The following is a 115343-nucleotide window of genomic DNA, read 5'->3' as shown; positions in this document are numbered from 1 at the left end:
GGTGCACGATGATCGGGTCGGCGGCCTTGTCCGGTGCTTTCGGGCCGGTCAGGGAACGCATCTGCAGGCGGTCGCGAGCGTACTTCAGGCCACCCTGGAAACCGATTTCGGCGTGGGCCAGGCCTTGCAGCGCGGTACCCAGGCGAGCGGTGTTCATGAAGGTGAACATGCAATTCAGGCCCTTGTTCGCCGGGCCGATCAGGAAACCGGTGGCCGCGTCGAAGTTCATCACGCAGGTGGCGTTGCCGTGGATGCCCATCTTGTGTTCCAGGGAGCCACAGCTGACTGCGTTGCGCTGGCCGATTGAGCCGTCGGCCTCAGGCAGGAATTTCGGAACGATGAACAGCGAGATACCTTTGGTGCCAGCCGGTGCGTCCGGCAGGCGCGCCAGCACGATGTGGACGATGTTGTCGGCCATGTCGTGTTCGCCGGCCGAGATGAAGATCTTGGTGCCGGTCACTTTGTAGGAGCCGTCGGCCTGAGGTTCGGCCTTGGTGCGCAACATGCCCAGGTCGGTGCCGCAGTGCGGTTCGGTCAGGCACATGGTGCCGGTCCATTCGCCGGATACCAGCTTGGTCAGGTAAGCCTCTTGCTGCTCGGGGGTACCGTGCTCGGAAATGGTGTTCATCGCGCCATGGGACAGGCCCGGGTACATGCCCCACGACCAGTTGGCTTCGCCGACCATCTCGCTGACTGCCAGGCCCAGGGATTCCGGCAGGCCTTGGCCACCGTGCGCCACGTCATGGGCCAGGCTCGGCCAGCCGCCTTCGACAAATTGCTTGTAGGCTTCCTTGAAGCCGGTCGGGGTTTTCACGCCGGACTCGCTCCAGGTGCAACCTTCGAGATCACCCACGCGGTTCAGCGGCGCCAGCACCTGCTCACAGAACTTGGCGCCTTCTTCGAGGATGGCGTCAACCATGTCCGGAGTTGCCTCCTGGCACGCTGGAAGGCTCTGATAATGCGCTTCGTAGCCGAGCAGTTCGTCACGAACGAAGCGAATATCACGCAAGGGGGCCTTGTAGTCAGGCATAGCGATAAACCTCTGCTGATGTAACCGGGAATGAACGACCGCGTGGATTTGTTATAGCGATCAAACAGCTGTTTGAAACATACGTTTACGCCCATACCTTGTCAAGCGGCGATCTTTTGCCGTTCGTCATCGTCCTGCAGGAAATTTCGGCCGCGAAAAATCCATCGCCAAGCAGAGGCACGGCTCGCGCAGTGAAAGATTAGTTGAGGAAGAAAGAGTTAGAGACGAAAACGCCGCGAATGAATCGCGGCGTTTTTACTACATCTGTACGGCAGAGTCAGGCGAACGTATCGATCAACGTTCCGAGCATTTCGTCGGAAGCCTTGGCAACGTTCACCCCCAGTTGCACCTGGAACTTGCCTTGGGCCATTTCGACCATGTTGCTGGTCAGGTCCGATTGCTGACTGCGATCCACCGAACGCAGGCGATCCACCTGAACGTCGGAGGACTGGCTGGTGACCGAGCGCTCGATCGTGTTGTTGGCAATCTGGCTAGAGGCCTGATCAACGCGGTATTGCCCTGTCTGAATCGTGCTCAGACCGGCATAGAACGCGGTGTTTCCTGAGATTTCCATGGCAGGGAGGGTCTTCTTGAAGGGTCGACACGGGCATTGAACCAGATGCCTTGGGAAAAGGCTCGACAAAAACACTAATGGCACAGTGCCGCGTCATAGCCAAAACCTTGGTTCGAGGTCAGTCCAGCAGATCCAGTTGCAGATGTTCGGCCACCGCCTCGGCCGTCACGTCCTTGATTCGCGCGACTCTGCCCAGGCAGGGCGCCGGCAGGCGTTCGGCGAGGGTCGCGAGGTTTTCTTCCATGCGCGACGTCGCCGGATCGATGATGTTTGCTACCCAGCCGGCCAGTGGCAAGCCGTCCCGGGCGATAGCCTCGGCGGTCAGCAACGCGTGGCTGATGCAGCCCAGGCGTACCCCCACCACCAGGATCACCGGCAGGCCCAACGCTATCGCAAGGTCGGAAAGATTGTCTTGCCCCGCCAGCGGCACACGCCAGCCGCCCGCGCCTTCGATCAAGGTGAAATCCGCATCCAGAGCCAGCACCTCGCGCATCGGCCCGAGCAAGGATTGCACGGTCAATGCCACGCCAGCTTCCCGGGCGGCCAGGTGAGGTGCGATCGCCGGTTCGAATGCCACCGGATTGACCTGTGCATAAGTCAATGGCACCGAACATTCGGCCAACAAGGCCAAGGCATCGGCGTTGCGCAGGCCCTTGGGCGTCACTGCGCAACCAGAGGCTACGGGCTTGCCCGCGGCGGTGCTCATGCCGGCCCGCCTGGCCGCGTGCAGCAGCCCCGCCGCAACGGTGGTCTTGCCCACGTCCGTGTCGGTGCCGGTGATGAAATAAGCCTGGCTCATAGCGGTTTCTCCAGCACGGCGTAGACCACCTGGTAAGTGGCCGGCAGGCCCTGGGCCTGGCGATACTTTTCATAGGCCTGGACCAGCGCGAAAATTCTCGCCCTCCCCGTCAACCCACCGGGACGACCAGGATTCAGATTGTGCGCACCCAATGCTTTCAATTCGTGGGTCAGGGCACGTACATCGGGATAATGCAGAACATGCGGGCGATTCTCCAGACTGACGACGCGCAACCCGCTGGCGTCGGCCAGTTGTCGATAGGTATCGAATGCGCGGAAACGGTTGACGTGTACCAGGCCATCCACTTCACGCCAGCTGTCGCGCAACTCGTATAACGTGCCGACACACAGGCTGGTGAAGGCAAACATCCCACCGGGTTTCAGAACACGATAGGCCTCGCTCAACACCGAGGCAAAATCGCCACACCATTGCACCGCGAGGCTGGAATACACCAGGTCACAGCTGGCCGACTGCAACGGCAGCCGCTCGGCATCACCGGCGATGAAATGCCCGGCGCCGCCTTGAGGACGGGCGTGGTTGAGCATGCCTTCGGCGACATCCAGCGCAACACCTGCCTTCTCACCGAACCGCGCACCAAGGGCGCGGGTGAAATAACCGGTGCCACACCCCATGTCCAACCAGCGTCCCGGCATAAACGAGACGGGCAGCCGCGACAGCAATTGCTGTCCGACGTCGCGCTGCAGTTCAGCGACGCTGTCATAGCTGGCCGCCGCCCGGGAGAACGAGGCCGCGACCTGACGTTTGTCGGGCAAGGCGCCCTGCAACTTCACAATAGATAAATCAGTCATCACCGGACTCATGCAGGAAAGCCTGGATCGCCCCCGCCACGCCGTGGGGGTCCTCCAGTGGGAATCCGTGGCCGGCCTGTTCAATCAGACCGATTTCGACATCTGGCAGCATCGCCAGCAGTTCTCCCGCAGCCTCGGCAGGCACCAGCGCGTCGAGCCCGGCAAACAGATGCAATTGCGGGCCTCGAAAACCCTGCAAGGCAACCCCCGTGTCCAGTCGCGCCAACAGTTCGAGCCCGGCCATCGATACCTCAGGCGAGGTGTTCGGCGCGCCGGCCAGCAGCAATCGCGACAACCCGCGCGGGTCGCCACAGCCTTGCGCACACAGCAAGCTGAAGCGTTTGAGGGTCTGGCGCGGATCGGCGGCGCATCCGGCGAGAAATCCATCGAAAGTGTCAGCGGGCATCGCGCTCGGCCAATGCTGGTGGGCCACAAAAGACACGTTGCTCGCCAGGGTCAGCAGGCCACAGCAACGCTCGCCCCGACGTGCCGCCAGTTCCGCGGCCAGCATCCCGCCCAGGGACCAGCCGCCCAGCCAGGCATCCTGGGGCAACGTGGCGTCCAGTTCATCGAGCCATTCACCGAGGTCGCTCGACACCAGCGCAGGCAATGGCTCGATTTCCACTTGCAAGTGCTCATCGAGCCCTTGCAAGGCCGCCGCCAGCGGTTCGAGGGGCGAAACGCCCAAGCCCCAGCCGGGCAGCAATATCAGTCGATCACGCATGGCTTGGCTCCGCTCCCAGTTGTGCAAAACAGTCGGCCAGGGCATTCAATAAGAGTTGTACCTGGGTTTCGCTGTGGGCAGCGGTCAACGTCACACGCAGCCGAGCGCTGCCGGCCGGCACGGTGGGTGGGCGGATCGCGGTGACCATCAGCCCGCGCTCGCGCAGCATCTGCGACAGCCGCATCGCCCGTCCCGCGTCGCCGATCAGGATGGGCTGGATCGGCGTGAAGCTGTCCATCAATTGCAAGCCGATCTGCTCGGCACCGTGGCGGAACTGGCGGATCAGCAATTGCAGATGCTCACGCCGCCAATGCTCCCTGCGCAGCAACTCAAGGCTCTTGAGCGTGGCGCAGGCCAACGCCGGTGGCTGGCTGGTGGTGTAGATGTAGGGGCGCGCGAACTGGATCAGGCTCTCGATCAATTCTTCGCTGCCGGCAACAAATGCCCCGGCGGTGCCGAACGCCTTGCCCAGCGTCCCTACCAGGACCGGTACGTCTTCCTGGCTCAGGCCGAAATGCTCGACGACACCGCCGCCGGTGGCACCCAGCGTGCCGAAGCCATGGGCATCGTCGACCATCAGCCAGGCGCCCTTGGCCCGTGCTGCGCGGGCAAGAGCCGGCAGGTCGGCGATGTCGCCGTCCATGCTGAACACGCCGTCAGTGACCACCAGGGTATTGCCGATGGCTTTTTCCAGGCGGGTCGCCAGGCTTTGGGCATCGTTGTGCAAATAACGGCTGAAACGGGCACCGGACAACAGCCCGGCGTCGAGCAACGACGCGTGGTTGAGCCGGTCCTGCAACACCGTGTCGCCCTGTCCGACCAGCGCCGTGACGGCACCAAGGTTGGCCATGTAGCCGGTGGTGAATAACAGTGCCCGGGGCCGGCCGGTCAAGTCGGCCAGCGCTTCCTCCACGGCGTGATGAGGGCCGCTGTGGCCGATCACCAGATGCGACGCACCGCCACCGACGCCCCAACGCGACGCGCCGGCACGCCAGGCCTCGATCACCTGCGGGTGATTGGCCAGGCCCAGGTAGTCGTTGTTGCAGAACGCCAGCAAGGGCTGGCCATCCACCACCACTTGCGGGCCTTGGGGGCTTTCAAGCAGCGGACGCTGGCGATAGAGGTTTTCGGCACGACGGGCAGCCAGGCGTGCGGCAAGTTCGAAGGGCATGCAGGCCTCAACTGTTTAAAGACTGGCCAAAGACCCTTGTGGGAGCGAGCCTGCTCGCGATAGCGGTGAGCCAGTCGACATAAATGTTGAATGTTCCATTGCCATCGCGAGCAAGCTCGCTCCCACAGCGTCTTGCATTCCAGTCAGGGAATCGGTGAGCAATCAAACAGCTGCGTTATAGAACTGCTCGCTGCTCTTCTGCTCCACCAGCGCCTGCTCGATGGCCGCCTGATGCACTTCATCGGCATGCTCTTCGCGAGCTTCCGGCTGGATGCCCAAGCGCGCAAACAGTTGCATGTCCTTGTTGGCCTGCGGGTTGGCGGTGGTCAGCAATTTGTCGCCGTAGAAAATCGAATTGGCGCCAGCGAAGAACGCCAAGGCCTGCATCTGCTCGTTCATGGCTTCGCGGCCAGCAGACAAGCGCACATGGGATTTCGGCATGAGGATGCGCGCCACGGCGAGCATGCGGATGAAATCGAACGGGTCGACGTCCTCGGCATTTTCCAGCGGCGTGCCGGCGACTTTCACCAGCATGTTGATCGGCACCGACTCTGGATGCTCCGGCAGGTTGGCCAGCTGGATCAGCAGGTTGGCGCGGTCGTCCAGGGACTCGCCCATGCCCAGGATCCCGCCGGAACAGATCTTCATCCCCGAATCCCGTACATACGCCAGGGTTTGCAGGCGCTCGCTGTAGGTGCGGGTGGTGATGATGCTGCCGTAGAACTCCGGCGAGGTGTCGAGGTTGTGGTTGTAATAATCCAGGCCGGCCTGGGCCAGCGCTTCGGTCTGCTCCTGGTCGAGACGCCCCAGGGTCATGCAGGTCTCCAGGCCCATGGCCTTGACCCCCTTGACCATCTCCAGCACGTAGGGCATGTCCTTGGCCGACGGATGTTTCCACGCCGCGCCCATGCAGAAACGGGTCGAACCGATGGCCTTGGCGCGCGCGGCCTCTTCAAGGACCTTCTGCACTTCGAGCAATTTCTCTTTTTCCAGCCCGGTGTTGTAGTGGCCCGACTGCGGACAATATTTGCAATCTTCCGGGCAGGCGCCGGTCTTGATCGACAGCAGGGTCGAAACCTGGACGCGGTTGGCGTCGAAGTGCGCGCGGTGCACGGTCTGCGCCTGGAAGAGCAGGTCATTGAATGGCTGGACAAAGAGTGCTTTGACTTCGGCCAAAGACCAGTCATGACGCAGGTTGGCAGTGGTGCTGGCGCTCATGGGCATTTCCTTGATTATGCTTGGCTGGCGCTTGAGGGACGCAATACCCACAGGCGCGACACGGATGTTCGGCATATTTAAGGAAGAGCCATGCGCTGTCAACCACGATACAAAGGCCCGGTTTACATCTGGTTAAAAAACAAACAACTTTGTCTATTGTGCGGCGAGTCCACCGACACCTTGCAACCCATCTGCACCCCTTGCGAGAGCGAACTGCCCTGGCTCGGCGAGCATTGCGCCGTTTGCGCCCTGCCGCTGCCCATGGTCGGGCTCCGTTGCGGCCAATGCGCCGCGCGGCCTCCGGCTTTCGAGCGGGTCCTGGCCCCATGGGCCTACGACTTTCCGGTGGACTGCCTGATTACCCGCTTCAAGCACCAGGCAAAATGGCCCCTCGGTCGACTGCTTGGCGAGTTGCTGGCGCAATCGCTGCAGCACCATTTCGACGAAGGCCTGGAGCGGCCCGATGCGCTGGTGCCAGTGCCGCTGGCGGCGGGGCGCTTGCGCCAGCGCGGCTTCAACCAGGCGACGCTGCTGGCCCGCTGGCTCAGCGCAGCGCTGCGGATCCCTTGCGAAGACGACCTGCTGTTGCGCGTCCAGGACACCCCGGCCCAACAGGTGCTGGACGCCCGGGCCCGGCGCCGTAACCTGCGCCAGGCCTTTGCCTTAGCGCCCGGCGCGACGTTGCACAACCGTCACCTGGCGCTGGTCGATGATGTACTCACCACCGGCGCCACGGCCCAGGCACTGGCCCGGTTGCTGCTCGATGCCGGTGCCGCACGGGTCGATGTGTATTGCCTGGCGCGCACGCCGAAACCCGGTGATCCGGCTTGACGCGCAGTGGCCGAGGCGCCAACGTCCTGCATCCGTCCCGTACAGGGTTTGCACCCATGTCATTGCCTACGCTGTTGAGCCAACATATCGTCCGCCGTCCACAACGCATCGCCCTGTTACAGCACATCGCCGAGCAGGGTTCCATCACGCGGGCCGCGAAAAGTGCCGGGCTGAGCTACAAGGCGGCCTGGGATGCGATCGATGAGTTGAACAACCTGGCGGACCGGCCATTGGTCGAGCGCAGCGTTGGCGGCAAGGGCGGCGGTGGCGCGAAACTGTCGGAAGAGGGCCTGCGCGTGCTGCGTCTTTATCAGCGTTTGCAGGCATTGCAGGCGCAGTTGCTTGAAGCGAGCGAGAACGCCGGTGACCTGGGCCTGCTCAGCCGCCTGATGTTGCGCACCAGCGCGCGCAACCAACTGCATGGTAAGGTCGTCGGCATCCAGGCCCAGGGCCACAACGACCGGATACACCTGGAACTGGCGCGCGGCTTGCTCATCGACGCGCAGATCACCCACGACAGCACACTGCGCCTGGAGCTGGGCCTCGGGACCGAAGTGGTGGCCCTGATCAAGGCCGGCTGGCTGACGTTGTATCCACTCGACCAGCCGGACGATTGCTCGGCCAACAGTCTGCAAGGCGTGATCGAGCACATCGCGGTCGCTGCGGATGGCCCCAATGAAGTGCGCATCGGCTTGCCCAACGGCCAGACGTTGTGTGCCCTTGCAGACCCGCTTGAGCTGGCTGGACGAAACCTCGACGCCGGCTCACCGGTGCAAGTGCGTTTTTCCCCTGCAAATGTGCTGCTCGGCACACCGTTGTAGCGCGCTGAAACATAAACTTCATCGACCCGCTTTAAGGTGACTGCCAAAACCAGCAGGGAGCCTGATGATGAGCCTATTAGAAGAAAACCAATCCACCGACCTGGAAAAGATCGTCGGCCTGAGCCGTCGCCGCTTCATCGGCGCAGGCGCTCTGTGCGGCGCGGCGATGTTCCTGGGCGGCAACCTGCTGAGCCGCAGCGTCATGGCCGCCGCCGTGAGCGAAGGCAACAAAAGGTTGCTGGGCTTTGACAGCATTGCCGCCGCCACGACCGACACCATTACCTTGCCGCCAGGCTACAAAGCCTCGGTGCTGATCAGTTGGGGCCAGCCATTGCAAAAAAATGCCCCGGCATTCGACCCCAGCGGCAATGGCACCGCCCGCGCGCAGGAAATGCAGTTCGGTGACAACAACGACGGCATGAGCCTGTTCCCGTTTCCCGGCGAGGACAACCGGGCGTTGATGGCGATCAACAACGAATACACCAACTACCGCTACCTCTTCCCCCATGGCGGCCAGCCGCAGTCCGCCGAAGACGTGCACAAGGCCCAGGCCAGTGAAGGCGTGTCGGTCATCGAGATCCAGCGGCGCCGTGGCCAGTGGCAATTCGTCCAGGATTCACGCTACAACCGCAGGATCCATGGCAACACGCCGATTCGCCTGGGCGGCCCGGCTGCCGGTCACGACCTGATGAAAACCAGCGCCGACAAAAGCGGCAAAAAAGCGCTGGGGACGTTCCAGAACTGCGCTAACGGCATGACGCCGTGGGGCACCTACCTGACCTGTGAAGAAAACTTCACCGACTGCTTCGGCAGCAGCAACGCCGATCTGAAGTTCGATGAGGCGCAAAAGCGCTACGGCGCTACCGTCACCAGCCGCGAAATCAACTGGCACCTGTTCGATCCGCGTTTCGACCTGGCGAAAAACCCCAACGAGCTCAATCGTCACGGTTGGGTGGTTGAAATCGACCCGTTCGATCCAAAGTCCACGCCAGTGAAACGCACCGCCCTGGGCCGCTTCAAACACGAAAACGCCGCGCTGGCGAAAACCCGTGACGGGCGCGCCGTTGTGTACATGGGCGATGACGAGCGTGGCGAGTTCATCTACAAGTTCGTCAGCCGCGATCGCATCGACCGCCGCAATCCCAAGGCCAACCGCGACCTGCTGGACCACGGCACGTTGTACGTGGCGCGCTTCGACGCCGGCGACGGCAACCCGGACCATCCGAAAGGCAAGGGCCAGTGGATCGAACTGACCCATGGCAAGAATGGCCTCGACGCCGGCAAGGGCTTCAACGACCAGGCTGAAGTGTTGATTCATGCGCGCCTGGCCGCCACCGCCGTTGGCGCCACCCGCATGGACCGCCCGGAGTGGATCGTGGTGAGCCCGAAGGATGGCCAGGTCTATTGCACCCTGACCAACAACTCCAAGCGCGGCGAAGAAGGCCAACCGGTGGACGGGCCCAACCCTCGGGCCAAAAACGTCTACGGGCAGATTCTGCGCTGGCGCACCGACCGCGACGATCACGCCTCCAAGACCTTCGAGTGGGATCTGTTCGTGGTCGCCGGTAACCCGACGGTGCATGCCGGCACGCCCAAGGCCGGATCCTCCAACGTCAATGCCCAGAACATGTTCAACAGCCCCGACGGCCTGGGCTTCGACAAAGCCGGCCGGCTGTGGATCCAGACCGATGGCGACTCAAGCAACGCCGGGGATTTCGCCGGCATGGGCAACAACCAGATGCTCTGCGCCGACCCCAACAGCGGTGAGATTCGCCGCTTCATGGTCGGACCGGTGGGTTGTGAGGTCACCGGGATCAGCTTCGCGCCGGACTACAAGACCTTGTTCGTGGGCATCCAGCACCCTGGGGAAAACGGCGGTTCGACGTTCCCCGAGCACCTGCCCAATGGCAAGCCACGGTCGTCAGTGATGGTGATTACGCGCGAGGATGGCGGGATCATCGGCGGCTGATTGGGCCTCATCGCGAGCAGGCTCGCTCCCACAGTGGATCTGCGGTTGCCGTCGATCTCTGTGGGAGTGAGCCTGCTCGCGATCGCTTCAGCGCAGCCCCCTATCTGCCTCTGTCTGCGCTACCATGCCGGGTCGGACGCGGCAGCCCTGCCGCTGCGCAGGAGTCAGCATGTCCCATCCGTTTGAAACCCTTACGCCCGACCTGGTACTCGATGCCGTTGAAAGCATCGGCTTTCTCAGCGACGCCCGCGTGCTGGCGCTCAACAGCTACGAAAACCGTGTCTATCAGGTCGGCATCGAAGACGCCGAGCCGCTGATCGCCAAGTTCTATCGCCCCCAGCGCTGGACCAACGAAGCGATCCTGGAAGAACACCGCTTTACCTTCGAGCTGGCCGACTGCGAAGTGCCGGTGGTGGCGCCGCTGATCCATAACGGCGCCAGCCTGCATGAGCACGCCGGGTTTCGTTTCACCCTGTTCCCCCGTCGCGGCGGGCGGGCGCCGGAGCCGGGCAATCTCGACCAGCTCTATCGTCTGGGCCAGTTGCTCGGAAGGCTTCACGCGATCGGCGCGACCCGGCCATTCGAGCATCGCGAAGCACTGGGCGTGAAGAACTTCGGCCATGACTCGCTGGAGACCGTGCTGCAAAGCGGCTTTGTCCCCCGCAGCCTGCTGCCGGCCTACGAATCAGTGGCCAGGGATCTGCTCAAGCGTGTCGAAGATGCCTACGCCGCCACGCCCCACCAGAACATCCGCATGCACGGCGATTGCCATCCCGGCAACATGATGTGCCGCGACGAGGTGTTCCATATCGTCGACCTCGACGATTGCCGCATGGGCCCGGCCGTGCAGGATCTGTGGATGATGCTCGCCGGGGATCGGCAGGAATGCCTAGGGCAGCTATCGGAATTGATGGACGGCTACCGGGAATTCCATGATTTCGACCCGCGCGAATTGGCCCTGATCGAACCGCTGCGCGCCCTGCGCCTGATGCACTACAGCGCCTGGCTGGCGCGCCGCTGGGATGACCCGGCGTTTCCGCGAAGCTTCCCCTGGTTCGGCAGCGAACGTTACTGGGGCGACCAGGTGTTGGCGCTGCGCGAGCAACTGGCGGCGCTTCAGGAAGAGCCGTTGAAGCTTTTTTGAGTGGGCGGGGCACCAACGGCCACTTGAAACTCATGTGGGAGCGAGCCTGCTCGCGAAAGCGATACGTCAGTCATATAAATGGCGACTGTTTCACCGCCTTCGCGAGCAGGCTCGCTCCCACAGCGGACTTTTGCTCGGGTCAGTTCCTTGCAAGGTTCACAGCACAATCAGAAAAATCTACTTACAATCACTTTTTTGTTAGCTGCCTAAGCAAGGATTCTGCATGCAAGCCGCCAACCCGCGTCGCGGGTACATCCTGGGCCTGAGCGCCTATATCATCTGGGGCCTGTTCCCCATCTATTTCAAAGCCATCGCCAACGTTCCATCGGTGGAAATCATCATCCACCGGATACTCTGGTCGGCGCTGTTCGGCGCGGCCCTGCTGATGGTCTGGAAACATCCGGGCTGGTGGCGCGAGCTGCGGGACAATCCGCGGCGCCTGGCGATCCTGGCCCTGAGCGGCACGCTGATCGCCGCCAACTGGCTGACCTACGTCTGGGCGGTGAATAACGGTCGCATGCTCGAAGCCAGCCTGGGCTATTACATCAATCCGCTGGTCAACGTGTTGCTGGGCATGTTGATCCTCGGCGAGCGGCTGCGCCGCATGCAATGGGTCGCGGTGGCGTTGGCAGCCATTGGCGTGGCGCAACAGGTCTGGCAGGTGGGCAGTCTGCCGTGGGTGTCGCTGATGCTGGCGCTGACGTTTGGCTTCTACGGGTTGATCCGCAAGCAGGCGCCGGTCAAGGCCTTGCCAGGGCTGGTGGTGGAAACCTGGATGCTGGTACCGATTGCTATCGCATGGCTGCTGTTGAACCCGGCCGCCACCAGCGCCCAGGCGGCTTTCTGGACGACTTCCGAAGCCTGGTGGCTGGTGGCGGCCGGTCCCGTGACGCTGGTGCCTCTGGTCTGCTTCAACGCGGCGGCGCGGCACCTGCCCTACACCACGCTGGGTTTCTTGCAGTACATCGCGCCGACGCTCGTCCTGCTGCTCGCGGTGCTTCTGTTTGACGAACATTTGTCGTCCAGCACGCTGGTGGCGTTCCTGTTCATCTGGGCCGGTCTGGCGGTGTACAGCATCGACGCGGTGGTCAGCATGCGCCGGCGCACCTGATCAAAAAACAAACACATCTCTACAGGCCACGTCCGGCGTGGCCTGCGCTTATCCTTCCCAAGGTTATCCACAACGTGATCCCCGGCGTTTGTGCACAAGCCTTTGAAAACTGGCGATTTTTTGATCATCGCTGGCTGAGGCCCGGCAGGCCTGGGCTGGCGCCGGGTCTCTACAGGTTATCCACAGGCAGGCGCAGCTTTTCCTTGGATAACGTGCGTCAGCTTTCGTCGCTGAGTTTCAGCTCGACCATCAATTCATCGGCCAGGGTTTCCAGGCGCTCCTGCAGGGTATCCAGTGACAAAGTCAGGGGCACTCCGAGAATCGCCTCGGCATGAAATAACAATTCGCTGCTCATCGGCGCGGGTCGAACATGGGTAACCAGCCGCTCGACGTTCACCCCCTGCTCGCTCAACAGGCGCGTGATGTCGCGCACGATGCCGGGACGGTCATTGCCCACCAGTTCCATGGCGATGGGTTTCCAGGTGCAGGATTCTTCGATCGCATTCTCGGCAATCAGCACACGAATGCCATGGGCCGCCAGCCCATGCAAAGCCTCGATCAGTTCTTCATGAGATTCAGCCGGGGCGCTGAGGCGCAGGATCCCGGCGAATTGCCCGGCGAGGTGGGACATACGGCTTTCCAGCCAGTTGCCGCCGTGCTCGGCAATACACTCAGCGATGCGCTCGACCTGCCCGGGTTTGTCCGGGGCGAAAACGGTGATGACGAGATGGTCCATGGCGCAGCCCTTCTGTTGATTGAACGGACAGTATAGGCAAGGCGGAAAATCCACACGGTCGCGCTTTTGGGTTGAGGAGCTTGCTCGCCTTGGACTGCGTAATGATCGTAAATCGCTGGATCAGTGCTGCGCACTGAAGCGGGAGCAAGCTCCCTCGCCACGGGGAAATGTGTACGAATCTTAGATTTATCTGGAACAATCCAACAGTTTTTTGAGAACATCCGATTCCGCGCCGTGACTGTAGTGCTTTAGTCGGTCGCGGAACGACGCAATTAGTCTGATTTTCACAACCCTAACTGATCATGTAGTATGCCGCAGCGGGCACTACATAACCGCAATGCCTAATGTTGCACCGATGTCTGCCCAGGCCAGTCGCATCCCTGAAAGCCCCGTCAGCAAGGCTTAACCCAGCCGCCAGCAATGGCATGTACTGGTCCAGGGGTTTGTGGTTTAAATGTCCCGAGGCTTCATTGTCCAAATCGAAGAGCTGAAAAGCGCAATAGCTGAGCAGAGTGAGGCAAGCAATGACTGAACACGTTCAAGTCGGTGGCCTGCAGGTCGCCAAAGTCCTGTTCGACTTCGTGAATAACGAAGCCATTCCCGGAACCGGCCTCACCGCCGACGCATTCTGGGCCGGCGCCGACAAGGTCATCCACGACCTGGCGCCGAAGAACAAAGCCCTACTCGCCAAACGCGACGATTTCCAGGCGCAGATCGATGCCTGGCACCAGGCTCGTGCCGGCCAGGCCCACGACGCCGTGGCTTACAAAGCCTTCCTGCAAGACATTGGTTACCTGCTGCCAGAAGCGGCGGATTTCCAGGCCACGACCCAGAATGTCGATGACGAAATTGCCCGCATGGCCGGCCCGCAGTTGGTGGTGCCGGTGATGAACGCCCGTTTCGCCCTCAACGCCTCGAATGCCCGCTGGGGTTCGCTGTACGACGCGCTGTACGGCACCGATGCGATCAGCGAAGCCGATGGCGCGGAGAAAGGCAAAGGCTACAACAAGGTCCGCGGCGACAAGGTCATCGCCTTCGCCCGCGCCTTTCTCGACGAAGCAGCCCCGTTGGCGGCCGGCTCCCATGTCGATTCCATTGCCTACAAGATCGTCGACGGCAAGCTCGTCGTGACGCTCAAGGGCGGCAGCAACAGCGGCCTGCGCGACGATGCCCAACTGATCGGTTTCCAGGGCGATACGTCGGCGCCGAGCGCCGTGCTGCTCAAGCACAACGGCCTGCACTTCGAAATCCAGATCGATGCCAGCACTCCGGTCGGGCAGACCGACGCCGCCGGCGTCAAAGACATCCTGATGGAAGCCGCGCTGACCACCATCATGGATTGCGAAGACTCGGTCGCCGCCGTCGATGCCGATGACAAGGTGGTGATCTACCGTAACTGGCTCGGCCTGATGAAAGGCGATCTGTCGGAAGAAGTCGCCAAGGGCGGCCAGACGTTTACCCGGACCATGAACCCTGACCGCGTCTACACTGCCGCGGACGGCTCGAGTGTGACGCTGCATGGCCGCTCGCTGCTGTTCGTGCGCAACGTCGGTCACCTGATGACCATTGACGCGATCCTGGACAAGGACGGTAATGAAGTGCCGGAAGGCATCCTCGACGGGCTGATCACCAGCCTGGCGGCGATCCACAGCCTCAACGGCAACACCTCGCGCCGCAACAGCCGCACCGGCTCGGTGTACATCGTCAAGCCGAAGATGCACGGCCCGGAAGAGGCGGCGTTCACCAACGAGCTGTTCGGCCGTGTCGAAGACGTGCTGAACCTGCCGCGCAACACCCTTAAAGTAGGAATCATGGACGAGGAGCGCCGTACCACGGTCAACCTCAAGGCCTGTATCAAGGCGGCCAGCGAGCGCGTGGTGTTCATCAATACCGGTTTCCTCGACCGCACCGGCGACGAAATCCACACCTCCATGGAAGCCGGCCCGATGGTGCGCAAGGCCGACATGAAGGCCGAGAAGTGGATCGCCGCCTATGAAAACTGGAACGTCGACATCGGTTTGAGCACCGGTCTGCAAGGTCGTGCGCAAATTGGCAAGGGCATGTGGGCCATGCCCGACCTGATGGCTGCGATGCTGGAGCAGAAAATCGCCCACCCGATGGCGGGCGCCAACACGGCATGGGTACCATCGCCGACCGCTGCCGCCCTGCACGCGTTGCATTATCACAAGGTCGATGTATTCGCCCGCCAGGCCGAGCTGGCCAAGCGTGCCCGCGCCTCGGTAGACGACATCCTGACCCTCCCGCTGGCGGTCAACCCGAACTGGACGCCCGAGCAGATCAAGCATGAACTGGACAACAATGCCCAGGGCATTCTTGGCTACGTGGTGCGCTGGATCGACCAGGGCGTGGGCTGCTCCAAGGTGCCGGACATCAATGACATCGGCCTGATGGAGGACCGTGCAACGCTGCGGATCTCCAGCCAGCACATCGCCAACTGGCTGCGCCACGGCATCGTCACGCAGGAGCAGGTGATGGAAAGCCTCAAGCGCATGGCGCCGGTGGTCGACCGCCAGAACGCCAGCGACCCGCTGTATCGCCCGCTGGCGCCCGACTTCGACAGCAACATCGCCTTCCAGGCGGCGGTCGAACTGGTGATCGAAGGGACCAGGCAACCAAATGGCTATACCGAGCCGGTGCTGCACCGTCGTCGTCGCGAGTTCAAGGCAGCCAATGGGTTGTGATTGAGCGGTAATCGCGGCACATAAAAAAGCCCTGATCGAAAGATCAGGGCTTTTTCATGCGGGCTGTTCAGTCCCGAAAGTTTGCAACAGTTTCAGGCCTGGACAGGCTTCTGTGGCGAGGGAGCTTGCTCCCGCTGGGCTGCAAAGCAGCCCCTCTTTTCAGATTTCGAACTTCATCGGCAAACTTGCGACTGCTGCGCAGTCGAGCGGGAGCAAGCTCCCTCGCCACAAAAGCTCTCAATCACTAAAGCAATCGGGTCAATTGAACAGACGGTGGCTAGAGATCCATCCCCAACTCATGCTTGACCAGCCCCAGCAGCTTGTCGGTATCGATCGGCTTGAGCAGGAAATCCACCACACTCAGATGCATCGCCTCGATGGCGTCCTTCACGTCGGCATCGCCCGACACGATGATGATCGGCAGCGCCGCCCGCTCCGACTCGCGTACCAGGCGCACCAGTTCCAGGCCATCGACATTGCCCATGCGCAGGTCCGTGATCAGCAGGCCGATGGCGGGCTTGGTTTCCAGCATCCTGAGTGCGGTTTCGCCACTGGCGGCGGTCATGCAGCGTATGCCATCCAATGCCAGGATTTCCGACAGCAGCTCACGGGCGTCCTTGTCGTCATCGACAATCAGGACTCGCTGCGGCGGCAGGTCGGGTTCCAGCATGACGGCACTCAGCGCCTCGCGCTCGGCGTCACTCAAAATATCGTGGTCGGACATGATGCTCTCTACGTTCTCGAATCGATCCCCTGGCACAGTGGTCAGACATCGTTCTGCGGCGCTTCAATGTGCACTTCGTCGGATTTTTTTCCAAGTACATTCCTTGAAGAATTTTTCGACGCAAGGCGTGGGAGTTTCCTTGGTTTCGCTCCCATTGCCGCGACCTAGACTTACGTCCAATGGGCACCCTGCGCTCAGGGGCCGACCATGGGGGAACAGATCCGACCACAACAATTCGAAAAAGACTGCGTAATGGTTATGAAAAAAGCGGACGCCTTCATCCAGGCAGGGAAAACCGCGGTGTTGCAGAACATCCAGGGTACGTTGCAGTTTCTTCAGCGTTTCCCCCCGTTCAACCAGATGGAAAACGCCCACCTGGCCTACCTGGTCGAACAATGCCTGCTGCGTTTTTATGCCCCGGGCGAAACCATTATCAAGCCGGCCGACGGTCCGGTTGAGCACTTCTACATCGTCAAGCAAGGCCGGGTAGTGGGCGAGCGACCGCACTCGGCCAAGGGCGGCACCGAGACCACCTTCGAGATCACCACCGGCGAGTGCTTCCCCCTCGCGGCCCTGTTGGGTGAGCGAGCGACCCGCACCGAGCACCGGGCCGGCGAGGACACTTTCTGCCTGCAGTTGAACAAACTGGCCTTCATCAAGCTGTTCGCCCTATCCGGCCCGTTTCGCGATTTCGCCTTGCGCGGCGTCAGCAGCCTGCTCGATCAGGTCAACCAGCAAGTACAGCAGAAATCCGCGCAGACCCTGGGCACGCAATATTCCCTCAATACCCGCCTGGGCGAGCTGGCAATGCGTCACCCGGTCAGTTGCAGCCCCGAAACGCCGTTGCGCGAAGCCGTCAAGCTGATGCATGAGCAGCAAGTCGGCAGCATCGTGGTGGTGAACGAACACAAGGCGCCGGTCGGGATTTTCACCCTGCGCGATCTGCGTCAGGTCGTGGCCGACGGTACCGGGGATTTTTCCGGGGCGATCGCCATGCACATGACCCAGGCACCGTTTTTCCTGTCGCCTGACCACAGCGCCTTCGATGCGGCCATCGCCATGACCGAGCGCCACATTGCCCACGTCTGCCTGGTCAAGGACCAGCGCTTGTGCGGCGTGGTCTCGGAGCGGGACCTGTTTTCCCTGCAGCGCGTCGACCTGGTGCACCTGGCCCGGACGATCCGCAACGCCCCCAGGATCGAGAACCTGGTGACCTTGCGCGGCGAAATCGGTCAACTGGTGGAGCGCATGCTGGCCCATGGCGCGTCATCGACCCAGATCACCCACATCATCACCCTGCTCAACGACCACACCGTATGCCGGGTCATCGAGCTGACCCTGGCCGAGAAGGGCGACCCGGGCGTTGCGTTCAGCTGGCTGTGCTTTGGCAGCGAAGGCCGCCGCGAACAGACCCTGCACACCGACCAGGACAACGGCATCCTGTTCGAAGCCCGGGACGCTGCCCATGCGGCGCAGATCCGTGGCCTGCTGCTGCCCATCGCCCAGCAGATCAACCAGAGCCTGGCCTTGTGCGGCTTCACGTTGTGCAAGGGCAACATCATGGCCGGCAACCCCGAGTTGTGCCTGTCCCGCGCCGAATGGGCACGCCGCTTCGCAGCCTTTGTCCGTGAGGCCACCCCGGAGAACCTGCTAGGTTCGAGCATCTATTTCGATTTGCGGGTGGTGTGGGGCGACGAGCAAGGCTGCGAGCAGTTGCGCCGGCAGATCCTCGATCAGGTGGCCGACAATCGCCTGTTCCAACGCATGCTGGCCGAGAACGCGCTTCGCCATCGCCCGCCCGTTGGCCGCTTCAGGGATTTTGTGTTGAGCCGCAAGAACGGCGAGAAGGCGACGCTCGACCTCAAAGTACAAGGCCTGACCCCCTTCGTCGACGGCGCCCGCCTGCTGGCGCTGGCCAACGGCATCGAGGCCAACAATACTCTGGAGCGCTTGCGGCAACTGGTCGTCAAGGAGGTGATCGAGCCGCTGGACGGCGCGGCTTATGAAGAGGCCTATCACTTTATCCAGCAGACGCGCATGCAACAGCATCAGTTGCAAACGCGGGAGAACCAGCCCTACTCCAACCGCGTCGACCCGGACAGCCTCAACCACTTGGACCGGCGCATCCTGCGTGAGTCCCTGCGCCAGGCCCAACGCCTGCAGAGCAGCCTGACGGTGAGGTACCAACTGTGAGTCTGTTTTCCTGGTTGCGCCCGGTCCAGCCGATGCTCTCGGACGCATTGCAGCAGCGCCTGGACAATCTGCCCGCCGCCGCGCCATTGACGGAGCGCAGCCTGCGGGAACAACGGTGGGTGGTGGTCGACCTGGAAACCACCGGCCTCAACCTGAACAAGGATCAGGTGCTGTCCATCGGTGCGGTCGTCATTGAAGACGGCGCCATCGACTTCAGCCAGCAGTTCGAGCGAACCTTGCAATGCGACCAGCAGAAGCTTGGGCCAAGCGTACTGATCCATGGCCTGGCACCCAGTGCCATCGCCGCCGGCAGCGACCCGGCCGAAGCGCTGGTGGCATTCATGGAGTTCGTCGGCGACAGCCCATTGCTGGCGTTCCATGCGCCGTTCGATTCGCACATGCTCGGACGCGCCATGAAAGATTATCTGGGCTGCCGGCTGCTGCATCCGTTCCTGGACGTGGCCGACCTGGCCCCGATGCTTTGCCCGCAAGCCAATCTGCGCAAGTCAGGCCTGGACGAGTGGATTGACTGGTTCAAGCTGCAAGTCTTCGAGCGCCACAACGCCAGCGCCGACGCCCTCGCCACCGCGGAACTGGCGCTGATCCTGTTCAGCCGCGCCCGCCAGCAGGACATCCACAGCGCGCTCGACCTGCAACAGCGCCTGGGGCAATGGAAACGGCGGCAGCAGGCGCCTTCGCTTTAATTGAAACAGCAAGGCTTTTGTGGGAGCGAGCCTGCTCGCGAAGGCAGTTTGTCAGCCGGCATCAATGTATTGGATGGACCGCTTTCGCGAGCAGGCTCGCTCCTACAGGAGTGCACAGTTTTATCCCGACCAGCGCCAATTGCTTTCCCGCCCCCGCCTCTGCCACAATCGCGAACAATTCTCGTTACTTAATGCGTCGGTGATGCTCCGTGTCGTCAGTTCCTACTCCTAACGGTGATCTGGTTGGTGCGTTGTACCGCGACCATCGCGGCTGGCTATTGGCATGGCTACAGCGCAACGTGGCGTGCCCACAGCGGGCGGAAGACTTGAGCCAGGACACTTTCGTGCGGCTGCTGGGGCGTGACGGGTTGCAGCCACCGCGCGAGCCCCGGGCGTTTCTGCTGGCGATCGCCAAAGGCCTGCTGTTTGATTATTTCCGCAGGGCCGCGCTGGAGCAGGCTTACCTGACCGAACTGATGCTGATTCCCGAGGCTGAGCAACCTTCGGTAGAGGAGCAGCAGATGATCCTCGAAGACCTCAGGAGCATCGACCGTCTGCTTGGCAAACTGTCGAGCAAGGCGCGTGCGGCCTTCCTCTATAACCGCCTCGACGGCCTCGGCCATGCTGAAATTGCCGAGCGCCTGGGGGTTTCGGTGCCGCGGGTGCGCCAATACCTGGCCCAAGGCGTGCGGCAGTGCTACATCGCCCTTTACGGTGAGCCGACATGACCCTGGCCTCCTCCAAGCCAGTCTCGGCGCGGGTGTTGGACGCGGCCATCGCCTGGCAATTGTCGCTGGACTCAGGCAATGGCAGCCCTCAGGAGCGTGAAGCCTTCGCTCAATGGCACGCCGCCGATGAGGAGCACGCACGCGCCTGGCAACAGCTGGGCATGCTCGACCAGCGTTTCAGCGCCGCCAGCGGCCCGGCGCGTGCGGCGCTGCTGCATTCGCGGGTCAGCATCCGGCGGCGGGTACGCAAGATCGGCAGCGGCCTGGCCAGTGTCGTCGCGGTCATCGGCCTGGCGCTGTTCGCTGGCGAGCGTTATCTGCCGCTGGATTATTGGCTGGCCGACCAGCGCACCGCCACCGGTGAACAGCGCACGTTGCGCCTGGCCGACGGCACGCTGATCAACCTCAACACTCACAGCGCGCTGGACGTGCGTTTCGACGACAAGCAGCGGCGCGTCATCCTGCAGGAAGGCGAGATCCTGGTGGAAACCGGCCACAACGATCCGCGCCCGTTCATCGTCGAGACTCGCGAGGGCAGCATGCGCGCCCTGGGCACGCGCTTTCTGGTCAGGCTCGAAGACGAAGGTACGCGCCTGAGTGTGTTGAAATCCGCAGTGGCCGCGCATCCGCAAGCGACCGCTGAGGAGCAGATTCTGCGCGAAGGCCAGCAGGTGCTGATGCGCCGCGACGGCCTCGGTCCAACCTTGGCCCTGAGCCCCGGCGCCGATGCCTGGACTCGCGGCATGCTGGTGGTGGACAACGCGCGACTCGAAGACCTGGTCCGTGAGTTGGCGCGCTATCGGCGCGGCTACCTCGGCGTCGAGCCCAAGGTGGCGGACCTGCGCATTACCGGCAGTTTCCCGCTGCATGACACCAACCTGGCGTTGACCGCTTTGCTGCCGACCTTGCCGGTGCAGGTCGAGCATCACACGCGTTGGTGGGTGGTAGTGGCGCCGCGGGTCGAGGCCAAGCGCTAGAGAATGTTGCGTCTCTGAGGAGGCCTTCGCGAGCAGGCTCGCTCCCACCAGGCAATGCGAACCCCTGTGGGAGCGAGCCTGCTCGCGAAGAGGCCAGTTGCATCACCACCCAACCGCTCGCAATCTGAATCTAAATTATTTTCATCCACCCCTATCACTTTTCGGTTTTCATCCGGCACACAGGCAATTGAGAAATATTTCCATTCAGGAGCCGCCGTATGTCCCGCCCGCTAGACACCCTGTTGCGTCCCAGCCTGTTGGCCGTCGCCATCGCCTTCGCCACCCCGCTGGCCAGCGGTCCGCTGCTGGCCGCCGAGCAGGCGTCCAACGTGCGCGCCTACAACCTGCCCGCCGCGCCATTGGCCAGCACCCTGAACCAGATCGCCAGCCAGGCCGGCCTTGCCCTGAGCCTGAGCCCGGCGCTGGCTTCGGGTAAAACCTCGGCGCCGGTCCAAGGCCAGTTCGACGCCACCGGTGCGCTACGTGAAGCCTTGCGCGGCACCGGCCTGCAACTGGAACAAAGCAGTGCCGGCACCTACAGCCTGGTGGCCGTGCCGGAGGGTGTCATGGTGCTGCCGGAAACCAGCGTGATCGGCGCCGGCGTCAGCGAAACCGCCTGGGGTCCGACCGAAGGCTATGCGGTCACCCGCACCGCCGCCGGCACCAAGACCGACACGCCGATCGTCGAACTGCCGCGCTCGGTCTCGGTGGTCACGCGCCAGCAGATGGACGACCGCTCCGTGCTCAACCTCAACGATGCCCTGCGCTACACCGCCGGCGTGCAGAGCAGCGGCTACGGTTCGGACTCGCGCAATGACTGGCTGCTGGTGCGCGGCTTCGTACCGACCCAGTTCCTCGATGGCCTGCCGCTGCCCAAGGGCAACTACATCACACCGAAGATCGAGCCGTGGAACCTGGAGCGCATCGCCGTGCTTCGAGGCCCGGCGTCGTCGGTCTACGGCCAGACGCCACCCGGCGGCATGCTCGACATGGTCAGTCGTCGCCCGCAAGCCGAGAGCAGCAATGAAGTGGAGTTGCAGGCCGGCAGCCACGAGCACAAGCAGATCAACTTCGACAGCACCGGCAAGGTCGACGACGAAGGCCAGTTCCTCTACCGGCTCAGCGGTACCGTGCGCGACAGTAACTCCCAGATCGATCACATCCCCGACAAGCGCTACAACATCGCCCCGAGCCTGACCTGGAACATCAACGACGACACCCGCCTGACATTCCTGTCGCAATACACCCGCGATGACACCGGCATCACCGGGCAATTCCTGCCCCTGCAAGGCACCAAGCTGTCGTCGCCGGCGGGCAAGATTTCCCATCACAAAAACCTCGGTGATCCAGATTGGGAATTCTACGACCGCACCTACTACGCGCTCGGTTATGCCTTTGAACACCGCCTGAACGACACCTGGCAGTTCCGCCAGAACCTGCGCTACACCAAGAGCGACCTGGAAACCCAGGGCATCTCCGCCGGCGGTCAGTTCTGGCCGGATGGCCCGGACCAATCGGTGGACGCCGACGGCAACGTCAAGCGCAGCGCCAGCGTGATCGACGAAGACATCAGCCAGTTCGCCGTGGACAACAACTTCCAGGCTGACTTCCAGACGGGTGATCTGAGCCACACCTTGTTACTGGGCCTGGATCACCAGCGCTCGAACAGCAATTCGCGTTGGGATTGGGGTTCGACTGGCGTGCCGACCAGCAATATCAACAACCCGACCTACGGACAGGATTTTTCCAACGTCCAGTACTTCACGATGTATGACTACAACCAGAAGACCAACCAGACCGGCCTGTACTTCCAGGACCAGATTGCCCTGGACAAGTGGCGCCTGACCCTTGGTGGTCGTGAAGACTGGATTCACACCGGCACCGTGTTCCACAACCAGAACAATGTCACCAACACCCAGCGCGACAAGAAATTCAGCGGCAACGCAGCGTTGAGCTACGTCTTCGATAACGGTGTGACGCCCTACGTTTCCTTCGCCCAGTCGTTCCAGGCGGCGGCGGGCTCAACCGTCAACAGCACCGAAGCGTTCAAGCCGACCGAAGGCGAACAGTACGAGGCGGGTATCAAGTACCAGCCACCCGGCACCAAGACCTTGTTGACGGCTGCGGTGTTCGACCTGACCCAGAAAAACAACTCCGTCACCGAAAACAACGTCACCCGCCAGGTTGGTGAAGTCCAGGTGCGCGGCCTTGAGCTGGAAGCCTCGGGCGACGTTACCGACAACCTGAAGCTGGTCGGTTCCTACACCTACAACGACAGCGAAATCACCAAGGGCACCGCGGCCGAAGAAGGCAAGCGCATGGCCCAGGTTCCGCGTAACCAGGCCACCGCATGGGCCGACTACACCTGGCACAACGGCCCGCTGGACGGGTTCGGCGTGGGCGCCGGCGTGCGTTATGTCGGCGACACCTACGGCAACACCACCAACACCGATTGGGGACATGTCGGCTCCTATACCGTGTATGACGCCTCGGCCCATTACGACCTGGGCCGTTTGAACAAGACCCTCAAGGGCGTCACCGTGGCGGTGGACGCGAAAAACATCTTCAACAAGGAATACCTGTCCACCTGTGACGGCTTCTATTGCTACTACGGAGACCAACGCAACGTCGTCGCCAGCGTGAATTACAAATGGTAAACGGTTAGCATTTGCAAACCTATTTGAGGGTGCTCGGTTGGCAATACTGTTCATGTAAGGAAAACCATGGCGAGGGAGCTTGCTCCCGCTGGGCTGCGTAGCGGCCCCAAAAGCTTGGGATCGCTGCGCAATCCAGCGGGAGCAAGCTCCCTCGCCACAATGGCTCTCCCCAAAAGAACAGCGTTATCCCCCAAGGTGCCCTTTTGCATTCGGATCGATCATGAAAAGCAAAACCATTCGCCGCTGGTCCTTTGTCCACACCTGGAGCAGCCTGATCTGTACGGTGTTCCTGCTGATGCTGGCAATCACCGGGCTGCCGCTGATCTTCCATCATGAAATCGAACATCTGTTGGGCGATGCCCCGGAACTGCGGGAAATGCCGGCCGGCACGCCGCCGTTGGATCTTCAACAACTGGTGGAAAAAGCCAAGGCTCATCGTCCGGGTGAAGTGGTCCAGTATTTCGGCTGGGACGAAGACGACCCCAACGGCGTGATCACCATCATGGCGCCGACACCGGGCACCGAACCCAATTCATCCCATACCTTCATGCTCGACGCGCGCACCGGCGAAGCCCTGGAAATGCCTTCGGCCAACGGTGGTTTCATGATGATCATGCTGCGCCTGCACGTGGACATGTTCGCCGGGCTGCCGGGCAAGTTGCTGCTGGCGTTCATGGGGTTTCTGTTCGTGATTGCCATCGTCTCCGGCGTGGTGCTGTACTTGCCGTTCATGCGGCGCTTGAACTTCGGCACGGTGCGCCAGGACAAATCCACCCGCCTGCGCTGGCTCGACCTGCACAACCTGATCGGCGTCGTCACCCTGGTCTGGGCGCTGACCGTGGGCGTGACCGGCGTGATTGCCGCCTGCGCCGACCTGATCATAGCCGCGTGGCGCAACGACAGCCTCAGCGCGATGGTCGAGCCGTACCGCAACGCCCCGCCATTGACGCAACTGGCGCCGGCGACCCGCCTGCTCGACATTGCCAAGGAAGTCGCGCCGGGCATGGAGCCCAGCTTCATCGCCTTCCCCGGCACGCTGTTTTCCAGCGAGCATCACTACAGCGTGTTCATGAAGGGCGACACCCACCTGACCTCGCACCTGCTCACTCCGGTATTGATCGACGCCAGCACCCTGGACGTCACCGCCGTGGCCGAGCGGCCGTGGTACATGGACGTGATGAGCCTGTCCCTGCCGCTGCACTTCGGCGACTACGGTGGCCGGCCAATGCAGATTTTCTGGGCAACCCTGGATGTGCTGACCATCATCGTCCTGGGCAGTGGCGTTTATCTTTGGGTGGTGCGACGGAAAGCCGCCAAGCGCGCGACTGTCGGCGCGGAGGTAACCTCGTGAGGCCCCGGCAGTCGAATTTCTGGAAGGTGTTTGGTATTCCCGTAGTGATCGGCGCATTGAGCGCGGCGGGGCTGTTCAGCGCATTGCTCGGTGACGGCGCCTGGGATGCGCTGAGCTGGGTTGGATTGGGAATCCCGACCGTGCTTGGGGCCTGGGGCTTGATCAAACGCGGATAACCCCAGCGTGGCGCAGACCCTGTGGGAGCGAGCTTGCTCGCGATAGCGGAAGTTCAGTTGCATTGATGTTGACTGATACGCCGCCATCGCGAGCAAGCTCGCTCCCACAGTGGAATACACCAATCGATTCGTTACTCGCCAGCAGACCCGCAACTGTCTAGGCTAACCCAGCCCGCCCAATCGAGGATGTTCTGCATGTCCACCCCCAGCATGACCCTGTTCCATAACCCCGCTTCGCCCTTCGTCCGCAAGGTCCTGGTGCTGCTGCACGAAACCGGCCAGCAGGATCGCGTCGCCTTGCAACTCAGCCAACTCACGCCGGTCAAGCCGGACCAAGCACTGATCCGTGACAATCCGTTGAGCAAGATCCCGGCCCTGCGCCTGGCCAACGGGACGGTGATCCACGACAGCCGCGTCATCCTCGACTACCTCGACCACCAACACGTCGGCAACCCGCTGATCCCGCGCGAGGGCGCCGCGCGCTGGCGGCGCCTGACCCTGGCCTCCATGGCCGACGGGATCATGGACGCGGCGGTGATGATCCGCTACGAGACCGCCCTGCGTCCTGTGGAAAAACACTGGGACGAATGGCTCGATGCGCAGCGGGACAAGATTCGTCGCGCCCTCGCCACGCTCGAATCCGAGGCGATTGCCGAACTGGCCAGCCATTTCGACGTCGCGTCCATCAGCGTGGCCTGCGCCCTGGGATACCTGGACTTGCGCCATGCCGACCTGGACTGGCGCGAGAACAATCCGCAGCTGGCGGCGTGGTTTTCCGAGGTCAGTTTGCGGCCTTCAATGGTCGAGACGGTGCCCAGGGTCTAAAACTGCCTTGGCTCCACCGGCGGCCTCTTCGTCGGAACGCCGCCCGGAGCAGGCTCGCTCTCACATTTGAGTGTGTTGCCCTCTTGTGGGAGCGAGCCTGCTCGCGAAGGCCGCGCACCGGATCCAAAGGAAACAACCCGACAATTCGCATCACCAGCATTTCCCCCACCCGCTGGTCCTCCCGCAACCCCAACGACCGGCTCATTTCACCTCTCCCAGATCAAAACTCATCGCAGCCGCGGGCTTCGCGCCCACCCCGTACCAATCCAGCTTGCGGGTCAGCACCATGAACACGCCCAGCAGGCCGAACAGCAGCAACGAACCCATCAACAGCGCGTAGTCTTCGGCGCTCAACAGCCCATAAAGCAGTCCGTACAACCCCGCCAACCCCGCTGAAAATCCCAGGCCGTGGCTCACGCTGCGCAGCACATGGCAGACGTAGAAGCCAATCAGCACCACACAGGCACTCGCCGATACCAGGTACGCCAGGGTGAAGCCGATGTGTTCCGACAGCGACAACAGCAGCAGGTAGAAGAACGCCAGCGCCACGCCGACCAATGCGTATTGAACCGGGTGCACCGCGAGGCTCTTGAGCACTTCGAAGAGGAAGAACCCGGCGAAGGTCAGCGCGATGAACAGCAGCGCATATTTGATCGCCCGGTCGCTCTTCAGGTACTGGTCCACCGGATCGACGAAACTTACACCGAACGCACGACTGCGGAACGCTTCGCAACCATCGCTGGGATCGCAGGCTTGCAGCGTTTCCAGAAGGTTGGTGGAGAAAAACGAGGTCTGCCAGTCGGCATTGAAGCCCTGTTCATTGATCTCGCGATTGACCGGCAGGTAATTGCCGATGAAGCTCGGGTGCGGCCAATCGGCGGACAGGTGCACCTTGGTGGACTTGCCCACCGGCAGGATCTGCAGCTCGCCGGTGCCTTGCAGGCGCAGGTCGAAGCCGAAGGTCAGTTCGGGGCTGCCCTGGGCGGTGATCATCGGCAACGGCACGTGTACGCCCTGCCCCAGCCAGCCAAGCCGCGAACCGGGAAGGAAATCGACCGTCTGCTGGTTCAGCGTCAGGGTCAATGCGTTCTCGATGCCACGAATATCGCTGATGCCGACGCTCAGGTACGGCTCGTCAAAGCGGTAGTCGGCGAAATCCTTCGGCGCGACGCCATAACGTTCCGGCACCTTGAAGCGGCCATCGATCCGGTTATCGGCATGAAACAAGCGCGCTTCGTAGATGCCCCGGGCACGTGTTTCGGTGCGGATCTGGCCGTCGAGCTCGAATTGCTCCGGGAGGAAATACAACTCGCCCGTTTGCTCGACGGTTTCCAGGAAGCGCACGCCGGTCTTCTCGTTGGTATTCCAGACCTTCACGTCCTTGCGAAACGGCACCACGATCATCGGGCCGATCAACTGCTGGCTGTTGCTGGAACTGCGGGCGATGTCCTGCAACACCCCATCGCGCAGCTCCTGGCGCTCATCGATAAGGCCGTTGATCATCAACAGCGGGATCATCAGCAAGAGAATCAAGAGGGCAATCATGCCCAGTTTTATGGCGAGGCTGCGGTTCATGTGGGGCTCTCCCTGTTCGAATGGGGAAGAGTCTGGCGCGGCTGTGTGGGCGGTTTATGAGGGGAATGTGGAGATTGTGTGGAGACAGGCCCGACGGCAACTGAACTGTGGGAGCGAGCCTGCTCGCGATAGCGGACTGTCTGGGCGATGATGTTGGATGTACCACTGTCTTCGCGAGCAGGCTCGCTCCCACATAGGAGTGCTTTTTCAAATGGATTTTGTGGTGTCAGGGCAACCGCAGCACCACTTCCACCCCACCCTCGACATTACCGATGCCAAATTCCCCCCCATGCAACTGCACCACTTCCTCGACGAAGTTGAGCCCCAGGCCTGTGCTCTTGCGCCCGGTGCCAGGGCGCGGCAAGGAATAAAACCGCTCGCTCAGGCGCGGTAGTGCGTAGTCGGGAATCGGCTCGGCCTGGTTGAAAAGACGGATCTCGACGCGGCTGCCCAGGCGCTCGGCTCTGATGCGCAACCAGCCTTCGACAGGGGTGAAGTCCAAGGCATTTTCCAGCAAGTTGCCCAGGGCCTGGCGCAACAGGAAGGCCTCCCCGGTCAGCGTCAGATCAGCGGCGATGCATCGCTCTATGCGCAATTGACGGCTTTCGATCCAGCCGCCGCGAGCCTCCAGCAATCCATCGACCAACGCCGCCAACGGCACCGCGACAATATCCTCCAACCCCTGGCGCTGCTCGACTTGCGCCAGGTTGAGCAGGCGCTCGATCAATTGCTGCATGCGCACGCTTTCGCTGTCGATGTTGCTGACAAAGCGCTGGTGCTGGGCGGCGGGCATGTCGCTCTGCAGGAGCTCGGCGGCGCCGCGAATCGCGGCCAGCGGACTCTTCAGTTCATGAGTCAAGGTGTGCACATAACGCTCGACGTAGGCCTTGCCTTCGAGCTGGGTGCGCATGTGTTCGACGGCGCCCGCCAGTTGCTCGAATTCGCCGCCGCGATAATGCGGCACTTCCACCCGCCGCCCCTGGCTGACCGCCTGGGCATAACGAGTCAACCGACGCAAAGCCGCGCTGAGCCACCAGGACAGCAAGGCGCCCAGCAACAGGCCCAGGCCGATCAACCCGGCACCGTACGCCAGCAAGCGCCGCTCCGTGCGGTCGATATAAGGTTGCAACGAGCTGTTGGGCTTGGCCACCGTGACCACGCCGATGATCCTTCCGTTCTCGCGGATCGGTGCCCCGACATGCATCACCGACGACGCCGGATCGTCCGGATCGTTGCGGGTCGAACGAGCGCCGTAATGGCCGCGCAGGGTCAGGTAGACGTCATTCCACCGCGAATAATCCTGGCCCACCGCCACGCCACTGGAATCGAGCACGACGATGCCATTGGCATCCGTGACGTAGATACGGTGGTTGACCTGGTTCTTTGGCAATCCCCAGATCGTCGCCGCCGGCTGGCGTTCGCCATAGGACCTGAGCAATTGCGGCCAGCGGTTCTGGCTGAGCGTCCCGGCCTTGAAATCGTCCCGCAGGATCTCGGCCATCAGGTTGGCCGTGTCCACCAGGGTTTCCTCGGTGGACTGGCGCACACCGGGACGGATCTCCTCCATCACCGTGTTGAGCACGAAATACCCGGCCAGGCCGATGAACAGCACGTAGGCCAGGAAAATCCGGATACCCAGCGACATCAGCTGTGGCCCGGGCTGTAGCTGTAGCCAAGGCCCCGGTGGGTCTGGATCGGTTCGGCCTCGGCCCGGACCAGACGCAACTTGGCGCGCAGGCTCTTGATGTGGCTGTCGATGCTGCGCTCGTAGCCGGCATCGCTGGCCACGCCCAGGGCGTCGAGCAACTGCTCGCGGCTGAAGACCCGCTCAGGCTGCTCCAGCAGGCAGTTCAACAGGCGAAACTCATGACGAGTGAGGTTCAACGGCTTGCCGCGATAGCTGATCTGCACGCGCTCGCTGTCCACCTGGAACAACGCCGAACCCGCTTCCGCGAAAGGCCGCGGCGCCACGCGCTTGAGAATCGCGCGAACCCTGGCGGCAACCTCGCGAGGGCTGAAGGGCTTGACCACGTAATCATCAGCGCCAATCTCCAGGCCCACCACCCGGTCGATCTCGCCATCCCGAGCCGTAAGAAAAATTACCGGAACGTCGCTGAAACGTCTGAGATTCTTACACGTCTCGAAACCGCTGATATCCGGCAGGCCCACGTCGAGAATAATCAGGTCCGCCGGAGTCTTCTGCTGATGCTCCAGGGCCGCGGCTCCCAGGCTCAACCAGGTGGTGTCGAAGCCCTCGCCCTGCAGTGCAAACACCAGCGTATCAGCGATGGCGGCTTCGTCTTCGACAATCAGAATATGAGGCATGGCTACCGGGCCCGACAGTAAAGTTGCCGGAACGGTGCCCCAAGCCTCGGGGCACGTCAATCGGGGAAATCAACAGTCTGGTTTATCCGCCGTAAACCGCCGCGCCGGGTTCACCGCCGCGTCGAACTCACGCAAGGCCTTGGCACCGATCAACAGCGGGTAGTTGAAACTGCTGCGGTCGGTCAGGTTGACCTCGACGGTGCGCTTGACGTTACCCAGGCACATTTCCAGTTCCACCACCGGACGCTTGCTTGGGGCGATCTTTTCGTCGTCGTCCTCGTCCTCTTCGGAACGGGTCTTGATCTTGCTGATGCGGGCGATCTTGTGTTCGTAGATCTTGTTGCTCGCGTCCTTGGTCGCCAGGCGAAAACGTACCCAGTCATCGCCGTCACGGGTGAACGTCTCGATGTCCTTGGCCGACAGCGAGGCGGTCAATGCGCCGGTGTCCATCTTGGCCTTGAGCACTTCGCCACCGATTTCCGGCAGCGCGATGTATTCGTAGCGCCCATAGAGGGTCGGTTCAGCGGCGAGCACGGGGAGGGCCACCAGGGAAAGCAGGGCTAAAACGGATTTCATGTAGGGGGCTTCCGTTGTGGGAGTGGGATTTTAGACAGTGGTCAACGAATTCGTTCGGTAAAACGCACCGTGGCTCCCTCGCCACAAAATCAGATTCAGCCTATACAAGTCCAAGTGAAACTTTCGTCCAGGCCGATTTGGCCTGCCGCTCGAAGCTGCTTATGATGGCCCGCCCAACCCGTTTGCAAGAGTCATCTATGCGCCGCCTGCTCACCGGCTGTTTCGTCACCCTGCTGCTATTGCTCAATACCCTGGTGCTGTTCGGGCCACTGATGGTGTTCGCATTGCTCAAACTGGTCCTGCCCGGGCGTCTTCGCGACTACGCCTCGTGGGCGGTGATGTGGATTGCCGAGACCTGGGCCGAGATCGACAAACTGATTTTCGCCGCGTGCATCCCCACCCGATGGGACATTCGCGGCGGTGAAGGCCTGCGCAGCGACACCTCGTACCTGGTGATCAGCAATCACCAGTCATGGGTGGATATCCCCGCCCTGGTCCAGACCCTCAACCGACGCACGCCGTTCTTCAAATTCTTTCTCAAGAAAGAGCTGATCTGGGTACCGTTCCTGGGGCTGGCGTGGTGGGCATTGGATTACCCTTTTATGAAGCGTTATACCAAGGCGTTCCTGGCGAAGAATCCGGAGCTGGCCGGCAAGGATCTGGAAATCACCAGGGCCGCCTGCGAGCTGTTCAAACGTCAGCCAGTCACCGTGGTGAATTATCTCGAAGGCACGCGCTTCACCGCCGCCAAAAGCCAACAGCAGCAATCGCCCTTCAGTCATCTGCTCAAGCCCAAGGCCGGTGGCGTGGCGTTTGTGCTGGCGGCGATGGGCGAGCAGCTGGATGCGATCCTCGACGTGACGGTGGTTTATCCGCAGCAGCGCATCCCCGGGTTCTGGGACTTGATCAGCGGCGCGGTGCCCAGGGTCATTGTCGACATCCAGACCCGCGAACTGGACCCGGCGCTGTGGCAAGGCGATTACGAAAACGACCCGGTGTTTCGCCAGCATGTGCAGGACTGGGTCAACCAGCTCTGGCATGAAAAGGACCAGCGCATTGCTCAGCTGCGCAACGAGAGCGCCTGATCAGATACCGGCGCCGGCGCCCCAGATACCGCCCAGGTTCTGTAACAGCGAACTGGCGACTCCCTGTTGGCCGAGGTACTGCAAGATGATCGGGGCAAACTGGCCGATCATTCCGCTGTCCATGCCCAGCGCGCTGAAGGCATTGTTCAGGTCACCGGTGTCCTTGACGTTACCGAGCAAGCCGTCGAGCAAGGCGTTTTTGTCCGACCCGCCGCCGAGCAAGCCACCCAAGCCGTTAAGGCCACCGATGGCGCTGTTCCCGGCGATCTGATCGAGCCCCGGCACACTTTTGCTCAACTCGGAGAACTGCGCCTCGCTGAGCTGGTTCCTGGCCAGCCCGAGCATCGCCCCGGCACCACCCACGGCTTGCTCCGGCGTGATCTGGAGTTCCGAGCCGAGGGTATTGAGCAGCCCGGCGGCTTTCGGCGCAGCCGCCACCGCCCCCTCCTGCTGGTTGCCCTGAATGGCCGAGATCACGCTTGTCGCATCAGCGAGGCTGAACTGTGCGAAGGCCGGGCCAGCTGCCAACGAAAGCAGGCAAGACAGTGCAAAACCGCGTGAAACCTTCATCGGGACATCCTCTGGAACATGAAAAAGCCGCCCGGAAAGGGGCGGCGCAAAGTCGAGCGTTGGACTGGGATAGCCGGGTTTTGTTCAACACCGCGCTTGCCGCGTGCAGCAATACTTGCCATCGAATACAGTGCAGCCTTCTTTCAGCAGAGTAACGCCATGAACGTACAAATCGGTGGGGGCGCCCTCGCGGTCATTCTGACGGGCATGCTCATCGCCTTCGGCGTCAGCGAGTGCCAGCGCGGCCCGTTGAATCCGGAGCTTGCCGACGACGTCAGCGACGCGCAAAAGACCTGGCTGACCATCGAGCACCGCATCAAGCGTTATGATCCGGCCCTGACGCAGGTCACACGAGATCAGCAGGCCCTGACCGTTTTCTACCGTCCAGCCACGCCCACCGAGGAGGGTGACGATTGGGCGCCGGACATGCTGCGCATCGTCGGCCACGGCCTGGCGGCGCTGAATGGCGCGCCAGGAGGAAAGGCGTATACCCAAGTGACCGTGAAAGCGCGAATGCTTGCCGATGATGACCTCGAACTGATGTATGACATGCCGGGGTTCGATGCCATCAAGACCCAACAGGATGGCTACTTCAACTTCGCCAGCATGCCGCGCAGCCTGTCATTCAGTCCGGCCGCCCTGGCGCAGATCAAGGACGATTGCCGTGGCATGAACGCGCAGGCGTTCTATTCGCAGTTCTGCCAGCGGGTCGGCGAGGCCATAACGAGCCAACCCTGAACGCAGTCGCACAGCGGGCTCTTGACCCGTTTTTTGACGCAGTACTGTCAACTCTGACAGTAGGCAGCTGTTCATCCCGGTCCTAAGCTCGGATCGTCGAAGGTAAAAACCTTGGCAGATACCATTCCTTTGCGCTGAAAACAGCCCGGACGTCGTGTCCGAAATAAAGGAATTTTCTCTAGAAAAAGGAATTTACAATGAAATATTCCAGCCTAGCCCTGAGCTGCATCCTTCTGTCCAGCATCGGTTTGATCAGTTGCACTGATGTCAAAACCCCGCCCAAGAGCCCCGAGATAAAACACGGTACATCACAGATGCCTCCGTCCCGCCAGTACTACTGCTGGGATCAGCAAGACTTCAACAATGGCAGTGAAAACATCAAGAACGCTGCGTGTCGGGAAGCCTTTACAGCGGCAGGCGACGCCGACTGGGAACGCGCCCGCCTGTTCAACGAATGGAACGCCTACTCGCAAAACGTCCCCGAAGGCAAAGAGCCGAAAGATGTCGTTCCCGATGGGAAACTGTGTTCCGCCGGGCAGGATCGCTTCGACAGCATCAATATTAAAAGCGCTGCCTGGCACACCACCAACCTGGACGTGAAGGATGGCCGCGTGCAGCTCACTTACGTGGCGAGCCAGATGCATGATCCCAGCATATTCAAGGTTTACCTGACCGACCCGGACAACCTCAACTGGGCCGCGCTGAAGCAATCCGCTGACGTCGTGGTGAAGCCCGCTCCGGACACCAAGGGACCGGGCACTTATTACCTGGACGTTCAATTACCTGCAGGCTACGCCACGGACAGCCGGTCAGTGATCTTCATCGTGTGGCAACGCCATGAAGACCCTGCCCGTGAAACATTCTTCAGTTGCAGCGATGTGGTGCTGGTGAATGCGAAAGGTTAAGCGAGGCACTTTGTACCGTTAACAGCGGCCTTTCACGGGACTGATCTCATGTCGAAGATCCAGCTAACCTTACTTTGCCAATACCATTACGATCCGCTGGACCGCCTGGCTGATTGCACGGTACCAGACCAGGCCAGCGCCCGACGCTTCTATGTGAAAGGCCGCGTGAGCAACGAGATCCAGGGGCAGATCCAACGTTCGGTCGTCCAACACGGCGATCAACTGCTGGCGCAACAGCTGTGCCAAGGTGGCACCGTCGAAACCACCTTGCTGGCAACCGATCGACAGCGTTCTGTATTGCAGCTGCTTGATCCAACACAACCTGACGCCCTCGCCTACACGCCTTACGGCCATCACGTCCCGGCTAACGGCTTTCTCAGCCTGCTCGGCTTCAATGGCGAACGGCCGGATCCGGTGACCGGGCATTATCTGCTGGGTAATGGGTATCGGGCTTTCAATCCGGTATTGATGCGGTTCAACGGTCCAGACAGTTGGAGTCCGTTTGGAAAGGGTGGGTTGAATGCGTATACGTATTGCCTGGGGGATCCCATCAACCATCGGGATCCTTCCGGCCATGTCCCCGCTTTCATGAAGGGTATCCTGCGATCGCTAGGCTTGATGCCTCCCCAAACACACCCGCCCGTTCCCGTTGCCCGGTCCGTATCTCAGCGCTCCTTGTTATCAACTGAAGCTCCGGAGGCGAGGCTTCCGAGAGCACTCGATCGTCCGAGTTCCGATGTTGTTCCGGGAAGCTCGGCCCAGCCAAGCAGGCTTGGAAGAGAAGAAATAGCGGAAATGTTTTACATCGACGAGGAACTACCCGGCCTCCAGTACTTGATAGGCGAGGGCAATACTAAATATGGCGCAATCACGTTAAATCCAAAACTGGATCCCGATGCCTACCATCAATTCATGGACTTTTTAGAGCTACGAGATGAATTACTAGACCGTATCAATGAATTAAGAATGCGCGCAGGAGAAACACCAGATTACAACACTGCCACCGGGCTTCCCCGTTATACAAGCGCACTGGCGAGACAAAAAAAACTGGAAAACAGTGCAAAGCATGTGAGAACCGTGAGAGTGATACCCGAATAAAGCGAAAACACCCAGGAACAGACCCATGCCGGCGAAACGTGGAACATTGCTGTGTCGCTATCACTACGACCCGCTTGATCGCCTGGCCAATTGCACGCCATCGGCCCTGGCCAGCACCCCGCGTTTCTATTTGAAGAATCGCCTGACCTCAGAGATTCAAGGCCCGGTGCAGCGATTGATTTTTCAGCACGACGATCAACTGCTGGCCCAGCTAAAGCGAAAAGATAAAGCCAGCGAAACCACTTTGCTCGCCTGCGATCAGCAGCGTTCAGTTTTACAGACGCTCGACGCCGCGCTACGCCACCCTCTCGTCTATACGGCTTACGGCTATACCTCGCCGGGAAACCGCTTGCTGAGCCTGCGGGGTTTCAATGGCGAACGACCGGACCCGGTGACCGGGCATTATCTGTTAGGCAACGGCTATCGGGCGTTCAATCCGGTGCTGATGCGCTTCAACAGCCCAGACAATTTGAGTCCGTTTGGGGAGGGTGGGTTGAATGCATATGCGTACTGTGGCGGGGATCCGACAAATCATTCGGATCCCAGCGGCCACGCATTTGGCTGGTCGCTGGTCAAAAACAGTCTTTCCAAAATAATAAAGACAGCCACACCACCTCCTTCGAAAGTAATCAATGATTTTGCCCTTCCGGGATTACCTTCACGAGCCATGAGAAGGGCTTCGGAGTCATCTCCCCCGCTCAAACCCGACATAGAAACTTTCGAGTTCATAGGTTTTCACGGCTCAACCAAAGAAAATTACCGTAGTTTGACGAGAGGTCCAAATCCAAATTTCATGGACAGTGTGGGTGGCCTCAGCGGTGGCAGAGGATTTTACGTAGCGCCGAAACGACCAATAGCAATCGATTTTTCACAAGTCGCGGCCAGTTACAGTAATGGCACACCTCATGTTTATACAGTTCACGTCAGAGGATTCAGCGCCATGACGCCAGGTCGACATTATCAGTTCCGCACAATGGGCGAAGGGGGCTTAGCTCTACGATCGCTATCCGAGATGGAGATAGTTCTACACGAGAAAATATACAATCGAATAGCAATATACATGACTGACATCAGAAGCAAGCCAACTCTTCCAAGAGCTTCAGAGGCACCTTTTTAACGTCTATCTATGTATGACAATGATCGCCACGCCAACTGGCGAATGTATCCCATCGTCGGGGCTGGAGGTTATCGGGAGCCAAACCTAACACTTCTGCTAGCTAGACAACCCTGCGCATCTGCCTAAGCCTGATACCTGCGTCCGAGATCCTTTAATTCAGAGCGAAGCCCATGCCTTCTACAGACGAAACGCTACTTTGCCGCTATCACTATGACCCTCTCGATCGCCTGGCCGATTGCATACCAGCAGCCCAGGCCAGCGCCCAGCGCTTCTACTTGAAGCAGCGCCTGACCTCAGAGATTCAAGGCTCGGTGCAACGATCGATCTTTCAGCACGACGACCAGTTGCTGGCCCAGCAGTACCGGGAAAATGAGATTGGCACAGCCACCTTGCTCGCTACCGATCAGCAGCGCTCGGTTTTACGGGTGCTCGACACAGCGCAATCCTATCCCCTTGCCTATACGGTCTATGGTCACCGCTCTCAGGAAAACGGCCTGCTCAGTCTGCTCGGCTTCAATGGGGAACGGCCGGACCCGGTGACCGGGCATTATTTACTGGGCAAAGGATATCGCGCATTTAACCCAGTATTGATGCGGTTGAACAGCCCGGACAGCTTGAGTCCGTTTGGCAAAGGTGGGTTGAATCCATATGCCTATTGCTTAGGGGACCCGGTAAATTATGAGGATCTAACAGGACATATACCGCTCAGGGGATTATTCAGAAGCTTGAGACAACTTTTTGCGCCAATAAGAAAAACACGAAGCTCAATAAAAAATGCCAAACAGTCTTCATCGCCACCCGTTTCGCCAGCGGCGAAAAAATTCACGGACAGTACAAGAGATTTCATTGGCTTCCACGGCACGAGCCGCGAAAATGCAGAGCAAATCATAAAAAAAGGCATTCGAAGCAAGAGCAAGGGAGACTCCTTTTTTGTCACCAACACGTTTGACAGTGCAAACAACTATTCCAGCCTTCAAAAGAACGGTGCCGTCCTCGAGATCTACAGCAACGACATTGACCAGGTTCGGTCGTTTTCAACACGTAGCATGGTCAAGCAATCGAATGTTCCACAATTGAAGATCCCCGAGGCAGCGCACAGATCCTTGAGTTTCAAGATTGTCTCCTCCACCGATAGAAGCTCTAACTTCAACAGATTCATGACTGAGCAAGAAAGTGCCGCTTATTGGATTGGCGCATTTCGAAAACAGCTGTAAATAAGAACGGGCTTTTACGGAGCAGTTTTATGTCGCCAGAGAGAATAGATACGCTTTGCCGCTATCACTATGACCCGCTCGATCGCTTGGTCGACTGCACCCCAGCGGCCCAGGCCCGCACTCAGCGCTTTTATCTGAAGGAGCGCCTGGCCAGCGAAATCGAGGGTTCGGTGCAACGATCGATTTTCCAGCACGACGACCAATTGCTGGCACAGCAGCAACGGGAAAATGCGATCAGCAAAACCACGGTGCTCGCCATCGATCAGCAGCGTTCTGTTTTACAGATGCTCGACGCAACGCAACCTTACGCCTTCGCTTACACGGCCTACGGTCACCGCCCTCATGTAAACGGCTTGCTCGGCCTGCTTGCCTTCAATGGAGAACGACCCGACCCAATGACCGGGCATTATTTACTGGGCAATGGATATCGCGCATTCGACCCAGTGCTGATGCGGTTCAACAGTCCGGACAGTTTGAGTCCGTTTGGCAAGGGTGGGTTAAATGCTTATGCGTATTGCATTGGAGATCCGGTGAATAAGTCCGATCCCTCTGGGCATTTCCCCAACGTATGGAAAGGTTTACTAAATCTTATCGGGCTAAGGACAGCTCAACGCTATAGAACACCACTTGGAGCGTTTGAAAAGATCAAGGGAGTACACGTTGTCTATGATGAAATCTTCAGCTATTTACCCGGACCGGACATGGCCTCGCTTGCTAAGACATCACGGGCTATGAAACAAGAAGTCTATTCGATGGCCAAATCACCTGTCCGCCTTTTCAAACCGGAACTTGGAGAAGCCTCAATAGATAGCCTCAAATCCGCAGCACGGGGTCACATGAATGGAATCGTTCCTGCTCACGCAATCGAAATGACAAATGCTTATCAACAAAAAAGAAGCGCAGTTATCACTATTCATATCCGTAATCTTCAGACGAGGGTGGACGCCCACCACGCCAGGTTTCCATCGAATGAAAGTCACGGGAGACGACGTGCCATTATGATACGTGACTGATTCCGTCCGTCTCGGAAACGCCCCGAGCACAAAAAAAGGGCGACATCATTGCCGCCCTTTCATTACTGCAGACCCAACCTTACGCCGCACTGAACAACTTATGCGGATCAATCACAAATTTCTTCGGCACGCCCGCATCGAATTCGCCATAGCCCTTCGGCGCGTCATCCAGGCTGATGACTTGCACGCCAACGATTTCAGCAATGTTAATGCGGTCCCACATGATCGCCTGCATCAGTTGGCGGTTGTACTTCATCACCGGGGTCTGGCCGGTGTGGAAGCTGTGGGATTTGGCCCAGCCCAGGCCGAAGCGGATGCTCAGGCTGCCCATTTTTGCGGCTGCATCGACTGCGCCCGGGTCTTCGGTGACGTAAAGGCCGGGGATACCGATCTTGCCGGCCACGCGGACCACGCCCATCAATGAGTTGAGCACTGTGGCCGGGGCTTCGTGCTTGACGCCGTCATGGCCGTGGCCGCGGGCTTCGAAGCCTACCGCATCGACGGCGCAGTCGACTTCCGGCTCGCCCAGAAGTGCGGCGATCTGTTCGTGCAGCGGGGTGTCCTGGGACAGGTCGGCGATTTCGAAACCCTGGGCCTTGGCGTGGGCCAGGCGGACCGGGTTGACGTCGCCGATGATCACTACCGCAGCACCCAGCAGGCGGGCGGAAGCGGCAGCCGCGAGGCCAACCGGGCCGGCGCCGGCGATGTAGACGGTGCTGCCAGGGCCGACACCAGCGGTGACGGCGCCGTGGTAGCCGGTCGGCAGGATGTCGGACAGGCAGGTCAGGTCGCGGATTTTCTCCATGGCCTTGTCGCGGTCCGGCAGTTTCAGCAGGTTGAAGTCGGCGTACGGCACCAGCACGTATTCAGCCTGGCCGCCAGTCCAGTCGCCCATGTCGACATAACCGTAGGCACCGCCGGCACGGGCCGGGTTGACGGTCAGGCAAACACCGGTGTGTTGCTCCTTGCAGGAACGGCACCGCCCGCACGCAACGTTGAATGGCACCGAGACCAGGTCACCGATTTTCAGGTTTTCGACGTCGCTGCCCTTTTCGATCACTTCACCGGTGATCTCGTGACCCAGGACCAGGCCGGTCTGGGCAGTGGTACGGCCGCGCACCATGTGCTGGTCGGAGCCGCAGATGTTGGTGGAGACTACGCGCAGGATGACGCCGTGCTCGATCTTCCTGCCGCGCGGGTCCTGCATTTTGGGATAGTCGATTTTCTGTACTTCGACCTTGCCGTTGCCGAGATACACGACACCACGATTACCAGACATGCTTTCACCTCGCTGTTGTTTTTGTGGAACTGCGTTGCCCAGGCAGGCAGCGCGTTGATTGCTCGGGTTAGTGCTTGTGTCTTGTTTCTGTGTTGTTTGGGAGGGCCTCTTCGCGAGCAGGCTCGCTCCCACATTGGAATCTGTGTGCTCCCCTATAGTGTGGGAGCGAGCCTGCTCGCGATGTCGGCCTAAAGAACGACCGTGCGATTGGCGTTCAGAAACACCCTTCGCTCAATGTGATACCCCACCGCGCGGGCCAAGGTCAGCCCTTCAATGTCGCGTCCCTTGGCGATCAGGTCTTCGGGATAGTGGCTGTGATCCACCACTTCCACGCCCTGGGCGATGATCGGGCCTTCGTCCAGGTCGTTGTTGATGTAATGCGCCGTGGCGCCTACCAGTTTCACGCCTTTGTTGTAGGCCTGGTGATACGGCTTGGCGCCCTTGAAGCCCGGCAGCAATGAGTGATGGATGTTGATGGCCTTGCCGTCGAGCTTGCGGCACAGTTCCGGCGACAGCACTTGCATGTAGCGGGCAAGAATCACCAGCTCGGCGCCGGTCTCCTCGATCACCTGCCACACCTGCCGCTCCTGGGCGGGTTTGTCGTTCGGGTCCAGGGGGAAATGGTAGTAGGGAATCTGGTGCCAGTCGGCGAGCGGCTTGAGGTCGGGGTGATTGGAGACCACGGCCACCACGTCCATCGACAACTGGCCGATGCGTTGGCGGTAGAGCAAGTCGTTGAGGCAGTGATCGGCCTTGGAGACCATGATCACTACTTTCGGCCGGTAGTTGGGCGGCGTCAGTTCGAAGACCATGCCGAAGGCTTGCGCCCGCTCGGCCAGGCCGGCGCGGAAGCTCTGCTCGTCGAAACCGTCAGGCTGGCGAAACTCCACGCGAATGAAGAAGCGCGCCGAGAGCCGGTCGTCGAAGGAATGATGCTCGGTGACGTAGCAGCCCTGCTCGAACAGAAAGCGGGTCACCGCATCCACCGTGCCGAGCACGCTGGGGCAGTCGGCGGTCAAGATCCATGTGTCTGGGGCGCGGCTCATTGCGGTGACTCCTGTTCAAAATTAACGAAGCGACACAACACCCCGTGGCGAGGGAGCTTGCTCCCGCTGGGCTGCGAAGCGGCCCCAAGATCTCACGGTCGCTGCGCACTGGAGCGCCAGCCCGCCCCAGCGGGAGCAAGCTCCCTCGCCACAAAAGCCGTGTCGGCTTTAGTCCTTACGCCTGTACGCTCAACCCATACTCAGCCGCCGCATCCTGCAACCACAGCCACCAGTAATCGGAAAAGCTGCGGCGGATCACCAGTTCCCAGGTGTCTTCAGCGGTGTGGCGGATCACCAGTTGCGACTTGGCGAACACCGTGCCCACGGCCTTGCCCACCGGGAAGTTGCTTGGGTGTACATCGTAGCTGGTGGATTTCATCAGCACGTCGCGCACGTTCGGGCCCGACAGTTCAAGGATCTGCTGGCCGCCGCTGACGTTGACGATCTGGATGTGCAGGTCGCCCAGCGCTTCGCGCAGGTTCTTTTCGGCGGCAAATTCCTCGCCGCTCGGCACTATCAGCAGCCATTCATCCGGGCCCAGCCATTGCAGGCTGGTTTCACCCTTGATGATGATGGCCAGCGCACCCGGCAACTCCAGGCCCAGGGCCTTATGCACGCCCGCGGCGAACGCCGGATCGTGGCCATCGCCACGAATGGTCAGGTGGCCGAGGAGTTTTTTCTCGCGCACGGTCACGCCGGCGTTCTTGCGGCCCTTGCCCGCCAGGCTGGCGAGGTCGGCATGGTGCAGCGACGACTCGGCCGTGGCCCCGGTGGTGGGGCGTTGTTGGTACACGTTGACTGCGGTCATATGGAGCACCTGTCTGAATGCTGTTGGGTCAAACCCTGTGGTGGCTGTCAGGCCGTCATCGCGAGCAAGCTCGCTCCCACAAGGGTTATGCGGTCTCCTGTGGGAGCGAGCTTGCTCGCGATGCAGACGACGCAGAACAACTGCTCCCACCAGGACCTCAAGCCGTTAAACGTTCTGCCGATCCCCCTTCGGATCGAAGAACACCGAAGAAACGATCTCTGCCTCGATCACCCGGCCATCCGCCAGCGGTGCGAAGACTCGCTCGCCGAGGCGCTTGAGCCCGCCCTTGACCACGCCCATCGCAAACGAATAACCCAGGGAGTTATGCGCATAGCTGGAGGTCACGTGGCCGACCATCGACATCGGGATCGCCTGCTTGGGGTTGAACACCAGCTGCGCGCCTTCCGGCAGCCAGACATTCGGGTCGATCGGCTTGAGGCCCACCAGTTGCTTGCGCTCTTCACGCACGCAGTCTTCGCGATTCATCCCACGCCAGCCGATCCACGAGAACGGCTTGGTCCGGCCGACGCACCAGCCCATGTTCAGGTCGTCCGGGGTCATCGAGCCGTCGGTGTCCTGGCCGACGATGATGAAGCCCTTCTCAGCCCGCAACACGTGCATGGTCTCGGTGCCATACGGGGTCAGGTTGTACTTCTTGCCGGCCTCGACGATCTGTTCGAGCACGCCCATGGCGTAGTCGGCCTGCACGTTGATTTCGTACGACAGCTCACCGGTGAACGAGATGCGGAACACTCGCGCCGGCACGCCGCCTACCAGGCCTTCCTTCCAGGTCATGAACGGGAAGCCGTCCTTGTCCAGGTCGATGTCGGTGACTTCGCTCAGCAGCTTGCGGCTATTGGGCCCCGACAGGGTCATGGTCGCCCAGTGGTCGGTAACCGAGGTGAAATACACCTTCAGGTCCGGCCATTCGGTCTGCTGGTAGATCTCCAGCCATTGCAGTACACGGGCCGCACCGCCAGTGGTGGTGGTCATCAGGAAGTGGTTGTCGGCCAGACAGGCGGTCACGCCGTCGTCGAAGACCATGCCGTCTTCCTTGCACATCAGGCCGTAGCGGGCCTTGCCCACGTCGAGCTTGGTCCAGGCGTTGGTGTAGATGCGGTTGAGGAACTCACGGGCATCCGGGCCCTGAATGTCGATCTTGCCCAGGGTCGAGGCGTCCAGCAGGCCGACGCTGTCACGCACCGCCTTGCACTCGCGCTTGACCGCGGCATGCAGGTCTTCGCCGTTCTTCGGGAAGTACCAGGGACGTTTCCACTGGCCGACGTCTTCGAACTCGGCACCGTTTTTCACATGCCAGGCATGCAGCGCGGTGAAGCGCACCGGTTCGAAGATGTGCCCGCAGTGCCGACCGGCCACCGCGCCGAAGGTCACCGGCGTGTAGTTCGGACGGAACATGGTGGTGCCCATCTGCGGGATGCTCACGTTCAGCGAGCGGGCCGCGATGGCCAGGCCGTTGACGTTGCCCAGCTTGCCCTGGTCGGTGCCGAAGCCCAGTGCGGTGTAGCGCTTGACGTGTTCCACCGACTCGAAGCCCTCGCGTGTGGCAAGTTCGATGGCGGCGGCGGTGACGTCGTTCTGCAGGTCGACGAATTGCTTCGGCGCCCGTGCGGTGGTTTTTTCATGCGGCACCTGGAACAACGCCAGGGTCGGTTCTTCATGACGGCTCAGGGCCTTGGGCAACACGCCCTCCACAGCCTTGAAACCGGCTTCGCTGGCCGCGCGCACGCCGCCTTCAAAACCGTCGGCCAAGGAATCGCCGAGGCCGTAGACGCCATTCACACCGCCGACGCAAACGCGTTTCTGCGGCGCTTCGCCCGGCACGAAACCGAGGATGTCTTCACGCCAGATCGGCTTGCCGCCCAGGTGCGAAGCCAGGTGGACCACCGGGCTGTAGCCGCCGGAACTGGCCACCAGGTCGCAGTCCAGCCATTCGCCAGGGCTGGTGACCTTGTGGGCGCGGACGTCGATCGCGGCGACACGTGCACCGGTGACGCGCTTGCTGCCACGGGCTTCGATCACGGCGCTGCCGGTGAGGATGCGGATGCCCTTGGCGCGGGCTTCTTCCACCAGCGCGCCACGCGGGTTGCTGCGGGCATCGGCGACGGCCACCACTTGCAGGCCGGCGTCGAACCAGTCCAGGGCGACGCGATAGGCGTGGTCGTTGTTGGTGCTCAACAGCAGTTTCTTGCCCGGTGCCACGCCGTAACGGCGAATGTAGGTAGAAACCGCGCCAGCCAGCATATTGCCCGGCACGTCGTTGTTGCCGTAGACCAGCGGGCGCTCGCAAGCACCAGTCGCCAGCACCACACGCTTTGCGCGAACCCGGTTGATGCGCTGGCGAACCTGGCCGATCGGTGCGCGGTCACCGAGGTGATCGGTGAGGCGCTCGTGGATGGTAAGGAAGTTGTGGTCGTGGTAACCGTTCACCGTGGCGCGAGGCAGCAACACCACCTCGGGCATCGAGCGCAGTTCAGCCACCGCCGCCGCGACCCACTCGGTCGCCGGCTTGCCGTCCAGGCTTTCGCGGGAGTCGAGCAGGCTGCCGCCGAATTCTTCCTGCTCATCGGCCAGGATCACTCGCGCACCGCTGCGAGCCGCGGCCAATGCTGCGGCCAGGCCAGCAGGGCCAGCGCCGACGATCAGCACGTCGCAGTGACGATTCATGTAGTCGTAGGTGTCAGGATCGTTCTCGGTCGGCGAGCGACCCAGCCCTGCGGCCTTGCGGATGTACTTTTCGTAAGTCATCCAGAACGATTGCGGGTACATGAAGGTTTTATAGTAGAAGCCCGGCGGCATCAGCTTGCCGCCGACCTTGCCGAGAATCCCCATCATGTCGTTGTTGACGTTCGGCCAGCCATTGGTGCTGGTGGCGACCAGGCCCTGGTACAGCGCCTGTTGCGTGGCGCGCACGTTCGGGATCTGCGTGGCTTCGGTGGCGCCGATCTGCAGCACCGCGTTCGGCTCTTCCGCACCGGCGGCAAAGATGCCGCGCGGACGAGAATACTTGAAGCTGCGACCAATGATGTCGACACCGTTGGCCAACAGCGCAGCGGCCAGGGAATCACCCTCGAAGCCTTTGTAGGTCTGGCCGTTGAAGGTGAATGTCAGCACTTTGTTGCGGTCGATCCGTCCGCCGTTGGACAGGCGATTGATCTGGCTCATACCTTCTCTCCCAGAGCCTGCGCGGCCGCTTTCGGACTGTCAGCCTTGTCGGTGAATTGCGGCTTTTGACCGATCTTGTAGGTTTCGAGAATCTCGTAGGTCACGGTGTCACGGGTCGCGTTGAAGTACTGGCGGCAACCGGCGGCATGAATCCACAGCTCGTGGTGCAGGCCGCGAGGGTTGTCGCGAAAGAACATGTAGTCGCCCCACTGCTCGTCGGTGCAGGCGTTCGGATCCAGCGGACGCGGGATGTGCGCCTGGCCGGATGCATGGAATTCCTCTTCGGAGCGCAGCTCAAAGCAGTGAGGACAGAAGATATGCAACATGGGGATTTCTCCTGTTAGTGGGCAACCGCAGCAGCGCCGTGTTCATCGATCAACGCACCGTTGTGGAAACGGTCGATGGAGAAAGGGGCGGCCAATGGGTGCATTTCGCCCTTGGCCAAACTCGCGGCAAACACGTTGCCCGAGCCAGGTGTCGCTTTAAAGCCACCGGTGCCCCAACCGCAGTTGAAGAACATGTTCGGCACCGGAGTCTTGGAGATGATCGGGCAGGCGTCCGGGGTGGTGTCGACGATGCCGCCCCACTGGCGGTTCATGCGCACCCGCGAGAGCACCGGGAACATCTCGACGATGGCCTGGATGGTGTGCTCGATCACCGGGTACGAGCCACGCTGGCCGTAGCCGTTGTAGCCGTCGATACCGGCGCCGATCACCAGGTCGCCCTTGTCAGACTGGCTGATGTAGCCGTGCACGGCGTTGGACATGATCACGCTGTCGATAATCGGCTTGATCGGCTCGGACACCAGCGCTTGCAGCGGATGGGATTCGATCGGCAGGCGGAAACCGGCGAGCTTGGCCATGTGCCCGGAGTTACCTGCGGTCACCACGCCGACGCGCTTGGCGCCGATGAAGCCCTTGTTGGTTTCCACACCGATGCACACACCGTTTTCCTTGCGGAAACCGATTACTTCGGTCTGCTGGATCAGGTCCACGCCCAAGGCATCCGCCGCCCGGGCAAAACCCCAGGCCACGGCATCGTGACGGGCCACGCCGCCGCGACGCTGGACGGTGGCGCCCATCACCGGATAACGGGTGTTCTTCGAGCAATCCAGGTATGGGATCTCGTCGGCCACTTGCTTGGCGTTGAGCAGTTCGCCGTCCACGCCGTTGAGGCGGTTGGCGCTGACGCGGCGCTCGGAATCACGGATGTCCTGCAAGGTGTGGCACAGGTTGTAGACGCCACGCTGGGAGAACATCACGTTGTAGTTCAGGTCCTGGGACAGGCCTTCCCAGAGTTTCATCGCGTGTTCGTACAGGTGGGCCGATTCGTCCCACAGGTAGTTGGAGCGCACGATGGTGGTGTTGCGCGCGGTATTACCGCCGCCCAGCCAGCCCTTCTCAACCACGGCGACGTTGGTGATGCCGTGCTCCTTGGCCAGGTAGTAGGCGGTCGCCAGACCATGCCCGCCGCCGCCGACTATAACCACGTCGTAGACCTTTTTCGGGGTCGGCGTGCGCCACATCCGCTGCCAGTTTTCATGATGGCTGAGTGAGTGTTTGAAGAGGCCGAAGCCCGAATAGCGTTGCATAGTCATTTACTCCAAAACCGACTCAGCGATAAACCGGGAAGTCCGCGCACAAGGCCGCCACTTGCTGCGCGACATTGGCCTCGACGTCGGCGTCGCCGAGGTTGTCGAGAATGTCGCAGATCCAGCCGGCCAGCGTGACGCACTGGGTCACCTTGAAGCCGCGAGTGGTCACCGCCGGGGTGCCGATGCGCAGGCCCGAGGTCACGAACGGCGATTGCGGGTCGTTCGGCACGGCGTTCTTGTTGACGGTGATGTGGGCGCGGCCCAGGGCGGCATCCGCGTCCTTGCCGGTCAGGCCCTGGCGGATCAGGCTGACCAGGAACAAGTGGTTGTCGGTGCCGCCGGACACTACATCGTAGCCGCGCTTGATGAACACGCCCGCCATGGCCTGGGCGTTGTCGATCACTTGCTGCTGGTAAGCCTTGAAGCCCGGCTCCGCCGCTTCCTTGAAGCACACCGCCTTGCCGGCGATGACGTGCATCAGCGGGCCGCCCTGGGCGCCGGGGAATACCGCGGCGTTGAGCTTTTTCTCGATCTCTTCGTTGGCCTTGGCCAGGATCAGGCCGCCGCGTGGGCCGCGCAGGGTCTTGTGGGTAGTGGTGGTGACCACGTCGGCGTACGGCAGCGGGTTCGGGTACAGGCCGGCGGCAACCAGGCCGGCGACGTGGGCCATGTCGACGAACAGCAGCGCACCGACCTTGTCGGCGATCTGGCGGAAGCGTGGGAAATCCAGAGTCTTGGAATAGGCAGAAAAACCGGCCACGATCATCTTCGGCTTGCACTCGACCGCCAGGCGCTCGACTTCGTCGTAGTCGATCAGGCCCGTAGTGGTGTCGATTCCGTATTGCACCGCGTTGTACAGCTTGCCCGAGGACGACACCTTGGCGCCGTGGGTCAGGTGACCGCCGTGGGCCAGGCTCATGCCGAGGATGGTGTCGCCGGCTTGCAGCAAGGCCAGGTACACGGCGCTGTTGGCCGACGAACCGGAATGCGGCTGGACGTTGGCGTAATCGGCGCCGAACAGTTGTTTGGCGCGCTCGATGGCCAGGGCCTCGACCTTGTCGACGTGCTCGCAGCCACCGTAATAGCGCTTGCCCGGGTAACCTTCGGCGTACTTGTTGGTCAGGCCGCTGCCCTGGGCCTGCATCACGCGCTTGCTGGTGTAGTTCTCCGACGCGATCAGTTCGATGTGATCTTCCTGGCGTTGCTCCTCGGCATTCATCGCCGCCAGCAGTGCATCGTCGTAACCCTGGATCTGGTCTTGCTTGCTGAACATCGCGTCTCTCCCAGCGGCGGCAGTGCGCCTTTCGTCTCGGTGAGGCACGGACCGTTTCGGTCGTGCCCTTTGGATGCGATGGTATGGCCGGCGCAGGCAGGTCAAATGCCTATGGACGCCACGCAAAGGTGCGTTTACGACATGGGATCAAATGGAATCGAAGACGGCCCTTGTGGCGAGGGAGCTTGCTCCCGCTGGGCTACGAAGTAGCCCTAAGACCAGACGCCTCGGCACATCAGGTAAATCCGAGGTGGCCTTTTGGGAGGGCTTCGCCCTCCAGCGGGAGCAAGCTCCCTCGCCACGAAGGGTTATGCAATGACCTGGCGGACCGCGAGCAATATAAGGAAATGCCCGGGATACAGCGCATACGCCCAGCGCCGCATGGGCACTGGACGAAAACGCCCCGCCTGTCGCAAAAGCGCCAGCCCAAGCCATGGCGCGATCAGGCAAGCCACCAGCCCCCAGACCGCCACCGTGTCGCCCAGCCATGCCGCGCCATACAACACCCGCCATTGATTGGCCGCCACGCAGACCATTCCCGGTAGCAACACGAAATACCAAGGCCGGCGATACACCAGCAACATCGCCAGCGGCAGCAGCACGCCGTAGAACCCGAACATCAACCGGGACGAGCACAGCGCCGCCAGCAGCAGCGCCGCCACCGCCAGGCATCGCGCCTGCAAGGTGGGGATTTGCCAACTGCGCGCCACCCACAATCCCAGCACCAGCGTCGGCATCACGTTCAATGTCGTGGGGTTGGGAACGAACAAGCGGTAGGGGATTTCACTGATGGCGCTGAACAGCAACAGCCAGCCCAGGTAACGCCACGGAAGCGAGCTGGCGCCGTTGCGTGCGAGGTTGGACGCCATCGCCAGGCAGAACCAGGGAAATGCCAGGCGTCCCGGCACATAAAGCCAATCGGCGGAAAAACCGACATATCGCAGATGATCGAGGACCATCGACAACAGTGCCAGCCACTTGAGCAGGTCCAGCGCAGCGTCGCGCTGACTCATGTGTACTGCGGCCCGCTGATTTTGTGATTTTCTGACCGAAACATCCCGTGTGCTCCCTCGCTAATCTTGGGTAAAGTGCGCACCACTATCGACCACGGCGCTGTGGACCCAAACACGCCGAACCATGGAACCCCTCACCCGGGAATTCCACCAGGGATCTCTTACCCAGGACTCTCTATTCAAGGAGCAAGGCCATGACCGACAAGAGCCAACAATTCGCCAGCGACAACTATTCCGGCATTTGCCCCGAAGCCTGGGCGGCCATGGAAGAAGCCAACCAGGGCCACCAGCGCGCCTATGGCGACGATGAATGGACCCACCGCGCGGCGGATGATTTCCGTGCCTTGTTCGAAACCGACTGTGAAGTATTCTTTGCGTTCAACGGCACGGCCGCCAACTCCCTGGCCCTGTCGTCGTTGTGCCAGAGTTACCACAGCGTGATCTGCTCGGAAACCGCCCACGTCGAAACCGACGAATGCGGCGCGCCGGAATTTTTCTCCAACGGCTCCAAGCTCCTGGTGGCACGTACCGAAAACGGCAAGTTGACTCCCGAGTCGATTCGCGAGATCGCCCTCAAGCGCCAGGATATCCACTACCCCAAGCCGCGCGTGGTGACCCTGACCCAGGCCACGGAAGTCGGCAGCGTCTATACCCCGGAAGAAATCCGCGCCATCAGCGTTACCTGTAAGGAACTGGGTTTGAACCTGCACATGGACGGCGCGCGCTTTTCCAACGCCTGCGCCTTCCTCGGCTGCACCCCGGCCGACCTGACCTGGAAGGCCGGCGTCGACGTGCTGTGCTTCGGCGGCACGAAAAACGGCATGGCGGTGGGCGAAGCGATCCTCTTCTTCAACCACGACCTGGCGGAAGATTTCGACTATCGCTGCAAACAGGCCGGGCAATTGGCCTCGAAGATGCGCTTCCTCTCCGCGCCCTGGGTCGGCCTGCTGCAGAACGACGCCTGGCTCAAGCATGCCCGCCACGCCAACCACTGCGCCCAATTGCTGGCGCAACTGGTCAGCGACATTCCTGGCGTCGAACTGATGTTCCCGGTCCAGGCCAACGGCGTGTTCCTGCAACTCTCGGAACCGGCCATCGCCGCGCTGACCGCCAGGGGCTGGCGCTTCTACACCTTCATCGGCAAGGGCGGCGCACGGTTCATGTGCTCGTGGGATACCGAAGAAGCGCGGGTGCGGGAGTTGGCGGCGGATATTCGGGAAGTGATGAGCGCCTGAGGCAACCACCGATGCATCAAGGCCGTTTGCCCTTTAGAGCTTCAGGGCTTTCGTGGCGAGGGAGCTTGCTCCCTCGCCACAGGGGGCTCGCTGCGGGTTAAAACTCGATCCGCACATCCCCCTTCGGCACGCTGCAGCACGACAGGATGTAACCCTCGGCCTCGTCATCCTCGGTGATGCCGCCGTTGTGCTCCATCTCCACTTCCCCGCCGAGTTTCATGACCTTGCAGGTGCCGCAGATGCCCATGCCGCAGGCCTTGGGAATCATCAGGCCAAGCTTGGCTGCTGCCGCATGGACGGTTTCGCCCGGTGCCACGCCGATGCTCTTGCCCGACGCGACGAATTCCACCTGATGCAGGTCCGCCTGGTCGACTTCAGGCGCATCCGCCGCCTGTTCGGCCTGCTCCACCGCATCGGCGCGAGCTTCCGGTGGCGTGGCGCCGAAGGACTCCTCGTGGTAGCGCTTCATGTCGTAGCCGGCCGCTTCCAGCAGGCGCTTGACCGCGCTCATGTACGGCGTCGGGCCGCAGCAGAACACTTCGCGCTCAAGGAAATCCGGCACCATCAGTTCCAGCATCTTGTGGTTCAGGTAACCGCGATACCCGGCCCACGGCTCGCCCAAACCATGCTTTTCGCAGATCAGGTGCAAGCTGAAGTTATCGATCCGCGACGCCATGTGCTCCAGCTCACGGTGGTAGATGATGTCCTTGGGCGAGCGGGCGCTATGGACGAAGGTCATGTCAACGTTGGCGTTGGTGTCGTAGAACCAGCGGGCCATGGACATGCATGGCGTGATTCCGACGCCACCGCTGAGGTACAGGACCTTCGGGCTCGGGAAATCGATGGCATTGAACAACCCCACCGGCCCGTGCACCGCCAGTTCCTGGCCTTCGTGCAGCGTGTCGTGCAGCCAGTTGGAGACCTTGCCCCCCGGCACGCGCTTGATGGTCACCGAGAAGCTGTAGGGCACCGACGGCGAACTGGAGATCGTGTAGGAGCGCATGATCGGCTGGCCTTCGATTTCCAACTCCAGGGTGACGAACTGCCCGGGCTTGAAAAAGAACATGATCGGCTGGTCGGCCATAAAGCAAAAGGTGCGCACATCCCAGGTTTCCTGGATGACTTTGACGCAACGAACGATATGTCGGCCATTGGCCCAGGTCTGGGTGGTGACCGGGTTCAGGAAATTGTTGGACATGCTGATCTCCACGGCCGACTGTCGGCCTTCATGATGGCGATTGTGCGCAGGCGCCTGCACCGCCATTTACCTATCTGCGACATTCACATACTTATCGCGACCAGCCCCCAGCTACCGGGGCTCGCGCGTCGGGAACAGATTGGGCCATGTCGCCCATGGATAAGGTTGCGCCCCTGCGCGGCCCCACACTCGCCCCAACGGATAAACAATATTTCTGCCTTGCGTAGCACCCTTGATTAGCCACTTTCGCCGGCCACAGAGATGGCCATGAGGATAAAACGATGGACGTCACCACTACCCTGAGCCTGGGCGATCCGCTGGAACCCGCACGCAAGGCCACCGCGCAAATGCTGCAAGAGCGCGAGCGCACCTTTTCGCTGCCGCAGCCGTTCTACTCCGATGAGCGCCTGTTTGATATCGACATGCAGGAAATCTTTCAGAAGGAATGGTTGATCGCCGGCATGACCTGCGAAATCCCGGCCAAGGGCAACTACCTGACGCTGCAGGTCGGTAAGAACCCGATCATCGTGATTCGCGGCGCAGAAGGCGTGGTGCACGCGTTCCATAACGTCTGCCGCCACCGCGGCTCGCGGCTGTGCACCAGCGAAAAGGGCAAGGTCGCCAAGCTGGTCTGCCATTACCACCAGTGGACCTACGAACTGGACGGTCGCCTGCTGTTCGCCGGCACCGAGATGGGCGCCGACTTCGACATGAAGCAGTACGGCCTCAAGCCGGTGAACGTGAAGACCGCCGGCGGCTACATCTTCATCAGCCTGGCCGAGAACCCGCCGGCCATCGATGATTTCCTGTCGACCCTGAACCACTACATGGAACCCTACGACATGGAAAACACCAAGGTGGCGGTGCAAACCACCTTGATGGAAAAGGCCAACTGGAAACTGGTGCTGGAAAACAACCGCGAGTGCTACCACTGCAACGCCTCGCACCCCGAACTGCTCAAGACCCTGCTGGAATGGGACGACGTCACCGATCCGCGGGCCGACCAGGCGTTCAAGGACCACGTGGCCGCTTCCGCCGCCGCCTGGGATGCCGAGAAGATCCCTTACGCCCACGCCAGCTTCGGCCTGCGCAACCGCATCGTACGCATGCCGCTGCTCAAGGGCACCGTGTCGATGACGATGGACGGCAAGCAGGGCTGCGCCAAACTGATGGGCCGCATCAAGAACCCGGACCTGGGCTCGATGCGCATCCTGCACCTGCCTCACTCATGGAACCACTGCATGGGCGACCACATCATCGTCTTCACGGTGTGGCCGATCAGCGCCCAGGAAACCATGGTCACCACCAAATGGCTGGTGCACAAGGACGCGGTCGAAGGCGTGGACTATGACGTGGAGCGCATGCGCCAGGTCTGGGACGCCACCAACGACCAGGACCGTCGCCTCGCCGAAGAAAACCAGCGCGGCATCAACTCCACCGCCTACCAGCCGGGCCCGTACTCGAAGACCTACGAATTCGGCGTGGTGAACTTCGTCGACTGGTACAGCGAGCGCATGCTCAACAACCTCGGGGCCGAGCCGGCGCCGTACCTCAAGGGCGTTCCGGTCCAGGGCTGACAAATGCGCCGAACCCCGCCGGTATCGCAAGGTACCGCGGGGTCACGGTCGCTCGATCTTCATGCTCGAAACCTTGCCATCGAGTTGGTTTTTCGCGCCGCCGCGGATAATGCGCCATGCGCCTGCGTTGTGGCTTCTTTCGAAGCTGCCCACCACCACCGGCTGGGTGATATCCGTTAAAACCTCGATCCGCGCCCATCCCTGGTTCTCTTTCTGGTCCTTGTTGCCGTACACCCAGAACCGGGTGCCGGCCTTGGCCTTCAGAATTTTGGCCGAGCGCGCTTCATCGTTGTCGCAGCTACCACCGAAGTTGAAGCGGAGGCTGCCTGCGAGACTCACGGTGCATACCACGTTCTGCCTGGCGGAGTTGCCCTCATACAATACAACGCTTGCATCGGAAAAATTCGTCGGTGTTGTTCCGGTTATAACTCGCGATACTTTCCCGTCCAGGCCATTGTTACGCACATAAACCACTTTCAAGTCTGCACTTTCATAACTTTTTTCGAACGTATCGACAACGACCGATTCGTTTAACCCGATATCACGTTTGATATCGATGACTGCGTAGTCGTCCTGCTTGCTGGCCGCGGGCGAGTCATAGACGGAAATACGCGTGCCCTTGACGATGCCACGCAACTTCAGTGAACGGGCCTCATCGTTTTCACAACCGCGCCCAGGCAGGCGCAGGTTATGGTGCTGCCCGGCGGGAATGACACACGTAGTATCACCGGTGGGGTCGGCGCGGTTTTTCTCATGGAAATAGAACCCACCCTGGGTCAATGCGGCGGCATAGGCGAACGCATCGCCGGTCTGGTTGAAGTCGATTGCCAGGAAGTTTGGCGCGGTGCGTCTGCCCTGCGCGGCTGCACAATACCTGTCCACGCGTCGCTCAAGCCAGGTCAGGTTGTTGTCCACGTCAGCGGCATGGGCCGCGGTCGAACCCCAGGCATGGAACTGATTCATGATGAACAGTCTTGGCCACCGCTCAAATCCACCGGCACCTACGCTCGAAGAGTAGGTGCGCCAGCGCGACGGGCAGCTCCAGTCATGTTTGAAAATGCTGGTGCCCAGCTCCCAGTGATTCTGCTTTTCCCATAAGCTGTCTTTCAACAGTTTGATGGTCTTGCCTCTGATCCGATAGCTGCCCTCGTGCCTGTCCGTGAGGATAACCAGCCGTCTGCCGCTGCGAATCATCTGCTCCAGGGTTGGCCAGCTCGATGTCCCCGCATAGGGGGCGGGATCGAATACCCAATCTTCAAGGCCCGGCACCCGCTCCAGCGCTTTTTGCAGCGTCGCCCTGTCCACATAGTTTTCCAGCGTCAGGGTTACAACAGCGTTCGGATTACCGCGTAGAAACGGCAAGAAGACCTTGCTTAATGAGTCGGTAAAGTTCTTGTCCCTACGGACATCACAGGTGCCTTTCTCGGTGGTATGACACAAATAGACGTCCTTTGACCCCAGATTGCCTGGGTGCAGGTCCAGCATGAAGCCACGCACGCCACGATCGAGTTGGGTGCGCTTGTCGTCCTGATAACCGTTGTGGGCGGTCACCCAAGTGTATTCATTAAAGGGTTTTTTAAAATTATTGATGCCCGGCGCCGTTTCCGCGGCATGGGCCAAGGATGCAGTGACCGCTGACGAGCTTAATAAGCCCAACAGCAAGGCTGCTTTTTTGAAGTCAAACATAGATTAATCTTCCCTGATGAGCACCGCACTTTGATTAGTGCTGAAAGCGCATTAACCGAAAAATCAGATCGGTCGTACAGGGTGAATTTTTTTCCTGATATTTATGTGATTTTCATGACAACAAAAAATGCGCTCAGGAGCGCATTTTGAACTAACGAATATCGGGTTAATTTGAGCGCCAACGCACTTCGCCATTCTCGCTGATAAATTCCTCGACGATACTTTCACCCACCAGCCGAAGTTTCACGTAGCCGTTCAACACCCGCTCCGGATACGCCTCGTCCCCCGCCAATTGTGTTTCCGACCACAACACCCGAGGATGCCCGTTCAACTCGCTGGTGGTGCCGTAGGGAATCGCTCCGTGCCCGACGCAACGCGCCTGAAGCCCGCCTTGCGGCGCGTAGCAGATACCGTTGTGCAAATGGCCCCAATACCAGTAATCCGGCTCACGCCCCAGAGCATCGCATACCGGTTGGTAGAGGGCGGTCTTGTGGTGCCCGCAAATGTCAAAACCCTGGTGATGACTGAGCACCATAAGTTTCTTGCGCTTGGGCAGGCTTTTCATCCACTCGATCTGTTGCGTGTTGAGCGTACCGTCCATGTACAGGTTCATGGCATCCGAGGCATAGGCGCTGTCCAGGCCAACCACCAGCCAGTCATCGTTGTACAAGGCAAAGTAGCTCGTGCCTTGCTGCACCGGAAAGCGCTTGGCCAATTCCTTGAAATAACCGTGGGCGCCGCTGTACATCTCGTGATTGGAATTGAGCGTGAACGAGCCGTGCCTGCCCTGCGGCCAGCCGACCATGTCGACGTCTTCCTGGGAATGGGTGCCGGCGTAATACACGTCGCCCAAGTGGATGGTGAAATCGGCCTGGGCCAGTTGCATCTGGTTGGCGACCGCCACGGCGGGTGCGTGACTGTCGAACGGGCCGGTGCCCCAGTCGCCAGCGATGGCCAGCACCACATCGTTGTCCATTTTGACCAGCGCCGGGGTGGTAGCGAACGGTGCGTGGTGGCGCAGGTTCTCGATCCACTTGAGCAGCGCCTCGCTCCACAACAGGTCCAGCAGTTCCCATTTGCGGCAGCCGAGCAAGGTGCCGTCCTTGAGCACTCGGGTTGGCAGTTCCTCTTCCTTTTGCGGCAAAGGCGTGGCGTTGCCGATTTTCAGAATCGACAGGCCGTGGGCCAGTTCCCATGGCACGGCCGGCTCATCGTCGGGCAAATCACCATGATCAATGACATGCCGGGCTTGAGCGTGACCACGCTCCAGCAGCTTGACGATGGCCTGGAACTCCTCTGGCTCCAGGTCGTTGACGAGTTTTTTCCAGGACATTTCCAGCCGCGTGACCAAGCCGTGCAGGCGGACCTTAACCTTGTCGAACTCATGTTCCCAATGGTGCAGTAATGACATGTGAACGCTCCTTCGTTATGCCCTGGGCTACAGGGTCTTCATGAATTCGATCAGGGCCCGTTTGTCGACGTCCGACAGCTGCGTGCCATACAGGTGGCCGCCGTTGTGGTTGCCTTCGAGCCGCGTGTCGTACTTGAAATCCGCCGACGCCTTCATCTGCGCGCCGCTGGTGACGAAGCCAACCTTCTGCGGGTCGTAGATATCCGAGCCGGTGTAGAACACTTGTGGACGCTGTTCTGGCGCTTGCAGCAGATCCCACAGGGTCGGCACCGAACCGTTATGCAAGTACGGCGCCCGCAGCCAGATGCCGTCGGTGGGCGTGTTGCTGTAGCTCTGCGTCTTGCGGTAGGCGCCAAAGTCGAACGGCGGTTTCTTGAAACCATGGAACGCCGCCACCAGCCCGGTGGTGAAGGAATCCAGCCGATGGGGATCGGTGCCCAACTGGTCGATGTTGGTGGTGACCTGGCCGGTGTCGCTGCGGCCGAAGTCGTGGCAACCGGCACAGTTCTGCTCCCAGATCGGTTTGCCCTGGGCGACTTTCGCCTGATCCAGGGTGAACGGCCAGGCCGGTGGCTTGTGGCCCAGCAACCAGTTGGTCACCCGGTTGAAGCTCGGCGGCAGCACCGATTCCGGCGTCGCGCCCACGGCCATGGCGGCGGCGTAGTTGCGTTCGTGGATCTTGTTGTTATTGCCGTCCCAGTGCAGGTACATGGACTCGCGGGGTTTCTGGTTCCACACCTGCGGCAAGTCCACGGTGCCAATGGTGGAGTCATCCGGGAAGCCGAAGACCACCATCTTGGTCGGGTTGAACGTGTCGGTCCGCCCCGGTCCCTGGGCCGGACGCAGCTTCTGCCAGGCGTACGCCTGTTTCTGCTTGAGCAGCGCACTCTTGGCCATCGGAATGATCAGGTAGCGGTTATAGAGCTTTTCGAAGAACCCCAGCTGGAACTTGCCGTTGATCGCCGCCATCACCGCGTCCGGGGTGAATTTCGGATCGCTGGCACACTCGTAGGCGAACCACTGGAAGGCTTGCAATTGCAGGGTATTGGCCGGCGCGGCGGCGACCGGCACCGCTACGTCAGTGGCATTGGCCCGGTAGGAACCGGTGTGGCACAGCGCGCAGTTGGGCTCCACCGTGGGGTAACCGAGCTGCCGCTTGGCCATGCCGATGGGCAAGTCGTTGCCGTTTTCATAGAGGAAGCCGAACACCTCATAACCGCCTGGCTTGGGCAGTTTTTCCGGGCACATCTGTGGCAGCACGGCGAACAGGTAGTAGGGAATCCGCGCTTCGATGCCCAGGCCGATGGCGGCGTATTTGTAATGATCTTCGTCGGAGGCGAAGTCCGGCTGCGGCACCTCGCGGATCATCTGATACCAGGTCTGGTAGCCGACGAAGCCAAGCACCAGCAGCACAATCAGCGCGCCTACCTTGAAGCCATGGCTTTGCCAGCGATGTGCCCAGCCTTCACACCATTCGCGCCAACCGGCCCGGAGCAAGGCCAGCGGACGATTGGCCGCCGGGCTGCCCAGATACAACAGCACGCCCAGGATCAGGAACATGCTCAGGTCGCCCATCAACATTGGCACGAACAGTTGGCCCTGGTTGTTGGTGTTGATCAGGTAGATCCAGAACAGCACCGCCACCAGACGCGACAGCACGCATAACCACGAATGCACCACGAAACGCGGCGCGTTGAACCCCGAAGGCATGTAGAACAGGCTGATCCCCACCAGCAACATGCCGGCGTTTTCCAACCAGGGATCGGACAGCACCGGCGGCAGGCCAAGCATGGAGGTCAGCAACGCCGGCGCGAACAGCGCCGGGATCGCGAAGACCATGTTCATGACGATTCCGATCCAGATGATGCGTTGGAACCAGCGGATACAAGTGTTCATGGCATCCTTTTCCTATTCCTGACTCACCACAAAACCCATGTGGCGAGGGAGCTTGCTCCCGCTGGGCCGCGTAGCGGCCCCCAAGACTTCAAAAAGCGACGACTGCTTCGCAGCCGAGCGGGAGCAAGCTCCCTCGCCACGGGATAGTCATACTTCAACCGAGCGCCGTCTTCTCCAGGTGCCCGAGGATGATCGGATACACATCCACCACCGCGTCCTTGCCGAACATGCAGTCGATGTGGCCGTAGCCGGGGACCTCATGACGGCTGAACAACTGCGGACCGTGCATCTCGCACAACCGTTCGTAGGTCTTGAGGGTGCTCTGCGGCAAGTAGCACTGGTTGTCGGCGCCGCTGATGAAGCAGATCGGCAACTTCAACCGATCGAAATGCGGCATGTAGACGTCGTTGCCGTTGAAGTCCACCAGGTGCCCCTTGCGCACGATCAGCGCCAGGTGCTCGAAGGTCTGGATGTTCGACTCGCCGAACAATTCATGCAGATTGTCGTGCAGGGTTTCATTGAGGGTGTCGTGGCGGTACAGCGACGCATACATGAACGTGATGCGGTGGCAGACCGGATTGGTGCAGTAGCCCTGGGCCTCGATCCGGGCGTAGCCGTTGAGGGCCTTGTCGTAGAGTTTGTTGAACCAGCTTTCCTTAGTGTCGGCATAGGCCGTCATGGACTTGATGCCGATGGCATCGAGCATCCCCGGCAAATGCAAACCGGCCTTCAACCCGGTGGCGGTGGCGACCACCGTGTCGGCGGCGATCTGCGAGCAGACCACCGAGCGCACGCCCTGCAAGCCCGCCAGCATCGACATGAAGAACGTCGTCGCGCCGTAGCAATGCACCACGCATTGCACGTCACGGGCCAGGGTCGCCTGTTGGATCTGCTCGATGGCGGCCTTAAAGTCGTACTGGGCCACCTGGTCGCCGTTCCATTCGTTTTTGCTCGCCGGCAGCAGGATACTCACCCGCAGATCCAGCAGCCAGACGTCATACTCGTGCTTGCACAGGTACTCCAACAGGTTGGTGTGGATGGTGTCGGTGGAAAAGATATTCGAGCCCACGCCCAGGCCATGGACCAGCATCACCGGGCCCTTGCTGCCTGCCTGGTAGCGCGTCAGGCGCAGCTCGACGTGGTCTTCGGTCTGGAAGAAATGCACCACCGGGGCCGGTGCATCCAGCGGCCGTTTCAAGCGCGACGGCGCGTCCGGATTGAAGTAGACATCGCCGGCGAACACCCCGCCGTAGCTCTCCCACAGGATGCCTGCGAAAAACTTGCCGAATCGCGCAAGCGCCTCCACCCGCTCACGCTCGTTGCGAGCGTTGAGCACTTTCATGGTGGTCATCTGCTTGGCGAAATCAGCCGGGAGGATGTGCATCACCCCCGATCCGAGCACCACGCCGCTCTTGTCCGGCCCGCGATAGAGCGTGACGTAAAGGGTGCTGGTGTCGTGCCAGATGTTCAGCACGCCGTTGTCCTCCGGCACAGTCTTGAACGCACTGAAGAAATAGTCGCTGCCGTCTTCGGCGGTCAGTTTCATGTCGTAGTTCATGTGCCGCACGCCGACCTGATCCTGATACTGCTCGAACAGGTTGAACACGCCGTTGCTGGCGACCAACGGCTTCGCCGACAGCAGGGGGGCATCGAGGGTACCCACCAGGGTCGCAGCGTGCTCCGGCTCCTTGATCAAACGATCAAGGTCGGCAGCAGTGATGGTCAGCGTAAATTCGATGGGCGAGTTGTCCGCCTTGCCGCGCTTGGCAGCTTCCTCGTAAAGCGGCAGGTCGGTGCCCTGGGGTTGGGTGAAGGCGCTGGAAAAATAACCCTTCATGGTTTCGGTGAACTGCACACCGAGGGTCGGCGCCGCCACTGGTTTGCGCGGGGCCGACGGCAGCGTGTAGTCGATCAGCCAACCGCGATCGGACGCCAGCAGGCCCATGTTGCGTTCACTCACCGCTGAAATGGTCAGCAGCGGATTGACCGCCAGGGACGTCGGAATCACCGAGCCGTCCGTCACGTAAAGACCGGGATAGACGTCGGTGCCGCTGGCTCCACTGAACACCTGCCCCTTGTGATTGACCACGCCCTGGGCGGCGTCCTCACCCATCACGCAACCGCCCAGTGGATGGACCGAGACAATGCTGTGCTTGAGCAGTTTGGTCCAGATCGGGTTTTCGACCCAGATCCCGCCCAAGGCCTTGGTGCTCTGGTGCAGACGCTCATTGCCGAGGGTAACGTTTTCCTGCTCGCCGACACCGGACCAGTCGATGCGCAGCTGGTCCTTGTTATCGAGGACCATGCGGCCCTTGCCGTTGTCATGGCTCATGATCAGGTAGGTCTGCATGTTATGCAGCGCGCCGTAGTACGGCCCGCGCAGGAAGCTTTCGGCTTCGCGCCCCTTGTACCTGAGGGCGGCACCAAAGCCGGTGTCGGTGGGCACGCCGATCATCTCGGCGAACGCCGCCATGCTCGGCACCATGGCCCGGCCAAGGGCACCGGGGATCGAACCTTCTTCGATGACCATGCGGCTGCGCCAGTCGCCTTCGGTGCGCATGTCGATCACCGAGGTGATGCACGGCCCCACCGGCTCCAACTCCTTGGCCGAATGAGCGCCAAAACCGATGCCGTTGATGACCTGGTCGCAGTTGTGGCCGAAGCCGAGGATGTCACCGTTGCCACTCATGTTCTCGCCCAACTGGGGAGACATCGACAGGCCCTTGTCTCGCGAGCGCAACATGATCTCGGTGGAGCCCAGGGTGCCGGCGGACACCACGACGATATCGGCGCGCACGAACAGCGTTGGCGCCGAGAACATTTCGCGACCACTGTCCAGGTACTGGAAATGCACGATCCAGCCGTCGCCATCGCGCTCCAGGTGCCGCACCTCAGCCTGGCAGAAAATCTCCGTGCCATGGTTCCAGGCGTCCGGCAGATAATTCATCAGCGTGGTGTTCTTGGCCTTGTTGTTACAGCCCGAGACGCAGTCGCCACAGCCATTGCACGGCAACTGCTCGACGCCGACGTGGTTGAGGTTGTTCGGCAACTTGTCGAAAGTCACGTTGATCGGCGGCTTGTAGAAATGTGCGCCCTGCTTGAGGTAGTCAGCGGACTTCTTATGGGCGTCGAGCTTGGGCAGGTTCGGCGAGGACGCCGGATACGGGTTGGGCTTGAGCATTTCCCGAGCCCGCGCGTAGCCGTCCTGGAGCAATGTGTCGCGGTGCTCGCGCATCGCCAGCGGCCAGCGGCCAGCGCGGATCCTCGAACACGCCGGGCTCGGCTTCCAGGGCGACGTTGGCGTTGATCAGCGACGTGCCGCCCAGGCCACACCCGACCACCACGTTCTGCTGGGCGTTGACGTGCAGGTCGAACAGCCCGGTGCGCGAACCGATGTGGCCGTCGGGATCGTGCACCTGCAACTCCTCGGTGGCAGCGAGCAACGTATTGGGGTATTCGCCCGGCTGGATTTCCCGGCCACGTTCCAGCAGGCAGACCTTGCGCCCGGCCCGGGACAGGCGCGACGCAGCAATGCCGCCGCCGTAGCCGGAACCGATGACGATCACGTCGTAGTGTTCCTTGATTTCACTGATGGGGGTCGATATCCGTGTCATGTTCAAGTCCTCTCAGGCAGAAGGGGCAACTCTGCGGTTGCCTGTAGTTTCAAGGCGCACGAACGCCTGGCCGCTATCCCGTATGGGTTGGAGCGGCAGTCAACGGTGTTGATGGGAGGGAACCTCAGGCGCTATAGGCGCGCACGCTGATTGGCGGCACGCCGACCGTTGCGCCGGGGTAACGAGGTCATAGGGGTGGGGATGCACGTCGGGGTTGAAGCGGGATACAAATTGGGGGGCTTGCTATCCATCATGCGTTCTCCCTGAACCGGCATGGATAAAGTCGCGCTGTCCTTGTGCCATGAGTGAAGACAGGCGACACCCAAACGTCAAGGCGGTTCCTTAGAACTGTATGAAATTTGATCTATCGCGTTCCGCGCTAAGCCCGCCGTGACCTGTAGCGTTCGACGAACAAGTTATCCACATGGCAACCCACAGCTAATGGGGACAAGTGCCGAGGTGATCTGGATTTTTTCAGGGCTAATGTGAAGAAAATCCGTGACTTATTTGCAAACAGGAGTTTCATGACTGATTGACCAGTTTTTGATCAATACGCCGTAAGCCCCACACAGCGTGGCCTGGAGGACAGAGCGAACATGTTATCCACAGAAGCGCCAACAGCGTTTGGGGGTAATTTGACGATTTTGTGGAAAACAGGCTGAGCACCCACCAACCCGGTGTTACTGCGGTGGTTTTTCTATTTGTAGCCCATGATTGATCATTAATCGATCAACTCACTGGAAGCCCCGTACTGCATGGGTTGCAGCGTTGAGCGAACATCTTATCCACAGAAGCGCCAACAGAGATTGGGGGCAAGTCTGGCTTGGAATGCTGCGTTGCTCGCAGACAAAAGCCAATAGAAACCGCAAGTTACGCTGGTTGTTTTTTGAGCGAAGGTCTACAGAGAGCGATTTACATGGGTTGCAGCGAGGGGCAAACAGGTTATCCACAGCCGGACACACAGGGATTGTGGGTAACCGTGAAACTTCGGCAGGCACAATACTCAGGTGCATCGCCGGCCCTTGTGGGAGCGAGCTTGCTCGCGATGGCGGACCATCAGCACCATCATCGCTAACTGACAGACCGCTATCGCGAGCAAGCTCGCTCCCACAGGGAACCTGGGCGTTCCTGGGATTAGCGAACCACCCCCTCCTCCACCAACAGCTTCAAAATCGCCTCGGCCCCCGCCTCCGGGCTCAAGCCCTTGAGCACCTGCCCACCTCCGCCGCTGGCCTTGGCCGTGGCGGCTTTCATGCGGTCGGCGCCGCTCTTGGCCTTGATGACCTTCAGGCGCTTGGGCCGTGGCTTGGCCGGTTGCAGGGTTGCCACCGCCAGCAGCCTATCGTCGACCACTTCGACTTCTTCCGCCTGCAACGCTCCACGCCGCGCCGGGCCATAGGCGCTCTGCCGTGGTTTCGGCGCGGCGTTATCCACAGTGGCCAGAAACGGCAGGCGCACCTTGAGCCGACGGCGCTGACCGCGGGGCAAGGCTTGCAGCACCAGGGCCACGCCGTTGTCGATGGATTCGACCTGGGCCAATCCCACCACCAACGGCCAACCGAGATTTTCCGCCAACAGAAATGGCAGCATGCCCGAGCCTTCACCGGTTTCCGCCTGGCTGCCGGTGAGCACCACTTGGGCGCCAGCGTCTCTCAGATACTCGGTCAACGCCGGCAGCGCATCGGCGCCCTCCGGATTATTCAACACGTGAAGCTCATCCAGGCCCATGCCCAGGTAGGCGCGCAGTGCCGGTTCGGCCACGTCGCCGGCATGCAGCACTTGCAGTTCATTGCCGGCCAGTTGCAGGCCCAGCTCCACGGCGCGGGCGTCCTGTTCGGCGCGTCGGGGCCGACCAGAAGTCGGGTGGGCGCCGATGGAGACGAGGCTGATCACTTGGGTACTCATGAACATTTCCTTAGCTTAAGCCGCATCGCGCCTGGCTTCGTTGCGGTAAGCCTCTACCGCCGCGATCAGGGCCTGGAGAATCGCCGCGCTGTCGCCGATCACCGACAAGTCCGCGCGCTTGATCATGTCGCAGCCCGGATCAAGGTTGATCGCCACCACCTTGTCGCAGGCACCGATGCCCTGCAGGTGCTGGATCGCCCCGGAAATCCCCACGGCCACGTAGACCCGTGCGGTGACCCAGGTGCCGCTGGCGCCCACTTGGCGATCGCGGGCCATGAAACCGTCGTCCACCGCCACCCGCGAAGCGCCTTCGGTCGCGCCCAAGGCCGCCGCGGTTCTGTGGAAAAGCTCCCAGTCCTTGACGCCGTTGCCGCCGGAGAAAATGAATTCGGCCTCAGCCATCGGGATCGCGCCCGGATCCACTGCCACCGCACCAAGATCCTCGATCCGCGACAAGCTGCGCGCCACGCTTGTGGATAACTCCACCGGCAACGCCTCGTGGCGGGTCTCGCTAACCGGCTCGGCGCATTCGGCCGCTGCCAGGATCAGTCGCGCCAATGGTCGGGCCAGGTCTTGCAGGCCAGCACCGGCACGGCCGATGCACTCTTCGCCCTTGACCTGCCAGACACGCGTGGCCGGGCGTTCGCCCAAAGCTGCGGCGAAGCGTCGGCCCAGTTCACCACCGCCGCTGCGGCTGTCAGGCAACAGCCAATGGCGTGGGCTGAACTGGTTATCCACAGCCCGCAGGCCTTGGACCCGTTGTTCCGGTGCATAACCGCTGAATTCCTCGCCCTCAAGCACCAGCAAGCGGTCCACGCCCGCCGTGGCAAAGGCATTCTCTTTATGCTCGCCAAAGACCACCGCCAGGACCGCGCCGTCCGCGCCCGCCAATTGATGGGCGAGGCCCAACAGGTCGCGGTCGTGACTGCTGAGACGGCCGCCGACCATGTCCGGGACCACACTGATGTAGAACGCCGGTTGCGGCACCTGATGCAGCGGCAGTTGCACTTCAGTGGCCGCAGTGCGCTTGGTCGCGCCACCCTGCTGGGCGCCGCTGCGGTCGATGCGCTTGATGCCGTTGGGGCCGATGAAGCCGACCCCATGGACGTTCTTGCGAATGACGCCGTTAGGGCCCATCCAGCTGTGCTGCACCGGTTGCATGGCCGCGTGCAGCGGGTGCAGCCGGTTACGGGCGATCCACTCGGCGCGAGGGTCGCGGCGGATGATGTCGCTCATCAATGCACCTCCGCAGGTTCACGTTTGGCCGGAGCCACGGGCTTGCTCGGGGTCGTATCCTCGAGCAGCGCATCGGCCACCAGTTCGGCAATGTCCTTGATCATCGGTCGTGGTTCGACCACGCCCTCCAGCATCGCGGTGCACTGTGGACAACCCACGGCCACCAGTTCGGCGCCGGTTTCGCGGATATCGTCCATGCGCATGTCCGGGATGCGCTGCTTGCCCGGGATGTCGGTGATCGGCGCGCCGCCGCCACCGCCGCAGCAACGCGAACGGAAACCGGAACGCTGCATTTCCTTGACCTGGATGCCCAGCGCACGCAGCACTTGGCGCGGCGCCTCGTACTCGCCGTTGTAGCGGCCCAGGTAGCACGGGTCGTGATAAGTCACGCTGTCGCCCTTGTGCTGGCCGAGATTAAGCGCGCCGGCGTCGATGATTTCCGCCAGGTAGGTGCTGTGGTGTTGCACCAGATAGTTGCCATCGAAGGCGCCGTACTCGTTTTTCAGCACGTGGAAGCTGTGGGGGTCGCAAGTGACGATGCGGTTGAAGCGGTATCTGGCCAGGGTCTGGATGTTGCGCTTGGCCAACAGCTGGAACGTCGCTTCATCACCGAGGCGCCGGGCCACGTCGCCGCTGTCGCGTTCTTCGAGGCCGAGCACGGCGAAGTCGATTTTCGCCGCCTTGAGGACTTTGACGAAGGCGCGCAAGGTGCGCTGGTTACGCATGTCGAAGGCACCGTCGCCGACCCAGAACAGCACGTCGGTGGATTTTTTCTCGCTGAGCAGATTCAGGTTCAAGTCCGCCGCCCAGTTCATCCGCCCGCCCGGAGCGAAGCCGCCAGGGTTGTCGGTGGCGATGAGGTTTTCCAACACCTCGGCGCCCTTGTTCGGCGTGGCGCCCTTTTCCAGGGTCAGGTGCCGGCGCATGTCGACGATGGCGTCGACGTGCTCGATCATCATCGGGCACTCCTCGACACACGCCCGGCAAGTGGTGCAGGACCACAGCGTCTCGGCGTCCACCAGACCGTTGACAATCGGCTGGTGTGGATTACCGCCGTGCTCGCCGACGGGTTTGCCTGGGTAAGGACTGCCGGCGAATTTCGCATCGGTACCGCCGGCCAGGCCGACGACCATGTCCTGGATGAGTTTTTTCGGGTTCAGCGGCTGGCCGGCGGCGAACGCCGGGCACGCCGCTTCGCACTTGCCGCACTGCACGCAGGCGTCGAAGCCGAGCAACTGGTTCCAGGTGAAATCCTTGGGTTTCTCCACACCCAGCGGTGCGGCGGGGTCGTTCAGGTCCAGCGGTTTGAGGCCGGTGGAACGGCCGCCACCAAAACGTTCTGCACGGCGGTGCCAGGCCAGGTGCAGGGCACCGGCGAAGGCGTGCTTCATCGGCCCGCCCCAGGTCATGCCGAAGAACAATTCCGACACGCCCCACAACACACCGAGCCCCAGGACAGCCGCCACCAGCCAACCACCGAAGTTCTCCGGCAGGATGCCAGCCAGCGGCAGGGTCACCAGGAAAAACGACGCCGAGAAGGCCAGCAGGCTTTTCGGGAGGCGCATCCAAGGACCTTTCGACAATCGCGCTGGCGGGTTGCGCCGACGCAGGTACATGAAGATCGCACCGACGAACATCACCGCCGACATCAGCAGCAGGGCGTAACCGAGGATGCGGTTGTGCAAGCCAAAACCGTGCACCAGGATCGCCAACACAATCGATGCTACCGCCCCGCCCGCCGTGGCGACGTGGGTATTGGCGATGTATTTGTCCCGCGCCACCACGTGGTGCAAGTCAACCATGTAGCGCTTGGGCATGGCGAAGAGGCCACCGATCAGGTCGACTTTCGACGGTCGGCCCCGGCGCCACATGTTCACCCGCCGCAAGGCACCCAGGGCCGCGAGGCCCAGAGCTGCGAACAGCAGGATTGGAAGAAGGGTGTTCAACATAGGTGTTGCTCCCAAAGACCTCAGGGTCATGTGCGCGCCAGTGAGAGCGACGCACCTACTTGTGGCGAGGGAGCTTGCTCCCGCTGGAGCGCGAAGCGCTCCCAAAAAAGCCCCAGGTGTAAACCTGATGCTCCTCGACTGATGATTTGGGGCCGCTTCGCAGCCCAGCGGGAGCAAGCTCCCTCGCCACAGGTGTTGGTGTTAAGCCGTTAGAAATCCTTGCACAGCCGCAGGGCGTCGTAGATGGCCGCGTGGGTATTACGCTGGGCCACGCAGTCGCCGATGCGGAACAGCAGGTAGCCATCGCCACTCTGCTCGAGGCACGGCTGCGGCTTGATCGCGAACAGGGCTTCGACGTCGATCTGGCCCTTGTTGCGCGAACCTTCCTTCAGCGCGTAGTAGATTTCTTCGTCCGGCCGCACGCCGTTCTCTACCACCACCTGGTCCACCACGCGCTCTTCCTTGGCACCGGTGTATTCGTTCTCCAGCACCGCCACCAGCTTGTCGCCTTCGCGGTAGACCCTCTCCAGCATCATGTCCCCGGTCATGATCACTTCCTTGGGGTACATGCTGCGGTAGTAGGTCGGGAACGACGTCCCGCCAATGGCCACGCCTGGCTTGATGTCGTCGGTGACGATCTCGACCTGGCTGCCCTTGTCGGCGAGGAAGTCCGCCACCGACATGCCGGTGAACTCGCAGATGGTGTCGTAGACCAGCACGTTCTTGCCCGGTGCAACCTTGCCGTCGAGCACGTCCCAACTGCTGACCACCAGCCCTTCGGCGGCGCCCCAGTGTTCGTTCTGCTCGACGTTCGGGTGGCCGCCGACGGCCAGCACCACCACATCCGGACGCAAGTCCATGATGGTTGGCGCATCCGCCGCCACGCCCAGGCGCAGGTCGACTTTCAGCCGCGTCAGCTCCAGCTGGAACCAGCGGGTGATACCGGCGATCTGGTCCCGTTGCGGGGCTTTCGAGGCGGTGGTGATCTGTCCGCCGATGAATTCTTTCTTCTCGAACAGCGTCACGTCGTGCCCACGCTCGGCGGCCACGCGCGCCGCTTCCATCCCGGCCGGGCCGGCACCGACCACCACGACTTTGCGTTTCGGCCCGGTGGATTTCTCGATGATGTGCGGCACGCCCATGTATTCACGGGAGGTCGCGGCGTTCTGGATACACAGCACGTCCAGGCCCTGGTACTGGCGGTCGATGCAGTAGTTGGCGCCGACGCACTGCTTGATCTGGTCGATCTGGCCCATCTTGATCTTGGCGATCAGGTGCGGATCGGCGATGTGGGCGCGGGTCATGCCGACCATGTCGACGTAACCGCCTTCCAGGATCCGCGTGGCCTGGTTCGGGTCCTTGATGTTCTGCGCGTGCAGCACCGGAACCTTGACCACTTCCTTGATACCGGCGGCCAGGTGCAGGAACGGCTCCGGTGGATAACTCATGTTCGGAATGACGTTGGCCAGGGTGTTATGGGTGTCGCAACCCGAGCCCACCACGCCGATGAAATCGAGCATGCCGGTGTCGTCGTAGTACTTGGCGATCTGCTTCATGTCCTCGTGGGACAAGCCGTCCGGGTGGAATTCGTCGCCGCACAGGCGCATGCCCACGCAGAAATCGTCACCCACTTCGGCGCGCACGGCCTTCAACACTTCCAGGCCGAACTTCATGCGGCCTTCGAAACTGCCGCCCCACTCGTCGGTGCGCTTGTTGACCCGCGGGCTCCAGAACTGGTCGATCATGTGCTGGTGCACGGCGGACAGCTCGACGCCGTCCAGGCCACCGGCCTTGGCCCGGCGCGCGGCCTGGGCGTAGTTGCCGATCACCCGCCAGATTTCTTCCGGCTCAATGGTCTTGCAGGTCGCACGGTGCACCGGCTCACGCACGCCGGACGGCGACATCAGGGTCGGCCAGTTGAAACCGTCCCAGCGCGAGCGACGACCCATGTGGGTAATCTGGATCATGATCTTGGCGCCATGCTTGTGCATGGCGTCGGCCAGGTTCTGGAAGTGCGGGATGATGCGGTCGGTGGACAGGTTCACCGAACTCCACCATTCCTGCGGGCTGTCGATGGCAACCACGGACGAGCCGCCGCAGATTGCCAGGCCGATGCCGCCCTTGGCCTTCTCTTCGTAATACTTCACATAGCGGTCGGTGGTCATGCCGCCGTCGGTGGCGTAGACCTCGGCGTGCGCGGTGCTGAGCACGCGGTTGCGGATGGTCAGCTTGCCGATCTGGATCGGCTGGAACATTGCTTCAAAAGCCATGGCGCGATCCTCGACTTACAACGGCTTGACGATGAACAGGCCGTCGTCGTGGCCTTCTTCGGAACCGCCGTAGACCTGCTCGGCCACGGTGCGGATCTGGCTGCCGCGAGCGGCGAGAATCTGATCCATGGCGCCGGCGAACCAGCCGGTGAACATGTAGTCGACCTTGCGCCCGACCTTGCCGTACACGTAGACGAACGCCGAATGTTCGAGCTTGACGCTGGCGGTGCCTTTGTCCAGGTCGATGTCCTGGATCTTGAACAGGCCCCAGCCACGCTGGGACAAGCGCTTCATGTAATGCTCGAACACCGCGACGCCTTCCAGGCCATGACATTCGGCTTCTTTTTCACACCAGTGCCAGGCGGATTTGTAGCCGGCCTTGTAGAGGATTTCGGCGTAGGCATCGGCGCCCAGCACTTCCTCGATGCCCATGTGGTTGTTGACGAAGAAGTGCCGCGGCACGTACAGCATCGGCAGGGCGTCGGAGGTCCAGACACCGGTTTCGCTGTCGACTTCGATAGGCAGTTGCGGGGCGATCTTGGCCATGAAAACGTGACTCCGGAAATTCGTGATGTGCCTGCGGCGCGAGTGGCCGCAGGTAAAGGATTCGGTGACGCGGCGGGGTTTATTCGCCCCAGACATCTTTCAAAACGTTCACCCAGTTCTCGCCCATGATCTTGCGCACCACCCGCTCCGGGTGACCGCGCTTGAGCAGCGTCTCGGTGAGGTTCGGGAACTCGCCCACGGTGCGGATGCCCAGGGGGTTGATGATCTTGCCGAAGCTGGTCAGACGACGGGCATAGCCCTTGTCGTGTGTCAGCATCTCGAAGAAATCCTGGCCATGGCCCTGGGTGAAGTCAGTGCCGATGCCGATGGCGTCTTCGCCAACGATGTTCATGGTGTATTCGATGGCTTCGGCGTAGTCGTCGATGGTCGAATCGATGCCCTTGGCCAGGAACGGCGCGAACATGGTCACGCCGACGAAACCGCCGTGGTCGGCGATGAACTTCAGTTCTTCATCGGACTTGTTGCGTGGGTGCTCTTTCAGACCGGACGGCAGGCAGTGGGAGTAGCAGACCGGCTTCTTCGATTCGAGAATGACTTCTTCTGAAGTCTTGGAACCAACGTGGGACAAGTCGCACATGATGCCGACGCGGTTCATCTCGGCGACGATTTCACGACCGAAGCCCGACAGGCCGCCGTCGCGCTCGTAGCAGCCGGTGCCCACCAGGTTCTGGGTGTTGTAGCACATCTGCACCACGCCGACGCCCAGCTGCTTGAAGATCTCGACATAGCCGAGCTGGTCCTCGAAGGCATGGGCGTTCTGGAAGCCGAAGATGATGCCGGTCTTGCCCTGCTCCTTGGCGCGACGGATGTCGGCGGTGGTCTTCACCGGGATCACCAGGTCGCTGTTTTCGCGGATCAGTTTCTGGCTGGCGACGATGTTGTTGATGGTGGCCTGGAAACCTTCCCACACCGACACGGTGCAGTTGGCTGCGGTCAGGCCGCCCTTGCGCATGTCTTCGAACAGGTCACGGTTCCACTTGGCAATGATCAGCCCGTCGATAACGATGCTGTCGGCGTGCAATTCGGCTGGGCTCATCAGGCAGTCCCCTTGTTGGCGATTCATGCGCCGAATCGTGTGCCGGCGCTTTGGGGCCAGCATATGCCTGAGGGCCGTCGCGACCGGGTGCAAAAACGACAGGGGAATTGCCGAAAGCGTCAATCCGCGACAATGGGCTGCGACAGGCCCACCCTGCCCATCTGTTCTTTACCCGGCGCTTGCGCCAGAATCCGCTGCACCACTGGATTCAACCGGACTCGAGCGACAACCGATGAAATCGATTTTCTTCGCCCTGGCACTGATCAGCACCGTCGCCCACGCGACCGAAGACACCGAACCCAACCCCTGCGACGAAGTTGAAAACGACGTCCAGACCCTGGCCTGTTCGGCCTACGGCAAAGCCGCCGCCGAACAACTGCTCAACGAAAACCTGCAAAGCCTCAACGAACGCCTGCAAACCCGCTACGCCAGCGACAAGGCCCTGCTCAACGACATCACCGCCAAGATCAAGGCCGCCCAGCAACTGTGGCAAAAGCAGCGCGAAGCCGACTGCGCGATCGCCGCCTTCCCGGCCAAACCTGGCAGCGACGCCTACAAAATCGCCGAAAACGACTGCATGGCCCAGGTGAGCGATGACCGGTCGGAGTTTTTGGAGTCGATTGGGCAGGAATAAATTGGGCGCAACATCCCGACACCATCCGGCCGTTGGTCGTGGAAGAGATATAAGTCAGGATTCGCAAATCTTATAAAAGACTTATATCCTTTCATGAGCACAATCCACTGGACCAGAAAGGCCGTTAAACAACTTCTGAAATTGCACTCGGTCCATCAGGTGCAGGTTCGGGACGCCGTGTCGGCACTCGCCCAGATGCCTGATGTGGTGAACGTCAAGGCGCTTGCCGGCCATGACTATGCGTACCGTCTACGGGTTGGCAGTTATCGAGTCATGTTCGATTGGGACGGGGCGATCAAGGTCGTCAGCATTCAAGAGGTCAAGAAACGCGATGAACGTACCTACTGACATTCAGATCATCAACGACGCAGACGGAAATCCGGCCTTTGTGGTCATTCCGTATGCGCAATACGTTGCGCAGAAATTGGAACCCGATCTGATTCCCCATGAAGTCGTTAGCCGTATCGTCGACGGCGCCACGCCCATACGCGCCTGGCGCGAGCATTTGAACCTGACCCAAGACGAAGTTGCCAAGCGTCTCGGTATTTCCCAACCGGCGTTTGCCCAGCAAGAATCTGTGGCCAAACCTCGCCGAGCTACACGAGAAAAAATTGCCTCTGCCTTTGGCATCCATGCTGATCAACTGGAGCTATAGATTCGCAAGGCGTTGAGCCTCAAGGTGGGTAAACTGGCGCTCCAGACCACCCGAACCCAAGGCCCGAGCATGATCATCTGCGGCATCGAAATCAAAGGCAGCGAAGCGATCATCGCCGTTGCCTCGCTGGACCAACAGGCGTTAAGCCACGTCGCGCTCAGTACCAAGAAAATCGCCCTCGACGACGATGACGAAGCCGCCAACGTCAAGGCCTTCGCCGCGCAGGTTCGGGCGTTCGTGACGGACAACGGCATCGAACGCATCGCCATCAAGAAACGCAGCAAGAAAGGCGAATTCGCCGGTGGGCCGACCACCTTCAAGATCGAGGGTATTTTCCAGCTGCTGGAAGGTTGCGAGGTGACGCTGCTGTCGCCGCAGACCATCAACGCGCAGAGCAAGAAACACGACTTCGCCCTGCCGGCGACGTTGAACAAATATCAGCATGAGGCGTACAAGGCAGCCTGCTCGGCACTGATGAAGAAATAGACCTTTTTCAGCCGAACACAGCCCCCGTGGGGAGGGAGCTTGCTCCCGCTGGGCTGCGCAGCTGCCCCGAAACCCGGCACCCTGGTGTGTCAGGTTGATTGAGTCGCTGACATGGGACTGCTTCGCAGCCCAGCGGGAGCAAGCTCCCTCGCCACGGTGTACTTGCAGACATGAAAAACTGTCAAACCACCTCCCGCTCATCCCCCTGCCGTCGCCGATCTTCCCGTGGACACCGGGCAAACCGTGCCCGATAGCTGCGGGTGAAGTACGACGGCGACTCGAACCCGCAGGCGATGCTCACCTCCAGCACGCTCATGTCGGTCTGACGCAGCAGTTGCCGGGCCTTTTCCAGGCGCAGGCGCAGGTAGAAGTTGCTCGGGGTGTCGTTCAGGTGCAGGCGGAACAGGCGCTCCAGCTGACGCCGCGTCACGTTGATCGACTCGGCCAGGGCCAGGGTGCTCAAGGGCGGTTCGCTATGGGTCTCCATCTCGCCAATGACCTGCACCAGCTTCTTGTTGCGGATGCCGTAGCGCGTGGCGATTTCCATGCGCTGGTGATCCTTTCGCGGACGAATGCGACCGAGCACGAATTGCTCGCTGACCTGGATCGCCAGCTCCGGGCCGTGGGCCTGGCCGATCAGGTCGAGCATCAGGTCGATGGAGGCGGTGCCGCCGGCGCAAGTGATGCGACGGCGGTCAATCTCGAACAGTTCCTGGGTCACGCCGAGCTGTGGATAAGATTCCTTGAACGCCTCGATCGCCTCCCAGTGCAACGTCAACCGGTGTCCATCAAGTAGCCCCGCCTCGGCCAGGACCACGCTGCCGGTGTCGATACCGCCAAGGATCACACCTTCATTGTCCAGTCGATGCAACCAGCGCTCCAACGCTGGGCTGGCAAATTTCAACGGTTCGAAACCCGCCACGACCCACAGCGTCGCACCCTTCTTCAGCGGCTCCAGCGCGGCGTCGGCGTTGACCGACATGCCGTTGCTCGCCAGCACCGCACCGCCATCGGCGCTCAGTACATGCCAGCGGTACAGCTCGCCGCGAAAACGGTTGGCGACCCGCAAGGGCTCGATGGCCGAGATGAAACCGATGGCCGAGAAACCCGGCATCAACAAGAAATAAAAATCCTGGGACATGGAGCGCACTCGGTTGACGGGCAGCGTGCGGACCTTGATACGCCACTTGCAAGCGTCCTTCAAGCGCACAGGTCGCTGCAGTGCAAGAGCAGGTCGCCGCTGTGCGTTTTGCGCGGGGGCCGGCTGCGTACTTTGGCATCACCGGCGCGCAGATGCCGGAACCCATAACAACAAGCTGCCGAGGAACCTGACAATGAAACACCTGATCAGCTACTGCGTTCTTGCAATCAGCGCCACGTCTCTCCTGAACCAGACTGCCCTCGCAGCCGAACCCGCTGCCTGCCAGAACGTGCGCCTGGGCGTGGTCAACTGGACCGACGTCATTGCCACCAGCGCCTTGACCCAAGTGATGCTCGATGGCCTCGGCTACAAGACCAAGCAGACCAGCGCCTCCCAGCAGATCATTTTCGCCGGCATCCGCGACCAGCGCCTGGACCTGTTCCTGGGCTACTGGAACCCGCTGATGACCCAGACCATCACCCCGTTCGTCGAGGCGAAGCAGGTCAAGGTGCTGGAGCAGCCGAGCCTGAAGGACGCCCGCGCCACCCTGGCCGTACCCACTTACCTGGCCGACAAGGGCCTGAAGACCTTCGCTGATATCGCCAAATTCGAAAAAGAGCTGGGCGGCAAGATCTACGGCATCGAGCCCGGTTCCGGTGCCAACACCCAGATCAAAGCGATGATCGCCAAGAACCAGTTTGGCCTGGGCAAGTTCCAGCTGGTGGAGTCCAGCGAGGCCGGCATGCTCGCGGCGGTGGACCGCGCCGTGCGGCGCAAGGAAGCCGTGGTGTTCTTCGGCTGGGCGCCGCACCCGATGAACGTCAACGTGCAGATGACCTATCTCACCGGCAGCGAAGACGCCCTCGGCCCGAACGAAGGCATGGCCAGCGTCTGGACCGTTACCGCGCCGGACTACGCCGAGCAATGCCCGAACGTCAGCCGCCTGCTGAGCAACCTGACCTTCAGCGCCGAAGACGAGAGCCGGATGATGCAGCCGCTGCTCGACCACAAGGACCCACTGGAATCCGCCCGGCAATGGCTGAAGGACCACCCGCAAGACAAGCAGCGCTGGCTCGAAGGCGTGACCACTTTCGACGGCAAGCCGGCCATCGACAACCTGAAACTGACCAGCAACTGATCAACCGTTATCCCTCTGCGCAGCTCCAAAGGGCTGCGCGGTGACTCACCACGCCTGAAGGAATCCGCACCATGAACCACGACGTCATCATCACCTGCGCACTCACCGGTGCTGGCGACACGACCGCCAAGAGCCCGCACGTGCCGGTCACCCCGAAACAGATCGCCGCGGCGGCCGTCGAGGCGGCCAAGGCCGGCGCCACCGTGGTCCACTGCCATGTGCGCGACCCACAGACCGGCAAGTTCAGCCGCGACGTGGCGCTGTACCGCGAAGTGATGGAGCGCATCCGCGAGGCCGACGTCGACATCATCGTCAACCTCACCGCCGGCATGGGCGGCGACCTGGAAATCGGTAGCGGCGAAAAACCCATGGAGTTCGGCCCCAACACCGATCTGGTGGGCCCACTGACCCGCCTGGCCCACGTCGAGGAGCTGTTGCCGGAAATCTGCACGCTGGATTGCGGCACCCTGAACTTCGGCGACGGCGACACCATTTACGTCTCCACCCCGGCGCAACTGCGGGCCGGCGCCAAGCGCATCACCGAGCTGGGGGTCAAGGCCGAGCTGGAGATCTTCGACACCGGGCACCTGTGGTTCGCCAAGCAGATGATCAAGGAAGGCCTGTTGGACAACCCATTGTTCCAGCTCTGCCTGGGTATCCCGTGGGGCGCGCCGGCGGATACCACCACCATGAAGGCGATGGTCGACAACCTGCCCGCCGACGCGGTGTGGGCCGGCTTCGGTATCGGCCGCATGCAAATGCCGATGGCGGCACAGGCCGTATTGCTGGGCGGCAACGTGCGGGTCGGGCTGGAAGACAACCTCTGGCTGGACAAAGGCGTGCTCGCCACTAATGGACAACTGGTGGAGCGTGCCGGCGAAATCCTCAGCCGCCTCGGGGCGCGTGTGCTTACGCCGGCTGAGGGCCGCAAGAAAATGGGCCTGACCCAACGCGGCTAACCAAATCTCCACCGTCTTCCCTGTGGGAGCGAGCTTGCTCGCGATAGCGATAGTCCGACCGTCAAAGATGCGTCAGATGCACCGCCGCCATCGCGAGCAAGCTCGCTCCCACAGGGGATCCTCACCCTTTTCAGGAAACCACCATGAGCTTCATCACCAACATCAAAACCTTCGCCGCCCTGGGCAGCGGCGTCATCGGCAGCGGCTGGGTCAGCCGCGCCCTGGCCCACGGCCTCGACGTGGTCGCCTGGGACCCGGCGCCGGGTGCCGAAGCGGCCTTGCGCAAACGCGTCGCCAGCGCCTGGGGCGCCTTGGAAAAACAGGGCCTGGCCCCCGGCGCATCGCAGGATCGCTTGCGCTTCGTCGCGACCGTCGAGGAATGCGTACGCGAGGCCGATTTCATTCAGGAAAGCGCTCCCGAGCGGCTGGAGCTCAAGCTTGAACTGCACGCCCAGATCAGCGCCGCCGCCAAGCCGAATGCACTGATCGGGTCAAGCACCTCGGGGCTTTTGCCGAGCGAGTTTTATGCAAACTCCACTCATCCGGAGCGCTGCGTGGTCGGCCATCCGTTCAACCCGGTCTACCTGCTGCCCCTGGTGGAGGTGGTCGGTGGCAAGCACACCGCGCCTGAAGCCGTGCAAGCGGCGATGCAGGTCTACGAATCCCTTGGCATGCGCCCGCTGCACGTGCGCAAGGAAGTCCCCGGTTTCATCGCCGATCGCCTGCTCGAGGCGCTGTGGCGCGAGGCCCTGCACCTGGTCAACGACGGCGTGGCGACCACCGGCGAAATCGACGATGCCATTCGTTTTGGCGCCGGCCTGCGCTGGTCGTTCATGGGCACTTTCCTGACCTACACCCTGGCCGGCGGCGATGCCGGGATGCGCCATTTCATGGCCCAGTTCGGCCCGGCGCTGCAATTGCCGTGGACCTACCTGCCGGCGCCGGAGCTGACCGAGAAACTGATCGACAATGTGGTGGACGGGACGAGCGAGCAACTGGGGCGCCACAGCATTTCGGCGCTGGAGCGCTATCGTGATGATTGCCTGATGGCGGTGCTGGAGGCGGTGAAGGCCACCAAGGAAAAGCATGGAATGGCCTTCGCCGAGTAAACCTTGGTTTTTTGGGTCAGCAGGTCTGGCCCCATCGCGAGCAAGCTCGCTCCCACATTGGCTCTGTGTCGTTTACAAAACCTGTGGGAGCGAGCTTGCTCGCGATGGCGGCCTCCCAATCGCCACAACAATCGGAACCCACCCTCATGCCCGCTCTCACCACCTACCAGACCCGCATCCTCCCTGAATGGGTCGACTACAACGGTCACTTGCGCGATGCCTTCTACCTGCTGATCTTCAGCTACGCGACCGACGCGCTGATGGACCAGCTCGGCCTCGACAGCCAGAACCGCGAAGCCAGCGGCCATTCTCTGTTCACCCTCGAACTGCATCTGAACTACTTCCACGAAGTGAAGCTCGGGGCCGAGGTAGAGGTGCACACACAAATCATCGGCCACGACGCCAAACGCCTGCACCTCTACCACAGCCTGCACCTGGTGGGCGGAGACAAAGAGCTGGCCGGCAATGAGCAGATGCTGCTGCACGTCGACCTGGCGGGCCCGCGCTCAGCGCCTTTCACCGAGCAGACCCTGGGCCGACTCAAAGCCCTGATCGACGAACAATCCGACCTGCCGGCTCCGACCTGCATTGGCCGCGTCATCGCCTTGCCGCCCGCCCGATAAGTCTCGAACAGGAGACCGCCATGAACATCGCCGCCGCTATTGCCGACTTCCGACGCTACCCTCTTGTCCAGGCATTGAGCGCTGTAACCCCCTTGGCTGACCGGGTCCACGTCACGTGGGCTGACGGTCGGATCAGCCCGTTTCACCATCAATGGCTGCGGGACAACTGCCCCTGCGCGCAGTGTGTCTACAGCGTCACCCGCGAGCAGGTCCTGGAGATCGTCGACGTCCCGGAAGACCTGACGCCCGGCGAAATCGACATCGACGGCGCGGGCTGCTTACACGTGGTTTGGCAGGACGGCCATCAGAGCCTTTTCGACCCGGGTTGGTTGCGCGCCCATGCCTATGACGATCAATCCAGGGCCGAGCGACTGGCGGGCAAACCACAACGCCAACTGTGGCAGCACGATCTGTCACTGCCAGTGTTCGAATACCAGGCCCTGATGGAGGACTCCGACACCTTGCTGAAATGGCTACTGGCAGTACGCGACATCGGCCTGACCCAGGTACGGGACGTCCCCACCGAACCCGACTCGCTGAAACTGATTGCCCAGCGCATTTCCTTTATTCGCGAAAGCAATTTCGGCGTGCTGTTCAACGTGCAGTCCAAGGCCGATGCCGACAGCAACGCCTATACCGCCTTCAATCTGCCGCTGCACAGCGACCTGCCAACACGAGAGCTGCAGCCCGGTTTGCAGTTCCTGCATTGCCTGGTGAACGACGCCGACGGTGGCGAGAGCATCTTCGTCGACGGTTTCGCCATCGCCCAGGCGCTGCGCCGGGAAGACGCCGAAGCCTTCGACGCGCTGTGCCAGATCCCGGTGGAATTTCGCAACAAGGATCGCCACAGCGACTACCGCTGCCTGGCGCCGATCATCGCCCTGGATACGCTGGGGCAGGTCTCGGAGATCCGCATGGCGAATTTCTTGCGCGGACCGTTCGATACGTCAGTGGAGCAGATGCCCAGGCTCTATCAAGCCTATCGCCGCTTCATTGCCCTGACCCGCGAGCCTCGGTTTCGCCTGGTACAGAGGCTTGAACCCGGCCAGCTCTGGTGCTTCGACAACCGTCGCACCCTCCACGCGCGCAATGCGTTCGACCCAGCCTCCGGGGCGCGACACTTCCAGGGGTGTTATGTCGATCGGGATGAGTTGCTGTCGCGGATTCTGGTGTTGCAGCGTTAGACCGCGTCATCGTTCTTCGCGAGCAGGCTCGCTCCCACAGGGGTTCTGTGTCGATCACAAAATCTAATGTGGGAGCGAGCCTGCTCGCGAAAGCACCCGATCAGACAACTCATTTCCCGCTGATTCACACAGACAAAAAATCCCCGATCAAGCCGTGACAGGATCGGGGCAGGAGCGTTACTGGAGGAGCCGTTGCGCGAGGGTGACCAAACCATCGTGATTCAGCTTGGGACCAGTGTGCCCACTCCCGAGGCAGGCGAGTTAGCCGAAAACGACCCGCTCATAGTCATTCAGGCCAGATCGACAATTTGCCCTTGCCGCAGCTCCGGACGGCTACCAGAATCCAGTCACGACCCCAATCCCTGAACAAGGAAAAGCGTCATGATGTACGCCGATTTGATCGACCAGGAAGACCTGCTGGGCCAACTCAAGGCCCTGGGGCTGCAGATACCCAGCGGTGCGACCGCCGAGCAGGCTTGTGAATGCGCGGTGCGCGGCCTGGACCGGGCGCGCGCCAATGAACTGCGGCGCATGGTCAAGGACATGTACACCAGCAGCGCGACCATCCTGCCGGCGGTGCGTCAGGCGATCGACAAGCAACTGCTGCCAGCGCTGACCGAATACCAGCAGAACCATAGTGGCTGACAAAACCAATCGCGAGCAAGCTCGCTCCCACAGGTTCTGTGTCGTTCACAAATCCTGTGGGAGCGAGCCTGCTCGCGATGAAAGCGCTGAGGTCTTAGAGCCTCACACTGGCAAACGTCGACTCATTGCGCGCCTGGCTCAAAGCCGACAGCGGGCCGGATAATGGCGACAGCACCAGGGCCTGCGGCAACGGCATCATCGCTACCTGCTGCGTAGTGTTGGAACCGACGCGTTCGTCACGCGGCGGAATGCCGAAGTATTCGCGGTAGCACTTGGAAAAGTGCGGGGTGGAGACGAAGCCGCACACCGAGGCCACCTCGATAATCGACATCGGCGTCTGCTTGAGCAACTGCCGCGCGCGGATCAGCCTCAGCTTGAGGTAATAGCGCGACGGCGAACAGTGCAGGTACTTCTGGAACAGCCGCTCGAGCTGACGTCGGGACACGGCGACATACACCGCCAGTTCGTCCAGGTCGATCGGCTCTTCGAGGTTGGCCTCCATCAGTGCGACGATTTCCTGCAACTTCGGCTGGTTGGTGCCGAGCATGTGCTTGAGCGGCACGCGCTGGTGATCCTGCTCGTTGCGGATGCGCTCATAGACAAACATTTCCGAGATCGCTGCCGACAGTTCGCGACCGTGATCGCGGCTGATCAAGTGCAGCATCATGTCCAGCGGCGCGGTGCCGCCAGAACTGGTGAAGCGATTGCGGTCGAGGGTGAACAGGCGCGTGCTCATCGACACCCGCGGGAAGGCTTCCTGCATGGCTGCCAGGCATTCCCAGTGCACGCTGCAATCGAAACCGTCCAGCAGGCCGGCACAGGCCAGGGCCCAACTGCCGGTGCAGACCGCGCCGAGGCGACGGGACTGCCGGGCCTGGCTTTGCAGCCAGGAGACATGCTCACGGGTAACGGTGCGCTGGATGCCGATGCCGCCGCAGACGATGACGGTGTCGAGGGCCGGCGCTTTGTGCATGGAGGCGTCAGGCGTGATCTGCAGACCGTCACTGGCCCAGACCTGCCCGCCATCGACGGTCAGGGTGGTCCAGCGATACAACTCGCGACCGGACAGCTGGTTGGCCATGCGTAGCGGTTCCACCGCGGACGCCAGGGAAATCAGCGTGAAATTGTCCAGCAGCAAAAAGCCGATGGATTGAGGCGCACGGTTCTGGGGTTGAGCCCCAGAGTTGGACGTCGTCATCGCGGTATCTCCTCACACAAAGCGGGTGATGGCCTCAGGCGGAGGCTCTTGTTATTGCCCATCATTCTCTTGCGTGAGACGGGGCTTTATTAGGACAGAGCAATTGCCATGCCTAAATTTGAATGCGCGTTCAATAAATCCTGAAAACGACATGCTGACCTGTCTATTCAAGGGGCCTGTCGGGGCTGGTTTGAAAGTGCCATCAACGGCCCCAGGCACCCGCCACAGTGGGCTGTGAGCAGATCGGTAGCACTTGTGGTAACTGGGCTGCGCCGCTTGCACGGCGGATGTCACCGCAAGCGCGGGGACGGACGGTAGCGCGGCGGACAATGGCGTGACCGATAAGTCAGGTCTTGTCTGTTTGCGACGCGCCAAAACGTGGCGTGTTTTTGCAGCGGTGTTCATTTTACGAGCGGTTTTTCTCGATACCTGTGGCGAGGGAGCTTGCTCCCGCTGGGCTGCGGAGCGGCCCTGAGTCGGGCACCTCGGCGTGTCAGAAAACCGCAAAGGGGACGCTTCGCGCCCCAGCGGGAGCAAGCTCCCTCGCCACGGAATTATCTTGTGAATCCTGAATCAGCACTCCACCGCACTCACCGCCAACCCGCCCCGCGATGTCTCTTTATATTTGTCATGCATGTCGGCGCCGGTGTCACGCATGGTGCGGATCACTCGGTCCAGGGAGATGAAGTGCTGGCCGTCGCCACGCAGGGCCATTTGTGCGGCATTGATGGCTTTCACCGCGGCAATCGCGTTGCGCTCGATGCAGGGCACCTGGACCAGGCCGCCGACCGGGTCGCACGTCAGGCCAAGGTTGTGCTCCAGGCCGATTTCCGCGGCGTTGCACAATTGCTCCGGCGTGGCGCCGAGGATTTCCGCCAGGCCCGCCGCCGCCATGGCGCAGGCCGAGCCGACTTCGCCCTGGCAGCCGACTTCGGCGCCGGAGATCGAAGCGTTCTTCTTGCACAAAATCCCCACCGCCGCTGCGCTGAGGAAATAGTCCACCACGTTGGCGTCGGTCACCGCTTCGCTGAATTTCATGAAGTAGTGCAGCACCGCCGGAATGATCCCCGCCGCGCCATTGGTCGGCGCCGTGACCATGCGCCCGCCGGCGGCATTTTCCTCGTTGACCGCCAGGGCGAACAGGTTGACCCATTCCATGGCACTCAAGGTCGAGCCGATCACGTTCGGTTTGTTCAGTTCCTGCAGGCTGCGATGCAACTTGGCCGCCCGCCGCCGCACGTTCAGGCCGCCGGGCAGGATGCCTTCGTGCTTGAGGCCTTGCTCAACACAATCCTGCATGGCCCGCCAGAGTTTCATCAGGCCGCTGCGGATCTCTTCCTCGGAGCGCCAGACCTTTTCATTCGCCATCATCAACTCGGCCACCCGCAGGTTGTGGGTGCGGCACAGGGCCAGGAGTTCTTCGGCGCTGGAAAAATCGTACGGCAGTTCGGTACTGTCCAGGTCCACCACGCCGCTGGAAGCCTGGGCCTGGTCAACGACAAATCCTCCGCCGATGGAATAGTAGGTGTCGCGGTGCAATTCGCCGCTCGCGCCTTCGGCAATCAAGGTCATCGCGTTAGGGTGGAACGGCAGGTTCTCGTCGATCAGGCGCATGTCGCGCGACCAGACAAAAGGCACCGGCAGACGCCCATCCAGCAATAAGGTCCCGGTTTCGCGCAGCAGTTCGATGCGCGTGCCGATCTGCGACGGGTCGATCGCGTCAGGCCATTCGCCCATCAGGCCCATGATCGTGGCGTTGTCGCTGCCATGGCCGATGCCGGTCGCCGACAGCGAACCGTACAACTGCACCTCGACCCGGCGCACATCGTGCAGCAGCGCCTTCGCCCGCAACGCTTCAACGAACAGCGCCGCGGCGCGCATGGGGCCCACGGTATGGGAACTGGACGGGCCGATACCGATCTTGAACAGGTCGAATACGCTGATAGCCATGCCTTGGATCTCCAGAACGGTCACATCCGGGCGCAGGAGCGCCCGGTGGCGGAGCTGCTACGCTCAACGCCGGGATGGCCGCATCATCCGGCTTTTGAATCGGCTTTCGACGTCTGACACCGACGCAATCATGCCCAGCAGCGCCGCGCCCTTGTCGCCCAGGTTTTACGACGTTTTTTTGCGTGTCAGAAGCCAGCCGAGGGCGGAAAAAATCTGTAAACGACGTCACCAACACTGGATGCGACCCTCCCTGTACTGGATACGACGCACCCTGTAGGCGTCGGATTTGCACTGGTACATGATCGGTTACGGCTCGTTTGCAAGGCCGCGTGTCACCCAGGGTGCCCACGCGCCACCAACCGCAACATTAAAAAAGCAAAAAAGCGCGGTTGTCCCCGACCGGACACTGCCGATAAAACACCAGGAGTCCACCCATGAAAGGTTCCAAGCCGTTGTTGTTGGCCGCCATGCTGAGTCTTCCGATGCTGGCCAACGCTGCAGAGCCCGCTCAGTGCAGCACCGTCAACTTCTCCGATGTCGGCTGGACCGACATCACCGTTACCACCGCTACCACCAGCGTCGTGCTCGACGCCCTCGGCTACAAGACCAAGACCACCATGATCTCCGTACCAGTGACCTACAAATCCCTGGCCGACGGCAAGAACATGGACGTTTTCCTCGGCAACTGGATGCCGACCATGGAAAACGACATCAAGGCCTACCGCGAAGCCGGCACCGTGGAAACCGTGCGCGCCAACCTGGAGAACGCCAAGTACACCCTTGCCGTCCCCGAAGAGCTGTATGAAAAGGGTCTGAAGGATTTCGCCGACATCGCCAAGTTCAAGAAGGAACTGGACGGCAAGATCTACGGCATCGAACCGGGCAACGACGGCAACCGCTTGATCCAGAGCATGATCGACAAGAACGCCTTCGGTCTCAAGGACGCTGGCTTCAAGGTCGTCGAATCCAGCGAAGCCGGCATGCTGTCGCAGGTCGATCGCGCCCAGCGTCGTAACACCGCCGTGGTGTTCCTGGGCTGGGAACCGCACCCGATGAACACCCGCTTCAAGATGAAATACCTCACCGGTGGCGATGAATTCTTCGGTCCGAACTTCGGCCAGGCGACCATCTACACCAACACGCGCAAGGGCTACGCCCAGGAATGCGGCAACGTCGGCCAATTGCTGAAAAACCTGGTCTTCACCCTCGACATGGAAAGCACGCTGATGGGCAACGTGCTGGACGACAAGATGAAGCCTGAAGCCGCCGCCAAGGCCTGGCTGAAGAAAAACCCACAGGTGCTCGACACCTGGCTCGCCGGCGTCACCACCATCGACGGTAAACCTGGCCTGGAGGCCGTGAAAGCCAAGCTCGCGCAGTAAAAGCTTATGCCGGGCGAGTTCACTCGCCCGGGCTGTTTATTCCTTGCATGCGGAAGTTCACTACCATGCTTATTGATCAGAAAATACCCTTGGGCCAGTACATCGCGGGCTTTGTCGAATGGTTGACGCAAAACGGCGCCAACACTTTCGATGCCATCGCGATGTTTCTGGAAACGATGATTCACGGCGTGACGTTTGCGCTGACCTGGTTCAATCCCCTGGCCCTGATCGGCCTCATTGCCCTGCTGGCGCATTTCATCCAGCGCAAATGGGGCCTGACCGTTTTTGTCATCGCCTCGTTCCTGCTGATCCTCAACCTGGGTTACTGGCAGGAAACCATGGAAACCCTCGCCCAGGTGCTGTTCGCGACCCTGGTCTGCGTGCTGATCGGCGTGCCGCTGGGCATTGTTGCCGCGCACAAGCCGATGTTCTACACCATGATGCGTCCGGTGCTCGATCTGATGCAGACCGTACCGACCTTCGTCTACCTCATTCCAACCCTGACCCTCTTCGGTCTGGGTGTGGTCCCGGGCCTGATCTCCACGGTGGTGTTCGCGATTGCCGCGCCCATCCGCCTCACCTACCTGGGCATCCGCGACGTTCCCGACGAACTGATGGACGCCGGCAAAGCCTTCGGCTGCTCTCGTCGCCAACTCCTCTCACGCATTGAATTGCCCCATGCCATGCCGAGCATCGCCGCCGGTATCACCCAATGCATCATGCTGTCGCTGTCGATGGTGGTCATCGCGGCGCTGGTCGGTGCCGACGGCCTGGGCAAACCCGTGGTCAACGCACTGAACACCGCCGATATCGCCCTGGGCTTCGAAGCCGGCCTGGCGATCGTATTGCTGGCGATCATGCTCGACCGAATCTGCAAACAACCCGACGCCAAAGTAGGGGGTGACGCATGAGCATAATCCGCTTCGAAGAGGTCGACGTGATCTTCTCCAAAGATCCACGCGAAGCCCTCAAGCTGCTCGACAAGGGCATGACCCGCAACGAAATCCTGAAGCAGACCGGGCAGATCGTCGGCGTGGAAAAGGCCAGCCTGGATGTCGAAAAAGGCGAGATCTGCGTACTGATGGGCCTCTCCGGCTCCGGCAAGTCGAGCCTGCTGCGCTGCATCAACGGCTTGAACACAGTGAGTCGCGGCAAATTGTTCGTCGAACACGAAGGCCGCCAGATCGACATCGCCTCCTGCACCCCCGCCGAGTTGAAGATGATGCGCACCAAGCGCATCGCCATGGTCTTCCAGAAGTTCGCCCTGATGCCCTGGCTGACAGTGCGCGAGAACATCAGCTTCGGCCTGGAAATGCAGGGCCGCCCAGAGAAGGAACGCAAAAAGCTGGTGGATGAAAAGCTGGAGCTGGTGGGCCTGACCCAGTGGCGCAACAAGAAGCCCGACGAGCTGTCCGGCGGCATGCAACAACGGGTCGGCCTGGCCCGTGCCCTGGCGATGGACGCCGATATCCTGCTCATGGACGAACCCTTCTCGGCCCTCGACCCGCTGATCCGCCAAGGCCTGCAGGACGAACTGCTGGAGCTGCAGCGCAAGCTGAGCAAGACCATCGTATTCGTCAGCCATGACCTCGACGAGGCCCTGAAACTGGGCAGCCGCATCGCGATCATGAAAGACGGCCGCATCATCCAGTACAGCAAGCCGGAACAGATCGTGCTGAATCCGGCGGATGACTATGTGCGCACCTTCGTCGCCCACACCAACCCGCTCAACGTGCTCTGCGGCCGCAGCCTGATGCGCACCCTGGACAACTGCAAGCGCATCAACGGCTCGGTCTGCCTGGACCCGGGCGGCGATTCCTGGCTCGACCTGGCCGAAGGCAATACCATCAAGGGCGCCCGCCAGAACGGCGCCGCGCTGGACCTGCAAAACTGGGCACCGGGACAGTCTGTCGAAGGGCTGGGCCGTTTTCCGACCTTGGTCGACTCCAGCATCGGCATGCGCGACGCCTTGCAGATCCGCTACCAGACCGGCAACAAGCTGGTGCTCCATGATAACCAGAAGGTCGTCGGGATCCTCGGCGACAGCGAGCTGTACCACGCCCTGCTCGGCAAGAACCTGGGCTGAGCCCGGGCACACAAAAACGCCGCGAGATGATCGCGGCGTTTTTGTTTGTGCAAGTTTTGGAATGCTATCCCGTGGCGAGGGAGCTTGCTCCCGCTCGACTGCGCAGCAGTCGCAATCCAGGTGACACGAGCCTTCAGGTACACCGTGTTTGGCCGGTTTGGGGGTCGCTTCGCAACCCAGCGGGAGCAAGCTCCCTCGCCACAAAAGCCTCTCTGCCACAAGAGCTGGGCCAGACAGAGGGTCAGCTAAAGACCCTACCCAACCCCGCCAACTCCGCCCGCTCCTGCTCAACCCGCACATCCTCGCGCATGGCCTTGTGCAGGCCGAACATGAAGAACACCAGCACCACCGAGAACGGCAGCCCGGCCAGCACGACCATGGTTTGCATCGCCTCGAAGTTACCGGCAAACAACAGGCCGATGGTCACGAGCGTGATCACCACCGACCAGAAGATCCGCAACCAGTGGGGAGCATCTTCATCGACATTGCCGCCCGTGCACGAGAGATTGGCCATCATCACCGCGCCGGAATCCGCCGGGGTCAGGAACAGCACAAAACCGACAAAGATCGACACGCCGATCACCACTTTCGACGCCGGGTAAAATTCCAACAGCTGATAGATCGACATCGACGGCTGCGTCAGTGCGGTCTTGCCCAGCTCCACCGCACCGTGGTTCATCACCAGATCCAGCGCCGAGTTACCGAAAATCGACAGCCAGGCCAGCGTGAAGCCCAGGGGAATCAGCAGCACACCGGCCACCAGTTCGCGCACGGTGCGGCCACGGGAAATCCGTGCGATGAACATGCCGACAAATGGCGCCCAGGAAATCCACCAAGCCCAGTAGAACAGCGTCCACAGGCCCATCCAGCGGCCCGACTTGGCGTTGTCGTCCGCATACACGTACAGATCGAACGTCTTGAGCACCACGCCGTTGAGGTAGTCGCCAATGTTCTGCACGAAGCCATTGAGCAAGTGCAGCGTGGGGCCGCACAGCAAGACGAAGATCAGCAAACCGCTGAACAGCACGATGTTCAGGTTGGACAGCCGGCGGATGCCGTTCTCCACGCCGGACACGGCGGCGATGGTCGCCACGCTGCTCATCACGATGATCACGATCAGCAGGTTGGTGTTGCTGTGCTCCATGCCGAACAGGTTTTCCAGCCCGGAGGCGACTTGCAGCGAACCGATCCCCAGGTTGGTCACAAGCCCCAGCAACGTTACGAACATGCCGAAGCCGTCCACCGCGTGACCGGCCGCGCCCTTGACCCAGCGTTCGCCCATCAGTGGGTAAAGGGCCGAACGCAGCGCCAGCGGCTGGTTGTGCCGGTAGGCGAAATAGGCCACGGCCAGGCCCACAAGCGCGTAGATCGCCCAGCCGTGCAGGCCCCAATGCAAAAACGTCAGCTGCACCGCCTGGCGCGCAGCCTGGTTGCTACCGGCGACGCCTTCGGGCGGGTTGAAGAAATGGTCCAGTGGCTCGGATGCGCCAAAGTACAACAGCGAAATGCCGATGCCCGAGGAAAACAGCATCCCGGCCCAGGCGCCATAACTGAAATCCGGCGTGTCGTCCTTGCTGCCAAGCTTGAGCTTGCCGTAGGAGGAAAACGCCAGGCCGACCACAAACACCAGGTAAGCGGCGATGACCACCATGTAGTACCAGCCGAAGCTGCGCGATAGCCACGCCTGGGCAATGCCGAGCAACCGGCCGGCCTCCTGCGGGGCGATGATCAGGGTGGCCGTCAACAACAGAATCAACGCGGTGGAGGTGTAGAACACCCAACCGTTGACCGTCACCTTCTGCGGCGGGGTCTTTATTAGCAAGGCAGAACTCATTGCACGGATGCTCCAGGCAGTGCGAGAGAAGGACTAGGCAACGCAATACCCGTCCGATGGATGAGTTGGCAGCCGACCGGCGGGTGTTATAAAGACACCCTGGAAGCCCTGCCCCCGCAATGCGCGGGTGTGAGGCCCTTGATGTCCGTTTATTTACGCCGTTTACGCGTAGGAAATTTCGTAAATCGCGACGATTTGTCGCAGAGCTTATTCTTTGTTGATTGAACGTTCAATCAAAACAAAATAGACTGGCCCTCATGAAGGCAGGCGAAGACTCGTCCGCCCGATGGCCTAAGGAGATGTGCAGATGCCCAAGGTCGGTATGCAACCCATCCGCCGCCAGCAGTTGATCGAAGCCACTTTGCAGGCTGTCGACCAGGTCGGAATGGGGGACGCCAGCATTGCGCTGATCGCCCGTTTGGCCGGTGTTTCGAACGGCATCATCAGTCACTACTTTCAGGACAAGAATGGCCTGATCGCGGCCACGGCCCAGTACCTGATGAGTGTCTTGAGCGAGAACGTCACCGCGCGGCGTCAAGCGCTGACGGATCCAAGCCCGCGAACTCACCTGAAGGTGATCATCGAAGGCAATTTCGACGCCAGCCAGGTCAACGGGCCGGCAATGAAAACCTGGCTGGCCTTCTGGGCCACCAGCATGCATCACCCGTCATTGCACAGGTTGCAGCGGATCAACGATCACCGTCTGTATTCCAACCTGTGTTGCCAGTTCCGCCGCGTCTTGCCCGTTGACCAGGCACGCAGCGCGGCACGGGGCCTGGCCGCCCTGATTGACGGTTTGTGGCTGCGCGGGGCGCTGTCGGGAGACGCGTTCGATACCGCCCAGGCACACCAGATCGCTTACGAATACATGGATTTCCAACTGGCCAAGGCAGGAGCGCCAGAGCACACAGAACCGCTCGACTCCTGAACCGTCACCGCAGCGCGTAGTCAGCTATAAACGACACGCTCGGTGGCCAGCCAACCACTCATGCACTTGCGAGGACTTTATGGCCCGTTTCGAACTGCAAAAACTCTACATCGATGGCGCGTACAGCGATGCCAGCGGCGACGCCACTTTCGAAGCCATCAACCCGGCCAACGGTGAAGTTCTCGCCCTGGTGCAGCGCGCGACGTTCGAGGACGTCGAGCGCGCCGTGGTCAGCGCCGAAAAGGGCCAGAAAGTCTGGGCCGCGATGACCGCCATGCAGCGCTCGCGCATCCTGCGCCGCGCCGTCGACATCCTGCGCGAACGCAACGATGAACTGGCCGCCCTGGAAACCCTGGACACCGGCAAATCCTTCTCCGAAACCAAATACGTCGACATCGTCACGGGTGCCGACGTGCTGGAATATTACGCCGGCCTGGTGCCCGCCATCGAAGGCGAACAGGTTCCGCTGCGCAGCACTTCGTTCATCTATACCCGTCGCGAGCCCCTGGGCGTGGTGGCCGGTATCGGCGCGTGGAACTACCCGATCCAGATTGCCTTGTGGAAGTCCGCCCCGGCCCTGGCAGCCGGCAACGCGATGATCTTCAAACCCAGCGAAGTGACCTCGCTGACCACCTTGAAACTGGCAGAGATCTACACCGAGGCCGGTGTTCCAGCGGGCGTGTTCAACGTGCTGACCGGCAGTGGTCGTGAAGTCGGCACCTGGCTGACCGAGCACCCGCGCATCGAGAAAATCTCCTTCACCGGCGGCACCGACACCGGCAAGAAAGTCATGGCCAGCGCTTCGAGTTCTTCGCTCAAGGACGTGACCATGGAGCTGGGCGGTAAATCGCCGCTGATCATCTTCGACGACGCCGACCTGGATCGCGCCGCCGACACCGCGATGATGGCCAACTTCTACAGCTCCGGCCAGGTGTGCACCAACGGCACCCGCGTGTTCGTGCCGAGCCATCTGAAAGCAGCGTTCGAAGCCAAGATCGCCGAACGCGTGGCGCGCATCCGCATCGGCAACCCGGAAGACGAAAACACCAATTTCGGTCCGCTGGTGAGCTTCGCCCACATGGAAAGCGTGCTGGGCTACATCGAGAAGGGCAAGGCCGAAGGCGCGCGCCTGTTGTGTGGCGGCGGTCGCCTGACCGAGGGTGAATTCGCCAAGGGCGCATTCGTCGCACCGACGGTGTTCACCGATTGCACCGATGACATGACCATCGTGCGTGAGGAAATCTTCGGTCCGGTGATGAGCATCCTCACCTACGACACCGAAGAAGAAGTGATCCGCCGCGCCAACGATACTGACTTCGGCCTGGCCGCCGGCGTCGTGACCCGCGACCTGAACCGCGCCCACCGCGTGATCCACCAGCTCGAAGCAGGCATCTGCTGGATCAACGCCTGGGGCGAGTCCGCGGCGGAAATGCCGGTCGGTGGCTACAAGCAATCGGGCGTGGGTCGGGAGAATGGCATCAGTTCGCTGACCAACTACACGCGCATCAAATCGGTACAGGTCGAAATGGGCGATTACACGTCGGTGTTCTGATCTGACACGAACCTGAGGTGGGGCTTTTGTGGCGAGGGAGCTCGCTCCCGCTGGGCCGCAAAGCGGCCCCACTTCAGCCCCCAAGGTCATCCAGACAGAACACGGTCGCCCTGTTTGCGACTGCTGCGCAGCCGAGCGGGAGCAAGCTCCCTCGCCACGCAAGATAGGGCATCTCGGCAGCCGCGACCTGAACCCAATTCAAAAGAGGGTGCATTTCATGTCCCAAGAATTCGATTACATCATCATCGGTGCCGGCTCGGCCGGTAACACCCTGGCCACCCGCCTGACCGAAGACGAAGGCGTCACCGTGCTGCTGCTCGAAGCCGGCGGCCCGGACTATCGCCTGGACTTCCGCACGCAAATGCCCGCCGCCCTGGCGTTCCCGCTGCAAGGCCGGCGCTACAACTGGGCCTACGAGACCGACCCGGAGCCGCACATGAACGGCCGCCGCATGGAGTGCGGTCGCGGCAAGGGCCTGGGCGGTTCTTCGCTGATCAACGGCATGTGCTACATCCGCGGCAACGCCCTGGACTATGACAACTGGGCCAAGCTGCCAGGCCTGGAAGACTGGACCTACCTGGACTGCCTGCCGTATTTCCGCAAAGCCGAAACCCGCGACATCGGCCCGAACGACTACCACGGCGGCGACGGTCCGGTCAGCGTGACCACGCCCAAGCCCGGCAACAACCCGCTGTTCCACGCCATGGTCGAAGCCGGCGTGCAGGCCGGTTACCCGCGTACCGAAGACCTCAACGGTTACCAGCAGGAAGGCTTCGGCCCGATGGACCGTACCGTGACGCCCAATGGCCGCCGCGCCAGTACCGCGCGCGGTTACCTGGACATCGCCAAGAAGCGCTCCACCCTGACCATCGTCACCCACGCCCTGACCGACAAGATCCTGTTCGAAGGCAAGCGTGCGGTCGGCGTGCGTTACCTGGTGGGCGCCGCCGAAGAGCGCGTCGAGGCCCGGGCCCGCAAGGAAGTGCTGCTGTGCTCCGGCGCCATCGCTTCGCCGCAGATCCTGCAACGCTCCGGCGTCGGTCCGGCAAAACTGCTCGAAAGCCTCGACATCCCGGTGGTCCACGACCTGCCGGGCGTTGGTGAAAACCTCCAGGACCACTTGGAACTGTACCTGCAATACGCTTGCACCCAGCCGGTTTCGCTGTACCCGTCGCTGCTCTGGTACAACCAGCCGGCCATCGGTGCCGAGTGGCTGTTCAACGGCACCGGCATCGGCGCCAGCAACCAGTTCGAAGCCGGCGGTTTCATCCGCACCCGCCCGGACTTCGAGTGGCCGAACATCCAGTACCACTTCTTGCCGGTGGCGATCAATTACAACGGCAGTAATGGCGTGAAGGAGCACGGTTTCCAGGCGCACATGGGCTCCATGCGTTCGCCGAGCCGTGGCCGGATCCAGGCCAAGTCCAAGGACCCGCGCCAGCACCCGAGCATCCTCTTCAATTACATGGCCACCGAACAGGACTGGCAGGAGTTTCGCGATGGCATCCGCCTGACGCGCGAGATCATGCAACAGCCGGCGCTCGACCCGTTCCGCGGCCGCGAGATCAGCCCAGGCATCGAGGTGCAGACCGACGAGCAACTGGACCAGTTCATCCGCGAGCACGCCGAAACCGCGTTCCACCCGTCCTGCTCGTGCAAGATGGGCACTGACGACATGGCGGTGGTCGATGGCGAAGGCCGCGTACATGGCGTGCAAGGCCTGCGGGTAGTCGATGCCTCGATCATGCCGATCATCACCACCGGCAACCTGAACGCGCCGACCATCATGATGGCCGAGAAAATCGCCGACAGGATCCGCGGCCGCAAGCCCCTGCCGCGCAGTACCGCGCCGTACTACGTGGCCGGTGATGCGCCGGTGCGTGGCAAGCCTCTGCGTGAAGTGGCGACTGCCGCCCAGTAAGGTTCAAGACCCAGGCGCGGCCTTCGTCGGATCGCCGCCCGGAGCAGGCTCGCTCCCACAAGGGTTCCGAGGTGGACACAGATTTTGTGACCGCTGAAGATCCCATTGTGGGAGCGAGCTTGCTCGCGATGGGGCCGGCCCATTCAACATCTTCGTTGACTGCCACACCGCCATCGCGAGCAAGCTCGCTCCCACTTGGGCTCTGAGTGAACACTGATTTCGTGACCGCCAAATATCCATTGTGGGAGCGAGCCTGCTCCGGGCGGCGATCCGACGAAGGGGCCAGCCCATTCAGAATATTTCTCTGACTGCCACACCGCAAAATCCCCATCTGCCTTGATCCCTCCCCCACCCCAGGCCTACTCTAGAGCCGCCCGCGTCAACGCGCCGCACCTCGCTGCACCGTCACTCCAGACAAGGAGGTTTCATGTTCGATTTCCATCCCCGGCTCAAGCAGCGGTTTGCTGCATTGCGCACGGGCGCTGAATTCTTTTCCCTGCGTTACGTGCGCGAGTCCGGTCAGCACCTGTCGGTGCGCAAGAATGTCGCCGAGCCGCCGAGCCTGAGCCGCGACGAAGGTGCGATGCTCACCGTGCGGGTCAATGGCGTCGAAACCTATGCGGCCACCAACGATTTGTCCCAGGCCGGCCTGCAAGCAGCGCTCGAACGCGCCGAGCAACAGGCCCGCCGGCTCAAGCCCCACGCTTTGCTCGACTTGCGCGAGCAGTCGGTCTCCAGCGACCGCGCCGATTATTTCTCACCGCATTTCGACCAGGCGTTCCCTCCACTGAGCGATTGCTACCAACTGCTCGGCGACGAATCGGCAGCGGTGCCGACGGACGAGCGCCTGGTGAACTGGCAGGCCAGTATCGGCCTGACTCAGGTCGAGCAGATCTACCTCAACAGCGCCGGTGCCGAACTGCGCCAGGCCCAGCGCTTCATCTACCCGGCCCTGGACGTCACCGCCTTCGACGGGCACGACAGCCAGACGCGCACCCTGGGCCGCGAGAACTTCGGTCAGCAGGGCGGCTTCGATGTGATCAACCGCTGCGGCCTGATCGGTGCCGGGCCGAAGATCGCCGACCAGGCCCTGCAATTGCTGATGGCGCCAAACACCCCGCAAGGCCGGCGGGACCTGTTGCTGATGCCCGACCAGATGATGCTGCAGATCCACGAATCCATCGGTCACCCGCTGGAACTGGACCGCATCCTCGGCGACGAGCGCAATTACGCCGGCACCAGTTTCGTCAAGACCAGTGATTTCGGGCAGCTGCAATACGGCTCCAACCTGCTGAACGTGACGTTCGACCCGGACATCCCGGAAGAACTGGCCAGCTACAGCCATGACGACGACGGCAGTGCTGCCAGCAAACAGTTCCTGATCCGCGAAGGCTTGCTGCTGCGTCCCCTGGGCGGTGCGCTGTCGCAGTTCCGCGCCGGCCTCGACGGGGTCGCAAACAGCCGCGCCTGCAGTTGGAATCGTCCGCCCATCGACCGCATGGCAAACCTGAACATCGAGCCCGGCGACCAATCCCTGGAGCAACTGATCCAAGGCATCGAGCACGGCGTGCTGATGCGCACCAACCGCTCCTGGTCCATCGATGACGCCCGTAACAAGTTCCAGTTTGGCTGCGAATGGGGCCAGTTGATTGAAAACGGCGAGCTCAAGGGCGTGGTAAAAAATCCCAACTACCGGGGCATTTCCGCGCAGTTCTGGAAGAGCTTGAGGGCGGTGGGCGACGCCAGCACTGCCCAGGTCCTCGGCACGCCGAACTGTGGCAAGGGTGAACCGAACCAGGTCATCCGCGTCGGCCATGCTTCGCCGGCCTGCGTGTTCAGCAACGTTGACGTATTTGGGGGAGATGCCTGATGAGCACCGTCACAAATGAGGCCGGGGCGTTCAAGGCGTTGGTCGATTGGCTGCGCAACGCCTTGCGTGAGCCCGAACAGTTCACCCTCGGCTATGCCGCCGAGTCTTCGGCTTTCGTGCGCTTCAACCACGGCAGGGTTCGCCAGGCCGGGCAGGTCCAACAGGCCAATATCAACCTCAAACTGATCAACGACGGCCGCCATGCCGACTTGCAGATCACCTTGTCCGGCGACACCCAGACCGATCTGCAACGCCTGAGCGAAGGGTTGCAACAGTTGCGCGAGACGTTGCCGTTGCTGCCCGCCGATCCCTACCTGCTGCTCAACCACAACCACTGGCAGAGCAACAATGTGCAGGATCACCCATTGCCCGAGACGGAGCAGGCGGTCGGCGAAATCACCCGCGCCGCAGAAGGCCTGGACCTGGTGGGGTTCTATGCGGCCGGGCCGATCAGCCGGGGCTTCGCCAGTTCCTCGGGTGCCTTCGGCTGGCATCAGGCCAACAGTTTCAATTTCGACTTCAGCTTGTTCCATGAGAACGGCCAGGCCGTGAAAGCCAGTTATGCAGGCCACGCCTGGAGCAGCGAAGGGTTCGCCGAACGTTTCGAACAGGCCCACGAACAGCTGCAATTTCTCGGCCGACCACTGCGCACGCTGCCGCCCGGTGAATACCGCGCCTACCTGGCGCCCGCCGCGCTGGAAGAAATCATGGGCATGCTCAGTTGGGGCGGGTTCTCGGCCCGTGCAATCGCCAGCAAGCAAAGCCCGCTGCAGAAGTTCTACGCCGGCGAAGCCCACTTCAGCCCCAACGTCTGGTTGACGGAGCAGGTCAGCGGCTCCCTGAGCCCGGCATTTTCCGACGAAGGTTATCCTCGCGATGACCTGGGGCTCATCGCCAAGGGCACGGCCAACGCACGGCTGGTCAATTCCCGCAGCGCCGCCGAATACGGTCTTACCGCCAACGGCGCCAGCAGCTATGAATACCCTACCGCGCTGGAGATGAAAGAGGGTCATCTGGCGCTAAGGCACGTTCTCGAAGAACTCGGCACCGGCTTGTACATCAGCAACCTCTGGTACCTGAACTACTCGGACCAACCGGCGGCACGCCTGACCGGCATGACCCGTTTCGCCACGTTCTGGGTCGAGGATGGCCAGATCCAGGCGCCGGTGAGCACCATGCGTTTCGACGACAGCGTCTACAGCCTGCTCGGCTCGCAACTCGAAGGCCTGACCCGGGAGCGGGAACTTCTGCTTTCGGCCAGTACCTACAGCCAGCGGGCCACGGCTTCGATGCTGCTGCCGGGGGCGTTGGTGAAGAGGCTCACGCTGACGCTATAACTCGTAGTTCCCCGTGGCGAGGGAGCTTGCTCCCGCTCGGCTGCAAAGCAGTCGCAGCCCAGGCAGCGCGATATTTCAGACACACCGTGTTCACCGGCTTAGGGGTGCTCCGCACCCCAGCGGGAGCAAGCTCCCTCGCCACAGAAGCGTTTTCGCCACAGGAAATTGTTCACTTTTTCACACAAGAGGTCCCATGCCCAACCGCGCCCCGCTCGACGCCGTCACCGCCCGCTGGCTTCCGTGGGTCGTGGCAATCGCTTTCTTCATGCAGTCCCTGGACGGGACCATCCTCAACACCGCCCTGCCTGCCATGGCCAGTGACCTGGCGGAGAACCCGCTGCGCATGCAAGGCGTGATCATCGCCTACATGCTCACGGTGGCCCTGCTGATCCCGGCCTCGGGCTGGATCGCCGACCGCTTTGGCACCAAGAAGATTTTCTTCGGCGCGATCCTGCTGTTCAGCTTCGGCTCGTTGCTGTGCGCCTTGTCCAATTCGTTGAGCATGCTGATCGGCGCCCGGGTCGTCCAGGGCCTGGGTGGCGCGCTGATGCTGCCGGTGGGCAGGCTGGTAGTTCTACGGGCGTACCCGCGTTCGGAGCTGGTGCGGATCATGGGTTTCATCACCATCCCCGGCCTGCTCGGCCCGCTGATCGGCCCGACCATGGGTGGCTGGATGGTTGAGTACCTGACGTGGCACTGGATTTTCATCATTAACCTGCCGGTGGGGATAATCGGCTGCTATGCCGTCTGGAAATTCATTCCGGACCTGCGCGGCAGCGAGCGCACGCGGTTCGATGGGCTGGGGTTCCTGCTGTTTGGCGCGGCGATGGTGTTGATCACCATCGCCATGGAAGGCCTGGGTGAACTGCATCTTCCGCACCTGCGCGTGATGTTGCTGCTGTTCGGCGGCATGGCCTGCCTCGCGGCCTATTGGCTACGGGCCGGGCACGTCGAGAATGCGCTGTTCCCGCCGTCGCTGTTCAAGACCCGGACGTTTGCCGTCGGCATCCTCGGCAACCTGTTCGCACGCCTGGGCAGCGGCGCGTTGCCGTTCCTGGTGCCGTTGCTGCTGCAAGTGGCGCTGGGCTATTCGCCTTCCCAGGCTGGCATGAGCATGCTGCCCCTGGCGGCGGCGGCGATGGTCGCCAAATCGGTCGCCCGGCCGTTGATCGAACGCTTCGGCTATCGCATCGTCCTTACCGCCAATACCTTGGCCCTGGGCGTGATGCTGGCGAGCATGGGCCTGGTCAGCGAGCAGACCCCGTACTGGCTGCTGCTGGCGCATCTGGCGGTGCTGGGCGCAATCAACTCGCTGCAATTCACCGCGATGAACACCGTGACCCTGATCGACCTGGACGACGCCAGCGCCAGCAGCGGCAACAGCTTGCTGTCGGTGGTCGCGCAACTGTCCCTGAGCCTCGGCGTGGCCTGCGCCGGCGCGCTCCTCGGCGGCTTTACCGCCCAGGTCGGCAATGATGGTGTGGACACGGTGCTGGGCGCGTTCCAGTTGACCTTCGTGACCGTGGGCATCATGGCGATGCTGGCGGCGACGATTTTCTCCCAGTTGTCCAAGCAGGACGGACGGCGGGTGAAGCGGCCGGATGAGCATATCGAGCACTAATATGGCGATAGGGCTGTTGTGGCGAGGGAGCTTGCTCCCGCTCGGCTGCGCAGCAGACGCAATCCAGACGACGCGATACTTCAGGCGCACCGTGTTGGCCGGTTTTGGGGGCGCTTCGCACCCCAGCGGGAGCAAGCTCCCTCGCCACAGGGGAATCTTCCCGCTTCGGAGCTGCGCCACAGCTCGTCCAGAACTTTCGAAGAAAGTGGCACGAGGCTGCTACACTGCGCGACATTTTGTTTTGCAGGCCAGTCCCGTGACCACCATTGCCACCGCTTTTAATACTTTGCCGCTGTCCGCCGCCATGCTGGCTAACCTCGAATCACTCGGTTATGCCCAGATGACGCCGATCCAGGCGCAAAGCTTGCCGGTGATCCTCAAGGGCATGGACCTGATCGCACAGGCCAAGACCGGCAGCGGCAAGACCGCGGCCTTTGGCATCGGCCTGCTGAACCCGATCAACCCGCGCTTCTTTGGCTGTCAGGCCTTGGTGATGTGCCCGACCCGTGAGCTGGCCGACCAGGTCGCCAAGGAAATCCGCCGGCTGGCCCGCGCCGAAGACAACATCAAGGTCCTGACCCTGTGCGGCGGCGTGTCCTTCGGCCCGCAGATCGCCTCCCTCGAACACGGCGCCCACATCATCGTCGGCACGCCGGGGCGCATCCAGCAGCACCTGCGCAAGGGTTCGCTGGTGCTCGACGGCCTCAACACGCTGATCCTCGACGAAGCCGACCGCATGCTCGACATGGGTTTCTACGACGCCATCGAAGACATCATCCAGCAGACCCCGGAACGCCGCCAGACGCTGCTGTTCTCGGCCACTTACCCGGTGGGCATCAAGCAACTGTCGTCCAAGTTCATGCGTAACCCGCAGCAGGTCAAGGCCGAGGCGCTGCACTCCGACTCACAGATCGAGCAGCGCTTCTACGAGATCTCCCCCGAGGAGCGCATGGACGCGGTGGTCAAGGTGCTGGCGCATTTCCGCCCGGCCTCCTGCGTGGCGTTCTGCTTCACCAAGCAGCAGGTCCAGGAAACCGTCGATCACCTGACGTCCAAGGGCATCTCAGCCGTCGGCCTGCACGGTGACCTGGAGCAGCGCGACCGCGACCAGGTCCTGGCGATGTTCGCCAACCGCAGCACCTCGGTATTGGTCGCCACCGACGTGGCGGCCCGTGGCCTGGATATCGATGCGCTGGACATGGTGATCAACGTCGAGCTGGCCCGGGACTCGGAGATTCATATCCACCGCGTCGGCCGCACCGGGCGCGCCGGGGAGAAAGGCATCGCCATCAGCCTGGTGGCGCCGTCCGAAGCCCACCGCGCCCAGGCCATCGAGCAACTGCAGAAGTCGCCGTTGAGCTGGGACCAGTTGGACAACCTCAAGCCCCAGGGCGGCGGTCCGCTGCTGCCGGCCATGAGCACCCTGTGCATCGGTGCCGGACGCAAGGACAAGGTGCGCCCCGGCGACATCCTCGGCGCCCTGACCGGCGAGGCCGGCATCCCTGGCGCGCAGGTGGGCAAGATCGCGATTTTCGATTTCCAGGCCTATGTGGCAGTGGAGCGCGGTATTGCCAAACAGGCCTTGCAGCGCCTGAACGATGGCAAGATCAAGGGACGCTCGTTGCGGGTGCGGATCCTCTGATTGCCGTTCATTCACCCTGTGGCGAGGGAGCTTGCTCCCGCTCGGCTGCGCAGCAGTCGTAATCCAGGCGATGCGATCTTCCAGATGCACGGTGTCGTCAGTTCGGGGGCTGCTCGCAGCCCAGCGGGAGCAAGCTCCCTCGCCACAAAAGCTCCATACACATCTGAATGTGAGGACACCGTTTTGCGCTCTACCGAAGTCGTGATCATTGGCGCTGGCGCCGCAGGGTTGATGTGCGCGCTGACCGCCGCCGGGCGCGGGCGGCAGGTGATGTTGCTGGACCACGCCAACAAGGCCGGCAAGAAAATCCTCATGTCGGGCGGTGGACGCTGCAACTTCACCAACATGTACACCGAACCGGGCAACTTCCTCTCGCAAAACCCGCACTTCTGCAAGTCGGCCCTGGCTCGCTATACCCAATGGGATTTCATCGCGCTGGTGGCCAAGCACGGCGTGCCCTATCACGAGAAAAAACTCGGCCAGTTGTTCTGCGATAACAAATCCAGCGACATCCTCGGCCTACTGCTGGACGAGTGTGACCAGGCCGGCGTCGACCTGCACCTGGACACCTCGATCGAGCAGATCGAGAAGACCGCCGACGGCTACCTGCTGCAAACCACCCTCGGGCCCATCGCTTGCCAATCCCTGGTGATCGCCACGGGCGGGCTGTCGATCCCGACCCTGGGCGCGACTGGCTTCGGCTATCAGGTGGCCAGGCAATTCGGCCACCAGCTGCTGCCGACCCGGGCTGGACTGGTGCCGTTCACCATCACCGATCAGTTGAAGAGCCTGTGCACCGAACTGTCGGGCACGTCGGTGGACTGTCTGGTGAGCTGCAACGAGCAGAGTTTTCGCGAGAACATCCTGTTCACCCATCGCGGTTTGAGCGGTCCGGCGATCTTGCAGATCTCGTCGTTCTGGGAGCCGGGCGACACGGTGCAGATCAACCTGCTGCCCGACCACGACGTGCCGCAGTGGCTGCAACAGCAACAGGCCGAACGCCCGAACAGCGAACTCAAGACCCTGTTGGGCGAGTTGTTCACCAAGAAAATGGCCAACCTGCTGGCCGACACCTGGTTCGTCTCCAAGCCGATGAAGCAATACACTCACGCGGAACTCGCGGACATCGCCGAGAAGCTGGCGAGCTGGAACATCGTCCCCGCCGGCACCGAAGGCTACCGCACCGCCGAAGTGACCCTGGGCGGCGTCGACACTCGGGAAGTTTCTTCCAAGACCATGGAGTCGCTGAAGAGCCCGGGGCTGTATTTCATTGGCGAAGTGCTCGACGTCACCGGTCACCTGGGCGGCTTCAACTTCCAATGGGCCTGGGCTTCGGGGTATGCGGCGGCGCAGTACGTCTGATACCACCCTGGGTCGAGCCCGCTTTTTGTGGCGAGGGAGCTTGCTCCCGCTCGACTGCGCAGCAGTCGCAAAACAGCCATCGCACTCGGTCTGAATTAATGCAACGCTTGGGGAAGGGGCCGCTTCGCAGCCCAGCGGGAGCAAGCTCCCTCGCCACAGGGGGTGTTCTTCGCATGCCGGAACACTTTTTGCTGCCGGATGTGATCGTCGCCATTGCATCGGCGTCATTACTGCCTCAATTTAGCGTCATTGCCCGTCAGGCCCGTGCACTTCATGTCATCGACCTCGTTCAGCCAGTCTCTGCGTCGCCTTTGGGCGTTGGATAAATTCAGCTATAGCGTGCGGGTGTTCATCGCCCTGACCGGCAGCATGGTGCTTTGTTGGTACTTGAATCAGATGGCGCTGCTGATTCCGCTGTTCCTCGGCATCATCGCCAGCGCATTGGCCGAGACCGACGACAGCTGGCAAGGCCGTCTCAACGCGCTGGCCGTGACGCTGGTGTGCTTCAGCGTTGCCGCGCTGTCGGTGGAGTTGCTGTTTCCCTACCCCGTCCTGTTCATCGTCGCCCTGGCCCTGGCGGCCTTCGGCCTGACCATGCTCGGCGCCCTGGGCGAGCGCTATGGCGCGATTGCCTCGGCTACCCTGATTCTTTCGGTCTACACCATGATCGGCGTGGACCAGCGCGGCGGCGCGGTCACGGACTTCTGGCATGAACCGGTGTTGCTGGTAGCCGGCGCCGCCTGGTATGGGCTGCTCTCGGTGTTGTGGCACGCGCTGTTTTCCAACCAGCCGGTGCAGCAGAGCCTGGCGCGGCTGTTCCGCGAACTGGGGCGCTACCTGAAGCTCAAGTCATCGCTGCTGGAGCCGATCCGTCATCTGGATATCGAGGCCCGACGCCTGGAGCTGGCCCAGCAGAATGGCCGGGTGGTGGCCGCGCTCAACAGCGCGAAGGAAATCATCCTGCACCGCGTCGGCAATGGCCGGCCGGGCTCGAAAGTCAGCCGCTACCTGAAGCTGTACTTCCTTGCCCAGGACATCCATGAGCGCGCCAGTTCCTCGCACTATCCCTATAACGCCCTGGCCGAAGCGTTCTTCCACAGCGACGTACTGTTCCGCTGCCAGCGCCTGCTGCGCCAGCAAGGCAAGGCTTGCCTGGCACTGGCCGAGTCCATCCAGTTGCGCCAGCCGTTCGTCTACGACGACAGCTTCGCCGAGGCCCTGAACGATTTGCATGCGTCCCTGGAGCACCTGCGCATCCAGAGCAACCCGGCCTGGCGCGGCCTGTTGCGCTCGCTGCGGGCGTTGTCGGTCAACCTCGGCACGATGGACCGCCTGCTCAGCGACGCGAGCAACCCCGACGCCCTCGCCGATGCCACTGACAGCAGCCTGCTGGACCGCTCGCCACGCAACCTCAAGGACGTCTGGGTCCGCCTGCGCACGCAACTCACGCCGACGTCGCTGCTGTTCCGTCATGCCCTGCGCCTGCCCCTGGCGCTGAGCGTGGGCTACGCGATGGTGCACCTGATCCACCCCTCCCAGGGCTACTGGATCATCCTCACCACATTGTTCGTCTGCCAGCCCAACTACGGCGCCACCCGGCGCAAGCTCGGCCAGCGGATCATCGGCACCGCCATCGGCCTGACGGTGGCCTGGGCGCTGTTCGACCTGTTTCCAAATCCGCTGGTGCAGTCGTGCTTCGCCATTGCCGCCGGGGTGGTGTTCTTTACCAACCGCACCACCCGCTACACCCTGGCGACTGCCGCGATCACCGTCATGGTGCTGTTCTGCTTCAATCAGGTCGGCGACGGCTACGGGCTGCTGCTGCCACGGCTGTTCGATACCTTGCTCGGCAGCCTGATCGCCGGGCTGGCGGTGTTCCTGTTCCTGCCAGACTGGCAGGGCCGGCGGCTGAACAAGGTGCTGGCCAATACGCTGACCTGCAACAGCATCTACCTGCGCCAGATCATGCAGCAATACGCCGCGGGCAAAAGCGACGACCTGGCCTATCGCCTGGCCCGGCGCAACGCCCATAACGCCGACGCGGCGCTGTCCACGACGCTGGCGAACATGCTGATGGAGCCGGGCCATTTCCGTAAGGAGGCCGACGTGGGGTTCCGCTTCCTGGTGCTGTCCCACACCCTGCTCAGTTACTTGTCGGGGCTCGGGGCCCACCGGGGCACCGAACTGCCGACTGAGGTGCGCGAGCAACTGATCGACGGCGCCGGAGCAAGGCTGGCGACCAGCATCGATGAAATTGCCCAGGGCCTGGCGAGCAAACAGCCGATCGCGATCCAGAGCGACGACGAAGAAGCCCTCGCCAGCGCGCTTGAGCTGATGCCCGATGAAATCGACGAAGGCCAGCGGCTGGTGCAGACGCAACTGGCGTTGATCTGCCGGCAATTGGGGCCGTTGCGAACGCTGGCGGCGCACCTGATCAAGGACACCAGTGAGGCTTGAGTGCTGTGGTGTTCATGCGGGCCTCATCGCGAGCAAGCTCGCTCCCACATTGAAATGCGTACCCTGTGGGAGCGAGCTTGCTCGCGAAGGGGCCAGCCCAGGCACCCTACATCCCATGCGCCTTCAATAACTTCTGATAACTCCCATCCGCCTTCATCGCCGCGATCTCCCGATCAAACCCGGCGACGATCTGCTCATGCTCGGGATTCTTCAGGCTGACCAGGATATGCAGGCTGTTTTCACTCAACGGCTTGGGTAGAAATTCCACGGCATTGCGCACCTTGGCGGATTCGCGGGCCAGGTAATAACGGGCGACGTATTCGTCTTCCAGCGTCAGCTTCACCCGGTCGGCGGCGAGCATGCGCACGGCCATCGCAAAATTATGCACAGGGATTTTCTGCATCTTCTCGTCCTCATCGAACGCCTTGGAATAGGCGTAGCCACGAACCACGGCGATGGGATAGGCATACAACTGCTGCAGGTTGTCGAAGTCGATGGGCGAGTCCTTGCGCTTGATAAACCGCACGCGGTTGAGCAGGTACTCGGCCGAGAACTGGCCCACATGGGTGCGTTCCTCGGCGTACCAGGCATTGATCAGCACGTCATACCGCCCTTCGCTGATCCCCAGCATCGCCCGGGCCCAGGGCACCTGCTCGAAATCACTGGCATAACCGGCGCGCGCCAGGGCGGTGGTGACGATATCGGTCGCAAGGCCACCATTGACCAGCGTCGAGTCGGTAAAGGGTGGCCAGGCATCGGCGACCAGACGCAGTTTCTGCGCACAGGCGTTGTGGCTCAGCAACAGCAACCCGACCAAAGCAAGAGCTCGATGCAATCGCGGCATGCCTGACTTCCTTGACGGGTTCAAAGCCCGGTTTGTTTTTAGCCGAAACCCAAGGGACTCCCCAAGGCATCCGGGTCCTGACGTTAGCTCATCGAAACCGCTGCGCAGCGCTGGATTGAAGATTACATAAAGAAGGCAGTACCGCGACAAATCGATGATGGCATTTTGGTCTTTATCACAGATTTTTCGACCGCTTGAAAAGAGACTTCCGACGCAAGGACGCCTAATATCGGCAGCAGGTTCTCTGGGAAATTCAAAAAATGGATATCGACTGGGTCTGCAAACATCACACTGACCTGAGCAAGGAACAGCTATATGCCATCCTGAAACTGCGCGCCGAGGTTTTCGTCGTCGAACAGAACTGCGCCTACCCGGACGTCGACGGACTGGACCTGGAAGGCGACACCTGCCATCTGATGGCCTGGCAGGACAACCACCTGGTCGCTTACCTTCGTTTGCTCGATCCGCATTCGCGAAACAGCGATGTGGTGATCGGCCGCGTAGTCATCGCCCCCGAGGCTCGAGGGCAAGGGCTGGGGCATACACTGATGGAACAAGCCTTGAAGCAGGCCGAAAAGCACTGGCCCGGGGTTTCGATTTCCTTGTCGGCCCAGGCGCATCTGCAGGGATATTACGGGCGATACGGGTTTGAAGTGGTGGGTGTGGAATATCTTGAGGATGGGATTCCGCACATCGGGATGCATCGGCCCTGAAGCCGCCATCGCGAGCAAGCTCGCTCCCACAGAGGCCTGTTGAGGACACAAGATTTGTGTACCCCCAGGGCCCCTGTGGGAGCGAGCTTGCTCGCGATGAGGCCAGCCCAGGCACCGACAATTCAGGGATACTCCAACACCGCCTTGATCCGCTGCAGATTCTGCTCGATCCACCGCCGATCAATCGCCCCCCAATCGCGAATCCAATACCGCCCGGCATGGTTGCGCGCGCCCTCCTGCTGCTCGAATTCACAGAGGATGTCCAGGTCCGCCAGCGCCACGACGGTATCCTGGGCGGTGCGCCGAGGCATGCCGGTAACTTCGGTGAGCGCGGGAATGTTGCTGGCCAGGCCGCTGTCGATCAGGTAAGCCACGTACAGTCGACGATAGAAGCTGCTCTTGGTCTTGCTGACGTCCATTCGCTCATCCCTTGTCTTGTTGCAGGTCCCGCCAGGTCAGGTACACCCGCAGGTCGAATTCCAGCTGGTGATAGCCCGGCAGCATGTGCTCGCACAGCTGGTAGAAAGCCTTGTTGTGGTCCGACTCCTTGAAGTGGGCCAACTCGTGCACCACGATCATTTCCAGAAACTGGGGCGCTGCGTCCTTGAACAACGAAGCAATGCGGATTTCTTTCTTGGCCTTGAGCTTGCCGCCCTGTACCCGTGACACCGCCGTATGCAGCCCAAGCGCGCGATGGGTCAGGTCGAGGCGGTTGTCGAACAGTACTTTGTCGATGGCCGGCGCGTTACGCAGGTAGCGCTGCTTGAGATCCAGCGCATAGCCGTACAACGCCTTGTCGCTCTGGATCGGATGGCGGCCGGGATAGCGTTGTTGCAGGTAATCGCCCAGTCGATCCTCGGCAATCAGTTGCTGCACCTGGGCTTGCAGCGCGGCGGGGTACGCCTGGAGGTATTTGAGCACGGTCATCGGACGGCAACACAGTCACTGGAGGCCGCCAGTGTAGCGAATTCAGGCCGGCACCGCGCTCCAGTCGAATGGTCGCGCGAAAGCATCTGTGTCCTCGGCCATCAAGGGCCGCGCCACGAGGAAGCCTTGCACATATTCACAGCCATGGGCCTTGAGCCAGTGATACTGCTGCGGCGTCTCGACCCCCTCGGCGATCACTCGCAAGCCCAATTGCTTGCACAGGTCGATCACCGAGGCGGCCAGCGCAGCGTCCCTGGGCGAGTCCGGCAAGCGGGCGATCAAGTGCCGATCAAGCTTGAGCGTATCGAGTTCGAGATCACGCAGATGCGCCAGCGAGCAAGGCCCCGAACCGAAGTCGTCCAGCGCCACTCGCACGCCCAGGTGGCGCAGCAGGCGCAGTTGCTTATGGGTTTCGTCGGGGTTGCGCATCAGCGCGTCTTCGGTGATCTCGACCTCCAGCTGCCGCGGCTTCAACGCATGGCGATCCAGGACCTGGCGCAACTCGGTCACCAGGTTGGGCATGCCGAACTGGGTACTGCTCAGGCTCACGCCCAACACCAGATCGTCGGGAAACATCCGCTCCCAGACTTTGCGCTGGGACGCACTGCGATGGTAAATCCAGCTGCCCAGCCGACTGATCAACCGAGCCTCCTCCAGCAACGGCAGGAACAAGCCCGGCGGTACGTCCCCGACGCTGGGGTGCTGCCAGCGCAGCAGCGCCTCGAACCCTCGGGTCCGTCCGTCGAGGATGCTGACCTGTGGTTGATAGACCATATTGAAGTCGCGATTTTCGATGGCCGAACGTACGCTTTCTTCAAGCATCAGCCGTGAACGGGCTCGGCCGTTCATTTCGTGATCGTAGAAACGATACTGCTGGCGGCCGGCGCGCTTGGCCTCGTACATGGCGATGTCGGACGCGCGAAGCAACCCGTCGAGGTTGGAGCCGCAGTCCGGGTACGTGGCGATGCCAATACTGGCGCCCAGCGCTACGTCCATGCCTTCGATCTGCTGGCAGACCGAGACGCGCTCGATGAGTTTCTCGGCAATCTTCGCCGCCTGCTCGGGCACCTCAAGATCCAGCAGCGCCGTGAACTCATCGCCGCCGAGCCGCGCGAGGATGTCGAACGGGCGCAGGCAGGCCTTCAACTGTTCCGATACCCAGCGCAACACCCGGTCGCCGGCATCGTGGCCCAGCGAGTCATTGACCCGTTTGAAGCCATCGAGGTCCAGGTACAACAGCACCCAGTTGCTTTCCAGCCGTTCGCTGCGCATCAGCAGGTTTTCGGCGGTCTGATAGAACCCCCTGCGGTTGAGCAAACCGGTCAGGGGATCAGTGACGGCCTGGAACTCCAACTGCTGGTGCAAATGACGAACCACCGACATGTCCTGAAGCGTCACCACCATGGCCTTTTGTTCAGAAGGCAGGGGGGCACAGGACAAGGCCACCGACACTTGCTGGCCGGGCGCGGTGCGCAGCACGGCGTCGTGCAAGCGCCAGGTTTCGCCACGTCGATAGGCGGCATGGATATCCGAATCGATCCACTCGGGAATATGGGGTTTCTGCAGGAAATCCAGGAAGGGCATCCCTTGCAATCGGTCCGCAGTGGCGTTGAGCAAGCGGCACGTCGAAGGGTTGGCAAAACGGATGAAACCGCCTTCATCCACCACCAGGATGCCTTCGGCGGCGTTATCCAGCACCGAGGCATTAAAGGCCCTGGCTGCCTCCAGGTCCTGGCTCAAACGCTGCAAGGCGCGGCGATTGCGCTGGTGTTCAAGTAGCGCGTGGACCTTGGGCTTGAGAATCTGCGGGTCGAACGGTTTGAACAGGTAATCCACCGCGCCGCTGGCGTAACCCTTGATCACCGCGTCCTGGGACTGCTCGTTGGCGGTCAGGAAGATGATCGGCGTGAGCCGCGTGCGCTGGCTGCCACGCATCAGACGCGCCACTTCGAAGCCGTCCATGTCCGGCATCTGCACATCCAGCAGCACCAGGTCGATGTCATGTTCGAGTAGCAGGTTGAGAGCCTCGACACCCGAGGACGCGGTCATGACCTGCCAATCCTGACGCTGCAACAACGCTCGCATGCTGAGCAGGTTTTCAGGGTAGTCATCAACTATCAAAAGGACGGAGCTGTCTTCGCCAAACGGGGGTTGCGCGCATTCCATGCTGCTTCTCTTATCGGGACGCCATGTCCGTCCTACGTGGGAAAACGGACAACATACAGTGATCTCACTCTAGACCGGGATTTTGAAAAGCAGTAGGTGTCATGACGCCATCATCCAGACAAAGCCCGAAATAGCCGACTAACGGTCACCCTGCTCAGGCACAGAAACTGCAATGACCCCCTCGACGAACATTTGACGTCAAACATTCGCCGAGCGGTCAACAACAAAAGCCCCACCCAGCGTTTCGAGACGCTCAAAAGGGCGGTTCAAAGCCTCCCGACACGGCGTACACCCTTTTACATCCGATACGCAGGACACACGACATGATCGATCTCGCAACCTGGAACCTGAGCATTCCTGAAGGCGCACCACCGGCGACCATCCAGACTTCGCAACTGGTACAAGGCTTCAAGAACCAGTATTTCAACTCGGAAACCGGCACCGTGTTTTTCTGGGTACCCGTCACGGGCGCCACGACGGCCAACGCCATCTACCCTCGCAGCGAGCTGCGCGAAACCAACAGCGACGGCACGTTGCGCAATTGGTTGTACCCGGCTGCGGATAACAAGCTGGCCGCCACGTTGACCGTCGGCCAGGTGCCCAGCACCGGCAAGCTGGTGATTGGCCAGATCCACACCAAGGACAGCACCAGCCCCATGGTGAAGCTGGAATACCAGTACAAGACCTACAGCTCCACCGGCAACATCGTCGCCAAGGTGCGCATGCGTCCCGACGACGCCACGGGCCAGGTCATCACCATCGCCACCGGCATCAAGCTCAACCAGCCGTTCTCGTACCTGATTCACCTCAACCGTGCAGGCCTCTTGACCATCAACGGCGCCGGCTATCAGTGGAGTGCCACCGTCAGCAACACCTGGAGCACCAAACCGTTGTACTTCAAGGCTGGCGTCTACGTGCAGGACAACGCTGGCTACGCCACCGAAGGCGCAAAAGCCACGTTCAGCATGCTGGATATCGATCACAACCTCTAAGGTTTCCCCCCGAGCAGCAGCATGGATCGCTGCTTGCCCGCAACCGACTCGCCCCCCTTCGATCGACGTCGCAATGGCACCGCCAAAAAGCCATCGTTCAATAAAATTTTGACGCTACCGACCAACGGTCAATTATCTGCGGCACAAAATCGCCAATCCCTACTCTGACGGACTGCTGACGCCAAACCTCCACCGTACGAACGTGCCAAATGTTTGTCCGCATTCCTGCCGGCGTCCGCAGAAAGCGCGTCTTAGAGCCTCCGGCTGTGGCGTAAATCATTTCTTCTTCTCAGAAAGGATCCGAACATGGTCGATCTTGCAACCTGGAACCTGAGCATCCCCGAAGGCAGCCCGCCGAAAACCATCGAAACCCCTCGACTGGTGGATGGATTCAGGGACAAGTACTTCAACTCCGAAGGCAGCACGGTGTATTTCTGGTCGCCGGTGACCGGCACCAAGACCGAAAACGCGATCTACCCACGCAGCGAACTACGTGAGACCTACCGAGACGGCACCCTGCGCAACTGGCTTTACCCAGAGGCCGACAATCAATTGCGCGCAACGCTGGTGGTCAATCAGGTTCCCAGCAGCGGAAAAATCGTGATTGGTCAGATCCATGCCAAGGACAGCAACAAACCGATGGTGAAGCTGGAATACCAATTCAAGGACGCCACCAACACCGGCAACATCGTCGCCAAGGTGCGCATGCGCCCCGATGACAGCAAAAGCCGGGTCATCACGGTAGCGACAGGCGTGAAGCTTGACCGGGCCTTTTCTTATCGGATCCACCTGGATCGCACCGGCGACCTGGGCATCACCGCCGCCGGTAATAGCTGGTACACCACGGTCGGCGCTGCCTGGCGGGTCAAGCCGTTGTACTTCAAGGCCGGGGTGTATGTGCAGGACAACAGTGGTTATACCAGCGAAGGCGGCAAGGTGACGTTCAGCAAGTTGGACATCGATCACAACACTTGAAATTTCACGTCCTAAAAACTCGTAGGAATTTACGCCCCGTGGCGAGGGAGCTTGCTCCCGCTGGGCTGCGAAGCGGCCCCATCTTTTGTCAGACCTGGCGCATACACCGGTTTGCGGCGGCTGCGCCCCCGAGCGGGAGCAAGCTCCCTCGCCACGGGGGCGCGGTGCGTCCTACAGGTCGATTTTGGCCTGGAAAATCTACTCTATAGTTTGGTTGGTCTGCTGGCTTTGGTCAGTGGCAGGGGTTTCGCAGCCCTGGTGAGTTAGAATCACGACCGTCAGAAGTCAACATAGGCGCATCCCGCCTGCGTTCGGCTTTTTATGGCGGCTGTGTGTGGGAGATCTTCGGGTCTGCCGGGTTTCTCTAACTCCTCGGTCTGCGAACCCGCACATGGCTGCCACCCAATTTGTTTCGCAGCGAACGGTGGCAATTACTTTTCTTGAGTTAGAGGTTTGTCATGAAAACCGAACAATTGCTTGGCCGCTTTACCCCACTCACCCCAATCGCCACCACCCAACCTATCCTGTTCATCGACAGCACCGCGCCACTGACCGAGCTTCACGCCTGCGCCAGCGAACGCCTGCATGCCACTCTTGATTACCTGACGCTTATGGCCTGCACCACTTTGCGCGATTCGGCTGCCGGGGATCTCAACACTCTCACTAATGTCGCCCGGATTCTGGTTCAGGATGTAGCCGATGTGTTCGGTGTCATTGAGCAACGTGGGCTCGAAGAGCACTAAAACCTGCGTGCAGGAGATCCCCTGTGGGAGCGAGCTTGCTCGCGAAGAGGCTGGCACACCCGGTACTTTCATCGACTGACACTCCGCCTTCGCGAGCAGGCTCGCTCCCACAGGAGGAACGCCCCCCACCAAACCAAGTCGGCAAACCGGATATACACCCAAATCCCAAGCATTAAAAAACCCGCATCACTGCGGGTTTTTAATAACGAATAACGCGAAAAGCTTAGTTGACCTTAGCGTTCAACTCACCTTTCAAATACCGCTGATACATGGCTTCCAGCGAGATCGGCTTGATCTTCGACGCATTACCCGCCGTACCAAACGCCTCATAACGCGCAATACATACATCACGCATCGCCGTCACCGTCGCACCGAAGAACTTACGCGGATCAAACTCGCTAGGATTGGTCGCCATCAGACGACGCATGGCACCGGTGGAAGCCAGGCGCAGGTCAGTGTCGATGTTGACCTTGCGCACGCCGTACTTGATGCCTTCGACGATTTCCTCGACCGGCACGCCGTAGGTTTCCTTGATGTCGCCACCGTACTGGTTGATGATCGCCAGCCACTCCTGCGGTACCGAAGAGGAGCCGTGCATCACCAGGTGAGTGTTGGGGATGCGCTTGTGGATCTCCTTGATGCGGTCGATGGCCAGCACGTCGCCGGTAGGCGGCTTGGTGAACTTGTAGGCGCCGTGGCTGGTGCCAATGGCGATCGCCAGGGCGTCGACCTGGGTTTTCTTGACGAAGTCGGCGGCTTCTTCCGGGTCGGTCAGCATCTGGCTGTGATCCAGCACGCCTTCGGCGCCGATGCCATCTTCCTCACCGGCCATGCCGGTTTCCAGCGAGCCCAGGCAACCCAGCTCTCCTTCCACCGAGACGCCGCAGGCGTGGGCCATGGCGACGGTTTGCTGGGTGACACGGACGTTGTATTCGTAGTCAGTCGGGGTCTTGCCGTCTTCGCCCAGGGAGCCGTCCATCATTACCGAGCTGAAGCCCAGTTGGATGGAGCGCTGGCAGACGTCAGGGCTGGTGCCGTGGTCCTGGTGCATGCACACCGGGATATGCGGGAATTCTTCGATTGCCGCCAGGATCAGGTGACGCAGGAACGGCGCGCCGGCGTATTTGCGAGCGCCGGCCGAAGCCTGGACGATCACCGGGGAGTCAGTCTTGTCAGCGGCTTCCATGATGGCGCGCATCTGCTCAAGGTTGTTGACGTTAAAGGCTGGGACGCCATAGCCGAACTCGGCTGCGTGGTCCAGCATCTGACGCATGCTGATAAGTGCCATTAGTGTGTCTCTCCCGGTCGAGGGTCGTTAATCGTGCCAGCCTGCCGGAGCGGCGGCGGCTATTCAAGTCATTGCGGGTCGGGGCTGGCCCGAGCCTGCGTGTTCCGTATCGCCAAACCCAAACATTGACGCGATCCCTGTGGGAGCGAGCTTGCTCGCGATGAGGGTGGCACATTCAACATCTCTGTTGCCTGATAGACCGCAATCGCGAGCAAGCTCGCTCCCACATGGGATCTGCTTCCCTATTCAGATCCGTGTGAATCAGATGAATCCTGTCAATCGGCCTTGCAGCCCCGCCCAATCAGATCATTGGTGGCGACCCAATACGCCAGGCCTTCCTCGCCCTTGATGTGCAACGCCAGCATGTCATCGCTGTACAGCGAACCTTCGGCGCCGGGTTCGAGCTTGAGGCGATAAACCTTGTCAGCGCCGCCCAGCCGGACATCGACTTCCTTGCGCGCTGCATCGGCATAACGCCAGAGCACCTTGGCCTCGCTGTCACATGTCCAACTCGTCCAGCCCTCTGCAGCAGGCTCGGACGACTGCAAAAAACCCAGTTGCGAGCAACCGGCCAACAATGCCAACGCCACGACGGCGATAAAGCCTTTCATCCGTGTTCCTCGACGGGCGGCCCGTGCCGCTCGCCATGAGTTAAGAGTCTGACCCGTCAAGGGCAACCATGTTCCTTGACCGGCGCCTGCGTCTCGTATTTATCCAGGCCGTCCGGCCCGGAACGCTTGTTCAGTACCGGGTTGGTCTCGGCCTGCCAGTCAGCCTGATAACAGCCTTGCTCAGGCACTGGCGCCGCCGTATCGGGCGCGGTGGCTTGCGGGCTGCTCGAGCAAGCCACCAACAGCGTCGCGGCCATCAGCGACATGAACGTCTTGACCATCGGAACACTCCTTTGCCTGGTCAACGTCGCCTCAGGCCTTGGCCCGGCTTTCCAGGACTTCCACGGCAGGCAGCACTTTGCCCTCGACGAATTCGAGGAACGCGCCACCACCGGTAGAAATGTAGGAGATCTGCTCGGCTACGCCATATTTATCGATGGCAGCCAGGGTGTCGCCACCGCCCGCGATGGAAAACGCAGCGCTTTCGGCGATCGCCTGGGCCAGCACCTTGGTGCCGTTGCCGAACTGGTCGAACTCGAACACACCGACCGGACCGTTCCACAGGATGGTCTGGGAGGATTTCAGCAGTTCGGCGAAGTTCGCCGCGGTTTGCGGACCAATGTCGAGGATCATGTCGTCCTCGGCCACGTCGTCGATCAGCTTGACGGTGGCGGTTGCACTTTCGGCGAATTCCTTGGCTACCACCACATCCACGGGCAACGGTACGCTGACCTTGGCGGCGATTTCACGGGCGGTGTCCAGCAGATCCGGCTCGTACAAGGACTTGCCTACCGGGTGACCGGCGGCGGCGAGGAAGGTGTTGGCGATGCCGCCACCGACGATCAACTGGTTGCAGACCTGGCTCAGGCTGTTGAGCACGTCGAGTTTGGTCGAAACCTTGGAGCCGGCAACGATGGCGGCCATCGGCTGAGCTGGCGAGCCCAGGGCCTTGCCCAGCGCGTCCAGCTCGGCCGCCAGCAACGGACCTGCGGCGGCGACTTTGGCGAACTTGGCCACGCCGTGGGTCGAGCCCTCGGCGCGGTGCGCGGTGCCGAAGGCGTCCATCACGAACACGTCGCACAGGGCGGCGTATTGCTGGGCCAGCTCATCGGCGTTCTTTTTCTCGCCCTTGTTGAAGCGCACGTTTTCGAACAGCACGACATCGCCAGCCTTGACGTCGACGCCGCCCAGGTAATCGGCGATCAACGGCACGTCGCGGCCCAGGGCCTTGCTCAGGTAATCCGCCACCGGCTTGAGGCTGTTCTCGGCCGAGAATTCACCTTCGGTCGGACGGCCCAGGTGCGAGCAGACCATCACCGCCGCGCCTTTTTCCAAGGCCAGCTTGATGGTCGGCAGCGAGGCCAGGATGCGCGCGTCGCTGGTGACAACACCGTCCTTGACGGGGACGTTGAGGTCTTCGCGAATCAGTACGCGCTTACCTTGCAGATCGAGGTCGGACATCTTCAACACGGTCATGGGTCGCAATTCCTGGGTAACTGTTTAGAGAGCAGGTTTATTGGAAGCGGTTTGCAGGTAATGCTCGGCAACGTCCAGCATACGATTGGCAAAACCCCATTCGTTGTCGAACCAGGCCAGGATGTTTACAAGCCTGGGCCCGGAAACGCGGGTCTGGCTGGCATCGACGATGGCCGAATGTGGGTCGTGGTTGAAATCACAACTGGCGTGAGGCAACTCGGTATAGGCCAGGAGGCCTTTGAGCGGGCCGCTGGTGGCGGCTTCGCGCAGGATCCGGTTGACCTCGGTGGCGTCGGTATCGCTCACGGTCTGCATCGTGATGTCGAGGCAGGACACGTTGACCGTCGGCACCCGCACGGCTTTGGCCTGAATTCGCCCGGCAAGTTCCGGCAACAGCCGTTCAATGCCGCGCGCCAGACCAGTGGACACCGGAATCACCGACTGGAAGGCCGAACGGGTACGGCGCAAATCCTCGTGGTGATAGGCGTCAATCACCGGCTGATCATTCATCGCCGAGTGGATGGTGGTGATCGACACGTATTCCAGGCCGATAGCCTGGTCCAGCAGGCGCAACAGCGGCACGCCGCAGTTGGTGGTGCAGGACGCGTTGGACACCAGCAGCTCCTCGCCGGTCAGGCAGTCCTGGTTCACACCGTAGACGATGGTGGCGTCAACGTCGGCCTCGCTGGCCATCGGCTGGGAGAAAAGCACCCGTGGCGCGCCGGCAGCGATGAACCGCTGGCCATCGTCACGGGTGTTATAGGCGCCGGAGCACTCAAGCACCAGATCGACGTTCAGGGACGCCCAATCGATGCCTTCGGGCGTGGCGCTGCGCAGGACCTTCACGCAGTCGCCATTAATGTGCAGACAATCGCCCTCGACCCGCACTTCGCCGGGAAACCGGCCGTGGGTGGAGTCAAAGCGTGTCAGGTATTCGATGCTGGCCATGTCGGCCAGATCGTTGATGGCCACAATCTCGAACCCGGCCTTTGCCCCTCGCTCGAACAACGCACGCAAGACGCAACGACCAATGCGGCCGTAGCCGTTGAGTGCAACTTTGTAGGGACGCGGTTGGGGCATGGGGGTTCTCTGATCGGGGTGAATCCGTTAAGACCAGCATTGCTTGCACCACCGCTATCGCGAGCAAGCTCGCTCCCACAGGGTCGGTGGAGATCCTTGTGGGAGCGAGCTTGCTCGCGATGGCGTCAGCACAGGCAACCTATTACAGATCAGTCTTCCAGCAGCTCTTCAGCCTGCCCCAGGATGTTTTCCAGGGTGAAGCCGAACTCCTCGAACAGCGCCGACGCAGGCGCCGACTCACCGTAGGTGGTCATGCCGATCACGCGGCCTTCCAGGCCCACGTACTTGTACCAGTAATCGGCGTGAGCGGCTTCGATAGCGATGCGCGCGCTGACTTGCAACGGCAACACCGCTTGCTTGTAGCCGGCGTCCTGGGCATCGAACACGCTGGTGCAAGGCATGGAGACCACGCGCACATTGCGGCCCTGCCCGGTCAGCTTGTCGAAGGCCTGGACGGCCAGGCCGACTTCCGAACCGGTGGCGATCAGGATCAGCTCAGGCTCGCCGATGCAGTCCTTGAGCACGTAGCCGCCACGGCTGATGTCGCCGATCTGGCCGGCATCGCGCTCCTGGTGCTGCAGGTTCTGGCGCGAGAAGATCAGCGCCGATGGGCCGTCGTTGCGCTCGATGGCGTGTTTCCAGGCCACAGCGGACTCCACGGCGTCGCATGGGCGCCAGGTGTCCAGGTTCGGCGTGCAGCGCAGGCTCGCCAATTGCTCGATCGGCTGGTGAGTCGGGCCGTCTTCGCCCAGGCCGATGGAGTCGTGGGTGAACACGTACAGGATGCGTTTTTTCATCAGCGCCGACATGCGCACAGCGTTGCGGGCGTATTCCATGAACATCAGGAAGGTCGCGCCGTAAGGCACCAGGCCGCCGTGCAGGGCAACGCCGTTCATGATCGCGCTCATGCCGAACTCACGAACGCCGTAGTACATGTAGTTGCCGCTGGCGTCTTCGGCGGTTACACCCTTGCAGCCTTTCCACAGGGTCAGGTTGGAGCCGGCCAGGTCGGCCGAACCGCCCAGCAGTTCCGGCAGCAACGGGCCGAAGGCGTTCAGGGTGTTCTGGCTGGCCTTGCGGCTGGCGATGGTTTCGCCCTTGGCCGCGACTTCGGCGATGTAGGCAGAAGCTTTCTCGGCGAAATCGGCCGGCAACTCGCCGCTGAGGCGACGTACCAGTTCGTTGGCCAGCTCAGGGAATTCGGCGGAGTAGGCTGCAAAACGTTGGTCCCACTCGGCTTCGGCCGCGCGGCCTTTTTCCTTGGCGTCCCATTCGGCATAAATGTCGGCCGGGATTTCGAACGGGCCGTGTTCCCACTTCAGCGCGGCGCGGGTCAGGGCGATTTCCTCGGCGCCCAGTGGCGCGCCGTGGCAGTCTTCCTTGCCCTGCTTGTTCGGCGAGCCGAAACCGATGGTGGTCTTGCAGCAGATCAGTGTCGGCTGGGCGCTCTTGCGCGCAGTCTCGATGGCGATCTTGATTTCTTCCGGGTCGTGACCGTCGACGTTGCGGATCACCAGCCAGTTGTAGGCTTCGAAGCGCTTGGGGGTGTCGTCGGTGAACCAGCCTTCGACTTCACCGTCGATGGAAATGCCGTTGTCATCGTAGAAGGCGATCAGCTTGTCCAGGCCCAGGGTACCGGCCAGGGAAGCGACTTCGTGGGAAATGCCTTCCATCATGCAGCCATCACCCAGGAACACGTAGGTGTGGTGATCGACGATGTCGTGGCCCGGACGGTTAAACTGCGCCGCCAGGACTTTTTCCGCCAAAGCGAAGCCCACGGCGTTGGCCAGGCCCTGGCCCAACGGACCGGTGGTGGTTTCCACGCCTGGGGTGTAGCCGTATTCCGGG

Annotated in this window: 95 protein-coding genes and 1 pseudogene (2 of these 96 running past the window's edge); 49 read left to right on the top strand and 47 right to left on the bottom strand. The window is 61.5% G+C overall.

Annotated features, from left to right (window positions below):
- The 7 genes from J3P94_RS03180 to bioB all read right to left on the bottom strand — a co-directional run.
- On the bottom strand, positions 1 to 1030 hold the 5' portion of the coding sequence (locus J3P94_RS03180) for a phenylacyl-CoA dehydrogenase (protein WP_434571371.1). The gene continues 776 nt to the left of window position 1, outside the view; only the first 1030 of its 1806 coding nucleotides appear in the window; it begins with the start codon at positions 1028 to 1030; its stop codon lies off the left edge, out of view.
- Positions 1031 to 1307: 277 nt separating this feature from the next.
- A complete protein-coding gene (locus J3P94_RS03175; protein WP_305498355.1) occupies positions 1308 to 1604 on the bottom strand; it encodes a pyrroloquinoline quinone biosynthesis protein PqqE in 297 nt (98 codons plus the stop codon).
- A gap of 118 nt (positions 1605 to 1722) precedes the next feature.
- The gene (gene bioD, locus J3P94_RS03170) at positions 1723 to 2403 is read right to left on the bottom strand and encodes a dethiobiotin synthase (RefSeq protein ID WP_434571368.1); all 681 of its coding nucleotides are present in this window, start codon (positions 2401 to 2403) and stop codon (positions 1723 to 1725) included.
- Positions 2400 to 3212 (bottom strand): malonyl-ACP O-methyltransferase BioC, encoded by an 813-nt coding sequence (bioC, locus tag J3P94_RS03165; protein WP_434571367.1) that lies wholly within the window; start codon positions 3210 to 3212, stop codon positions 2400 to 2402. The genes bioD and bioC overlap by 4 nt, the downstream gene beginning before the upstream one ends.
- Positions 3205 to 3936 carry an alpha/beta fold hydrolase gene (locus J3P94_RS03160; RefSeq protein WP_434571366.1) on the bottom strand — a complete coding sequence of 244 codons (732 nt, stop codon included), beginning with the start codon at positions 3934 to 3936 and terminating at the stop codon, positions 3205 to 3207. The genes bioC and J3P94_RS03160 overlap by 8 nt, the downstream gene beginning before the upstream one ends.
- Positions 3929 to 5107, bottom strand: a complete 1179-nt coding sequence (bioF, locus tag J3P94_RS03155) for an 8-amino-7-oxononanoate synthase (protein WP_434571365.1) — start codon at positions 5105 to 5107, stop codon at positions 3929 to 3931. Before bioF ends, J3P94_RS03160 begins: the two co-directional genes overlap by 8 nt.
- A 162-nt stretch (positions 5108 to 5269) precedes the next feature.
- Positions 5270 to 6325 carry a biotin synthase BioB gene (bioB, locus tag J3P94_RS03150; protein WP_434571363.1) on the bottom strand — a complete coding sequence of 352 codons (1056 nt, stop codon included), beginning with the start codon at positions 6323 to 6325 and terminating at the stop codon, positions 5270 to 5272.
- 90 nt (positions 6326 to 6415) lie between these two features.
- Between bioB and J3P94_RS03145 the strand changes: the two genes are divergently transcribed.
- The 5 genes from J3P94_RS03145 to rarD all read left to right on the top strand — a co-directional run bounded on the left by J3P94_RS03145 (position 6416) and on the right by rarD (position 12201).
- Positions 6416 to 7156 carry a ComF family protein gene (locus tag J3P94_RS03145; protein ID WP_434571362.1) on the top strand — a complete coding sequence of 247 codons (741 nt, stop codon included), beginning with the start codon at positions 6416 to 6418 and terminating at the stop codon, positions 7154 to 7156.
- Positions 7157 to 7212: 56 nt separating this feature from the next.
- Complete coding sequence (locus J3P94_RS03140) at positions 7213 to 7977, top strand: TOBE domain-containing protein (RefSeq protein WP_434571360.1); 765 nt, start codon at positions 7213 to 7215, stop codon at positions 7975 to 7977.
- 67 nt (positions 7978 to 8044) lie between these two features.
- The gene (locus tag J3P94_RS03135; protein ID WP_434571359.1) at positions 8045 to 9946 is read left to right on the top strand and encodes a PhoX family protein; all 1902 of its coding nucleotides are present in this window, start codon (positions 8045 to 8047) and stop codon (positions 9944 to 9946) included.
- A 169-nt stretch (positions 9947 to 10115) separates the two neighbouring features.
- A complete protein-coding gene (locus J3P94_RS03130; RefSeq protein ID WP_434571358.1) occupies positions 10116 to 11090 on the top strand; it encodes a serine/threonine protein kinase in 975 nt (324 codons plus the stop codon).
- Positions 11091 to 11313: 223 nt separating this feature from the next.
- Positions 11314 to 12201, top strand: coding sequence for an EamA family transporter RarD (gene rarD / locus J3P94_RS03125; RefSeq protein WP_434571357.1), 888 nt, complete (start codon positions 11314 to 11316; stop codon positions 12199 to 12201).
- Between the two features lie 217 nt (positions 12202 to 12418).
- Here the strand turns inward: rarD and J3P94_RS03120 are convergent, their stop codons facing one another.
- Positions 12419 to 12937, bottom strand: coding sequence for a glycine cleavage system protein R (locus J3P94_RS03120; RefSeq protein ID WP_434571355.1), 519 nt, complete (start codon positions 12935 to 12937; stop codon positions 12419 to 12421).
- A gap of 524 nt (positions 12938 to 13461) precedes the next feature.
- Here J3P94_RS03120 and J3P94_RS03115 point away from each other — a divergent pair.
- Positions 13462 to 15639, top strand: coding sequence for a malate synthase G (locus tag J3P94_RS03115; RefSeq protein ID WP_434571353.1), 2178 nt, complete (start codon positions 13462 to 13464; stop codon positions 15637 to 15639).
- Positions 15640 to 15916: 277 nt separating this feature from the next.
- On the opposite strand, the gene J3P94_RS03110 is transcribed toward J3P94_RS03115, so the two are convergent.
- Positions 15917 to 16363 (bottom strand): response regulator, encoded by a 447-nt coding sequence (locus J3P94_RS03110; RefSeq protein ID WP_434571351.1) that lies wholly within the window; start codon positions 16361 to 16363, stop codon positions 15917 to 15919.
- A gap of 252 nt (positions 16364 to 16615) precedes the next feature.
- On the opposite strand from J3P94_RS03110, the gene J3P94_RS03105 reads away from it, so the two are divergent.
- From J3P94_RS03105 to J3P94_RS03070, 8 genes are all read left to right on the top strand, one after another.
- Entirely contained in the window at positions 16616 to 18556 is a 1941-nt protein-coding gene (locus J3P94_RS03105) for a putative nucleotidyltransferase substrate binding domain-containing protein (protein WP_434571350.1), read from the top strand.
- Complete coding sequence (locus J3P94_RS03100) at positions 18553 to 19260, top strand: 3'-5' exonuclease (protein ID WP_434571349.1); 708 nt, start codon at positions 18553 to 18555, stop codon at positions 19258 to 19260. The genes J3P94_RS03105 and J3P94_RS03100 overlap by 4 nt, the downstream gene beginning before the upstream one ends.
- Before the next feature lie 209 nt (positions 19261 to 19469).
- Complete coding sequence (locus J3P94_RS03095) at positions 19470 to 19988, top strand: RNA polymerase sigma factor (protein ID WP_434571348.1); 519 nt, start codon at positions 19470 to 19472, stop codon at positions 19986 to 19988.
- Positions 19985 to 20965, top strand: a complete 981-nt coding sequence (locus J3P94_RS03090; protein WP_434571346.1) for a FecR domain-containing protein — start codon at positions 19985 to 19987, stop codon at positions 20963 to 20965. The genes J3P94_RS03095 and J3P94_RS03090 overlap by 4 nt, the downstream gene beginning before the upstream one ends.
- A gap of 218 nt (positions 20966 to 21183) precedes the next feature.
- Positions 21184 to 23622, top strand: a complete 2439-nt coding sequence (locus J3P94_RS03085; protein ID WP_434571344.1) for a TonB-dependent siderophore receptor — start codon at positions 21184 to 21186, stop codon at positions 23620 to 23622.
- Between the two features lie 220 nt (positions 23623 to 23842).
- Positions 23843 to 24973, top strand: a complete 1131-nt coding sequence (locus J3P94_RS03080; RefSeq protein ID WP_434571343.1) for a PepSY-associated TM helix domain-containing protein — start codon at positions 23843 to 23845, stop codon at positions 24971 to 24973.
- Positions 24970 to 25149: a hypothetical protein gene (locus tag J3P94_RS03075; RefSeq protein ID WP_434571341.1), complete on the top strand. Its 180-nt coding sequence runs from the start codon at positions 24970 to 24972 to the stop codon at positions 25147 to 25149. Before J3P94_RS03080 ends, J3P94_RS03075 begins: the two co-directional genes overlap by 4 nt.
- Positions 25150 to 25344: 195 nt before the next feature.
- A complete protein-coding gene (locus tag J3P94_RS03070; RefSeq protein ID WP_434571340.1) occupies positions 25345 to 25974 on the top strand; it encodes a glutathione S-transferase in 630 nt (209 codons plus the stop codon).
- A gap of 201 nt (positions 25975 to 26175) precedes the next feature.
- Here the strand turns inward: J3P94_RS03070 and creD are convergent, their stop codons facing one another.
- The 4 genes from creD to J3P94_RS03050 all read right to left on the bottom strand — a co-directional run bounded on the left by creD (position 26176) and on the right by J3P94_RS03050 (position 30450).
- Positions 26176 to 27549 carry a cell envelope integrity protein CreD gene (gene creD, locus J3P94_RS03065; RefSeq protein ID WP_434571339.1) on the bottom strand — a complete coding sequence of 458 codons (1374 nt, stop codon included), beginning with the start codon at positions 27547 to 27549 and terminating at the stop codon, positions 26176 to 26178.
- Positions 27550 to 27775: 226 nt separating this feature from the next.
- On the bottom strand, positions 27776 to 29194 hold the full coding sequence (gene creC / locus J3P94_RS03060; protein WP_434571337.1) for a two-component system sensor histidine kinase CreC: 1419 nt from the start codon (positions 29192 to 29194) through the stop codon (positions 27776 to 27778).
- Entirely contained in the window at positions 29194 to 29874 is a 681-nt protein-coding gene (gene creB, locus J3P94_RS03055; protein WP_305498327.1) for a two-component system response regulator CreB, read from the bottom strand. Before creB ends, creC begins: the two co-directional genes overlap by 1 nt.
- Before the next feature lie 69 nt (positions 29875 to 29943).
- Positions 29944 to 30450, bottom strand: a complete 507-nt coding sequence (locus J3P94_RS03050; RefSeq protein ID WP_305498325.1) for an ATP-dependent zinc protease family protein — start codon at positions 30448 to 30450, stop codon at positions 29944 to 29946.
- 197 nt (positions 30451 to 30647) lie between these two features.
- Between J3P94_RS03050 and J3P94_RS03045 the strand changes: the two genes are divergently transcribed.
- Positions 30648 to 31535, top strand: a complete 888-nt coding sequence (locus J3P94_RS03045) for an acyltransferase (protein WP_434571334.1) — start codon at positions 30648 to 30650, stop codon at positions 31533 to 31535.
- Here the strand turns inward: J3P94_RS03045 and J3P94_RS03040 are convergent, their stop codons facing one another.
- Positions 31536 to 32105, bottom strand: coding sequence for a DUF2780 domain-containing protein (locus J3P94_RS03040; protein WP_434571332.1), 570 nt, complete (start codon positions 32103 to 32105; stop codon positions 31536 to 31538).
- A gap of 159 nt (positions 32106 to 32264) precedes the next feature.
- Here J3P94_RS03040 and J3P94_RS03035 point away from each other — a divergent pair, with 159 nt between their 5' ends.
- The 6 genes from J3P94_RS03035 to J3P94_RS03010 all read left to right on the top strand — a co-directional run bounded on the left by J3P94_RS03035 (position 32265) and on the right by J3P94_RS03010 (position 38190).
- Positions 32265 to 32843, top strand: coding sequence for a hypothetical protein (locus J3P94_RS03035; protein WP_434571330.1), 579 nt, complete (start codon positions 32265 to 32267; stop codon positions 32841 to 32843).
- A 197-nt stretch (positions 32844 to 33040) separates the two neighbouring features.
- Positions 33041 to 33748 carry a lytic polysaccharide monooxygenase auxiliary activity family 9 protein gene (locus tag J3P94_RS03030; protein ID WP_434571328.1) on the top strand — a complete coding sequence of 236 codons (708 nt, stop codon included), beginning with the start codon at positions 33041 to 33043 and terminating at the stop codon, positions 33746 to 33748.
- Positions 33749 to 33796: 48 nt separating this feature from the next.
- Positions 33797 to 34846 carry an RHS repeat-associated core domain-containing protein gene (locus tag J3P94_RS03025; protein WP_434571326.1) on the top strand — a complete coding sequence of 350 codons (1050 nt, stop codon included), beginning with the start codon at positions 33797 to 33799 and terminating at the stop codon, positions 34844 to 34846.
- Positions 34847 to 34871: 25 nt separating this feature from the next.
- The gene (locus J3P94_RS03020; protein ID WP_434571324.1) at positions 34872 to 35963 is read left to right on the top strand and encodes an RHS repeat-associated core domain-containing protein; all 1092 of its coding nucleotides are present in this window, start codon (positions 34872 to 34874) and stop codon (positions 35961 to 35963) included.
- Positions 35964 to 36133: 170 nt separating this feature from the next.
- Positions 36134 to 37177 carry an RHS repeat-associated core domain-containing protein gene (locus tag J3P94_RS03015; RefSeq protein WP_434571322.1) on the top strand — a complete coding sequence of 348 codons (1044 nt, stop codon included), beginning with the start codon at positions 36134 to 36136 and terminating at the stop codon, positions 37175 to 37177.
- A gap of 29 nt (positions 37178 to 37206) precedes the next feature.
- Complete coding sequence (locus J3P94_RS03010; protein WP_434571320.1) at positions 37207 to 38190, top strand: RHS repeat-associated core domain-containing protein; 984 nt, start codon at positions 37207 to 37209, stop codon at positions 38188 to 38190.
- Positions 38191 to 38269: 79 nt separating this feature from the next.
- Here J3P94_RS03010 and fdhA read toward each other — a convergent pair whose 3' ends face one another.
- The 8 genes from fdhA to J3P94_RS02970 form a co-directional block, all read right to left on the bottom strand.
- Positions 38270 to 39469 carry a formaldehyde dehydrogenase, glutathione-independent gene (gene fdhA, locus J3P94_RS03005; RefSeq protein WP_003206297.1) on the bottom strand — a complete coding sequence of 400 codons (1200 nt, stop codon included), beginning with the start codon at positions 39467 to 39469 and terminating at the stop codon, positions 38270 to 38272.
- Between the two features lie 188 nt (positions 39470 to 39657).
- Complete coding sequence (gene purU, locus J3P94_RS03000) at positions 39658 to 40515, bottom strand: formyltetrahydrofolate deformylase (protein WP_434571318.1); 858 nt, start codon at positions 40513 to 40515, stop codon at positions 39658 to 39660.
- 175 nt (positions 40516 to 40690) lie between these two features.
- On the bottom strand, positions 40691 to 41323 hold the full coding sequence (locus J3P94_RS02995; RefSeq protein ID WP_434571316.1) for a sarcosine oxidase subunit gamma: 633 nt from the start codon (positions 41321 to 41323) through the stop codon (positions 40691 to 40693).
- Positions 41324 to 41488: 165 nt separating this feature from the next.
- A complete protein-coding gene (locus J3P94_RS02990; RefSeq protein ID WP_434571314.1) occupies positions 41489 to 44506 on the bottom strand; it encodes a sarcosine oxidase subunit alpha in 3018 nt (1005 codons plus the stop codon).
- The gene (locus tag J3P94_RS02985; protein WP_434571312.1) at positions 44503 to 44832 is read right to left on the bottom strand and encodes a sarcosine oxidase subunit delta; all 330 of its coding nucleotides are present in this window, start codon (positions 44830 to 44832) and stop codon (positions 44503 to 44505) included. Before J3P94_RS02985 ends, J3P94_RS02990 begins: the two co-directional genes overlap by 4 nt.
- Positions 44833 to 44846: 14 nt before the next feature.
- Positions 44847 to 46097, bottom strand: a complete 1251-nt coding sequence (locus J3P94_RS02980) for a sarcosine oxidase subunit beta (protein WP_003206307.1) — start codon at positions 46095 to 46097, stop codon at positions 44847 to 44849.
- Between the two features lie 22 nt (positions 46098 to 46119).
- Positions 46120 to 47373, bottom strand: coding sequence for a serine hydroxymethyltransferase (gene glyA / locus J3P94_RS02975; RefSeq protein ID WP_030139294.1), 1254 nt, complete (start codon positions 47371 to 47373; stop codon positions 46120 to 46122).
- 308 nt (positions 47374 to 47681) lie between these two features.
- On the bottom strand, positions 47682 to 48386 hold the full coding sequence (locus J3P94_RS02970) for a TraX family protein (RefSeq protein WP_434571309.1): 705 nt from the start codon (positions 48384 to 48386) through the stop codon (positions 47682 to 47684).
- Positions 48387 to 48580: 194 nt separating this feature from the next.
- Between J3P94_RS02970 and J3P94_RS02965 the strand changes: the two genes are divergently transcribed.
- Positions 48581 to 49621, top strand: a complete 1041-nt coding sequence (locus tag J3P94_RS02965; RefSeq protein WP_434571307.1) for a low specificity L-threonine aldolase — start codon at positions 48581 to 48583, stop codon at positions 49619 to 49621.
- 97 nt (positions 49622 to 49718) lie between these two features.
- Here J3P94_RS02965 and gbcB read toward each other — a convergent pair whose 3' ends face one another.
- Positions 49719 to 50819 (bottom strand): glycine-betaine demethylase subunit GbcB, encoded by a 1101-nt coding sequence (gene gbcB / locus J3P94_RS02960; protein ID WP_434571306.1) that lies wholly within the window; start codon positions 50817 to 50819, stop codon positions 49719 to 49721.
- Positions 50820 to 51100: 281 nt separating this feature from the next.
- On the opposite strand from gbcB, the gene gbcA reads away from it, so the two are divergent.
- Positions 51101 to 52396 (top strand): glycine-betaine demethylase subunit GbcA, encoded by a 1296-nt coding sequence (gbcA, locus tag J3P94_RS02955; protein ID WP_434571304.1) that lies wholly within the window; start codon positions 51101 to 51103, stop codon positions 52394 to 52396.
- A 42-nt stretch (positions 52397 to 52438) separates the two neighbouring features.
- On the opposite strand, the gene J3P94_RS02950 is transcribed toward gbcA, so the two are convergent.
- The 10 genes and pseudogenes from J3P94_RS02950 to J3P94_RS02905 all read right to left on the bottom strand — a co-directional run bounded on the left by J3P94_RS02950 (position 52439) and on the right by J3P94_RS02905 (position 69966).
- The gene (locus J3P94_RS02950) at positions 52439 to 54082 is read right to left on the bottom strand and encodes a hypothetical protein (protein WP_434571302.1); all 1644 of its coding nucleotides are present in this window, start codon (positions 54080 to 54082) and stop codon (positions 52439 to 52441) included.
- A gap of 166 nt (positions 54083 to 54248) precedes the next feature.
- Positions 54249 to 55493 (bottom strand): metallophosphoesterase, encoded by a 1245-nt coding sequence (locus J3P94_RS02945; protein ID WP_434571300.1) that lies wholly within the window; start codon positions 55491 to 55493, stop codon positions 54249 to 54251.
- 27 nt (positions 55494 to 55520) lie between these two features.
- Positions 55521 to 57389, bottom strand: a complete 1869-nt coding sequence (locus J3P94_RS02940; RefSeq protein WP_434571299.1) for a hypothetical protein — start codon at positions 57387 to 57389, stop codon at positions 55521 to 55523.
- A 154-nt stretch (positions 57390 to 57543) separates the two neighbouring features.
- Positions 57544 to 61003 (bottom strand): annotated as a pseudogene (locus J3P94_RS02935) (GMC oxidoreductase).
- Positions 61004 to 62137: 1134 nt separating this feature from the next.
- Complete coding sequence (locus tag J3P94_RS02930; RefSeq protein ID WP_434571297.1) at positions 62138 to 62908, bottom strand: electron transfer flavoprotein subunit beta; 771 nt, start codon at positions 62906 to 62908, stop codon at positions 62138 to 62140.
- 15 nt (positions 62909 to 62923) lie between these two features.
- Positions 62924 to 64144, bottom strand: a complete 1221-nt coding sequence (locus J3P94_RS02925) for an electron transfer flavoprotein subunit alpha/FixB family protein (protein WP_434571295.1) — start codon at positions 64142 to 64144, stop codon at positions 62924 to 62926.
- Positions 64144 to 66093 (bottom strand): dimethylglycine demethylation protein DgcB, encoded by a 1950-nt coding sequence (gene dgcB / locus J3P94_RS02920; RefSeq protein WP_434571294.1) that lies wholly within the window; start codon positions 66091 to 66093, stop codon positions 64144 to 64146. The genes J3P94_RS02925 and dgcB overlap by 1 nt, the downstream gene beginning before the upstream one ends.
- Positions 66094 to 66302: 209 nt before the next feature.
- Positions 66303 to 68363 (bottom strand): dimethylglycine demethylation protein DgcA, encoded by a 2061-nt coding sequence (gene dgcA, locus J3P94_RS02915; RefSeq protein WP_434571293.1) that lies wholly within the window; start codon positions 68361 to 68363, stop codon positions 66303 to 66305.
- 15 nt (positions 68364 to 68378) lie between these two features.
- Positions 68379 to 68909: a DUF5943 domain-containing protein gene (locus tag J3P94_RS02910; protein WP_018612374.1), complete on the bottom strand. Its 531-nt coding sequence runs from the start codon at positions 68907 to 68909 to the stop codon at positions 68379 to 68381.
- 79 nt (positions 68910 to 68988) lie between these two features.
- Positions 68989 to 69966 carry a dipeptidase gene (locus J3P94_RS02905; RefSeq protein ID WP_030139307.1) on the bottom strand — a complete coding sequence of 326 codons (978 nt, stop codon included), beginning with the start codon at positions 69964 to 69966 and terminating at the stop codon, positions 68989 to 68991.
- Between the two features lie 232 nt (positions 69967 to 70198).
- On the opposite strand from J3P94_RS02905, the gene J3P94_RS02900 reads away from it, so the two are divergent.
- The 4 genes from J3P94_RS02900 (at position 70199) to J3P94_RS02885 (ending at position 71741) form a co-directional block, all read left to right on the top strand.
- On the top strand, positions 70199 to 70600 hold the full coding sequence (locus J3P94_RS02900; protein WP_434571291.1) for a lysozyme inhibitor LprI family protein: 402 nt from the start codon (positions 70199 to 70201) through the stop codon (positions 70598 to 70600).
- A 93-nt stretch (positions 70601 to 70693) separates the two neighbouring features.
- Positions 70694 to 70948, top strand: coding sequence for a type II toxin-antitoxin system RelE family toxin (locus tag J3P94_RS02895; RefSeq protein ID WP_434571290.1), 255 nt, complete (start codon positions 70694 to 70696; stop codon positions 70946 to 70948).
- Positions 70932 to 71255: a helix-turn-helix domain-containing protein gene (locus J3P94_RS02890; RefSeq protein WP_305498291.1), complete on the top strand. Its 324-nt coding sequence runs from the start codon at positions 70932 to 70934 to the stop codon at positions 71253 to 71255. Before J3P94_RS02895 ends, J3P94_RS02890 begins: the two co-directional genes overlap by 17 nt.
- A gap of 69 nt (positions 71256 to 71324) precedes the next feature.
- On the top strand, positions 71325 to 71741 hold the full coding sequence (locus tag J3P94_RS02885; protein WP_305501164.1) for a DUF3010 family protein: 417 nt from the start codon (positions 71325 to 71327) through the stop codon (positions 71739 to 71741).
- Positions 71742 to 71922: 181 nt separating this feature from the next.
- On the opposite strand, the gene J3P94_RS02880 is transcribed toward J3P94_RS02885, so the two are convergent.
- On the bottom strand, positions 71923 to 72882 hold the full coding sequence (locus J3P94_RS02880; protein ID WP_434571289.1) for a GlxA family transcriptional regulator: 960 nt from the start codon (positions 72880 to 72882) through the stop codon (positions 71923 to 71925).
- Between the two features lie 193 nt (positions 72883 to 73075).
- Here J3P94_RS02880 and J3P94_RS02875 point away from each other — a divergent pair, with 193 nt between their 5' ends.
- From J3P94_RS02875 to J3P94_RS02850, 6 genes are all read left to right on the top strand, one after another.
- The gene (locus J3P94_RS02875) at positions 73076 to 74020 is read left to right on the top strand and encodes a choline ABC transporter substrate-binding protein (RefSeq protein WP_434571288.1); all 945 of its coding nucleotides are present in this window, start codon (positions 73076 to 73078) and stop codon (positions 74018 to 74020) included.
- Between the two features lie 71 nt (positions 74021 to 74091).
- Positions 74092 to 74979, top strand: a complete 888-nt coding sequence (locus J3P94_RS02870; protein ID WP_434571287.1) for a 3-keto-5-aminohexanoate cleavage protein — start codon at positions 74092 to 74094, stop codon at positions 74977 to 74979.
- A 143-nt stretch (positions 74980 to 75122) separates the two neighbouring features.
- Complete coding sequence (locus tag J3P94_RS02865; protein ID WP_434571286.1) at positions 75123 to 76088, top strand: L-carnitine dehydrogenase; 966 nt, start codon at positions 75123 to 75125, stop codon at positions 76086 to 76088.
- A gap of 146 nt (positions 76089 to 76234) precedes the next feature.
- Positions 76235 to 76711, top strand: coding sequence for a thioesterase family protein (locus J3P94_RS02860; RefSeq protein ID WP_434571285.1), 477 nt, complete (start codon positions 76235 to 76237; stop codon positions 76709 to 76711).
- Positions 76712 to 76731: 20 nt separating this feature from the next.
- Positions 76732 to 77895 carry a gamma-butyrobetaine dioxygenase gene (locus tag J3P94_RS02855; RefSeq protein WP_434571284.1) on the top strand — a complete coding sequence of 388 codons (1164 nt, stop codon included), beginning with the start codon at positions 76732 to 76734 and terminating at the stop codon, positions 77893 to 77895.
- A gap of 381 nt (positions 77896 to 78276) precedes the next feature.
- Positions 78277 to 78540 carry a hypothetical protein gene (locus J3P94_RS02850; protein WP_434571283.1) on the top strand — a complete coding sequence of 88 codons (264 nt, stop codon included), beginning with the start codon at positions 78277 to 78279 and terminating at the stop codon, positions 78538 to 78540.
- 94 nt (positions 78541 to 78634) lie between these two features.
- Here J3P94_RS02850 and J3P94_RS02845 read toward each other — a convergent pair whose 3' ends face one another.
- Entirely contained in the window at positions 78635 to 79738 is a 1104-nt protein-coding gene (locus J3P94_RS02845; RefSeq protein ID WP_003177576.1) for a GlxA family transcriptional regulator, read from the bottom strand.
- 573 nt (positions 79739 to 80311) lie between these two features.
- Positions 80312 to 81688 carry an L-serine ammonia-lyase gene (locus J3P94_RS02840; RefSeq protein WP_434571282.1) on the bottom strand — a complete coding sequence of 459 codons (1377 nt, stop codon included), beginning with the start codon at positions 81686 to 81688 and terminating at the stop codon, positions 80312 to 80314.
- A 434-nt stretch (positions 81689 to 82122) separates the two neighbouring features.
- Here J3P94_RS02840 and J3P94_RS02835 point away from each other — a divergent pair, with 434 nt between their 5' ends.
- The 3 genes from J3P94_RS02835 to choV all read left to right on the top strand — a co-directional run bounded on the left by J3P94_RS02835 (position 82123) and on the right by choV (position 85156).
- Positions 82123 to 83070, top strand: a complete 948-nt coding sequence (locus tag J3P94_RS02835) for a choline ABC transporter substrate-binding protein (RefSeq protein WP_305498281.1) — start codon at positions 82123 to 82125, stop codon at positions 83068 to 83070.
- A 65-nt stretch (positions 83071 to 83135) separates the two neighbouring features.
- The gene (gene choW, locus J3P94_RS02830) at positions 83136 to 83981 is read left to right on the top strand and encodes a choline ABC transporter permease subunit (RefSeq protein ID WP_305498280.1); all 846 of its coding nucleotides are present in this window, start codon (positions 83136 to 83138) and stop codon (positions 83979 to 83981) included.
- Positions 83978 to 85156: a choline ABC transporter ATP-binding protein gene (choV, locus tag J3P94_RS02825; RefSeq protein ID WP_434571281.1), complete on the top strand. Its 1179-nt coding sequence runs from the start codon at positions 83978 to 83980 to the stop codon at positions 85154 to 85156. The genes choW and choV overlap by 4 nt, the downstream gene beginning before the upstream one ends.
- Before the next feature lie 241 nt (positions 85157 to 85397).
- Here choV and J3P94_RS02820 read toward each other — a convergent pair whose 3' ends face one another.
- The gene (locus J3P94_RS02820) at positions 85398 to 86933 is read right to left on the bottom strand and encodes a BCCT family transporter (protein ID WP_434574074.1); all 1536 of its coding nucleotides are present in this window, start codon (positions 86931 to 86933) and stop codon (positions 85398 to 85400) included.
- A gap of 364 nt (positions 86934 to 87297) precedes the next feature.
- On the opposite strand from J3P94_RS02820, the gene betI reads away from it, so the two are divergent.
- The 9 genes from betI (at position 87298) to yccS (ending at position 101680) form a co-directional block, all read left to right on the top strand.
- Positions 87298 to 87918: a transcriptional regulator BetI gene (betI, locus tag J3P94_RS02815; protein ID WP_434571279.1), complete on the top strand. Its 621-nt coding sequence runs from the start codon at positions 87298 to 87300 to the stop codon at positions 87916 to 87918.
- Between the two features lie 79 nt (positions 87919 to 87997).
- Positions 87998 to 89470, top strand: a complete 1473-nt coding sequence (gene betB / locus J3P94_RS02810) for a betaine-aldehyde dehydrogenase (RefSeq protein ID WP_434571277.1) — start codon at positions 87998 to 88000, stop codon at positions 89468 to 89470.
- Positions 89471 to 89687: 217 nt separating this feature from the next.
- Complete coding sequence (gene betA, locus J3P94_RS02805; RefSeq protein WP_434571275.1) at positions 89688 to 91391, top strand: choline dehydrogenase; 1704 nt, start codon at positions 89688 to 89690, stop codon at positions 91389 to 91391.
- Between the two features lie 427 nt (positions 91392 to 91818).
- A complete protein-coding gene (locus tag J3P94_RS02800) occupies positions 91819 to 93261 on the top strand; it encodes a TldD/PmbA family protein (RefSeq protein ID WP_434571273.1) in 1443 nt (480 codons plus the stop codon).
- Positions 93261 to 94598, top strand: a complete 1338-nt coding sequence (locus J3P94_RS02795) for a TldD/PmbA family protein (RefSeq protein WP_434571271.1) — start codon at positions 93261 to 93263, stop codon at positions 94596 to 94598. The genes J3P94_RS02800 and J3P94_RS02795 overlap by 1 nt, the downstream gene beginning before the upstream one ends.
- 193 nt (positions 94599 to 94791) lie before the next feature.
- Positions 94792 to 96219: a multidrug transporter subunit MdtD gene (gene mdtD, locus J3P94_RS02790; RefSeq protein WP_434571269.1), complete on the top strand. Its 1428-nt coding sequence runs from the start codon at positions 94792 to 94794 to the stop codon at positions 96217 to 96219.
- 304 nt (positions 96220 to 96523) lie between these two features.
- Positions 96524 to 97861: an ATP-dependent RNA helicase DbpA gene (gene dbpA / locus J3P94_RS02785; RefSeq protein ID WP_434574072.1), complete on the top strand. Its 1338-nt coding sequence runs from the start codon at positions 96524 to 96526 to the stop codon at positions 97859 to 97861.
- A 183-nt stretch (positions 97862 to 98044) separates the two neighbouring features.
- Positions 98045 to 99223: an NAD(P)/FAD-dependent oxidoreductase gene (locus J3P94_RS02780; RefSeq protein WP_434571267.1), complete on the top strand. Its 1179-nt coding sequence runs from the start codon at positions 98045 to 98047 to the stop codon at positions 99221 to 99223.
- Positions 99224 to 99496: 273 nt separating this feature from the next.
- Entirely contained in the window at positions 99497 to 101680 is a 2184-nt protein-coding gene (yccS, locus tag J3P94_RS02775) for a YccS family putative transporter (RefSeq protein WP_434571265.1), read from the top strand.
- A 106-nt stretch (positions 101681 to 101786) separates the two neighbouring features.
- On the opposite strand, the gene J3P94_RS02770 is transcribed toward yccS, so the two are convergent.
- On the bottom strand, positions 101787 to 102524 hold the full coding sequence (locus J3P94_RS02770; protein ID WP_434571263.1) for a substrate-binding periplasmic protein: 738 nt from the start codon (positions 102522 to 102524) through the stop codon (positions 101787 to 101789).
- Between the two features lie 260 nt (positions 102525 to 102784).
- Between J3P94_RS02770 and J3P94_RS02765 the strand changes: the two genes are divergently transcribed.
- Complete coding sequence (locus J3P94_RS02765) at positions 102785 to 103237, top strand: GNAT family N-acetyltransferase (protein ID WP_434571261.1); 453 nt, start codon at positions 102785 to 102787, stop codon at positions 103235 to 103237.
- A gap of 122 nt (positions 103238 to 103359) precedes the next feature.
- Here the strand turns inward: J3P94_RS02765 and J3P94_RS02760 are convergent, their stop codons facing one another.
- The 3 genes from J3P94_RS02760 to J3P94_RS02750 are packed head-to-tail and all read right to left on the bottom strand — an operon-like array spanning position 103360 to position 106330.
- Positions 103360 to 103656: a winged helix-turn-helix domain-containing protein gene (locus J3P94_RS02760; protein ID WP_434571259.1), complete on the bottom strand. Its 297-nt coding sequence runs from the start codon at positions 103654 to 103656 to the stop codon at positions 103360 to 103362.
- A 4-nt stretch (positions 103657 to 103660) separates the two neighbouring features.
- Positions 103661 to 104164 carry a M48 metallopeptidase family protein gene (locus J3P94_RS02755; RefSeq protein WP_434571257.1) on the bottom strand — a complete coding sequence of 168 codons (504 nt, stop codon included), beginning with the start codon at positions 104162 to 104164 and terminating at the stop codon, positions 103661 to 103663.
- 42 nt (positions 104165 to 104206) lie between these two features.
- Positions 104207 to 106330, bottom strand: coding sequence for a putative bifunctional diguanylate cyclase/phosphodiesterase (locus tag J3P94_RS02750; protein ID WP_434571255.1), 2124 nt, complete (start codon positions 106328 to 106330; stop codon positions 104207 to 104209).
- Positions 106331 to 106653: 323 nt separating this feature from the next.
- Between J3P94_RS02750 and J3P94_RS02745 the strand changes: the two genes are divergently transcribed.
- From J3P94_RS02745 to J3P94_RS02735, 3 genes are all read left to right on the top strand, one after another.
- Positions 106654 to 107322, top strand: coding sequence for a polysaccharide lyase family 7 protein (locus J3P94_RS02745; protein ID WP_434571253.1), 669 nt, complete (start codon positions 106654 to 106656; stop codon positions 107320 to 107322).
- Between the two features lie 306 nt (positions 107323 to 107628).
- Positions 107629 to 108297 (top strand): polysaccharide lyase family 7 protein, encoded by a 669-nt coding sequence (locus J3P94_RS02740; RefSeq protein WP_305498250.1) that lies wholly within the window; start codon positions 107629 to 107631, stop codon positions 108295 to 108297.
- A gap of 458 nt (positions 108298 to 108755) precedes the next feature.
- A complete protein-coding gene (locus J3P94_RS02735) occupies positions 108756 to 109040 on the top strand; it encodes a fructose-bisphosphate aldolase (RefSeq protein WP_434571251.1) in 285 nt (94 codons plus the stop codon).
- A gap of 223 nt (positions 109041 to 109263) precedes the next feature.
- Here J3P94_RS02735 and fba read toward each other — a convergent pair whose 3' ends face one another.
- From fba to tkt, 6 genes are all read right to left on the bottom strand, one after another.
- Positions 109264 to 110328: a class II fructose-bisphosphate aldolase gene (fba, locus tag J3P94_RS02730; RefSeq protein WP_003177554.1), complete on the bottom strand. Its 1065-nt coding sequence runs from the start codon at positions 110326 to 110328 to the stop codon at positions 109264 to 109266.
- 275 nt (positions 110329 to 110603) lie between these two features.
- Entirely contained in the window at positions 110604 to 110939 is a 336-nt protein-coding gene (locus J3P94_RS02725; RefSeq protein WP_434571249.1) for an MliC family protein, read from the bottom strand.
- A gap of 56 nt (positions 110940 to 110995) precedes the next feature.
- Positions 110996 to 111220 (bottom strand): hypothetical protein, encoded by a 225-nt coding sequence (locus J3P94_RS02720; protein ID WP_434571247.1) that lies wholly within the window; start codon positions 111218 to 111220, stop codon positions 110996 to 110998.
- 31 nt (positions 111221 to 111251) lie between these two features.
- The gene (locus J3P94_RS02715; protein WP_434571246.1) at positions 111252 to 112415 is read right to left on the bottom strand and encodes a phosphoglycerate kinase; all 1164 of its coding nucleotides are present in this window, start codon (positions 112413 to 112415) and stop codon (positions 111252 to 111254) included.
- A 24-nt stretch (positions 112416 to 112439) separates the two neighbouring features.
- Complete coding sequence (gene epd, locus J3P94_RS02710) at positions 112440 to 113495, bottom strand: erythrose-4-phosphate dehydrogenase (RefSeq protein ID WP_434571244.1); 1056 nt, start codon at positions 113493 to 113495, stop codon at positions 112440 to 112442.
- 149 nt (positions 113496 to 113644) lie between these two features.
- Positions 113645 to 115343 carry the 3' portion of a transketolase gene (gene tkt / locus J3P94_RS02705; protein WP_434571242.1) on the bottom strand. The gene runs 299 nt beyond the window's last position, so only the last 1699 of its 1998 coding nucleotides appear in the window; its start codon lies off the right edge, out of view; the stop codon is at positions 113645 to 113647.

It is taken from the genome of Pseudomonas sp. Z3-8 (assembly GCF_051131975.1).
Taxonomy (GTDB): Bacteria; Pseudomonadota; Gammaproteobacteria; order Pseudomonadales; family Pseudomonadaceae; genus Aquipseudomonas.
The sequence above is the reverse complement of the archived record's forward strand: the minus strand, read 5'-3'. Positions and strand labels throughout refer to the sequence as shown.

Coding starts and splice junctions, on each gene's coding strand:
- J3P94_RS02985 (WP_434571312.1), bottom strand. CDS start 44,832: ATGTTGCATATCTTCTGTCCTCACTGCTTTGAGCTGCGCTCCGAAGAG.
- rarD (WP_434571357.1), top strand. CDS start 11,314: ATGCAAGCCGCCAACCCGCGTCGCGGGTACATCCTGGGCCTGAGCGCC.
- J3P94_RS02725 (WP_434571249.1), bottom strand. CDS start 110,939: ATGAAAGGCTTTATCGCCGTCGTGGCGTTGGCATTGTTGGCCGGTTGC.
- purU (WP_434571318.1), bottom strand. CDS start 40,515: ATGAGCCGCGCCCCAGACACATGGATCTTGACCGCCGACTGCCCCAGC.
- J3P94_RS02855 (WP_434571284.1), top strand. CDS start 76,732: ATGAACATCGCCGCCGCTATTGCCGACTTCCGACGCTACCCTCTTGTC.
- J3P94_RS03045 (WP_434571334.1), top strand. CDS start 30,648: ATGCGCCGCCTGCTCACCGGCTGTTTCGTCACCCTGCTGCTATTGCTC.
- J3P94_RS03050 (WP_305498325.1), bottom strand. CDS start 30,450: ATGAAATCCGTTTTAGCCCTGCTTTCCCTGGTGGCCCTCCCCGTGCTC.
- J3P94_RS03175 (WP_305498355.1), bottom strand. CDS start 1,604: ATGGAAATCTCAGGAAACACCGCGTTCTATGCCGGTCTGAGCACGATT.
- J3P94_RS02905 (WP_030139307.1), bottom strand. CDS start 69,966: ATGAGCCCAGCCGAATTGCACGCCGACAGCATCGTTATCGACGGGCTG.
- fdhA (WP_003206297.1), bottom strand. CDS start 39,469: ATGTCTGGTAATCGTGGTGTCGTGTATCTCGGCAACGGCAAGGTCGAA.
- J3P94_RS03030 (WP_434571328.1), top strand. CDS start 33,041: ATGAAATATTCCAGCCTAGCCCTGAGCTGCATCCTTCTGTCCAGCATC.
- choV (WP_434571281.1), top strand. CDS start 83,978: ATGAGCATAATCCGCTTCGAAGAGGTCGACGTGATCTTCTCCAAAGAT.
- J3P94_RS03015 (WP_434571322.1), top strand. CDS start 36,134: ATGCCTTCTACAGACGAAACGCTACTTTGCCGCTATCACTATGACCCT.
- J3P94_RS03160 (WP_434571366.1), bottom strand. CDS start 3,936: ATGCGTGATCGACTGATATTGCTGCCCGGCTGGGGCTTGGGCGTTTCG.
- fba (WP_003177554.1), bottom strand. CDS start 110,328: ATGGCACTTATCAGCATGCGTCAGATGCTGGACCACGCAGCCGAGTTC.
- J3P94_RS03140 (WP_434571360.1), top strand. CDS start 7,213: ATGTCATTGCCTACGCTGTTGAGCCAACATATCGTCCGCCGTCCACAA.
- J3P94_RS02875 (WP_434571288.1), top strand. CDS start 73,076: ATGAAACACCTGATCAGCTACTGCGTTCTTGCAATCAGCGCCACGTCT.
- J3P94_RS02970 (WP_434571309.1), bottom strand. CDS start 48,386: ATGAGTCAGCGCGACGCTGCGCTGGACCTGCTCAAGTGGCTGGCACTG.
- J3P94_RS02750 (WP_434571255.1), bottom strand. CDS start 106,330: ATGGAATGCGCGCAACCCCCGTTTGGCGAAGACAGCTCCGTCCTTTTG.
- J3P94_RS02930 (WP_434571297.1), bottom strand. CDS start 62,908: ATGAGTACCCAAGTGATCAGCCTCGTCTCCATCGGCGCCCACCCGACT.
- dgcB (WP_434571294.1), bottom strand. CDS start 66,093: ATGTTGAACACCCTTCTTCCAATCCTGCTGTTCGCAGCTCTGGGCCTC.
- J3P94_RS03025 (WP_434571326.1), top strand. CDS start 33,797: ATGTCGAAGATCCAGCTAACCTTACTTTGCCAATACCATTACGATCCG.
- J3P94_RS02720 (WP_434571247.1), bottom strand. CDS start 111,220: ATGGTCAAGACGTTCATGTCGCTGATGGCCGCGACGCTGTTGGTGGCT.
- J3P94_RS03115 (WP_434571353.1), top strand. CDS start 13,462: ATGACTGAACACGTTCAAGTCGGTGGCCTGCAGGTCGCCAAAGTCCTG.
- bioB (WP_434571363.1), bottom strand. CDS start 6,325: ATGAGCGCCAGCACCACTGCCAACCTGCGTCATGACTGGTCTTTGGCC.
- J3P94_RS02900 (WP_434571291.1), top strand. CDS start 70,199: ATGAAATCGATTTTCTTCGCCCTGGCACTGATCAGCACCGTCGCCCAC.
- J3P94_RS02840 (WP_434571282.1), bottom strand. CDS start 81,688: ATGGCTATCAGCGTATTCGACCTGTTCAAGATCGGTATCGGCCCGTCC.
- J3P94_RS02890 (WP_305498291.1), top strand. CDS start 70,932: ATGAACGTACCTACTGACATTCAGATCATCAACGACGCAGACGGAAAT.
- J3P94_RS03020 (WP_434571324.1), top strand. CDS start 34,872: ATGCCGGCGAAACGTGGAACATTGCTGTGTCGCTATCACTACGACCCG.
- J3P94_RS02800 (WP_434571273.1), top strand. CDS start 91,819: ATGTTCGATTTCCATCCCCGGCTCAAGCAGCGGTTTGCTGCATTGCGC.
- creD (WP_434571339.1), bottom strand. CDS start 27,549: ATGAACCGCAGCCTCGCCATAAAACTGGGCATGATTGCCCTCTTGATT.
- yccS (WP_434571265.1), top strand. CDS start 99,497: ATGTCATCGACCTCGTTCAGCCAGTCTCTGCGTCGCCTTTGGGCGTTG.
- betI (WP_434571279.1), top strand. CDS start 87,298: ATGCCCAAGGTCGGTATGCAACCCATCCGCCGCCAGCAGTTGATCGAA.
- J3P94_RS03145 (WP_434571362.1), top strand. CDS start 6,416: ATGCGCTGTCAACCACGATACAAAGGCCCGGTTTACATCTGGTTAAAA.
- creB (WP_305498327.1), bottom strand. CDS start 29,874: ATGCCTCATATTCTGATTGTCGAAGACGAAGCCGCCATCGCTGATACG.
- J3P94_RS03135 (WP_434571359.1), top strand. CDS start 8,045: ATGAGCCTATTAGAAGAAAACCAATCCACCGACCTGGAAAAGATCGTC.
- J3P94_RS03090 (WP_434571346.1), top strand. CDS start 19,985: ATGACCCTGGCCTCCTCCAAGCCAGTCTCGGCGCGGGTGTTGGACGCG.
- J3P94_RS02895 (WP_434571290.1), top strand. CDS start 70,694: ATGAGCACAATCCACTGGACCAGAAAGGCCGTTAAACAACTTCTGAAA.
- gbcA (WP_434571304.1), top strand. CDS start 51,101: ATGGACGTCACCACTACCCTGAGCCTGGGCGATCCGCTGGAACCCGCA.
- J3P94_RS02765 (WP_434571261.1), top strand. CDS start 102,785: ATGGATATCGACTGGGTCTGCAAACATCACACTGACCTGAGCAAGGAA.
- mdtD (WP_434571269.1), top strand. CDS start 94,792: ATGCCCAACCGCGCCCCGCTCGACGCCGTCACCGCCCGCTGGCTTCCG.
- J3P94_RS03080 (WP_434571343.1), top strand. CDS start 23,843: ATGAAAAGCAAAACCATTCGCCGCTGGTCCTTTGTCCACACCTGGAGC.
- J3P94_RS02835 (WP_305498281.1), top strand. CDS start 82,123: ATGAAAGGTTCCAAGCCGTTGTTGTTGGCCGCCATGCTGAGTCTTCCG.
- J3P94_RS03040 (WP_434571332.1), bottom strand. CDS start 32,105: ATGAAGGTTTCACGCGGTTTTGCACTGTCTTGCCTGCTTTCGTTGGCA.
- J3P94_RS02845 (WP_003177576.1), bottom strand. CDS start 79,738: ATGACGACGTCCAACTCTGGGGCTCAACCCCAGAACCGTGCGCCTCAA.
- J3P94_RS02925 (WP_434571295.1), bottom strand. CDS start 64,144: ATGAGCGACATCATCCGCCGCGACCCTCGCGCCGAGTGGATCGCCCGT.
- betA (WP_434571275.1), top strand. CDS start 89,688: ATGTCCCAAGAATTCGATTACATCATCATCGGTGCCGGCTCGGCCGGT.
- J3P94_RS02945 (WP_434571300.1), bottom strand. CDS start 55,493: ATGTCATTACTGCACCATTGGGAACATGAGTTCGACAAGGTTAAGGTC.
- J3P94_RS02795 (WP_434571271.1), top strand. CDS start 93,261: ATGAGCACCGTCACAAATGAGGCCGGGGCGTTCAAGGCGTTGGTCGAT.
- J3P94_RS03105 (WP_434571350.1), top strand. CDS start 16,616: ATGGTTATGAAAAAAGCGGACGCCTTCATCCAGGCAGGGAAAACCGCG.
- J3P94_RS02865 (WP_434571286.1), top strand. CDS start 75,123: ATGAGCTTCATCACCAACATCAAAACCTTCGCCGCCCTGGGCAGCGGC.
- J3P94_RS02860 (WP_434571285.1), top strand. CDS start 76,235: ATGCCCGCTCTCACCACCTACCAGACCCGCATCCTCCCTGAATGGGTC.
- J3P94_RS02885 (WP_305501164.1), top strand. CDS start 71,325: ATGATCATCTGCGGCATCGAAATCAAAGGCAGCGAAGCGATCATCGCC.
- gbcB (WP_434571306.1), bottom strand. CDS start 50,819: ATGTCCAACAATTTCCTGAACCCGGTCACCACCCAGACCTGGGCCAAT.
- J3P94_RS02880 (WP_434571289.1), bottom strand. CDS start 72,882: ATGTCCCAGGATTTTTATTTCTTGTTGATGCCGGGTTTCTCGGCCATC.
- epd (WP_434571244.1), bottom strand. CDS start 113,495: ATGCCCCAACCGCGTCCCTACAAAGTTGCACTCAACGGCTACGGCCGC.
- choW (WP_305498280.1), top strand. CDS start 83,136: ATGCTTATTGATCAGAAAATACCCTTGGGCCAGTACATCGCGGGCTTT.
- J3P94_RS02910 (WP_018612374.1), bottom strand. CDS start 68,909: ATGGCCAAGATCGCCCCGCAACTGCCTATCGAAGTCGACAGCGAAACC.
- betB (WP_434571277.1), top strand. CDS start 87,998: ATGGCCCGTTTCGAACTGCAAAAACTCTACATCGATGGCGCGTACAGC.
- J3P94_RS03035 (WP_434571330.1), top strand. CDS start 32,265: ATGAACGTACAAATCGGTGGGGGCGCCCTCGCGGTCATTCTGACGGGC.
- J3P94_RS02950 (WP_434571302.1), bottom strand. CDS start 54,082: ATGTTTGACTTCAAAAAAGCAGCCTTGCTGTTGGGCTTATTAAGCTCG.
- J3P94_RS02715 (WP_434571246.1), bottom strand. CDS start 112,415: ATGACCGTGTTGAAGATGTCCGACCTCGATCTGCAAGGTAAGCGCGTA.
- J3P94_RS02760 (WP_434571259.1), bottom strand. CDS start 103,656: ATGGACGTCAGCAAGACCAAGAGCAGCTTCTATCGTCGACTGTACGTG.
- bioD (WP_434571368.1), bottom strand. CDS start 2,403: ATGAGCCAGGCTTATTTCATCACCGGCACCGACACGGACGTGGGCAAG.
- J3P94_RS02870 (WP_434571287.1), top strand. CDS start 74,092: ATGAACCACGACGTCATCATCACCTGCGCACTCACCGGTGCTGGCGAC.
- J3P94_RS02745 (WP_434571253.1), top strand. CDS start 106,654: ATGATCGATCTCGCAACCTGGAACCTGAGCATTCCTGAAGGCGCACCA.
- J3P94_RS02735 (WP_434571251.1), top strand. CDS start 108,756: ATGAAAACCGAACAATTGCTTGGCCGCTTTACCCCACTCACCCCAATC.
- J3P94_RS03120 (WP_434571355.1), bottom strand. CDS start 12,937: ATGGACCATCTCGTCATCACCGTTTTCGCCCCGGACAAACCCGGGCAG.
- J3P94_RS03085 (WP_434571344.1), top strand. CDS start 21,184: ATGTCCCGCCCGCTAGACACCCTGTTGCGTCCCAGCCTGTTGGCCGTC.
- J3P94_RS02965 (WP_434571307.1), top strand. CDS start 48,581: ATGACCGACAAGAGCCAACAATTCGCCAGCGACAACTATTCCGGCATT.
- J3P94_RS02850 (WP_434571283.1), top strand. CDS start 78,277: ATGATGTACGCCGATTTGATCGACCAGGAAGACCTGCTGGGCCAACTC.
- J3P94_RS02995 (WP_434571316.1), bottom strand. CDS start 41,323: ATGACCGCAGTCAACGTGTACCAACAACGCCCCACCACCGGGGCCACG.
- bioF (WP_434571365.1), bottom strand. CDS start 5,107: ATGCCCTTCGAACTTGCCGCACGCCTGGCTGCCCGTCGTGCCGAAAAC.
- J3P94_RS02740 (WP_305498250.1), top strand. CDS start 107,629: ATGGTCGATCTTGCAACCTGGAACCTGAGCATCCCCGAAGGCAGCCCG.
- bioC (WP_434571367.1), bottom strand. CDS start 3,212: ATGACTGATTTATCTATTGTGAAGTTGCAGGGCGCCTTGCCCGACAAA.
- J3P94_RS02990 (WP_434571314.1), bottom strand. CDS start 44,506: ATGAGCCAGATCAATCGCCTGTCCAACGGCGGACGGATCGACCGCAAC.
- J3P94_RS02770 (WP_434571263.1), bottom strand. CDS start 102,524: ATGCCGCGATTGCATCGAGCTCTTGCTTTGGTCGGGTTGCTGTTGCTG.
- J3P94_RS02755 (WP_434571257.1), bottom strand. CDS start 104,164: ATGACCGTGCTCAAATACCTCCAGGCGTACCCCGCCGCGCTGCAAGCC.
- J3P94_RS03010 (WP_434571320.1), top strand. CDS start 37,207: ATGTCGCCAGAGAGAATAGATACGCTTTGCCGCTATCACTATGACCCG.
- dbpA (WP_434574072.1), top strand. CDS start 96,524: ATGCTGGCTAACCTCGAATCACTCGGTTATGCCCAGATGACGCCGATC.
- J3P94_RS03110 (WP_434571351.1), bottom strand. CDS start 16,363: ATGTCCGACCACGATATTTTGAGTGACGCCGAGCGCGAGGCGCTGAGT.
- J3P94_RS03070 (WP_434571340.1), top strand. CDS start 25,345: ATGTCCACCCCCAGCATGACCCTGTTCCATAACCCCGCTTCGCCCTTC.
- J3P94_RS03130 (WP_434571358.1), top strand. CDS start 10,116: ATGTCCCATCCGTTTGAAACCCTTACGCCCGACCTGGTACTCGATGCC.
- glyA (WP_030139294.1), bottom strand. CDS start 47,373: ATGTTCAGCAAGCAAGACCAGATCCAGGGTTACGACGATGCACTGCTG.
- dgcA (WP_434571293.1), bottom strand. CDS start 68,363: ATGGCTTTTGAAGCAATGTTCCAGCCGATCCAGATCGGCAAGCTGACC.
- J3P94_RS02980 (WP_003206307.1), bottom strand. CDS start 46,097: ATGCAACGCTATTCGGGCTTCGGCCTCTTCAAACACTCACTCAGCCAT.
- J3P94_RS02940 (WP_434571299.1), bottom strand. CDS start 57,389: ATGAACACTTGTATCCGCTGGTTCCAACGCATCATCTGGATCGGAATC.
- creC (WP_434571337.1), bottom strand. CDS start 29,194: ATGTCGCTGGGTATCCGGATTTTCCTGGCCTACGTGCTGTTCATCGGC.